The sequence below is a fragment of the Streptomyces sp. RB17 genome (assembly GCF_009604455.1).
Lineage (GTDB): Bacteria > Actinomycetota > Actinomycetes > Streptomycetales > Streptomycetaceae > Streptomyces.
Window position 1 is genome coordinate 1 of record NZ_WEGL01000014.1, and the last position, 95,298, is coordinate 95,298.

The window sequence follows — 95,298 nt, forward strand, 5'->3', positions numbered from 1 at the left end:
GCCCGCAGGGGCGAGGACGTGTGGACTGCGGGGCGTGAGTCACGCGTCCCTGCCACCCCATAACGGGGTGTCTGGACGGAGGAGCCCACCCAGCAGCCAGTTGGGCACTACCTCCAAACCCGGTCCCTTCAGGGCCGGGTCAAGTTGACAGCGGTGCGGTGGGTCTCGTAGTCGCGGGCCTGGCGGCGGTGGTGCATCAACCAGTCGAAGGGTCGCTCGACCGCGCAGCGTCGAGGGCAGGCCACCCCCATCCGTGTACCTCACATACCAGGAGATACAACCAACCACCCAGCATCATCAGGGACTTCGAGGCGGATCCCCCTAACGAGCCGAAGTCAGTAATGCCCTCGACGACCTTGTAGGCGGACTGCAGTTCCGTGAGGTGTGCTCGGGCCCGAACCAGGGCCGCCGTGAGGTCGTCGATCTGCCGCTGCAGGTTCTCCAAGTGCCTCAGTCTGGCCTCCCCAGGTTCGGTGTGAGCAGAGCGTGATGCTTGTGGATAATGATGGCTTTCACCGAGTTCCTGATGGTTCTGCGTCTCGGAGCTGCAGGGCGAGTTTGTGCGCCCCTCCCCGGGTCGCGTCGTCGTACTCAGGTGCGGGTGAAGTCCGGCTGGGTCAGATCGGCGACCCGGGTGGCCCGTCCGAGCAGGGCCACCTCGCGGAACTGCCACAGCAGGGCGCCGGTCGGGGCGTGGATCACCATGCCCCGCCGCAGCGGCATCTGCAGCAGCGGCCGGCCCCGCGGATCCGTCCGCCAGCGCGGGACATCCGGATCCGTGAGCCGGCGTAGCGGGATCGGGTGCAGCGAGTGCACCTCGTCTCTGTTGCGTTCCAGCCGCAGTGGAAGCCGCGGCAGCACCACCACGGGTGTGATGATGAACCCCGAGTCGGTGACGAAGTCGTCCAACTGTCCTGCCACTTCGGCCGGGCCGGCGCAGATGCCCGTCTCCTCGGCGAGCTCGCGCAGCGCCCCCTGTTGCGGGGTCTCCGTGCCGTCGAGACGGCCGCCAGGCAGCGCCCACTGGCCTGCGTTGCGGCCGCGGGCGACCCTTTTGATCAGCAGCACATGGGGCTCGCCGCGGTGCGGGTGGAGGGTGAGGCATACGCCCGCGCGACGGGCGTTCGGCGATGCCGCCGCCGTACGCCGCGCGAACGCGGCGAGGTTGGCGCGTACCCGCTCTTCCAGCCCGTTTATCCCGCTTCCAGCTGGTTCGTAAGGATCAGTCACCGGCATGTTCCACCTCGCTCTTGGGCTCGCTCTTGGGCGCGAGGAGCTCGCGCTCGATGAAGTCCAGCAGGACGCCCCGCATCCGCTCGGGCGTCACCCCGGGCGCCCCGGTCAGCACCTGGATGGCCAGGCCGTCGGTGAGGGCGGTGAGGCCGAGCGCGAGCTGTTCGGCGTCGGTGTCGGCCCGGAACTGCCCCTGCCGCTGGCCCCGGCGCACGATGCGGACCACGGCCTCGCGCCAGCGGGCGTAGAAGTCGTTGTGGATGGAGCGCAGTTCGGGGCGCAGGGCGGTCTCGGCCCAGAACTGCAGCCAGACCAGCCACTCGTCCCGGACCCGGCCGCCGGCCGGGAGCTGCATGTCGATCAGCCGCAGCAGCCGCTCGTGTGCGCTGTCCACGCTTCTCAGCTCGCCGCTCTGCCGCTCGAAGGCGCTCTGGACGCAGTGCAGCAGAGCGGCGTTGAGGACGTCCTGCTTCGTCGGGAAGTAGTAATGCACGGCGCCGCTGCTGGTGCCACAGGCGCGGGCGATGTCGGCGATCCGTACGGCGTGGTAGCCGTGTTCCGAGATCAGCCGCCAGGCGGCCTCGAGGAACTCGGTACGGCGCTCGTCGCCCGTCCGGTCCGGGTCGCCGGGCGTTCCCCCGAGCGGGCCGGCTCCCCGCTCGGCGGGGCCGGGGCTGACCCCGTGCACCAGCCAGTCGACGCTCACCCCTCCGGCCGCGGCGACGGCCGCCAGCTCGCCGGGTGTGAAGCGGCGGTGCCCTTTGAGGGACTTGGACAGTTTTGTCGGTTCGAGGTCGATCCGGGCCGCGAAGTCGCGGTGCGTCTCCGCGACCGCGTCGATGATGCGGCGCACGCGCTCGGCTGTCTCGTCCATGCTGCCGAACCGTAGCGCCCGCGTTGCCAAAATCGCAATGCTGCCGGTCGCGACGGAGTGGCCCAATCTCGGCTTGGATTCGAGAAAGTCCAGCTAGTGCAACCTATTGACACTCTGCAGAGGGCGGGCTCACAGTGATGCCCACTTACCGACCAACGGATCAGTCAGTTGATTGCGATCTGGGTCGCAAGCCCGCTGTGGGCCCCGCTGGGGGCACGGAAAGAGAGCGCTGTGGGATCGACACCGCTGCGCCCGGACGTGCACGACGGCAAGGTCGTGCTCGTCACGGGCGGAGGCACCGGCATCGGCCGGGCTGTGGCCATCGACTTCGCCTCCTGCGGGGCCCGCGTCGTGGTGTGCGGCCGCAGGCCCGAGCCCCTGGAGAAGGCGGCTGCCGAGATCGAGGCCGCCGGCGGCACCTGCCTGGCCGTGCCCGCCAACATCCGTGCCGAGGGCGAGGTCGAGCGCGTCGTCGACACGGCCCTTAAGGCCTTCGGCCGCATCGACGTGCTCGTCAACAACGCGGGCGGCCAGTTCACGGCCCCCGCCGAGGAGATCACCCCCAAGGGCTGGCGCGCGGTGCACGACCTGGCCGTGGACGCCGGCTGGGCGATGACGCGCGAGGTCGCCGTCCGCTCCATGATCCCGAACCGCTCCGGGGCCGTCTTCTTCATGGCGTTCTCCCCGCGCCGCGGCATCCCTGGCATGGTGCACGCCACCACCGCCCGCGCCGCGCTCGAGAACCTCGCCGCCGGACTGTCGCTGGAGTGGAGCCGCTACGGCATCCGCACCGTCTGCGTCGCCCCCGGAACCATCGCCACCGAAGGGCTGGAGGCCGCGTACGACGAGGCGGATCGCCGTCGCTGGGAGCAGGCTGTGCCGCTCGGCCGGCTCGGTCGCCCCGAAGAAGTGTCCGGCCTGCTGTGCTTCCTCGCCTCGCCCGGCGGCTCGTACATCACCGGAACCACGATCACCGTCGACGGCGGCGTCGACGCCTGGGGCACTGGACATCCGGTCCCGGCACTGGAAACCGAGGACGCCCCGGAAGGTGCGGAGGAGACCCTGTGACGATCCTGACCGATGCGACGGCCCCCGCCGTACGCGACCTGTCCGCGCTCTTCGACCCCTCCTCCGTCGCCGTCATCGGTGCCAGCAACGACCAGACCAAATACGGAAACTGGCTCAGCGTCCAGGCGCTGCGCGGCGAACACCGCCGCCCCGTCCACCTGGTCAACCGTCGCGGCGAACCCGTCCTCGGCCGCGCCGTCCACCGGCAGGCCGTCGACGCCCCCGGCGGCGTTGACCTGGCCGTCATCGCCGTACCCGCCGCCGGCTTCGCCGACGCCGTCGAGGACGCCCTCGCCGCCGGAGCCCGTGCCATCGTCGGCATCACTGCCGGCTTCGCCGAGCTCGGTGAGGAGGGCCGAGCACGCGAGGACGCCCTCGCCAGGCGCATCCGCCGGGCCGGTGCCGTGCTGCTCGGCCCCAACTGCCTCGGCGTCCTCGACACCACCACCGAACTGCGACTGGCCTCCAACGATATGCCTGTCGGAGGCATCGGCTTCGTCTCCCAGAGTGGCAACATGGCCCTGGAGCTCAGCCGCTTCCTCGAACGCGACGGACTCGGGTTCTCCCGCTTCGCCTCCCTCGGCAACCAGGCCGACCTCACGGCCGCCGACCTCGTCCGCAGCTACACCGAGCACGACGGCACCGAGCTGATCGCCCTGTACTGCGAAGACTTCGGCGACGGCCGCGCCTTCGCCCGGGCCGCCGCCGACGCCGTACGGGCCGGGAAACCCCTCGCGCTGCTCACCGTCGGCGCCGGGCAGGCCTCCATGCGCGGGGCCCGCTCCCACACCGGCGCGCTCACCAGCGACTTGGCCGTGATCGACGCCGCCTGTCGGGCTGCCGGAGTCGACCGCGTCGCCACCGTCGCCGAACTCGCCCACCTGCTGGGCGCGCTGTACCGCAACCGGCGCGGCGGCGGACGCCGGGTCGCCGTCATCGCCGACGGCGGCGGCCACGCCTCGCTCGCCAGCGATGTCGCCGAGGCCCGGGGCCTGCACGTCCCCGAGTTCGACGACGACCTCGTCGCCAGGCTGAAGGCCGAACTTCCCCCGTCCGCGGGCACCGCCAACCCGGTCGACCTCGCCGGGGCGGGGGAGCAGGACATCACCTCCTTCGGCCGCGTCCTCGACCTCGCCCTCGGCGCCGACTCGGTCGACTCCGTGCTGGTCACGGGCTACTTCGGCGGCTACGGCGGCTATGGCGAGGCCCTCGCCGAGGCCGAGGTCGCCACCGCCCGCGTGATGGCCGCGCGGATCCGCCACCACGGCAAGCCCGTCGCCGTCCACACCATGTACGCCGACGCGCCTGCCGCCGTCGAACTACGCCGACAGGGCGTCTGCGTCTTCGGGTCGGTGGAGCACGCCGCCCAGGTCCTCGGCAGGATCGCGGACCGGGCCGAGCGGACCGCCCCGCATGTACCGGCCGTGCCCGCCCCGGCGGCACCCGTCGCCGCCGACGACTACTGGACCGCACGCGAACTGCTGCGTCAGGGCGGGCTGGATTTCCCCGCCGCCCACCTGGTCCGTACGCAGGACGAGGCCGCCGCGGCCGCCGCCCGGATCGACGGGCCCGTCGTCCTCAAGGCCATGGGCTTGCTGCACAAGTCCGACGCCGGAGGCGTCGCCCTCGGCCTTGCCGACGAGGCGTCCGTCCGCGCCGCGCACGCCGACATGGCCCGCCGCCTCGACCCGCCCGGCTACTGCATCGAGGCCATGGCCGACACCCGCGACGGCGTCGAACTCATCGTCGGCGTACGGCGCGACCCGCGCTTCGGTCCCGTGGCGCTCGTCGGCCTCGGCGGCATCTTCACCGAGGTGCTGCGTGACGTCCGCCTCGGCCTGGCACCCGTCACCGCCACCGACGCCCGCGCCCTGCTGGAACGCCTCACCGCCGCCCCGCTGCTGCACGGCGTACGCGGCCGGCCCGCGGTCCACCTCGCCGCCGCGGCCCGCGCCATCGAGGCCATCACCAGCGTCGCGGCCGCCCACCCGGAGATCGCCGAGCTGGAGGTCAACCCTCTGCTCGTCACTCCGCGCGGCTGTACGGGCCTGGACGCCCGCATCGTCCTCGACGCCTGACACACCTCGTACGTACTCACGCACTCACATACACGTACTCACGCACCCAACAGGGAGAAACACAGATGGAATTCGCCTACGCCCCGCACATGGCCGAGCTCAAGGAGCGGGCCGCCGCCCTCGCCGACAAGATCGTGATCCACGAGGACGCGTGCGAGACCGACAACGGACTGTCTCCCGAAGTCCACGAGTCCATCCGCGAAGCGGTGCTGGCCAGCGGCCTGCAGGCGATCAACATGCCCACCGAGTGGGGCGGTGCCGGACTGAGCGTGCTGGAGCAGGTTGTCGTCCAGGAGGAGCTCGGCAAGCTCACAGGCGCCCTCTGGGACACGGTGTGGCGGCCCGCCAACGCGCTGGCCGCCTGCACCCCCGAGCAGCGCGAGCGCTACCTCGTCCCTGACATCCTCGGACAGCGCCGGGACGCCGTCGCCATCACCGAAGCCGACGCGGGCTCCGACCCGCAGGGCATCACCACCACCGCCACCCCCAACGCCGACGGCACCGGCTACCGGCTCGACGGCGAGAAGTGGTTCGTCACCGTCGGCGACGCCGCCGACTTCTTCCTCGTCCTCGCCCTCGTCGGCGACGAGAAGGCCCCGACCCTCTTCCTCGTCGACAAGGACCTACCCGGTGTGCGCATCAAGCGCGTCCCGCGCTACATGCACACCTTCGTCTACGAGCACCCCGAGTACATCTTCGAGGGCGTCGAGGTCGCAAGCGACGCCGTCCTTGGCGAGATTGGCGGCGGCTACGACCTCACCCGCAGCTGGTTCACCGAGGAGCGCTTGATGATCGGCGCTCGCACCGTCGGCGCCGCCGAGCGCGCCCTCGCCCTCGCCACCGAGTGGGCCCGCGAGCGCGTCCAGGGCGGACAGCCGCTGATCGAGCGCCAGCTCATCCAGGCCATGCTCGCCGACTCGGCCGTCGACATCGCCGTCAACCGCGCCTTCGTCCACCAGGTCGCCTGGGAATTCGACCAAGGCGGCGACCGCAAGACCCTGCACGCCAAGGCGGCCATGGCCAAGCTGTCCGCCTCCGAGGCGGCGGGCCGCGTCATCGACCGCGCCGTGCAGATCTTCGGCGGCCGCGGCTACATGCGCGACTACCCGGTCGAGCGGCTTTACCGCGAACTGCGCGTCGACCGCATCTGGGAGGGCACCTCCGAGATCCAGCGCCTCGTCATCGCCAACGAGATCGGCAAGCGCGGCCTCGGCTTCCTGAACTTCCCCACGGACAAGGCCTCCCAGGCATGACCGGCGCGGGCATTGTCGACATCCGGCGCAGCCAAGGCACCGCCGTGCTGACGCTGCGCCGCGAGGCCAAGCTCAACGCCCTGTCCACCCACCTCGAACGCGAACTGCTGCGCGCCCTGGACGACAAGGCGGTCACCACCGCACGAGCCGTCGTCCTCACCGGCGGCGACAAGGTCTTCTCCGCCGGAGCCGACACCGGCGAACTGCGCGAGATGACCCCGGAGGCGATCGCCGCCTACTACCGCGACTCCGGCGCCGTCTACGAGAAGGTCGCCGCGCTGCCGCAGCCCACGGTCGCCGCGATCGCCGGATACTGCCTCGGCGGCGGACTGGAACTCGCTCTCGCCGCCGACTTCCGCATCGCGGACCCAACCGCGAAGTTCGGCCTGCCGGAGGTCGGGATCGGCATCCTTCCCAGCTCTGGCGGTACGTACCGGACGACCCGGATCGTCGGCCCGGCCCGCGCCCGCGAACTGGTCCTGCGCGGCCGCCGGCTGACGGCCGGCGAAGCCCTCGGCTGGGGCCTGCTCACCGAGGTCACCGACGAGGGCGCGCACCTTGAGACCGCCCTGCGGCTCGCTGAGGAAATGGCTGTGCTGCCCCCGCTCGCGGTCGCCGTCACCAAGCGGGTCATTGACGTGGCGGCGGACTCCCCGCGCGAGGCCTCCCTGCTCCTGGAGCAGTTGGCGTACGCCTCCCTCAACCAGGCAACCCACCCACCGAACGAGGACCCGAGATGACCGTCACCTCGAACTCGACATCCGCCACGCCGACCACGCCCCCCGGCAGCCGCCCGGTCATCGAAACCCGCTCCATCGACTACGTGCCCCTGGCCGAGCGCCACGGCAAGGTGTGGCACCTGTTCCCGGTGTGGTTCGCCGGTGACGCGCACCTGGCCACCGTCGCCACCGGCGCCATCGGCGTCGCGCTCGGCGGCAACCTGATCTGGACGGCCATCGCCGTCGTCCTCGGCTCCGCCTTCGGCACCTTCTTCATGGCCTTCCATTCCACCCAGGGCCCACAGCTCGGTCTGCCGCAAATGGTGCAGTCCCGCCCGCAGTTCGGGTACGTCGGCGCCCTGCTGGTGTGGATCACCGCGCTGGTGACGTACATCGGCTACACCGCGTTCAACCAGATCCTGGTGGGCCGCACCATGGAGCACCTGGCCGGGGTGCCCAACCCGGTCAGCTACATCGGCTACGCGGTGGTGGGCATCGTGCTGGCGGTAGTCGGCTACGACTTCATCCACCGGGCGTCGCGCTGGCTGACGTACCTCATGTTCGTGGCACTGATCGTGTTCTCCGTCGGCATCCTCGCGGTGAACCCCTTCAGCCCCGAACAGCTCGACCTGGGCACCTTCTCCCTCGCGCCCTTCCTGATCCAGTTCTTCACGGCAGCGGTCTACCAGCTCTCCTGGTCGATCTACGTGTCGGACTACTCGCGCTATCTGCCGCCGACGGTGGGCGTGCGCTCCTCGTTCTGGTGGACCTATCTCGGCGCGACCATCGGCGGCGCCTGGATGATGCTCGTGGGCACCGTCGCCGCCGGGCTGTTCCCCAAGGCGGCCCTCGTGGAATCGGTCATCTCCGCCGGTGACGAGATCTTCCACGGGTTCGGCATGACCCTGCTGCTGGTGTCCGTGGTGCCGCTGATCACCATCGGCACGCTCAACTTCTACGGCGGCAGCCTGACCCTGCTGTCCAGCATGGACTCGATCCGGCAGATCCGGCCCACCGTGGCCAAGCGGGTGGTCACACTGGTCGTCATCGGCCTGCTGTCCACGGCGATCGCCTTCAGCTCGGACGAGACGTTCCTCGAGCAGTTCGAACGCTTCCTCGTCGTGCTCGGCTACCTCTTCACCCCATGGACGGCGATCAACCTGGTCGACTTCTACGTGGTGCGCCGCGGCCACTACTCGATCCGCGAGATCTTCAACCCACGGGGCATCTACGGACGGTGGAGCTGGCGCGGCCTCGTCTGCTACGTCGTCGGCTTCGCCTCGATGATGCCGTTCGCGGTCGTGGGCGACAGCATGGGCCCCCTGGCGAAGTGGCTCGGCGGCCTGGACGTCACCATGATCGTCGGCCTGGTGGTCTCGGCGGGGCTGTACCTGCTGGTCTGCCGGTCGCTGGACCTGACGGCCGAGCGGGCCGTGGTCGCCACCGCCGACGAGGGCCTGGACCCGGATGCACCGGCCGGCATGTCCCCCTCGACGCACTCCGGGTGAGTGCCGGGTGAGTACGGCCGTCTCCGTGCCCTTCGGTACGCCGGTCCCGCAGGCGGAGCCCCACCGGGTGCGCCCGCGGCACGGCGTTCGGCTGCACACCGAGGTCCACTTGCCCCCGTCGCCCACGCGCTGCCCACGGCTCCCGGCGGTGCTGATCCGCACCCCGTACGACAAGACGCACCCGGACACCCTGCTGCCGGACATCGCGGCCCGGCTGACCGGGGCCGGTCTCGCCGTGGTGACGCAGGACGTCCGCGGCAAGATCCGCGACGCGAAGAGGTCGCGGTCCTCGCAGGCGTGAGCACCGAGTGGTACCTCCCCCTGGAGCGAGGACACATCCACGGCGTGTCCGAGGACGTCCTCGACGCGGTCGCCCGCGCGCTACGGCTGGACGATGACGAGCGCACCTATCTCTTCGACCTGGATCGGGCCGCCCAGCCGCCCAGCCGCACCCCGCGCCGCCGCAAGGCCGTCGACGTCCCGCCCCGTGTGCAGTGGCTGCTCGACTCCATGACGCTGTCCGCGGCCTTCGTCACCAACGGCCGCCTGGACATCGTGGCCACCAACGCCCTCGCCCGCGCTCTGGTCGCGCCGCTGTACGACAGCGAAACCACGGACGAACGCGGACGTCCCAACTTCGCCCGGTACTATCCTCGACCCCAGCTCGCACGAATTCGTCGACGACTGGGGCAGCGCCGCCGACATCACCGCCGCTTTGCTGCGCGTCGAGGCCGGCCGCTACCCCCACGACAAGGCGCGGCGCGAGCTCATCGGGGAACTGTCCACGGTGAGCACCGAGTTCCGCACCCGATGGGCCGCCCACGACGTACGCGTCCACCACGGCGGCACCAAGCGCTTCCACCACCCGGACGCCGGCTCCCTGGAGCTCACCTACCAGCCCCTCGACCTCCCCCTTTCCGTCCGCGAGGCACACGCTGTGACCGTCTACACCGCCGAGCCGGGCAGCCCCGACGGAGACCGGCTCAAGCTCCTCGCCAGCTGAGCAGCCACCTCCGCCGACCACTCCAGCCCGCCCGCCACCCGCGGCGGACGCCGGGACAAAGGAACCAACAGCACCGGACGGCCCCAATAGCGCCTCGTCCGGCAGACCGACGGCCGGAGAGTGGGGCCGGGTGCGGAGGGGGTGGGGGGCACGGGGCCGGTAGTGCTCCTCGGCGGGGTGGCCCAGCGCGATGCCATCCAGTCGGGGGGTGGTGATGCGTTCGCTGTCGTCGAGGATGAGGCCTTTGAGTCAGTCGGCGGCGCACTCGGAGCGCTCGTCTCCCGGCGCTGTGCGGCAGTGGGAGAAGCTCAGGGGACGCCTGTGCCGCTGCGGAGCATCGGGACATCCGAGTCGGTCCGTGGGCAGGGCCCCTGGTCCACGCAAGACCGCGGGCCAGGGGCGCCGTGAGGTGCCGGTTCTTCGTGAGAGCGGTCAGCTGTTGGCGTTGAGGACGGGGTAGTAGCCGGACGCGTGGCCGGCGGCGCTGGGGTGGTAGGACTCCCAGCTCGGGGAAACCACCAGGGAGTGCAGCCAGTCGTCGCCGGAGCACAGTTCGTGCCCGTTGAAGGTGGAGCGGACGTCCCCGAAGACGAAGCCGTGCGCCGCGGCCCGGCCGGCGATGACGTTGTCGAGGATGTCCGCGGCCTCGTCGATCTTGCGGTGCTTCGTGTCGCTGAGTCCGACGCAGAAGACACCGAGGGTGTACATCCGCGGATAGCCGAGCACGACGACCTTGGCACTGGACGCCTTGGCGCGGATCGCGTTGTAGGTGGCGTCCAGGCGGGCGGGCAGCGTGTTCTGGGCGTAGCTCTCGGCTTGGTTGACCCGGTTGACGCAGTCGGTGTCCGAACCGGTCACGCAGGTGGTCATGACGTCGGAGAAGCCCGCGTCGTTGCCGCCGATGGTGACGGAGACCAGCGTGGTGGAGGAGTTCAGCGGGCCGAGCTGGGAGTTGGTCACGTCCGTGGTCACTGCCCCCGAGCAGGAGGCGTCGGCGAACGAGGACGGGGCGTGGGCGTTCTTCCACAGGTAGGGGTAGGCGCTGAAGCTGCGGTGGCAGGAACCGCTCGAACTGTCGTAGTTGCCAGCTCCGTTGCCCGCCGCGTAGGAGTCGCCGAGGGCGACGTAGGAGGCGCCGGCGGCCTGTGCGGGAGCGGTCAGTGTCAGGCTGAACACGGTCGCGAAGCACAGCGTGGCGAGGGCTGACAGAGATCTGACGGGTCTCACGAAACCTCCCGAGAGTGAAAACCGGTTGTCGTTGGGCCGGAAGACGACGAGCACAATGAGGCGTGCTCCTGGCAAGCGTTCTTCTCGCGTAGACTCCGCGTGCGCCGTAGCCGTGCTGGAAGCGCAAGCGGATGCGACGTGAACGAGCGTCGCCTGCTGGTGACTTGTGTCGGCGACGGACTGACGGGAAGTGGCGGTGCAGCGCAGTGCAGGCTCGGTCGGGGTGGTGTGCGACCGAGCGCAGACGCGGTCGGAGGGGGCGTGGGGTCGGGGGAGTGTCAGCGCACGTGGGTGCCCTGTGCGTTCAGCTCCTGGTCACCGGCTGAATGGGAGGCGTACTGCCCCTTGGATCGCCGCTGTCGCCGAGTGCGGGTGAGTCGCCCCGGCGCCGTGGGGAAGAGGACCGTGGGCGCGGGTCGTGGGCGCGGTGGGTGCCGCCGTCGTGAACAAGTCGGACGCCGAGGCGGTTGGCCCGGCGTGTCTCGTGGTGCTGCACGTTTCGAACCGCACGCGGTCCTCCTGGGAGGGGATGCCTTCAGGGGGGTACGGCACGGGCGCCCGCCGAAATGCTCAATTCGGCGTGCTCCTGACAAGTTCAAGTCTTGATTATCCGAGGCATGACTGCGGTAGGCAAGCGGTCGGACCAAAATCTGCGCGTCTGGCACCAGAACGTGTACTTGCCTCTAGTAGCCCCAAGTCCCGCCGTGGACGTACCAGTTCGTTCATCACCCTACGAACGTGCGAGCACGCAGCGGCTTGACTGCCCAATGTTCGGGCGCCACTTCCGCATCTGGGGCGTCAACCGGGCGCGGACTCGCCGGCTTGCCGGCACGGCATCAGCCTGCGCGCGGCACGGTCCGGGCGCTCCGCCCGGGGCTGGTTCCAGCGCCGGGCGCCGAGGAAGACGACGACGCCAGCCGTGACGTGGACGCCCGGGATGCTCGTCCAAGCTGCGGCCGACCACCGCAACGAAGGCCTCGTCAAGGCCCGGCGCGAGATCGACGCCGTATTCCCCGCTCTCGTCAGGGTCTCGGACAACGCGATCCTGCGTCGCCAGCGGTTTCAACACCTACAACCAACCCGAGGAATGACACCCGCCGCCGGCGAGCTGCGTGCCCAGGCCGAACAGGACGCCAAGGACGCCCGCGCCGCTGCCGACCGCACCGACACCGCCGCAACCGAAGCCGAACAAGCCGCCAAGGACGCCGACGTCGGCTGGTACCGGCACATCACCCTGTAAATGCTCGCTCACGCCTTTCTCGCCGCCATAGCCGCCCAGGCTGGAACGGAAAGGGGGGCCGCAGAAACGGATCAGCCCTCGCACCCCTCACCATGGCGGAGATCCGAAGGCTCCTGGCAACTTGCCGTCCCAGGGCAGGACGCCACCACCGCCACATTGCTCAGGCACCGAAATGGTCCGGGTGGCGCCGACGACACCAAGCCGTCGCCAGACGCTGCCACTACAAGCGACGCGCTGCCGGTCACGAACTCCCGGTTGACCGGGCAGCCCGCCGTAGGCGTCATGAGTGACCACGATGTCCGGGCGGCATTCACGTTCCCGAGCCGATTCGGTGCGGCGTGGTGCTGCCCGTCCCACAACGTGGTCAGCCGGTGCTGCGGAAGCACTCTCTTCCGGGATGGCCGAGGGACGGGTAGTAGCAGGCGCGTAGGTGAGAAGGGAGAGGGGCGGCGATCATTGTCGTCGTCGTCACTTCGTTGTCTGCTGGCTGTGCTGTTTCGACAGCGCTCTCGGGGTGTGCGTCCGGGCCGGTGATTTCGATGCGGAAGCCAGGGTGCGTGGGCCAGGCGCGGATCCACCCTGCCTGGCAACTCGGGCTGAGCCGGATTTCGAGCCGGGTGCCGTCGGCTGCCGTGTGGGAAGCCGTAGTGATGGGATCCTCACACGCCGTCGTACGCGGATTCCTGCCTTCGCATGACCGTAACTGGCATATGGGCGGGCGTATGGCCGTCTGGGCGGTGGTCGGGCGGGAGGCGTGGATGACGGCGGCGGCCGTGATCATCGCCGCACACAGGAGGAAGACCCCGGCCGCTGTGCCCACAGGGCGCTTGTCGATCAAAGTAGAAACTGCAAGCAGCGTTCTACGTGTGCGGCTGATGGGCCGCGAGGCAGAGGGGCTGTCGAGTGCAGCGGCATCGATGCCCGAAGTACGTGGCGATGGTCGGTCGGAGTCAGCAGGCATCGATTGCCCACGTCCGCTCCAGGCCGCGTCCGCCAACGCCCACTGCGTCAGGCGGGCGTCCTCGGGCTGACATGCGGCATTGCACAGGGCTTGGACGGCATGCCGAGGTGGGAACTGCTTGCCGTTGAGGTACCGCTCCCACGACGACTTGCTGATAGCTGTCGCTTGGGCCAGCTCATTGAGAGTGAGCCCGCTGGCGTCTTTCATGCTGCGTAGATCGGTGACGAGACGGGAGCAAGCGGCTGGCAGATCGTGAGGCAGCCCTCGCCGGCGAGCCGCAGAGTGCACCATTACCCCGGTCGCTCCTTCCTCATCGTCGTCTATCCCACATGCCGTAGTAACGCCCATGTCTGCTCGCCGACTATCCCATCCGCAGGGACGTGGTCCAGCCGCTGCAACCGTTTGACCTCCGCCTCCGTACGTTCGCCGAAATACCCATCTACGTCACCAGGCGACAGCTTGTGACGCAGAAGCAGGCACTGCACTTCCGCGGCGTCGGGGCCGGTGGCGTTGCGCATGACCAGGCGGGAGGTGGTGGTGCTGTCCCCGGCGAAGAGCTGGTCGCCGTGCCGGGCGTACGCGCACGTGTACTTTCCTACGCCTGTCACGCCAGCCGTAGAGGCGTGCTCGCTCCAGGGATCGGTGATCAGCACGACGGAGATGACCGCGGAAAGCAGCAGCGCACCCACAGCAACGGATAGTGCCGCTACCCGGATCTCCGGCTCCGGAGCCCGCTCCTGCCCTGCTGGACCGCTGTCCGCCGACGTCACCGCAGCGGTGATCGACTCTCTCCGGACGGCATCGTACAAGGCGAGCAACGGCGTGACGTCCGCACCAGCCAGCTTGGCCAGGGCTTCGACAGCGGCCTGAGGCGGCAGCGCTTTTCCGTTGAGATACCGCTCCCATGAAGACCTGCTGAAAGGCGTTTTGGCTTGCAGCGACTTCAGACTCAGCCCGCTGTGATCCTTCAGCTGCCGCAGTTCGACCACAAGCTGCGCAGTCTGCGGGTCAAGCGGCTCAGGCAGCGCTTTCCATCTCACCACGCCTCCCGCCAGCACCCGCATCTTCTACGAGCTTCAAAACGCTCGCACGGTTAAGGACCTGCTGTCAGTCTGGACTCGTTCGGCCACTGGAGTGGCGGATTCGCCTGCCTGCCCGTTTTCGAGCGATCGATTCCGGTCACGCCACCAGGCGGCTCGAAGAGACCCTTGACCTCACTCACACGATTTCCCGGGATACGCGTCTCAGGGCGGCAACCTTGCAGGTCACAGCTCGAGGACGTACTGAGACGTCCCGGGACGTCTCAGGCTGTTGAACGCCCGTAGCAATGCGTCCTGTTCATCCAGCACGCTCGTGCTGACGCCAGGCGCCACGTCCAGGACCGCATGCGGCGTGCGGACGGCCGCCCGGAACATCACAGGAACAACGAAGCGGAGTACAGTCACATGGGGGAAAAGTGAACTTTGGCAAGGCTATCGCCGCATCGATGGCAGCGGTCGCGCTCGCCGCGGTCCCTGCTTTCGGTGCTCCGGCGCACCCCGTCGGCGGTGGGCACGCAACACCCATCTCAGCCACAGCGGCAACGCCGGCTTCGACCATCACCCCTCATTCCAGCAAGTTCGAAGGATGGTCATGCGGCTACAACAGCGGCCGCGGCATCGACCCCAGTGACACCAAACTCACCAAGGTGGCCACCGACCACAAGCCCATCTCATACCAAGACCACACGAACGACATCATCAAGGGTGAACTGCGCAACGGCTGGTCTTCCGCCAAGGGCCGCTGGTTCGCATGGGGGCGCGTCTCCGCCACCTACAGCTTCGGCGGTGGGGCCTACGTCTGGATCGATTGGTCCGACGATGCAGGTCGCACCTACCACGCCTGCGGCTGGGGCAACCGCCCCTCCTACGTCGCCGATCAGACCGTCACCACGCACACCAAGGCAGTGGACTGGGTCCGCAACCGGTGGGTAGCCGTTTGCATCGGATCCGGCGGCAATCCCAAGACCCACAGTGGTGGCTACACACTGGGATGCACCCCCTGGTACCTGACCTGAGCTTGGCGTTCAACCTCGGCGGTTCACCTGACCTGCTGATCTTGGTTCGATCCCGGGACGGCAGGGCGGCCGTTCTTCACGCTTCGAGGTGTCGAGCAACGTCGCGTGAAGGAACGGCCGCTGGTGAAGAGTCTCGCCCCTGAACACCCCGCTGACGCCGAACTGAGCGTCCTGTCCCACTTTCGTGTCCAGGTCTACGACTGCCTCTACACCCGCGCCGATGCGCTCTTCGAGCTCACCGACGCGGTGCTGTGCTCGGACGGCCCGGTGACGTCGCTGGTCGAGTCGACGCTCACGGCCGAGCACCGGCGCGGGCACGGGGCGATGTACGACGCGGTCAACCACGGCTGGCTGGAGCCGCGCCGTCTGGGCAGGCTGCTGGCCTCGACGCCGCTGCCGCGTGCGGCCGATGGGCGGATCGTCCTTGGGGTGGATGTGAGCAACCGGCTGCGTCCCGATGCCCCCACCAGCCCGGAGCTGCTGTTTTGCCACGTCTACGGGCGGGGCCGCGGCGCGGATCAGTTCATCCCCGGCCGGCCCTGCTCCTTCGTCGCCGCCCTGGAGACAGGACGTACCTCGTGGACGGCCGTGCTGGACGTGATCCGGCTCGGGCCGGCCGACGACGCCACGGCGGTGACCGCCACCCAGATCCGTGGTGTCTTCACCCGGCTCGTGCGTGCCGGGCAGTGGCGGCCCGGCGACGCGGACATCCTCATCGTCATGGACTCCGGCTACGACGTCACCCGCCTCGCCTACGTCCCGGCTGACCTGCCCGTCGAGCTGGTCGGCCGGCTGCGCTCGGACCGGGTCATGCTCCGTGACGCCGGCCCCAGGCGCTCCACACCGCGCGGCGGGCAGCCCCGCAAGCACGGCGGTGTCCTGACCTTCTCCGAGCCGGACTCCTGGCACCCCCCCGACGATGCCATGGCCTGCGTCACCACGCGCTACGGCCGGGCCGAAGCATTCGCCTGGGACCGGATGCACCCCCGCCTGACCGCCCGCGGCCGCTGGCTCGACCACTGCGGCGAACTCCCCCTGATCCACGGCACATTGATCAAGCTGAAGGTCGAGCACCTGCCCGGCGACCGCGACCCGAAACCGGTTTGGCTGTGGTCCTCGCCCCCGGTGCTGGACGGCTTACGGATCCGACGGCGCGGACCGGGCCGGCCCCGCAGCCGTCCTGATCGCGTCCGCGGTGACAAGGTGTACTCCAGCCGCGACAACCGTGCTTATCTGCGGTGACGAGGAATCAAGGCGACCATCGCCCAGCCCGGTGACCAGAGGGCCGGCCGCCAATGCAGGGACCGCGCCGGAGGGCGTCCACCTGCCTTCGGCAAGGCCCAGTACCGCCGCCGCAGTGCCGTCGAACGGTGCGTCAGCAAGTGGAAGCAGTACCGGACAGTGGCCAGCCGTTACGACAAGCGCGACTACATCTTCAACGGCACCCTGGCCGTCGCAGCGTTCGTCATCCGGCTCCGCGACCTCGTCCAAGAGCCATCAGAAACGGCGTAGTCGGCCACTGCATCCAGCAACGTGTTGAACGCCTCCGTGACCTTCTGTGCCTTGGCGGTGTCCTTGACCGTCATGGTGGGATTGGAGGCGTACCACATGTCGGCCTCCACGATCTTCGGCGCCAACCAATGACGATGCCAGATCGCCGGCCCCGGGGTAGCTCTCGATAACGCCATCGAACATTTCATCGAACCACGGCCCGGCGTTGGCGAAGATGTCGGCCATGTATGGCTTGAAGTCACCGTCATCGGTGACCGCGCCTCTGACCTGAGTGTCATTGTTGATGAACGTGACGCGGAAGTCGTGGACCGTACCGACGAGCTTCTCGTAGTGAAGGGCGTCGTCCTGGATCTTGGCGGCGTTCTGGCGGAACCTCTCAGCTCCGCCTGGCTTGGCGTCCAAGAGAACGGTGATTTCCGCTACCTCCCCGACCCGCTTGCCGAGTCCTCGTGACCAGCTTTGTCCCGGTTTGAGGCGTCGGCGAGACGACCGCGACGGTCCCCGCACCGGATTGGTCGCTCGCAGTCGAGTGAAGCCGCATGCTCGCCGAATGGGACCAGGACCTTCGTCAGCGTTGGACTACCTTCTGTGGCGGTGAGCTCCACGCCAGAAGCAGTGGGCCGGCGCCGTCGACATCAACGGCTTGGAGGACGGATGCAGCCCATGCACTCATCCCGCGCCGGACCTGGCGGCCTGCGCGGTCGCCCGGCTGGCGGGGTGGCGGGCACGCCATACGAGGAAGACCGACGTGGCGACCAGGCACCACACGGCCAGCACCACATAGGGCTCGACGTGCTGGTTGTGCGGGAAGTAGATGGCGTTGCGCTGGGCGTTCACCGACGCGCCCGGCGGCAGGAACCGTCCCAGAAAGCCCAAGACCGGAGGGAGCAGCGGCCAGGCCACCGCACCCCCGGACGAGGGGTTGCCGAGGATGACCAGCAGCAGCCACGTCGGCAGCATTGCCCAGCGGCCCAGGAAGGTGTGGAATGCGGTGAAGATCATGCCCGCCGTGATCATGGTGAACGTGCAGATTCCCCATGACTGGGCGAACGGCAGCCGCACCACGCCGAGCACCCAGTCGGCCATGACGCAGATCCACAGGCCACCCAGTACGGAATAGCCGATGGTGGCGGCGATCCGTTCGGCGGGGCGCAGCGCCTGGGCATGCACCCCGAGCTGGATGGCACCGACGAAACCGAGGATGGTCGACCCCAGGGCGATGTAGAAGAGAGCGAGCCCCTGCGGGTCGGTGGCCGGAAGCGGTTTGACGTCCCTGACCTGCACGGGGATGCCCAGGGTCCGGCCCACCGACGGGGCGCTCTGGCCGAGAACCCGGGCGACCGACGCGCCCGCTGCGCTCGCCACATCGATCTCCACCCCGGCCGGTCGACGCTGCACGATCGCGAACTCCCGCTGCCCGTCGACCGCGGCGAGCGCCCTGCCGTAGTCAGGGTACGGATGAAGGACCAGCGACGTACGGAGCGTGGTCTCCAGCGCGTTGGTGAACCGGCCGCCCGCGACCGACTTCCCCGTCACCGCGACGGGGATGCGATGCGGTACGGGATTCGCCATGGCCCAGCAGTAGGCGCCGACGAAGAGTCCGGCCAGGGTGGCGATGATGAACGAGATCACCACCGCCGGCACGAAGCGCGACGACGTCAACCGCGACCATCCGCCGTGACGGAGCCGCCGAGGAGGCTCCGCTGCAGACCACCGCTCGCCCATGGCCGTGATCGTAGAGCAGGCGCGGGGCCACACCCGGCTGCCGCCCCGGACACGTCATCGGCGTGCCGGAACACCGGAACTGAGACGGGTGCCGTGTCGCCCCTGGTGTGGGGCGCGGTGGTGCACCGGGGCCCCTTGCCGCTCGGCTCATGTGTGCCTTTCCCGGGCGCCTGCGTGCATCGCTCGGGTCGATCTCATCCGGCGGCCGTGTCGACGGCAACGATATGACGGACTGCTCCACGGGCGAGCACGTGGACAGCTCGATCACCGTGCACATCGTCCCCCGCTTGGATCGCGGACAGCCGGCCATCCCTGTCGTGGTCGAGTGCTTCCTTGAGGAGTTGCAGATGCACGAGGTCGGTCGCGGAGACATGGAGAAGGAGCCGACCGTCACGGACGATGATCTCGTGCTGGAAACCGTCATGATGCGGGGCGGCTTGCGCAATGGCGAGTCCGGGCGGTCGACGTCACGCGCGTGCTGGTGTGACTGGTGCAGCGTCAGAAAAGTAAGCAAGTGGTCAGTGTGAGTCCTCGAACACCTGGCGACGGCTGACCGAACATGCGAAGCGATAAAGCCTCCGGAAACCGCCCTTGACCTGCAAAGGCAGGCAGAGGGTAGGCAAACCGGGAGTTTCTCCGTGCTTCGTACCATGTTCAAGTCCAAGAACTAGCGTTTGGGTGTTTCCACAGGCCAGGCCCCTGATCGCCGCCTTCGGGTCAGCAAATGGTCAGCATCGGGCCGGACGGTGTCCGGCTTGACGACCTGGACCGCGCCACGGGGTCTGCCGTCCCACCCCGCGCCCAGCTCGGAAGGCTTGACGCGTGGCTCGACAGCTCGCCCGTGGGATGGGGTCCTTCTTCAAGGAGCCGCCAACGCCTTCCGTCCGGTCGAGTACGCCGCCTCCACCGGCGGCAGTGGCCACCGAGTGGTCCCGCCGAACGTGACCGCCGCGGTCGGTGACGTCTGCATCTCCGGCGTGCACGCGGGCATGGCCGTCATCGCCGCCGTATTCCTGTGCGCAGCCCTCGCATCAGTCCTTCTGGTGCACGACCGACCGCGCGACGCCACCGCCGCGGCGCACTGACGCGCAGCCGCCAGGAGCGACGCCGAATCGGCCGCGCGATCGCCGTCGAAGGCACGGTGGTCCTGAACATCGCGATCGCCGTGCAACCGGCTCGACAAGTTGCCCCGCCCCCTTGACCAAGCTGGTTTCGTTACGCAACTCTGCTGATCACATCCCTCAATGGCGAGGAGGCTGACTTACGGTGGAGTGGACTGGCGCGCGTTACGCGGATAAACCGACGGTGGAGGTGCGGACCTGGATCGGTGCCGCGCCGGAGCGGGTGTGGAAGCTGGTCTCGGACGTGGAGCTGATGCCGGACCTCAGTGATGAGCTGCAGTCGATCGAGTGGCTGGACGGAGCCGCACGGCCCGACGTCGGGGCCAGGTTCGTGGGGCGCAGCAAGCATGACGCGCTCGGTGAATGGGCGACCACCTCCACCGTGGTCGAATGCATCCCCGAGCGGATGTTCGCGTGGGCGGTGGCGGACCCGGAGCACCCCACGGCCGTGTGGCGCTTCCGACTGGAACCCCGGGACGGCGGCACCGACCTGACGGAGTCGGTGCAGATGGGCCCGGCTCGATCCGGCCTGTCCTTCGCCATCGACCGCATGCCGGAGAAGGAGCAGAAGATCGTATTCGTACGGATGCGGGAGTTCGAGCGCAACATGACGGCCACACTGGAACGGATCAAGAAGCTGGCGGAGTCGTGATGCGGACCGCCACCACGATCGAGGCGTCCGGCTTCGACTCCTGGTCCCAGCAGGCCGACTTCGTCACCGAAGCCGAGAAGCTGGGGCTCGACATCTGTTGGGTGGCCGAGGCGTGGGGTTCCGATGCCCCCTCCGCGCTGGGCTTCTACGCGGCGCGAACCGAGCGGATGCTGCTGGGGTCCGCCGTCATGCAGGTCGGCACCCGTACGCCGGTCGCGCTCGCCCAGGCGGCCATCACTCTGTCCAACCTCTCCGGAGGGCGGTTCGCCCTCGGTCTGGGCACTTCCGGTCCGCAGGTCATGGAGGGCCTGCACGGAGTGCCCTTCGCCCGCCCGCTGGCACGCGTGCGCGAGACGGTGGAGATCGTGCGGCAGGTGATCGCGGGCGGCAAGGTCTCCTACTCCGGCAGTGAGTTCCGGATTCCCCTGCCCGGTGGTGACGCGGTGCCGATGCGCCTGTCCATGCGCGCCGAGCACCGGGTCCCGATCTACCTGGCTGCCCTGTCGCCGGCCATGCTGCGGCTGACCGGGCAGGTCGCGGACGGCTGGCTCGGCACCAGCTTCGTTCCGGAAGGGTCCGCCGAGGCCTACTTCGCCCACCTGGACCAGGGCCTGGAACGAGCCGGGCGTACCCGCGCGGACCTGGACGTCTGCCAGGGTGCCGAGGTCTCGTTCGCACCGGACGAGGAGACCTTGAGCGCCATGGTCGCCGGCCGCAAGAAGGAACTGGCCTTCAGCCTCGGCGGGATGGGTTCCGCGTCGACCAACTTCTACAATCAGGCCTACAGCCGTCAGGGCTGGGCGGAGGTGGCCGCGGAGGTGCGGGAACGCTGGCAGGCAGGCGACCGCGACGGCGCGGCCGGCCTCGTCACCAACGAGATGGTGCTGGCCACCACGCTCATCGGCACGGAGGACATGGTGCGGCAACGGCTGCGGGTGTGGTGCGAGGCGGGCGTGAACACCGTCCGTCTCTATCCGGCAGGGGACACCATGGAGGCCAGACTCGCCACGCTGGGAAGGGCGATCGAGCTGGTCCGCGAGGCGGGTGGCGGGTCATGAGCCCTGCGCGTCCCTCCTTCGCGAACTGGCCGTGCTCCATCGCGCGCACCGTGGATGTACTCGGCGACGCATGGAGCATCCTGATTCTGCGGGAGGCGTTCTACGGATTCCGTCGATTCGACGAGTTCCAGCAGGAGTTGCGCATGGCACGCAACACCCTCGCCGACCGGCTGCGCCGGTTGGTGGAGGAGGGACTTATGGAGAGACGGCTCTACGAGAGCGAGCCGCCGCGTCACGAGTACCTGCTGACGGAGAAGGGCCGGGACTTCGTCCCGGTGCTCGCCGCAATGGCACGCTGGGGCGACCGATGGCTCGCCGGGGAGGAGGGCGCCCCGATCACCTTCCACCACGACGCCTGCGACCACGATTCCCACGCGGAGGTGGTCTGCTCCGCCTGTGGTGAGCCGATGCGGTCGGAGGGCATCTCCACGCGGATGGGCCCGGGCTATCCAGAGCGGCTCAGGAAGCGGCCGGACGTCCAGCGCCGCTTTGGGCGCTTCTGACCGGCCCCGGCAGCTGACCGTTGTTCGAATGGGCATGGCGACGGCCGTGCTCACGACATGCGGCGACTGACCGCCCGCCCATGAAGGCCCGCAACGGTCTCGTACGACGACTGCTCCGACGTCTGCGCGAGCGCCAGCGGTACTGCAACCGACGCGGCAGGAGTCGGCCACCACCGTGCTCCACCCACACCACTAGGAAACCGCAGTGCCCGTCGAGAATCAGGGCTTTGTTCCGGTGCCTGCGGGTGCATGGAAGAGTCGAAGGAGTCATCTCGTGCAGATGAAGGAAGAGCTCGCCTGCGCCTATGCACGGGCCACCTGGAACATGGTGGAACCCGTCCATGGAGCCGTGTACTTCGCTCCCGAGGCTCAGGCCCGGTACGCGGAGCTCGGCGTCGAAGGCAGGGCCGGCTACTTCGGCTCGCGCGCCGCGGCTCTGGGCCCGGCGTCCGCCGAACTGGTGATCGCCACCTTCTACAACTTCAGCCCGGAGCTGGTGCGCAGTGTGGTTCCCGCGGTATGGAAGACAGCGTCGCCGGAGAGACTGCTGGCGGCCCGGCTGGCGGCCGTCGATGCCACGCTGCGCCGCATCCTGGGTCCCGCCGTCCAGTCCTCCAAGATGGAGCGCGCTGCGGAACTGGCGCAGGAAGCGGCCCGAGCGACGCTGCCCCACCCGCAGGGCCGCCCGCTCTTCGCCGCACACGCTGCCCTGCCCTGGCCACGGGAACCACACCTGGTGCTTTGGCATGCACAAACGCTGCTGCGCGAGTTTCGTGGCGACGGCCACATCACGACGCTGCTCGCCGCCGGGCTGGACGGGATCGAAGCGCTGTTGACCCATGCTGCCGCGGGCCCGGTGACTGCCGAGGGGCTTCGGACAACACGGGCCTGGTCCGAGAAACAGTGGGCACAGGCAGCACAGCGGCTCCGCGAGCGCGGCTGGCTGGCGGAGGGCCCCGACCTTGCCTTCACCCCGGAAGGGCGGGAGCGGCGCCAGATGGTGGAGCACACCACCGACGAACTGTCCGCGCTGCCGTATGTCGCGATAGGCCCTGAGAAGTGCGCCGAGTTGCGCCGCCTGGTGAGGCCCTACAGCGTGGCCTTGGCCGAGGAGCTGTTGCCCTGGCGTGTCGGCAGCCTCTGATCGCTGATACCGATGCCGATCGAGGGGATGCCAGGGCTGCGGCGAGGCCGACACAGACCGGGACTCCACTGGCCGGCATGCCAGCCCAGGCGAAGTGTGGCAAGGATGGCCCGGTGGCCGAGTCGGGCCGGGTGGTGGTTGGTTGACAGGAATGACCGGAGCTCACATGGAACTTGACGTCGTCGGACTCAGCGACGCCTCACAACTCGTGTACAGCACCCTGGTGGGGCTGCGCCCCAGTACGGCCTCGGAGGTCGCCGATGCCTGCGGGTTGAGCCTGGGCACGGTCGGCCGGTATTTGTCCGCGTTGGTGAAGGACGGCCTTGCCACCAAGGCGGCGGGCCGTCCCCCACGCTTCACCGCAGCGGCTCCCGATGTGGCGGTCACCGAGCTGATCCACGAACGTGAGCGCCAGCTCGACGCGGCTCGCTCTGTGGTGCGGCAGCTCGCCGAGAAGCACCGTGAGGCGCGTCGGATCAGCGACCCGAACATCGCTGTCGAACTGATCACCGGTCATGAGGACATCAGCGCGGCCGTCTCCCGGCTCACCGCGAGCGCTCGGCGCCAGCTGCGCGCCTTCGACCGTCCGCCCTATGTCGAGCGTCCGGGCAGCAACCTGGAGAACCAGCGTCGCCGGCAGCACGCCGGTGTCGGCCATCGTGTCATCTACGACCGGGCCGCCGTGGCCTGGCCGGGGCGCCTGCGGGACGACATCCTGCCGAGCATACGTATCGGTGAGGACGCCCGGGTTCGGGAGAAGTTGCCCCTGAAGCTTGTGATCGCCGACGACAGATGGGCGGTCATTCCCTTCAGTCTCGCCACCGGTGGCCACTCCGTGGCTTACCTCGTCCACCGCTCACCCATGCTCACCGCGCTGGAGGCTCTTTTCGAGGCCGAGTGGGAGCGCGCCACCCCGGTGCGGGACACCAAGCCGCCGGCGGGAGGAACCGGCGGCCCGGACGCCGATACCCTGGCCCTCCTCGGCCTGCTCGCCTCCGGCTGTACGGATGCGGCCATCGCCCGTACGCAAGGCTGGAGCCAGCGCACCACCCAGCGCCGTATCCACCGTCTGATGACGGAACTGGACGCAGCCACCCGCTTCCAGGCCGCGGCCCAAGCCGCCCGCCGCGGCTGGCTGCAGTGAGTCGGTCGGCAGCGTCGGCGTGATCGCCGCCCTCGGCCGTGTCCCACCGTTCCTGGCTCAGAAGTCCGGCCTGTGGGTGAGGTTGTGGACCTGTAGGAGCCGGTGCCTCTCATCAGTGGGATGGTGGTGTGTGTCAAGGGAGGGTGGCGGCGGGTTGTTGCCGTGCGGCTGTTTGTCGCCCGTGAAGATCTCTTGTGGCACGGGTTGTGTGTCCCCGACGGTGCTGGCCGCGGATCCAACCGGATCCCATCGGGCCTCGGCGAGTCACCGATGGTCTGGGAGCTCGACGAGTGGCCGGTACGTGTCTGTTGAAGGATCTCAGTGGACCCCACCCGGAAAGTACCAAGACGGCGGCGAAGGACAGTGGTGGCCTTGCGGCCGCCACATTGATGATGTTCTTCGTAGTGTCAACTAGGCGGGTCGCGAGGATAGCGGGCCTGGGGCGTGTTTTCGCAGACCAGGCACGGTTTTCTTGGCGTCGCTTGATGTGCGGGTGTGGGCATCTTCGGCAGTATGTGGGTGGACTGATGCTGACCTTTTGCCGACTTTCCTGACCGTGTGTCAGTTATGGATTGATCGTTTTGGGTGTCAGGGAGATGTCGTGCTGAAGCGGGTGTTGGTCGCGCCGGACCCGGGGCGGCTGAGGTTGCGCAGTGCTGCGCGGGGTGTCCTGGGTGTCGGTCTGGCGGTGACGGTGTCGGATCCGGCGAAGCAGTCGCTGTCGGCGGCGATCGCTGGTGGGCTTGCCGCGCTGCTCGCCTTGTTCACGGTGGCCGATGGGTCGGTGCGGGGCAGGCGGTCACGACGGTGCTCTTGCCGGTGGCAGGTTTTCCGGTGCTGGCTCTCGCGGCGGTGTCGCACGAATACGCGTGGATACGGGACGTGGCGTTTGTTGCCGTCCTTGGCGCGGGGATGTATGCGCGCCGGTGGGGGCCGCGGGGCCACGCTCTGGGGACTTTCGCGTTCATGATGTTTTTCGCGGCGCAGTTCCTGCATGCGATGCCGGGCCAGTTGCCGGAGCTTTATGCGGCGGTGGCCCTTGCCCTGCTGGCGTCCTCGGCGGTGCGCCGTGGGGCAGCTGGTGTCGCACGAGCGCTGGTATTGGGCTGTGGGTGCGGTGTGGTGGATTTTCGTGAACACCACCTCGCGGGGCGCGACCCTGGTGCGGGGCTTTCGCAGGGTTTTGGGCACGGTGATCGGTATCGCCATTGGCCTGGTGATCGCTGTGCCGCTGGATGGGGCTGGTGCTCCCACCGCGGCGCTTGTCGCGGTCTGCGTGTTCGGCATTTTCTATACGGCGGCGGTGTCGTATACGTGGATGATGCTGGCGGTGACGGTGATGGCCGGGCTGTTGTATGGCCTGTTGGGGGTGCTGAATCCGGGGCTGCTTGCTCTGCGTGTGATGGAGACGGGGGTGGGGGCGCTCGGCGCGGGGCTCGCGGTGTTGTTGGTACTGCCGGTGACCACGCACGCCACCACTGACGCGTGGATCCAGCGAGCGCTGCACTGGGTCCATGCGTGCACTTCTGAGGCTGCGGCCCGCCTGGCCGGCTCTCCGGCTGCGGATCCGGCCCGGCATGTCGCTGAACTGGAGCTGCTGTTCGGCAGGGTGAGGCTGTCGCTGGCGCCGCTGGTGCACCCGTTCACTCCGCTGCGGGCGCGCAAAGCGCGGGCCCGTCAGGTGATCGAGCTGCTGGACCGGTGTGCCCGGGAGGTGCGTGGCCTGGCATCGGTCGCGGCGGATCCGGATGCTTCCCCCGGTGCCACGCCAAGTGAGGGTCATGCGGCGGTTGCAGCACCGCATCCTTCCGGTGGTGAACTGGCCTTGGCTCATCTGCATGGCACTCGCAGGCCCGTTGCAAGGCCCCGTCGCGGCCTGACGGCCACCGCCCCGGGAGGGTTACGAGGCTCGTGCTCCGTGACGGCGCCCACTACGCGATGTAGTCGGCCAGGGGCCTGGAGCATGCGGTGTCTGCCAGGGGTGTGCGTGTACTGAATGGGCTTGATCCGCTTCGGGTCCGACTGTGTGGCGAGTGCGGAGCTGACTGGCGGTCAGAGCTGACCTCGGTACCACCTGGCACAGGTTGTAGAGACCGTCTTCGGGCGTCCACGTCAGTCCAGGGCGTGTGCGTAATAGCAGGTCAGGGCATCGCGGTCCGGGGGAGTCGGCGTAGTTGGTGACAGACGTGTGACAGCATCCGATCCATAGCTCTACAGAGACTTCGCTGCTGTACCGCCACCGGCGGCGCCTTGCTGTCAGCTGAAGTGGACGTCGCTGAGGTCGATGGACACCATGACCTGATCGAGGACGGGGTAGCCGTCGGCGTCGCGGCGGTAGGCCCGGCGCTTGGTGGGCAGCGCGATGCCGTCCGCGTCCACGCAGTCGTAGACGTACTGCGCGGCGGCGAATCCGCCTGCCACATCGACGTGGTAGTCGTGTCGGCGCAGCAGCCGGTCGGGGCCGAAGTAGAAGTCCTGGTGGGTGCTGTGGCTGGCGATCCCGGGTGGGAACGTGGCGCGCAGTCCTCGCCACAGTTCGTCCCCTTCCCGCCACGGCTCGATCTCGGTGACCGTGAATCCGGGCATGGCCAGCAGGAACGGCGTGGTGAGGTAGGTCCACAGGGCGTAACCGTTGAAGTAGGCGCGGTCCAGTGCGTCCCAGGGGGTCTCCAAAGTGTGGCCGCTGAAGGACGACCGTGGGTCCTCGCGTTCGGCCACCACTCGCCCGTCGAGCTTGTCGATACTCACACGTCCGGGCGTGAAGTCGGTCTCCTGGTCAGGGGCGCCGAAGGGTCTGACCGAGGCGTGCTGCTTGTGGAGGTGAACGGTCATCTCGCGGGGCGCGGGATCCTGCGGCAAGCCTTTCACGGCGAACAGATGACCGCCGCTGACAAGGGTGGCTCGCGCCTGGGTCAGCCGGCGCCAGCGTGTGTTCCCGCCGTGGGCTTCGATCGCCTCGGTGAGTAGTTCATTCATGTAGGTCTCCTGAGGCGCGGCATCCGTTGGCCCTTGATCACCGAAGCGGCAGACGAGAGCTTGAACTCCCGCAACCGCCCGTGACCAACGACCGCCACCTCACATCTCCTGCCGTGACCATACGGCTTCAAGAGGATGGATATTCATTGTGCCGAGACTGAGCGCGGGACGTCAGCGCGGTGCGACCGCGCCCGTGTGGACGGCGCGCAGGGAGCGCTCGACGGTCTCCTGGTTTTCACCGACCGAAGCAACGTAGCCGATGGCGTCGCGCGCGGCGTCCTCCCCGAGCATGCGGGTGATCACCCAGGTGGCGAGGTACTGGGACGCCAGACAGCCTCCTGTCGTGGCGATGTTTCCCTCGGCGTGGAACGGCGCGTCCAACACGGTCACGTCGCAGGCTTCAACAAAGGGCCGGCTCTTCATGTCCGTGCAGGCCGGCACGCCGTCCAGCAGTCCGAGCCGGGCAAGCACCAGCGCGCCGGAGCATTGCGCACCGATCAGTTGTCGCGAAGAGTCGAGCGGCAGCCGGGAGATCAGCCGGTCGTCGGCGACCACGTCTCGCGTCTTCACGCCACTGCCGATCAGCACGACCTCGGCGTCGGTCACGAACTGCATGGGGCGCTGCCCCGTCACCTCGACGCCGTTCATCGACGTGACCACCGGCGTCGGCGTGGTGATGAAGGCTTCCAGGCCGCCCTTGCGGCATCGGTTGATCAGCGCGGACGCGATGAAGCTGTCGAGTTCGTTGAACCCGTCGAAGGTGACCACGGCTACCTGCATCGCATCTCCTTCAAGCACGGCGTCGGATCTGCACTCTTCCCTGGCGTGCCGGTCCGGGGCGAGCGCCCGGTCAGCGGATGGCCCCGGTGCGGCAACCCACCATGCGGCCGTGGCTCACCAGCGTGGGGCGCTGTCGGCAAGTTGGAGTTCGCCGCGGCCGAAGGAGAAGTTCTCGTTCGGGACCGGAATCAACGCGATGAAGATGTCGTCGGGCGAGACGCCGAGTGCCTCGACCACCAGTTTGTTGATGGCCGCCGCCACAGCCCGCTTGTCCTCCAGAGGTCGGTGGGCCCCGAGCTGAAGCGTGATGATCATGGCGTCGCTGCTGCGCTGCATGCCCATGAACGTCGGGTCCAGGAAGAGTTCGTTCTCGCCGTGCTCACTGATCATGATGAACCGGTCGCCCTCGGGTATCCCGAGGGCCTGGACCAGTGACTGGTTCAGCGCATCGGCGAGAACACGCTTCTGTTCCGAGGAGAAACGGTTGGCGGGGATGTGGGCATTGAAGACGGGCATGAGTTGCTCCTCGGGGCTTGCGATGTCGGCTCGTGCAGTCGGGGGGGATTGATCGATTCCGGCCGCAGTGGGGGAGGGAAGACACGGGGGTGGAGAGGCTGCTCGCGCTCCCTGCACAGCCGAAGCGGAGCTGATCAGGCTTCTGACCACCCACCGAAGAAGATCCGTGGGCCGGCGCGGACTCTCTAAGTCTCTATCTGGAACCCAGGGGGCGTCAAGGCTGAGTTCCAAAACGGAACTCAAGAGGTACGCTGTCATCATGGAGTGGCGAGAACTTGATTTGGACAACTGCAGCGTCGCCGCGACACTGAGCCTGGTCGGCGAGCGATGGACCCTGCTCATCCTTCGCGAGGTCTTCGCGGGACTGCATCGATTCGACGAGATAGCCGAGCACCTCGGGATCTCCCGCAGGGCCCTCACCGAGCGCCTTCGGCAACTGGTCGACGCCGGCCTGCTGGAACGCCGGAGCTACCAGGAGGCCGGCCAGCGCTCGCGCCATGAGTACCACCTCACCGGCCGCGCCCACGACCTGCAATGGGTCCTGGCCGCGCTGCTCCAGTACGGCGACACCCACCTCGGCGACCCTGCGGCCGCGCCGGTGGTGCTGCGCCATTCCGGCTGCGGCGGCCACGTCCACGTCGAGCTGCGCTGCTCGTGCGGCCACGAGGTCGCCGGTTCCGAGGTGGAGCCGACCCTCGGCCCCGGCGCCGTCCGGCTGTCCACATGACGCAGTCAACCCCGATCCCGGCCTACCGCGACAGAGCGCGGCGTCACGGAGGCTGATCGTTCCAGCAGGGCTGCATCCTGTTCCACTTGAGAGGTTTCCATGATCGAGCGCAAGGATGTCGAGTTCGAAGCCGACGGCGCAGTCACGCTTCGCGGATGGCTGTTCCTGCCGGACGGCCCGGGCCCGCACCCAGCGATCACCATGGCCCACGGCTATGCGGGAGTGAAGGAACACGGCCTGGAGCCCTTCGCGCGAGCCTTCGCCGAGGACGGATTCGTCGTCCTGGTGCACGACCACCGCACCTTCGGGGCCAGCGACGGCGAGCCCCGGCAGGACGTCGACCCCTGGCAGCAGATCGCCGACTGGCGGCGGGCCATCTCCTACCTGGAGAGCCGGCCGGAGGTCGACGCCGACCGCATCGGCTTGTGGGGGAGCAGCTATGCCGGGGGCCACGCGATCGTACTGGGTGCGACCGACCGTCGGCTGCGCGCCGTGGTCTCCCAGGTACCGACCATCAGCGGGTACGAGCAGGGTCTGCGCCGCGTGGCACCGGACGCCGTGGCGGGCCTCGAGGAGTCCTTCGCAGAGGACGAGCGGGCCCGGTTCCGCGGAGAGGCCCCCTACACCGTGGCCATCGTCAGCAGCGATCCGGCGGTGCCCGCCTCCTACCGATCACAGGAGGCCATCGACTTCTACCTGCAGCCCACACCGGACGGCGTGTGGGAGAACAAGGTCACGGTCCGTTCAACCCGCGCTGCGCGCATGTACGAGCCCGGGATCTGGGTCACGCGGGTCTCGCCCACGCCCCTGCTCATGGTGGTCGCCCTGGGCGACGCGGTCACCGTGACCGACCTGGCGCTCGCCGCCTACGAACGTGCCCTCGAACCCAAGCGTCTGCAGCTGATCCCAGGCGGCCACTTCGACCCGTACACCAGCCAGTTCGATCAGGCGAGCGACGCCGCCCGCGCCTGGTTCCGTGAGCACCTCGCCTGACAGGCGAACGCACCCCTTCCCCGGCGTCCCCACACGATCGAGGAAGAACCATGCTCCATCTGTGCTGTCTCAGCGACGACAGCCTCGCCACGCTGGTGGTTCGCAGTGCGCCGCAGAACCGCATCGTCCAGCAGATGGCCATGAACTCGCCGAGGCGCCGAGCGCCCTCGGCCGCAGCAGCGCCCCAGCGGGCCTCCTGGTCAGCGAAGGCCCGAATTTCAACTCCGGCGGTGACATCGTCCCGTGGGAGCTGACCGGCTTCTGGACGAGGCCCGGCGCTCCGCGGCCCTGGAGTGGTTCCAGTAGAACCTCCGCCCCGTCACAGCTCTCTTTCTCACCCCTCACCCCCACCCCAAAGGAAAGATTATGAGCTTCGCCTACTCGTCGATTCGGACCCGAGAGGAGACCGGTGTCCTATTCGCCACCCTCGACGCCGGCCCCCTCAACCTCATCGGTGTCGACCTCGTCCGTGACCTCGTCTCACTCGTCGACAAGCTGCACACCGACCCTGGCGACCTGCGGGTCGTCGTCATCGACAGCGCCTCACCCGAATTCTTCTCGGCGCACGTGGACCTCACGGCGATCCCGCAGTACACCGCAGAAGCCGCCAAGGCCGGTGGCCCCGGAGACGCTTCGCTCGGCATGTTCCTGTACAAGCTGGCGCACGTCCCGGTGATCACCATCGCCAAGGTGCGCGGCAGGGCCCGCGGTGGCGGCAACGAACTCGCCCTGGCCTGCGACATGATCTTCGCCGCGCGCGAGAACGCCGTCTTCGGGCAGTTCGAGTCCGGCACCGGCGCCCTGCCCGGCGCCGGCGGAATCCAGCACCTGACCCGGCGGCTCGGCAGAACACGTGCCATCGAGGCCATCACCGGCGCCGACGACTTCGACGCCGACCTCGCAGAGCGCTACGGCTGGATCAACCGCGCCCTGCCCGACGCCGAACTGGACGGCTTCGTCGAGCACCTGGCCAAGCGCATCGCCGGATTCCCACCCGCGGGGGTCAAGGCCGCCAAACGCGCGATCAACGATCTCACCCTGCCACACCCGGCGAACGTCCGCTCCGACTCGGCCACGTTCCTCAGCCTGGTCGCACTGCCCGAAAGCCGCGAACGCCTGGACTACCTCGCGAACCGGGGCCTCCAGACGCCTGGTGATCTCGAACGCGACCTCGGCACGGCCGTGGCGGAGTTCCCTGGCTGACAGCGCCAGCGGCTGCCTCGTCGCAGAATTAACACCTTCTCGGCGAATGTGGTGACCACACACAGGCTAGACGCAGGATCCTGCTGGCCTCATCTTCGCCGCCGGCCCGAACCAGCCGGTCAGCGCCAAGGTTGGCGCAGGCGCTGCGAACGGTGAGGTCGGCGATCCGTCGTGTGCGTCGAACGCTGGACGTCCGCGCCCTTTCCGTCTCGTCGCTGGAGGACGCGGTGACCGATCCCGACCGTGCAGACGTCCGATACACCCTGGGTATCGCACCCGGCTCGCTCTCGGCCGTGGGGCACGCCCCGCAGCTCGTGCGGAACCCGCTCGGCTTCTTCCGTAACCTTCCCGGCCACGGTGACCTCGTCCGTCTCCGGCTCGGTTCGATACCCGCGCGTGTGCCACCACGAGCTTGTGCACCGGATGCTCCAAGATCCCCGTACCTATGACAAGGGTGGAAAGATCCAAAAGACGGCCCGCCAGCTGCTGGCTACCGGCGTGATCACCACTGCGTATGCAGGGCAACGTGAGCAGCGGCGGATGATGCAGCCGGCATTTCATCAGGCCCGGCTGCCGGGTACGTCGAGGCGATGACCAACTGCAGCCGGGAGGTCGTCACCAACTGGAAGCCTGGTCAGATCATCGACGTGAACAACGAGATGCTCACGTCCGCATGCCCCCAGGCCAGGGCCGCCCGTCTGAAGGACCGCCCACTATGGGCCCCGCGCTAACCAGCAGCGCGGGGCCCATGCTCGTCCATGAACGCCGTCGTGTGCCCGGGAAGCAAGGAGATCGACGCTGGCCCCAGCGGCCGACCGGTTATTGCGGGATCTCGGGTGCCGGGCTGCCGGCGATTGCCGGTGAAGCGGGCCACGAGGCTGTCCGCCATGCCAGTCACGAGTGGGCGAGAAGTCAACTCCATCTCAGCCAGCCCGGACCCGGTTGAGCACCGGTTCGGTCCGGGTCCAGCGAGTGGCAGCCAGGCCGGGGCCGGCAGAGGATCAGCGCGTGTGTGCGGGGCCATGCCGTTGAGGAGGCCCGGACATGCGCTGGTGGTCGTCGCTGATCACGATCGGCCGGGACGGACTGCGCATTCAACGTGCGTTCGCGGCCCCGTCGGCGATCGTGCGGGCCGTACCGGCGGTGCTGCTCGCCACCGTCCTCGGGCTGCTGCTGGACGACCCGCTGGCCGGGGCCATGGCCAGCGTCGGTGCGTTCATCTGCGGCATCGGTACGCTGCTGAGCCCGCTGCGGCACCCGGTGGTGAACGCGGTCGGGATGGCGGCGGCCTTCAGCGCCATGGCGGTGCTGGGGGCCCTGGTGCACGGCACCACCTGGTTGTTCCTGCTGCTGCTCGCGGGCGCGGCGTTCGTGGTCGGGCTGTGGCGAACGGTGGGCGTCGCGCCCGGCATCCGGGGCTGCCTCGCGGTCATCGTGCTGATGATCACGGCTGATCTCGCCCCCGACGTGCACGGCGGCCTGGTGATGGCCAGGTGGATCGCGGTCGGGACCGGTCTCGTCGTCGTGGTGCGGTTGCTCCCGCCGTACGGTCCGCGGTTCGCCTCCCAGCGCCGTGCTCTTGCCGCCCTGTACCAGTCACTCGCCGAGGCCTCGGTCGCTGCCGGGTCCGACGCCGTGAGCGAGGCCGCTCCGTTCACGGCGACCCGGCACGCCCTGGACCTGCTGCCGCAGTTCAGCCGGCCGGCCGCGGCGGCCATGTTCGGACTGCTGGGCGAGGCTGAGCGCATCCGCCGCGCGCTGCACACCGTACGGGTCACGGCATCCGCGGCGGCAGCGGCCGGGAACCAGAAGGTCCTGGTCGGCCCCGCTCAAGTGCTGGGGAACATCTCCCGCACGGTGGCCACAGGCCGCGAGCACCGCACCCCCGGGGGAGGTCTGGGCCGTCCTGGAATCGGCGGCGGACGACTTGCCCGTACGCGCCCCGCGCGACCTGACTGCACGGCTGCGGCTGGCCGAGCAACTGGCCCGGCGCTCGACGGAGGGCCGCGTCGGCGATGTGCTGGAACCTCACACCGAGGTGCCGGGCCTGTACGCGGGCACCCCCTCCGTGGCACGCACCGCCCGGCGGATCCCGGCGCAGCTGCATCTCCAGTCACCGATCTTCCGCCACGCGGTGCGGCTCGCCGTGGGCGTGGTGCTCGCCGAGGTCATCGGCCGGTCGATCGGCGGCTGGGGCGGGCTGGGCATCTCCGCGCGCGGCTTCTGGGTGGCCCTGACCACCATGCTGGTGCTCTTCCCCGGGTACGGGCACACCATGGCCCGCGGCTGGGGACGGGCGACCGGGGCCGTGCTGGGCGGCCTCTTCGCCTGGGTGCTCTCCTTGCCGCACTGGTCGCCCGCCGGCCTTGCGGTCGCGTCGGTGGTGCTGGCCGCGGCGTCGTTCGCGACGTTGCGGACCGGGCAGCTGATGCTCAACCTGTGGCTGACCACCTGGATCGTCTTCCTGATCCACCACGTCGGCGGGCTGCCCGGGCCCACGGCGTGGGCGCGGGCCGCCGACACGGTGGTCGGCGCGGTGCTGGCGATACTCATCTTCCTGGTCTGGCCGACGTGGTCCACCCGGCGGCTGCCGGGCCTGCTCGCGGAGTGGCTGCGGGTGCAGGACCGGCTGCTGCCCGAGCTGCTGACCGGCTACGCCGACGTCGGGGCGACCGACCTGGCAGCTGTCGACGCGCTGCGGGCGCGGTCACGGCAGGTCCGGGAGCACATGGAGGCCGCGGTGGAGCAGTCGCACGCCGAACCCGCCGGGCACCGCAGGCCCTGGACGAGTACGCAGCTGGAGCGGATCAGGGCTCAGGTCTCCAGGGTCGCCGGATGTGCCACCCTGCTGGGCGAACACCTGCCGCGTACCTCGCAGGAAATCGTGCCGGAGCTGACCGAACTGGCCGATCCGCTGCACGAACACCTCACCGCCCTGGCCCGCGCCGCCGCCGGAGCTGAGACCGTGGCCCCGGGGGCGTTGCGGTCGGTGTACGACTCCTTCACCGCCCGCTCCGGTCTGCCGGCCGAGAGGTCGGACGGCTCCGGAAGCGCTGCGACCGGCCGGGCCGTCGCCCTGAGCGCCGCGACCGTCGACGCCGTCGAGGCCCTGACCGCCACCATCGCCTCCCGCCACCGCCCCGGTCGTCACACGGCAGCGTGAGCCTCAGGCCCGCCGGCCGCCATGGCCATGGCTCTCCGTGCCGGCAGGTCGTCTGTGCGCCTGGACGCACGGTCGGATGTCCGGCGTTTCCGGGACGAGACGAGACCGATGCCCGCGATGCCTATGCGGTTGGACAGGTTGATGCACTCATCTGCGGATGATGTGGTCCGACGGATACGGGGTGGCCGGCGTGACCGGCGGACCTCCGGCCTGCGCCGTCATCGGTTGTGCGTAGAGATAGGGAACCGGGACCGGTGAGGTGGGAGGGAAACCTGGTACGGCGGCGTCGAGATGGGCATCCAGGCTCAGTGCGGCGGAGACGAGGGCGAGGTGGGTCAACGCCTGCGGGAAGTTGCCGAGTTGCTCGCCGGTCAGTCCGATTTCCTCGGAGTACAGACCGAGATGATTGGCGTAGGTGAGCATCTTCTCGAAGACGAATCGCCCCTCACTCAGATGGCCGGCGCGGGCGAGGGCCTCGACGTACCAGAACGTGCACGCCGAGAAAGTGCCTTCGGACCCGCGCAGCCCGTCCGGAGAGGCAGAGGGGTCGTACCGGTACACGAGGCCGTCGGACACGAGATCTTTCTTGATCGCGTCCAGGGTCGAGAGCCACCGCGGGTCCTGCGGGGGGATGAACCCTACCGCGGGCATCCGCAGCAGCGCGGAGTCCAGGACCTCGCTTCCCAGGTACTGGGTGAACGCGGCACGCTCCTCACTCCAACCCCGCTGCAGGATCTGCCAGTAGATGGCGTCGCGTTGCCTGGTCCAGCGCTGCACCTCACCGGGGCGGCCGCTCCGGGCGGCCATACGGACGGCCCGGTCCAACGCGATCCAGCTCATGAGCCGCCCATAGGTGAAGTCCTTGTCACCGCCCCGCGTTTCCCAGATGCCGGCTTCGGGACGGTCCCAGTTCTCGCACACCCAGTCCACCGTGTTGATCAGTGCCTCCCAGATGCGGCAGGTCGCCGGCAGACCGCGCAGGTCGGCGAAATGGAGGCACTCGAGCGCCGATCCGTAGATGTCGAGCTGCAACTGGTCAGCGGCACCGTTACCGACCCGCACCGGAGCTGAGGACCGGTAGCCCTCCCAGTGCCCGAGAGTCTGCTCCGCCAGGTCGGAGGAGCCGTCGACGCGGTACATGACCTTGAGAGGGTGCCCGCCCGATCCGGCGGCCTCCTGTACGCGGTCGCCCAGCCACTCGGTGAACGCCATGGCCTCGTCGGTGAATCCCAGTCCGAGCAGCGCGTGCAGGGACAGGGAGGCATCACGCACCCAGGCGTAGCGATAGTCCCAGTTGCGCTCGCCTCCGACCTGTTCAGGCAGGCTGGTGGTCGGGGCCGCGACCATGGCCCCGGACGGGGCATATGTCATCAGTTTGAGCGTCATGGCAGAGCGGTTGATCGTCTCCCGCCACCGTCCGGTGTAGCGCGAATGCGCCAGCCAGCTGTGCCAGAAGGCGATGGTGTCCTCCAGAAGGCGCTCGCATTCTTCCGGCGGAACGATGCGGGGCGGACCGTCGGCGAACGTCTCCAACACGAGGCCGCGGGTCATACCGGCTCGCAGCCTTATGGACATGACCGCTTTTCCTGCGTGGATTCTTCGGTCGTCCAGGCGCTCGTCGTCGAGTGTGTCCACCACGTGGATGGTCAAGTCCGCGTCCCGGCCGGCGAAATGCCAGCCGCCCATGGACGACGTGACCTCATGCGGTTGCCGCGCGTAGTCGAACCGCGGGGCGATCTCGATGTCGAACGAGATCTCGCCGCGCGTGCAGCGCAGCATGCGGACCAGCCGGTGCTTGTTCGTCGGACTGCGTGGCGAGGCAGGAGGCATGAAATCCACGACTGAGCCGACGCCTTGCTCGGTCATGAATCTGGTGAGCAGCACACAGGTGTCCGGGTAGTAGAGCTGCTTGGTCGCATACGTCGGCGCCTGGGGAGTGATCGTCCAGTGACCGCCGCTGTCACCGTCGAGCAGTGCTGCGAAGATGCTCGGTGAGTCGAATCGTGGGCTGCAGAACCAGTCGATCGTTCCCTCGGTGGACACCAGGGCGGCCGTGTGCAGGTCACCGATGAGTCCGTGGTCTTCGATCAGCGGATGCTCGTTCATGGGGTCTCTTCCCGACGTGCCTGGCGTCAGCGATGCCGCCGTCGCTAGCGACCATGCGACTTGAGGGCATGCCACGCGCCCCACCTCCAGACTGCCCGGCGTGCGCAGGCTTCGCATCACTCCTGGAAGCGGAGCATCTGCGGGCCCGGTACCTACGGTGACGATGTCCTGCGGGGACGGAGTGCTCGGCGGGGCTGGACACCGCAGACACGGGGGCGGTGCTCGTCCCCCAGCTGCTCACGTTCACGGTGATGCCGCGCTGCTCCCGCGTTGCGTGGCCCTCCCGCCGAGCTGATCCTGTAGAGGAGGCATGCCGACCGTTCGAGTGAACCGAACGCACAGGGCTGCGTGACCTGCGGACTTCGTGGCCCGAGTGAGGGAGCGGGGTTCAGATGAGGCTTGTCGTCGATCTCAACCGGTGTCAGGGATTCGCGAAGTGCGCCTTCCTCGCCCTGGACGTCTTCACTCTTCACGGCGAGGAGGCGCTGCTCTACACCTCCCGCTTCGACGAGGCACTGCGTGACCAGGTGGAACAAGCCGTGGCCGCCTGCCCGGTCCAGGCCATTCTCGCCGACTTCTCCGACGAACCGACGAAGGGGGTGGAGGGCCGTGTCGGCTGACACCGGTGCCGAGGCCCTCCGGCGGGAGGGACGCATCGTCGTCGTCGGTGCCTCGCTGGCCGGACTGCGCGCGGCGGAGGCTGCGCGACCGGGGCTTCACCGGGTCGCTCACCCTGATCGGTGACGAGCCGTACGAGCCGTACGAGCCGTACGACCGGCCCCCGCTGTCCAAGCAGGTGCTGCTGGGGTTGGAGGACGCCGAGGCGACCGCGCTGCCGCGTAGGCGTGACATCGACGCCGAATGGCGTCTGGGCGTGGCCGCCGCGGGCCTGGACCGAAACGCCAGGCAGGTGATCCTGACGGACGGCGACACCGTGCCCTACGACCGACTGCTGATCACCACCGGTACCAGGGCCCGGCCCTGGTTCCATCCAGAACAGGCGGCTCTGGACGGGGTTTTCGTGCTGCGTACCCGCGACGACTCCGCACGGCTGTGCCGGAAACTCGCCTCCAGCCCACGTCGGACGCTGGTGATCGGCGCCGGTTTCACGGGCTCCGAGATCGCCTCCGTCTGCCGGGAGCGCGGCCTGGAGGTGACGGTCGTCGAACGCGGCCCGGCACCCCTGGTCGGCGTCCTCGGCGGGGTGCTCGCTGCGGTGGCGGCCCGGCTGCAGCACGATCAAGGGAGAGACGACGACGTCGGGCTTCGCCCTGCAGAAGGTCTAGCCACGGCTTGTCGGGAGGGCCCGGGCAGTCTCACCGCCCGGGCCCTCCAAGTCCACTTCCTGTGTGCCGCCAGATCTGTGCCGTACTTACGGGTAGCCCACCAGGTAGGCCACGTTGCTGCTGGGCGTGACCTGGTTGCCGGTGTTGTCGATGATGTGGTTGATGGTGCCGTCGCCGCCCAGGACCGTGGTGACCATGCTGTGGAACTTCACGGCGGACGTGGTGGGCACCTCGATGGCATGGCCGAGTACGACGGAGGGGTTGTCGCGGAGGTAGGCGTAGACACCCACGCCCCATGCCTCGTGTGAGGTCACTGAGTTGGCGACCTTGTAGGAGGCGTAGCCGAGATCGCCACCGCTGGTGGTCCAGCTGGACTGGTCGGGCACGTCGTAGGGGGTTTCGCTCTGGTAGAAGTACGTGCGGCCGCCGTTGCCGTTCCACGTGGTCTGGTACTTCTGGTAATGCTCGACCGCCAGGCCGTACATGGTGACGTTGTTGCCGTTGACGATCAGTCCGTTGACGGCCGGGTTGGTCGTCCAGCCCACGCCGTTGGTGTGGTCCGCCCGCCACAGCCACAGGTCGTCGCCGACAACGTCGTTGCTGTTGACCACCAGTGTCTGGGTGGCCTTACCGGCGAGGTCGCCGCCGATCCGGAAGAACACGTCGTGCAGCACGATGGGGTCGGTGGTGTGGCCGGCGGTCGAGCCGGCCGGACCGACCTGCATCAGTATGCTGGAGTTGGTGGTGTTCGCGCTGATCAGCAGCCCCGCGATGTCGATGCCGTCGACGTCCGACGTGGTGATCGCCGTGACGCCGTTGTCCGGCACGAGGGTGGCCAGACCCAGTCCCAGGACCACCGTGTCGGGGCGGGTGATGTTCAGTGGGGCGGACAGGTGGTAGACACCCGGCGTGACGATCAGGTTCTTGCCGGCGGCGAGCGCGTTGTTGATCGTCGTGGCGGTGTCACCGGGCTTGACGATGTAGAACTCGCTGATCGGCAGTGAGGTGCCCGGAGCGGTGCCGTTGGTCCAGTCCGGCCCCTGCACATCGGTGCGTACGGACGGGACGAACACCTGCCAGTTGCCCGAGCTGTCGACGTAGAGGAACGGCTTTTCGCGCATCACGGGGCTCTGTGCGACGGTGGTGTACTGCGGGTTGGGGAAGCTGCTCGCCGGGGCGCCGGTGTCGCTGACGAAGACCATGTTCCAGTTGTGCCCGGTCCAGCCGCCGTTCATGGCGGTGTCCTGGGTGAGGAACTGCTGCTGGGTCCCGGAGTTGATCTGGCCGGAGACCCGCGAGTCGCCGATGTAGCCGCCGCTGGACCAGTTGGTGCTGGTGCCGTGGGTGTCGTCCCACAGCTTCATGCTGCCGTGCACGTCCATGCGCCGGAACGGATCGGCCTGCGAGACGGCCCACATGGTGCTGCCCGAACTGGGGCTCACCGACATGTTCTCGACGTCCCGCCAGAAGTTCTGGGTGGCGTTGCCGTCGCTGGTGTGCCCCTCGACGTGCACACCGCCGCCGGTGATCGACACCTGGTCCGGTGACAGTCCCAGTCCAGAGACCTGGGTGTAGTAGCCGACGGGTATGTCGACGTTGTACGTGCCGGGAGTGAACAGCAGGGCGTTGCGCTGGGTGCCGAACTCGTTGTTCTGCTGGGCACTGTAGACGGAGTTGATCTGCGCCTGGATGGTGGACATCGGCATCGACGGATCGAACACCGTGACGTTGGGGCCGAAGTCGGGGGTGTTGGGCGGCGGAGTGACGCCGCCGGTGAGCGTGAAGGACTGGGCGGCGGTGCCGTTGCAGGTGTACTGCTGCAGTTGGACGCCGTCGGCGGTGGACGCGGACGGCACATCGAGGCACTTGCCGCTGTTGCGGTTGACGAAGTGGTACGTCCCGGAGGCCTCGGCGACCGGCAGCCACTGCTGGTTGGCGCCGCCGCCGTAGAGCCACAACTGCGTCAGCGCGCCGTCGGCGGTGGAGACGTCGGTCTCGTCCCACACTTGGTTCGGCGCGGAGGCCACACCGATCCGGTAGTAGCCGCTGTCGGTCGCGGTGAACTGCCAGGACTGGGCGCCGGTGCCGTTGCAGGTGTACTGCTGCACAGCGGTGCCGTTACCGGTGGCAGCGGCACGCGCGTCGACACACTTGCCGCTGTTCGCGTTGACGACGGTGGTGGGGGCGGTGGGGATGGTCGCGGCACTGGCGCTCGGGGCAGAGACCAGCGCGATGCCGGCGGCGGCCGGCAGCAGGAGCGCCGCCGTGAGGGCGGTGGTGCGTCTGCGATGAGGGTGGGCTCGGACGAGCACAGCGAGAACGTTGGTCACGCGTGTCTCCTAGGCGCCTGCGGGGGCGAGATGTTGATCGGACGTTAGGCGCCACCCGACAAGCCGTCAATATAAGTTGAAAGAAAAGTCGTGAACTATGTTCCGCGCACACAACGACCACTGTCCGCGGGCGTCGTGGCGCCCGCGGACAGTGGTCGATCAGCGAATCGGATCAGTAGGAGAACTGCTGGATCTGGCTGCCGTCACCTGCGTACGTCCAGGCGGTCCGGGTTGCCGGGTCAAGCTGGATGACGCGCTCGCGATGCGTTTCGAGCCGGCCGTTCCAGGTGCCGAACAGCGGATACTCGACGCCGGTCACGGTGCCCACTGTCCTGCCCGACTTCAGGTCGACGACGAGGATGCGACCGGTCGCGTTGTTGTCGCCGAAACCGTACTGCTGAAAGCCGCCCGTCGGCTTCAGGTCGGGGAACCGGAAGGCGAACAGCCCCAGTTGGTGCACGCCGTCGACGGCGAGCGCGAGGGGCGCCTGCCCGGTTCCGAGACTCACCTGGTCCCCGCTGGGCAACTGCGCGAAGTACCCGGTGCCGGGGAAGTTGACGCTGTACGAGTGGTACCACGTCTCGTAGAGGTTGCCCTTCTGGTCGGCGGCGAGGTCGCCGGCGCACGGGCTTCCTCCCTGGCTGGTAGTGACCGTTCCGTCGTCCAGGCTGACCGCGGACATGGTGCCGGACCCGATCCCGGCCAGGCAGTTGACGGTGGTCCCGGTTTTCTGCGCGTAGAAGACACCGGTCGACTCGTCCACGTCCAGCAGGCCGTACGTGGACCGGCCGTTCGTGGTGGGTTCGAGCTGGAGCGGTGTCCCCTCAGTGCCGGTCGCTGTGTCCACGGGGAGCACGAAGCCCGCGTGGTCGCTCGAACGGTAGGCGAGCACCGCTGCGCGGTGGCGCTCGGCGTCCACCCGCCCGCCCGTCACGACGTACTGGTCGTCGACCTTGACGCGGCTGCCGACCGCGTCGCCGGTGCTCGTGTCGTAGGTCTCGAGCCACTGCTCGCCGGTGGTGGTCTGCTTGTGCAGGACCAGCGTGTGGTGGGTGGAGTCGACGCCGAACGCCTCGTAGATGGAGCCGTACGCGGGGTCGCTGGTCAACTGCCGCCCATAGGTTCCGGTGGTGGCATCGTAGTCGTACACCGACCCTTCACCGGTGGGGCTTTCAACCGCCGCGACGGACGTTCCGCCGGGGACGATCGCGAAGTCGGTCAGGTTGGTGCTGTCAGGGGCCGCTCCGTCGTCGAATCCCAGCAGTGACGTCGGCGAAGCCTGCCCGATGGTCCTGCCGTGCCGGTCGACGGCGAACACCCGCAGGTCGTAGGTGACCGACGAGGGCAGCTTGAGCGCGACGGCGTCGAGTTCCACCGTGCCCCGCGTGCCGTCCAACGAACGGTCGAGCGTGGCCGGGCTGTCCACCCCGTCGTGGTCGCGCGTGGTGCCGTTCTGGTTGCTGACCAGGTTGTACGAGTTGTACATGTTCGGCCCGGGCGCGGAGAACTCCAGCATCGTGCCGGTGGCACCCTCGACCCGCGACACGTCGTAGTGAACCGAGAACCGCGGTGCGGACCTGCCGATGCCCAGCAGGTGACCGAACTCTCTCGATGCCTTCGCGGCCAGGACCGGCGCTTCCGGGCGTTGCGAGGGATCACTGCCATTGACCCGGATCGAGGCGAACTCCCCGTACTCCGGGCCGCCCTTGGAACCACCCGTGGGGCTCTGCAGGACACCGATCCCGTAGATTCCTCCGCCAGCCGAGAAGGCGTCGGCCGGGACGGTGACCGTTCCGCGAAGTGCTGACAGCGGGGCGGTGTAGGAGGCGGACAAGATGGGTGCCAGTGCGGGGTTCCAGTGGCCGACTCCCGACACGACCAGCTGGGGCGAGCTGACGTTCCGCACTCCGGTGAGGTCGTAGCTCACCTGAACGGAGTGTCCCGTCCCGAGGACGGGCTGGACCACCGGGGCGAGCGCCTCGGCGTAGCCGCCGTCGGTGGGGCCGAAGGTCAGCTCGTGCGTCGCCGACGTCAGCACCTGCCGCCCGCGGCGAACCTCGAAGGTGAGCGAGACCTGACGGTCAGTCGTGGCAACGACCGGCAGTCCGGCAGCCGTCAGCATCTGCCTGGGCATCAGCCGGATCGCCGGCACATCGGAGGTGAACTCGTGATCCCCGATGCGCAGCGCATAGCCGGTGGCTTTCCGGTCGGCCAGGCCGATCACGTCGGCGCCGATGGTCACCGGCCCCACCAGTCCCTCACCGGTGCCGCCGGAGCCCGTGGCCGGCCCGGCCAGGTCGATGCGTCCGGGGTCGGTGGCCTCCAGGTACGAGGCACCGAGCCCGCCGATGGTCTGGCGATGCGCCACTGAGAGCCGGACGATCCGGGGTGTGCCCGCGCCGGCCTGGCTGCCGTGTGCCTTGGCCAGGACCGCCTGCACCGCGGCCGTGATGTCGAGCTGCGGGCCGACGTGCAGCGGCTGGTCGATCTGCGGCGGAGTGGGCACGGCTCGGCCGGTGCGCTCCAGCAGCGAGCGGACGTCCTCGGGCGATGGGTGCTGACCGGTCAGCCGGGAGGTCTGCAGCACGACCGCGGCGGCGGCCGCGATCTCGGGCGCGGACGCCGAAGTCCCTCCGCTGAGGACCTCCGACACCGACTGCGCGGTCTGGCCCTGGTGCTCGAAGGCGGGGATGCCGTCACTGGGCGCCGAGACGTCCACACGCGTGCCGAAACCCGAGGAGAAGATCCCGGAACCGTTGAGCCTGGTGGTCGCCCAGGTTCCGTCGGCCGACGCGGCCCCGCCGCTCTGCGGCGGAACAGACAGCGTGTCGTCGGTCGTGGTGCCGCCCGCGGCGATCGCTCCGGAGTCCAGCACCTTGCTGGGCGTGGTCGACAGTTGGTCATCGTCGATCCGGGTGGTGTCGGCGGCCTTGCGCGTCACGTCGGTGGCGGTGCTGCCGCCGTCCGGCCCGACGGCCGCGTTGGTGTACAGCCTGGTCCCGTCGTTCGACGAGACCACCACGGTGATGCCGTACTGCTGCACGATCGACGCGATCACGGCCTGCTGGACCGGATCGTCCTCCAGGTACCGCCCGGGGAACCCCGCACCGTCGGTGCCGTAACCGAGGCTGGCGGTGATCACGTCGGGTCGCGGCTGCTGGCGGGCCGCGGCCAGCAGTGCCACCGCGATCTGGCTGAACGTCGGCTGCTGCGGGACGACGAGCCGGTAGTCGGCGCCCGGGGCGATGCCCAGCAGGTCGGAGTTTCCACTGCCCTGCATGCCGGGGCGCTGCAGTTCGTGCGGAAGCGGCGCCATCACGGAGAAGTCCAGCAGCACCTCGCCCAGCACGGGATCCTCCCCGTGGGTCGTGCCGGTCGGGTCGAGTGCGCCGGTCGCGTCCGCGGTGTAGGTGGGGATCAACGGCATCGTGGGGATGTCCAGGTACCGCTGGCCGTCCTGGACCACGGTCGTCGGACCCGTCGGGCCCAGGTTCGGCGTCGACTTGTCGGTGAGGTCGCCGACCGAGACATTGGTGATGGTCTCACCGGTGCCGGGCAACTGGTCGAACTTCTGCCTGAGCAAGCCGAAGGCGCCCGTCGCGTCGACGCCGCCGGCGTTGAGGAAGCTCTGCAGCGAGTTGCCGAGAGCCGCGTTGCCGGGCACACCGTCAGATCCGGTCGCACCGCTGTCCTGCCCCTCCGCCGACGCGCCGGGCTTTCCGGCCGTTGCGCTCACCGACGAGGGCAGCGGTATGGACCCGGTGTTCATGGGGGAGACGGTCTGGTCGGGCTCGGCGTAGGAGACACCGCTTGTGGCTGCCAGCATCCGGGCAGCCGTCGCGGTGTCGCCGCCGGCGAGCTTGACGACCTGCACCTTGGACAGGTCGATCGCTCCGGAGCCCAGCTTCGCCCGGGCGGCTGAGCGCAACCGCTGCGCCTGGGCGGCCGTGAGCCCCGGCACCAGGGGCCGCATGGAGACCGCGTTTGCCCGGTGGAGCGCGGTGTTGACCGCCGTGTCCGAGGTCAGTGGGGTACGGACCTGCAGATTGTGCTGCTTGCCGAGCGACTTGCCCGTGACCTGGGTGGTCGAGCCGAGCACCACGAGGACCTGGTGAGGGCTGTTCTTCGCCGACTGCGTCGGCGTGGGCTTCATGAACGAGCGCCATGGACCGAGCGCTGAGGACCCGGGTGGGGAAGGCAGCGCGGCCCGCGCAGACATGCCTTTCGCGCCGGATTCGGCCGCTGGCGTCTGCGCTCCGGTAGCCGCCGCGTCCAGCACGGGTGTGCCGAGCAGTACGGCCGCGCTGGCTATGGTGGCGATGCCGCGAGCGATCGCTCGTCTCCGCCGTTTCATGGGCGCTCCACTTCTTGCAAGGAACTCGGGGAAGCACAGGGAAGGCGCCGGCCCCCCAACAGCGCCCACGCGGTGGGGAATCTCTCAACGTCGAAAAGCCCGCACAAGACGACGAGGGTGGCGGACTTCTGTCAACTGGCAGAAAGTCGCCACCGAAATGGCGAGACGGCGTGACATTTGGCGTGCGGATGGCGGACGCAGCAGGGCGTCTTCACGACGCGTCCGCAGTCTGCCGCGGTGAGGCAGCCCCGAGACCGGTGGCCGATTCGCGGCATGGATGTCATCCGGAGTTGAAAGATGGAAGTTGACGTCATCGTGCTCAACGACGCCTCACAACTCGCCCGGACGACCGCCCCCAGCCTTGACCGCAGGCGACGTTCCGGAGCCCGCAACGGGTGACCTGGTCGTGCTGGTGCCGACCACGATCAAAGGCGCCGGCGCGGACCAGACGATCACCGACGGCAGCAGCCTCGATGTCGTCGAGTTCGGGGTCGGTGCCGCCTTCGTGCAGGCGGACCTGGTCGAGGTCGGCGTAGCTGGGGGAGCGGAGCACACCGCCCGCGATCTGCCCGCCGTACAGCTCGCTGGTCTCGGCCTCCGTCAGCAGGGGCTCGGCGAGGCCGCGGTGGAGGGTGTGCTGGATCAGCCACACGATCTCCGCCGGGTGGGCCGGGCGGAAGGCGATGCCCCCGGCGAGCGCGGCCTGAACCCGCGAGGCTTGCTCGCGGTAGGCGTTCACCTCGCGCCGGGCCACCGGTGCCGGCTCGGCCGGTTCGATGCCCTCGATCATGCGCAGGGCGATCTCACCCGGATCGACCTGCGCGCACATGCCGTACAGGCGCGGGGCCCCGGAAAGGGAGCGCACCAAGTGGGTGATCCTTGCCAGTTGTTCGTCGCGGACTGCGGCGGGCACGTAGGTGCCCTGGACGGTCTCCTCGCGCTGGCCTTGTGCGTCCGGGCCGGGGTGAAGGCGGTAGACGGCCCACACGCTGGCTTGCGTCGACCACACCAGGTGCCCGGCGATGTGCCGGATCGGAACCCTCAGCGTGCGCCCCCTTGCTGGGCGAGCGCGAGCAGCTGCTGCACACCTGACACCGGCCCGGCTGCCACCGCGGGAGCAACTGGCTGTGTGCGGCGGGGTGCGGGCGAGCGGTGTCGGGCCGGGTTCGGGTGCGGCGCCCGGGCTGGGCGCCGCTGAACGGCGGGGGAGGGTGCGGCCTGCGCGTCGGGGCCGGGCGCGGGCGTGTCCTCGATGGTGAAGCCGCCGAGCAGGGGGTGGGGAGCGCGGTCGCGGGCGGCCCGCCCGCCGATCCGCCCTCCACGGGGCTGATCGCGGGCGGCCCGCCCGCCGATCCGCCCTCCACGGGGCTGCCGGCCAAGCAGCACCCACCCCAACGCGGCCTGCACCGGTGCACGGCCGGCGATCTTCGGCCGGCGCACCATCCAGATGACCAAGACCCACCCGAAGAGGGGGACCGGCCCCATCCACGACTACCAGCCGATGGTCTTGACCAGCAGGAAGCCGCCGCCGACGGCGACCGCGGTCTGTGCGGGGGTGTAGGGGCCGAGGGGGATCTTCCAGTCGGCGACCTTGCCCAGCACCCACGGGTGGCGGCGGGCGGTGGTGTTGAAGCGGCCCACCCGCGCCGCGGCCGCGGTCACAGCCGGCCTCCGACACCCGGCGAGTGGTCACCAGAGGCGGGGAGTTCGGACCGGACGACCCCAGGAACGGCGGGCGCACCCTTGGACGGGTTCTTCACCTCGTCCTCGAACATGTTCGCCAGGCTGGCGCGAGAGTTGTACAGACCGAGCGCGATCACCATCAGCAGCAGGGCACCGATCCCGGCCTTGAGGCTGAACCTCTGGATCGTGATCACGACGACGAGGCAGACGAGACCGGTCTGCAGCCCCTTGGTCGCCCACTCCTTGAACATAGTGATCCAGGAGTTGCCGAGGTCGTCCAGCTGCCCGGCGAGCACCACGCTGTGGATGGTGTTCATCGGGAACTCCCGTCCTGGGCAGTCCCGGACTCCAGGGCGGTGGCTTCCCACCGGCCCGAGCGGGCCTTGAGCGTGAGCTCGTAGGCCGGCGGCCACCGGCCGGCCGCGTCCCGGGCTTCCACCTCGGCGAGGACGCGCACCGTCGTGCCGTCCGCCGGCACCTGTTCGGCGGCTGCGGCCTCTTCGATGGCGGACAGCTGCTGGAGGGAGAGTGCCGTGTACGGGGCGGGGGAGACGGCGGTGAGCTTCACGCCGGGGGCGAGGTAGCGGCTCACCTCGCCGGCACCGGTCAGGTAGGCGCCGAGGAACTCCGCGACGGCGGAGGACAGATCACCCTCCGGGACGGTCACCCGGTACGGCGACTTCGGCACCCCGGCCCGGGCCGGGCCGGCCACCACGCCGGGCGCACCGGTCACCGTGAATGAGGCGCCCGCCCGGTCGGCGACCACCGGGATGGCGTAGTAGCGCAACCGTCCGTCGGCGTACTGCGCAGCCACCGTCACCGCCCACGCGCCGCCTTCGCGCTGCGCACCGCCGTCACGGACTGCGGCTTCGACTGCGTACCCGCTGCCGGATTGGGCAGCTCGACGTCCGGCGCCCCACACCTGGAAGCCACCGTCCCCGTCGGCCGCGCCATCAACCCCGTCTCCAGCACGAACTGGGAGGGCACCGGTGTGCAGCCGGACATCCCTTGCGCCGCTGCTGACTCCCTCGACCACGCACACGCGCTGGCCCTCGCCCGACTGGCAGGCTGACCCAGTCCAGCTCACCGACAGCCAGGCGGAAGCTGCTAGCCGGGTTGCTCCGTACCCAGCCCTCCGGCGCCGCCTGGTCATCGAACGTGACCCGCTTCGGGGTGATATCCACAAACGCTCTCCGACCAGGGCGGGAGGCTGCGACCTCCGCGATCAGCCGTCGCCCCAGGCGTAGTGCGCTCAGCTTGTCGGTGGGCCATGTTGATCGCTCATTCACGGATGCTCATCCTGACGGTCACGATCGAACGGCGCCATGGGTTTCACGGCGGTCCCGACCAGCGCGGCGACTGTGCACCCACGCCGGCACTGCGACACGAGCCAGGTCCAGACTCACGCCATGAGGTTGAAAAGCGCTCCATGTCCGACTGCCTGATCCCCGGCGGGTCCGACTACGACGGCATCAGCGAGGACGCCATGCGCTGGAGGCCCGAGGAGCAGCACGACCGCGCCGACGCGCTCACGGAGCTGCTCGGCGGCGAAGCCGACGTCATCCACGCCTACACTCGCGCCCAGTCCATCGCCGAGGGGGCCCCGGTGGCCGCCCTGGCCGACACGACCGACCGCGACGCGGCGAAGGAAGTCCTATTCCGGCTGCGGCTGATGCACCCCGAGATCACCATCGTCTGGGCCGACTCCGCCTACGCCGGACAGCTCATCGACTGGGCGAGGAGGAACCTGAACCTGACGCTCAAGACCGTCAGCCGGCCGAAGAACACCGCCGGGTTCGCCGTCCTGCCGCGCCGCTGGGTGGTGGAGAGGTCGCTGGCCTGGATCATGGACGCGCGCCGGCACGCCCGGGACTACGAACGGCTCATCCAGCATTCGGAATCGTTGATCACCTGGGCCGCCATCACGCTCATGACCAGGCGCATCACCCGCCGGACATCGCGCTGGAGCGGACAGCCGGCCTCCCGCGAAGCCGAGCGAGATTGATCGTTGTGAAGGTGGTGGTGGCCACCTTCGCCCACAGGCGCCGCAGTCTGCGGCCGCAATCCACTCGCCCAGCAAAGACCTGGCCTGCGACGGTCCTTGGCCTGATAGCCGTTTGATGACCGGCCCCACGCGGCTTGACATGCCGCATTAGGGATCAATGTCAGGCCGGGTTGTCCGTCGTTTCCGTCCGGTCAGGACGGAAGATTTCCTCGATGGTCAGTCCGAAGACGTCGGCGATAGTGAACGCCAGAGGCAGGCTGGGGTCGTATCGCTCGGTTTCGATGGCGTTGATGGCCTGCCGGGAGACGTGGCACCGGTCGGCCAGGTCGGCCTGGCTCCACCGGCGTGCTGCTCGCAGTTCGCGCAGTCGGTTCTTCACGATGCGCCGTCACCGGTGCAGGCGGGTACGCAGGTCCGCGATCGTCAGCCAGAGACCCACGCCGCCGAGGAGGATCGCCTCCGCGAGCTGATGCAGCTGGATGATGCCAGCGGCATCGAGCAGGGTAGCCACTTGCAGTCCTACGAGGACTGCGGCGAACGCGATGGCCATGCTCTCCAACTGAATCCTGCGCAGGTATTCGTCCGCGCGCCGGAATGCCCGCCACAGCACCCAGACGATTGCGAGGGTGAAGACGGCGGTGGTCGCGATCCACCAAGCCTTCTGGCCGGTGCTCGGATCGGGGTTACTGCCCAGCGCGAGGGCTACCACGCCCAACGTGGACACGGGTATGCCGTCGACGAGCACAGCACGGCGGGCCGCACGCGTCATCTGGTCCTGCTGCACCTGGTCTGTCATGCGATGAATGTAAGGTGTCCCTTCCATTGAGTCAAGCGAACCTTACTTAACGGAATGGACCCCTTACACAGCAACTCCGGCCCAGACCCGAGGATCCCGACTCCTCCCAGTGACCGGGTCACGGTTAAACCAGCCGTCCAACCCTCGGCGCCTAGGTTCAGGAACAGGCACTCAGCTTGATCTTTAACCCGTGCGCCGAGGTTTCGGGGTTGCTGACTTCGCTGTTTGTCGTTTTGCTGGCTGCGTTCTGCCGGGTGTGTGCACGACGTGCCGTTGGGTTGGCCGGGTGTTCTTTTGGCCTGGTGGTCGTCCGGGGCCAGGGCGAGAGGGTTTTGGTGCTTGGGCCGGACAGGCGGCTTGCGGGCGGATGTGCCGGAAGTCGCGGCGGACACGGGCGGGGGTGAGTCTGTCCGACGGGCTTGGCTTCTCCCAGAGGTGGCGCAGGTCGGCCGCGACCAGGCGGGCGAGACGCAGTTGGGTGTAGGCGGCGAGGATCAGCCAGGTCCAGCGGTCGGCCGCTTCAGGGGTCCGGATCTTCGGGGTGGTCCAGCCGAGGGTCTGTTTGAACAGGCGGAAGGTGTGCTCGATGTCGAAGCGCCGCAGGTATGCCCGCCAGAGGCGGTCGATGTCCGTGGCGCCGGCGTCGGTGCCGGACCACCACAGCCAGACCGGCTTCGGGGTCGCTCCGCTGGGCAGGTGGTCGATGTCCAGACGGATCACCGTTCCTTCCACGATGGGCAGGGTGTCGTCCGTCGAGGCCCAGGACGAGTGGTGGGTGAGCCTGGGGTGGAGTCGGTTCCAGGAGCGTGCGATGGCGGTGCCGTAGTGGCGGGTGTCGGTGACGGTTTCGACGTCCGGGGTGCCCCAGGTGTCGGGCTGTCCGAAGACGAACTCGCCTCCGTGCCGCGGTGGACGGCCCTGGGTGTGGGGCTGCCGGAACGGGGCGGCTCTGCGCAGGACACGGTCCGAGCGCATCCGGGACAGCACTTGCACCGGCATGTCATTGAGGAGGAACGCGAGTCGGGGAGCGCCGTATCCGGCATCCGCGACGATGAGGACGTCCGGGTCACCTGGGCGCCACTGTCGCGCTGTGATGAGCCGCTCGATCAGATCGCGCAGCTGGCGGGCAGTGACCGTGGCGGTGTCGTCCCCCGGCGCCAGGCGGAGTGCGTCCAGCGGTGCGGTCCATGAGCTTCGGCCGGGCTCGAGGGCGCAGACGATCGAGTACGGCCAGCCGGGGACGGGAATGTGCTGATCCTTGCCGCGGCCGCAGGTGTGACACAGGATGCGCTGTGGTGAGGTGTGTGCATTGGGCCGCAGCCAGCAGGTGACGTCGACGGCCAGGATCAGTCGGCCGTCGCAGGCACGGGGCAGTGGCACTGCGGCCAGGGCCCGCCGTAACCGGTCCTCGTCGATCCGACCGCGGGAAACAGCCTGGTAGAGACCACCATGGCCGCGGCGGTGTTCGCCCACCAGCGACAACCCGACCAACGACCTGACCGGCCCGTCACCGCAGAGAACAGCATCGACCAGCTCGAACAATGCATCCGAACGAGCGGTGAGACAGGCATAGAACTGCCCCCGGAAGGAGGACAGTTGTGCCAATACTTCTCGTCGGACGTCGCGATGCAGCAGACTCATCCTCACGGCCTTCGTTCTGAAGATGTGTGTTTCCTTGGTCGGAGCACATGTTCAGACGAAGGCCGCCTTCATGTCCGGCAGATACCGGACCGAGTGATCAAGTTCGACGCACCATTCGACACCGGACGTTAAAGATCAAGCTAAGGGCTGTCCCGTAATGCCTGGCGCCTCTGTGCTGCACAGGACACCTTCCGCGAGGGCGATTGCTCTCACCCGCGCGAAGCTGCGTTGCAGCACCATTCGGTCACCGAGTTGGTCCAGGCCGTCCTCACGCTCCCTCTGGCGGTGTCACGCTGAGACCGTAGAAGGCTCAGTTGTTCACGGCGTAGGGCTGCAGCGGCGGTTCCTGCGCCAACGTGGGAGCGCTCGCGCTGGAGGCGGCGGTTTGTCCCAGGGCCGCGAGTACGTGCGCGGGGAAGGTCGCCGGGTCGACGCCGGGCATCAGCGGTCGACCGCAGGTGGTGCGGCTGACGCGCCCCATGTCGGCGGGCCCGGCGTGGGTCAGGGCGTCGACGCCGATCAGCCAGGCGGCGTTGTCGTAAGACATGCCAAAGTGGTCGACGACCTCGGCCGGGCACAGGTCCTGCACGGTCAGGTCGGTGACGTTGGCCGCAGGTGGTAGGAAGGTCGACGCGTAGGGGACCACGACTTCGTCGGTGCGGGTGGCGATCTCGGTGTAGTCGATGCCGGGCCAGGTCTGCGGGCCCCGGTTGAGCGCGGTCAGGAAGTGGGAACCGAACGCTTGCTGCCAGTTGGCTGCCGTGCATCCGGTGACCGCGACCGCGCACTGGGCTCTGAAGACCTGGGTGCCGTGGTTGGACGAGGCCAGGCCGACGTAGTCGGCGACCATGCCACGGGTGTCGGGCCAGTACTTCAGCGCCCAGCGGCCGATCATGCCACCCTGGCTGTGACCCACCAGGGCGACGCGGCGATGCGATCGGGCGTTCATGGTGCGGACGGCGCCGACGACGTACTCGGCCGCCATCTGGATGTCCCCGTTGCCGGACTCGGGCAGGTCCAGGTCGCAGTAGGCCCAGTGGCGCTGGTCGAAGGCTCGGTTCCAGTTCCACGACCAGTCGGCGGCGGAGTTCGAGGTGGTGCCGTGCAGGAAGAGCACGGGCTCGATCGGGCTGCTGGGCAGACTGCCGGAGCAGTGCAGCGCGGCGCTGATCTGTGCCGTGCCTACCGTGAGAGGGGGCTCCTGCGTCGTGGCCGCCACCGCGCTCGGCGCGCCCGGAGCGACCATAAGGCCGACCAGCAGGGCTGCGGTCGCCGCGACGAGGCGGGCTGGCGCCGGCGTGGCTCTGCGGTGGCTTTGGCGACGGTGCATACGATCTGCCTTTCGGCTTGTGCGTATGGATCCTGGGCGGTGGGAGGGGTGGGCGGGAAGGCCCGGTCGCGCCGGGCTCGTCCGCCGTGGCGCGGGCACGCGCTGGCGGGACGGTGTGTCGGGCCAGGTAGGGCCGCGATCACGGCCGCGGGCCTTTTCCCTGCGGCTCGTCCTCGTGCGACGCTGCCTTGTCAGCCGCCCCTCCACCGTTGCCAACTTACGCAGCGGTAACTTAAATTTGCGGCTCCTTGCTGTCAATGTGTTCGTCGCAGTTCCGGGCGAGGAGGTGGGCCGGTGGCGAGCTGGCAGATGAGAGCGGTCGCGGCGTACCTGCGGCTCACCGCACGTCCCCGGATGGCGACCGCCGAGCGGGCAGCACGCCGGATCGCGGCGCCGAAGGCCGAACCGCAACGTCCGCGTCGGCTGCGCGAGCGCCATGAGGTGACGGAGGTGGTGATCAGCGGATTCCGCTGTATCTCGGTACGGCCGAGGCGCCTCACCCGGCATCCCGGCCCGACCGCGCCCGGCGCCGGCCGGGCCGTGGTCTACGTGCACGGCGGCTCTTACATCAACCCCATCACCACGCAGCACTGGTCTTTCATCACCGCACTCGCCGACGCCGGCTGCCGCGTCGAGGTGCCGCTCTATGGCCGGGCGCCGCACCACACGGTCGCCGAGGCGGTCCCCTTCGTCACGGCCGTCTACGAACGGCTGCTGCGCACCTGCCCGGCTTCGATGATCGGCATCGCGGGCGACTCGGCCGGCGGCGGCCTGGCGCTGGCGGCCACGCAGGCGATGCGCGACCGGCTCCCCCTGCCGGCCAAGCTGGTGCTCATCGCGCCCTGGCTGGATGTGACGATGTCGAACCCGGCGATCGCAGAAGCTGCGGGCAGCGACCCGTGGCTCTCCCCCGTCGGCCTCGTGGAAGCGGGAAGAGCGTGGCTCGGCGGCCGGGACGGACGGGATCCGTGGGCGAGCCCCTTGTTCGGCTCCTTCCAGGGTCTGCCGCCCATGGAGGCGGTCGTCGGCACCCGAGACCTGTTCCGACCCGACGTGCTGCTGCTGCGCGAACGCTGTGAGGCTGCGGGCGTTCCTTGCCGGGTCGACGTCGTCGAGGGCGCTGTCCACGTCTACCCCCTGACGCCGACACCGGAGGGCCACGAGGCAGCATCCGCGCTGGTCACCTCACTGACGGCTACCGCCTAGTGGCTTCGTGATCTCCTTGCAGCTTCCGGCGCGTCCGCTCGCGCTTTCGTTTGGGGCAGGTCCCATCAGGTGCGGGTCCAGCGTTGGTTGCTGCCGTTCGAGCAGGAGTAGAGCTGGATCAGGGTGCCGTTGGCGGTTCCGCCTGCGACGGCGTCGAGGCAGAGGCCGGACTGGACGCCGACGATGGATCCGTCGGAGTTGAGGCGCCATTTCTGGTTGTCGCCGCCCCAGCAGCTGTAGATCTGGACTTTGGAGCCGTTGCCGGTGCCGCCGGCGTCCAGGCACTTGTTGCCGTAGACCCTGAGCTCACCGGCGGCGGTGTGCGTCCACTGCTGGTTGGTGCCGTTGTTGCAGTCCCACAGTTGGAGTTGGGTGCCGTCGGTGGTACTGCTGCTGGGCACGTCCAGGCAGCGGCCCGACCCGACGCCCTTGATCTGTCCGGAATCCGAAGGGGGCGTAGTGGAGCCGCCGTTGAGTGCGTTGAGGACGGCAGTGTAGGCGGGCTTCTTGCTGCCGTCGCCGTTGAACAGCAGCGGCGTGTCCTGCGATCGCCAGGAGTCGCTGTCGCGCACACCCCAGACGGTGATGCCGAGACAGCGCGAGACGGCCAGGCAGTCGTTGGCCACGTTGGCGTAGGTCGAGGCCGGGGCACCCTGAATGTCGAGTTCGGTGATGGCCACGTCGACGCCGAGGGCGGCGAAGTTCTGCAGAGTGGTGCGGAAGTTACTGTTGTAGGGGCTGCCGCTGTTGAAGTGCGACTGGAAGCCGACGCAGTCGATCGGCACGCCCCGCTGCTTGAAGTCTTTGACCATGGCGTACACGGCCTGGGTCTTGGCCCAGGTCCAGTCCTCGATGTTGTAGTCGTTGTAGCAGAGCTTGGCGGCCGGGTCGGCGGCGCGCGCGGTGCGGAAGGCGACCTCGATCCAGTCGTTGCCGGTGCGCTGCAGGTTGGAGTCGCGCCGGGCTCCCGAACTGCCGTCGGCGAAGGCCTCGTTCACGACGTCCCACTGGGCGATCTTGCCCTTGTAGTGGCCCATCACGCCGTTGATGTGGTCGATCATCGCCTGGCGCAGTGTGCTGCCGCTGAGGCTCTGCATCCAGGCGGGCTGCTGGGAGTGCCAGGCCAGGGTGTGACCGCGCACCTGCTTGCCGTTCTGCACGGCCCAGTTGTAGACGCGGTCACCGGCGGTGAAGTTGAACTGGCCCCGCTGCGGTTCGGTGGCGTCGATCTTCATCTCGTTCTCGGGCGTCACCATGTTGAACTCACGGCCCGCGATCGACGTGTACGCCGAGTCGCCCAGCCTGCCGGAGGCGATGGCGGTGCCGAAGTAGCGGCCGCTCTGCGCCGCCGCGGCGCCGAGCGTGCTCTCGGCGGCGTGTGCGGTCGGCGGCGCGACCAGTGCGCCGGCCGCACCGAGGACGCCGACGACCAGCGCCAACAGCGGGCCGCGGATCTTCCGGCGGACAACGGATCTGGGTAGGGCATACGAGCCCATGACTGTGCCTCCAAGGTAGAAATCACGAAAGGACTGAAGCGCAGGGGTTTGCGTCGTCCACTCCCACGCGGCAGACGGACGGACGGGGCGGGCCGGAGCCCGGGCGGCACGGGATCACCGGACGCCGCGGACAGGGGACGGGACGATCTTCGAGACAGGCACGGGGGCACTCCATCGCGGCACACCCGGGGGGACCGCCACGCCGCGTCACGTACCTCTCCCACTGCGTGAAGAGCCAGGGATGCGCTGGTGCGAGCCTCACCGGAACGAAACGGGGTGGTGCAGGTGCGGTGCTTTGGTGCGCGGATCTGTAGGGCAGTTGTGCGTGGATCTGCCGTGCAGCACGGATTGCCCAAGGCCGGTGTGGTTCGAAATATGGAACTGTGGCCGGTCACTCAGACAGGAATAATTGAGGTATTGACGATGCATCGTCAATACCTTGGTGCATAAAAGTTTCTGATTCTTGTCCGAAACTTTCGGAACCGTGAGCGGGACGGCCTACTACCGGCGCCATCGTCATCAGATGCCGTAGGGGCAGGGGCCCAGCGCCAGGATGAGTATGCGGACGCTTTCCCCCGCTCCGGCGTCAAGTGTGGCCCGGACTCGGCCATTTGTCGGTGCGGCGTGCGACGTCTCACGCATAGGCTCCCGCAACATTTCGGCGCAGATAACGAATCATGCGAGGGGTTGACGCCGTTCACCGGTTCCCTATCATTCGGGTTGCTCGACACCTCGACCCTTATTCGATATGTCGAACGTATTGAGTCGCTCCATCGCACAGCAGGGCAACTCAGGGTCGCACCGCCCGAACGCAGAGCCGCAAGGAGTCGTGCCGCATGCGTATGTCATGGCCGTGCCAATCTTCCTCTTTTCGACCGTGCCACCCGGGTGATCGGCTGTCCACGCCTCCACCCCTGGCGCTCATGCAGCCCTAAGGCGCCGGGCGCCACCGGTCCTTCAGAAGGTCGCGAAGGACCGGGAAGTCACAAGCGGTCTGCCGTGGTGCTCACGGGCCGTTGCGCACCGCACTGCACCGACAGTCCGGACAACCTCTGACGAGGCCGACCGGAACCGTCCCACTCAAGGTTGAGGAAGTCCCCATGCACAGAGGAAGTTTCAGCCGCAGACATACGTCTGCGGTGCTCGCCGACGCGGTTGCGGTCCTGGTCGCGTTGGCGGCGATGCTCGTGGCCAACCCGGCTCAGGCCGCCACCAGCGGCGCCTTGCGCGGCGTCGGTTCCGGCCGGTGCCTCGATGTGCCGAACGCCAGCCAGACCGACGGCACGCTCCTGCAGATCTGGGACTGCTCGGGCGGGACCAACCGGCAGTGGACGTTGACGGACAGCAACCAGCTGACCGTGTACGGCAACAAGTGCCTGGATGTTCCGGGCCACGCCACCACGGCCGGTACCCGGGTGCAGATCTGGACCTGTAGCGGCGGTGCGAACCAGCAGTGGCGGGTGAACTCGGACGGCACGATCGTCGGCGTGGAGTCCGGGTTGTGCCTGGAGGTCACGGGCTCCGGTACGGCGAACGGAGCGGCGGTGGAGATCTGGACGTGCAACGGCGGCAGCAACCAGAAGTGGACCGGCCCGTCCGGGACGACCCCGCCTGGCGGCTCGTGTTCCCTTCCGTCCACGTACCGGTGGACGTCGACAGGGGCGTTGGCGCAGCCGGCAAACGGGTGGGCCGCGGTGAAGGACTTCACCAATGTCGTGTACAACGGCAAGCACCTGGTCTACGCGTCGAACGTGTCGGGATCGTCCTACGGCTCGATGATGTTCAGTCCCTTCACGAACTGGTCGGACATGGCGTCGGCCGGCCAGACCGGGATGAGCCAGTCCGCGGTGGCACCCACGCTGTTCTACTTCGCACCCAAGAACATCTGGGTGCTGGCATACCAGTGGGGCGCGTGGCCCTTCATCTACCGCACGTCGAGCGACCCCACCAACCCCAACGGCTGGTCCGCACCGCAGCCGCTGTTCACCGGTAGCATCACCGGCTCCAGCACCGGCCCGATCGACCAGACCCTGATCGCCGACGGCCAGAACATGTACCTGTTCTTCGCCGGTGACAACGGCAAGATCTACCGGGCGAGCATGCCGATCGGGAACTTCCCGGGCAGCTTCGGCTCGTCGTACACGACGGTCATGAGCGACACGACGAACAACCTGTTCGAGGCGGTGCAGGTCTACAAGGTGCAGGGCCAGAACCAGTACCTCATGATCGTCGAGGCCCAGGGGGCGAACGGGCGCTACTTCCGCTCGTTCACGGCCTCCAGCCTGAGCGGCTCGTGGACCCCGCAGGCCGGCAGCGAGAGCAACCCCTTCGCGGGCAAGGCCAACAGCGGTGCCACCTGGACCATCGACATCAGCCACGGTGACCTGGTCCGCAACAACCCCGACCAGACCATGACCATCGACCCCTGCAACCTGCAGTTCCTCTACCAGGGCAAGTCCCCCACCGCGGGCGGCCCCTACGACCAACTGCCCTGGCGGCCGGGCATCCTCACCCTGCAGCACTGACCCGCCCGATCCACGGTGACCGTGATGTCGTGCGGTCTGCCAGCGTGTGGGCGAGCGGTTCACGGCGTGGGCCATTCGACCTGCTGACCGACGCTCACCGTCTCGAGGAACCCCAGCCGTGCGGCGGCCGGGGTTCCTCTCATCTCCGGTGCAGTTGTCGCGGTCCAGCCCGTCTTCGAAGAGGTCGAGAATGAGGGTCGCTTGGGCTGAACGGTCTGAGCTACAGCTTTGAGGGCTGGTGCTGCGACGAGGCGATGCGTGCGACGTTCCGATGACACTCGAATCGGAAGTCTGAACCCTCACGGACTCCCCGACCCTCGCGTCTCCCCGGAGATTCGGGCAGAGGGCCACGTCTTCAAGAGCAAGCACACAATCCCAAAACCAGCCAGCCCAGGTGGCCGGAAGATCGTCTGCCTGGCCTTTCCCGGCCGTTGCTGACAGATAAGGGGTGGCCCGGCCATGTGGCCGGGCCACCCCTTCGGGGCATGCAGCTGTCAGGCGGGCCGCGCGGCGGGCGCCGGGGCGGTGGCCTTGTGAGCCTTACTGGTCTCCCGGAGGGTCAGCAGGCCGGTGATCGCGATCAGCGCCGAGGTCAGGCCGTGGATGCCGAACGCGGCGGCGAGGGGGCCGTGGTGGGCCAAGACGTTGATCATGTCGCCGAACGGGGCGACGGCCTCCATCAGCAGGACCCAGCCCAGGGCGCGGCGGTGGCCCGTCAGCAGGAGGATGCCGATGACCAGGCCCATCGAGAATTCGCGGGTGCCCTTCATGATGAGGAAGCCGTCGCCGTTGCCGGCGGGCCAGGTCGGCATGCCAACGCCTTGAGTGGACGCCTCCGGGGCCAGGATGAAGGACAACCCGAGGTAGAGGACGAACAGCGCGCAGACGGTGGCCAGGACGGTGTTGACGTTCTTCAGCGGCATGGTTCTTCTCCTTTGACGTTCAGCCTGGGGTGGGGCAGGGTTCAGCGGCGGGCGTAGCTGAGGCGGCCGATGACGTGCCAGATGACGCGGACCGGTGTGGGTTGGGGCGGACAAGATCGCCTTACTCGGGGCATCTCCGACCGCGCATCGCCGCCTCGCCCGCGACTACGAACGCGATCCCGCCATCACCAACGAAGCCGTGATCCGCTGGGCCGCCATCGGCCTCACGACCCGTTGCGGCCCGGGGTGAGGATTTCCATGAGATGTCCGTCGGGGTCGCGGAAGTAGGTGCCCCTGCGGCCTTGGGTGCGCTTGCCGTGATAGATCTGTCCGACTTCTTGGCACGCGGGATCGCCGTAGTGGGTGACTCCGCCGTGCTGGATGCGGGCGAGGGCGGCGTCGAACTCCTGCTCGCTGACCATGAACGCGTAGTGGTGTGGCTCGAAGTCGTCCAGCTGGTCGTAGTCCAGGCTGACTTGGTTGGCGAGCGTGACCGGGGTGAAGTGCGCCAGCGGCGGATCGACGCTCAGGCCGAGGATGTCGGCCAGGAACTGTGCCGAGACTTGCGGGTCACGGGCGGGGACGATGGTGTGGTTCAACTCCACGGGCATGGTGACTCCTTGTCAGGGACGGGGCTTCGCATGGTGGGGCGCTCGGCGGTCTTGGCGACCCGGCGTGGTGCATGCGGGCAGGGCGGGGCGCTTCTGCGGCCGGCCGCTCCCGGCTACAGCTGCCGTGTCATTCGTCGATCTGCTCGAAGATGTGCGGGTACGACACGATGCCGTCGGGGAACTCGGCCGCCATGCGCTGGAACTCCGGGCTGCCGAACGCCGTGGCGAGAGCCTCGGTCGACTCCCAGACCGCGACGTTCATCAGAAGCTGACTGTCCGCCGTTCCCTTGTGCATCTGCAGGGAGACGAACCCCGGCTGAGCCTTCATGAACTCCGCCTGCCTGCGAAAGAGGGCCAGGAACGATTCTGTCCGCTCCTTCGGGACGAAGAAGGTGTTGGCCAGGACGATGGGCCCGGTCTTGTCCTTGAACTGCGCGAACATCGGTGTGTTCGGGTCGAGGCTCTGCAGCTTGGCCATTTTCGGAACTTCCTCTCGCTATTGGTGAATGAGTGTCGCTGGGTCCCGCGTCCTGCGGATACCAGCGGAGTTCGAGGGTGTTGGTGTCCGGGTCCTGGATGTGGATGGAGGTGGCGGCACCGCACTGCGGGCGCACGGTCGAGCGGTTGCGGCTGACGACCGGGCGGGTGAGCCCGTGGGCTCAGGTGAGGGCTGCGACCAGAAGGGCGAAGGCGGCGATGATGACGGCGACTCGGACGTAGTGCCAGCGCTCCCAGCGGTTCATCTGCTCCTTCCAGTCCTTGGGCCGGTTCTCGGGGGTCCACGTCTTGTTCCGGTTGTTGATCGGAACGAGCAGCAGAAGCGACATGGCCACGCTGAGGATCAGAAGCGCGCCGACGGTGACGACGAGGCCGGTGCCGTGGTGGTGCCACCCGGCGACAGCCCAGATGCCGACGAGGACGAGCGAGCCGATGTACCAGACCGGCATCACGGCGCCGAGCATCCGGCCCCGTGGGCGTGGCCGAGTTGGCCACTGTCCTCCGGGAGGGCGTTGAGGATCGGGTTGATGACGAAGGCGACGGAGAACTCCACCCCACCCATCACGCCGAAGACCACGGTGGTGACGACCTCGAGCGCGTTGAGCATGATGACCCTCCCGGCGTCTAGCATTGCTAGCTAACGAGGCAACGCTATAGCTGCTGCCGCTCTCATGTCTAGCGATGCTAGGATCGAATCATGTCGGTACAGGAACGCAAGGCACGCGAACGGGCGGAGCGCGAGCGCCTCATCGTGGCCACGGCCCGCGAACTCGCCGAGCAGCAGGGCTGGGACGCGGTCACCACCCGCCGGCTCGCCGAACGCATTGAATACAGCCAGCCCGTCCTCTACAGCCACTTCCGCGGCAAGCGCGAGATCATCGGCGCCGTCGCCCTCGAGGGCGCCACCGAAATGGCCGCGGCGGTGCGGGCCGCGACCGCCGCCGCGGTCGGCTCGCGCGCCCGGGTCTCCGCCCTCGCCCGCGCCTACCTCGACTTCGCCACACGCAACCCGGCCGTCTACGACGCCCTCTTCGAGCTCGACGGCGGTCTCGCGTACGCACAGGAGGACACCCCGGAACCTCTCAAGGACGCCTTCGCCGCGCTGCTGGAGTGCCTCCGCGAGGTCGCCGGGGACGGCGTCGACCCGGGGCTGTTCACCGAGGTGTTCTGGGCGTCCCTGCACGGGCTGGCGACCCTGACCCGGTCGGGACGGCTGCTGCCGCAGGACGCCGAGCCGAGGGTGGAGCTGCTGGTGGACCGGCTCGCCATGGTCTGACACACCATCCCGGTGGGCACGCGGCCGGGGCCCTCGGGCCTCGCCGCTGCCTGCCTGCGGCAACCCTTCCGGTCACTCGCGCCCACACGGCGCAGCCGCAGACCGCTGGGCCCCGTGCCCCAGACGGACACCCGCCCCGGAAGCTGCGATGCTTCGGCCAGATGGGCCGCCCCAGCTCGGATTGGCGGTGGTATCCGCGCTTTGAGGTGCGCCGCGGGCCTTGGTGCGCAGGCGTTCAGATGGCCGTGAGATTGGTCAGGCCGAGCAGGGCCAGCCCGAGGCCCGCCAAGGCCAGGCTCACCCGGAGCAGGCAGGACGCGTGGGTACTCCACCAGCGCACGCGGGGCATGGCCGAGGCCGGGATCAGGTTCCAGTCCACGCGGTGCAAGGCGGCTTTGTAGATGGCCATGGCTACGGTGCCCCATGCGCCGGCCATGGCCAGGGTGCCCGCGATCGCCCGGAGTGTGGTCACGTCCATTGCTCCTTTTCGAGGCGGAGTTCGGGCTTGTGGTTGCCAGCGGCGCGGCGCTCGAGCACCACTCCCCGGTCGGTCGGCGGTCTGATCAGGTCGCGGCGGTCGCGGTGAGATAGATCAACACGATGTTGAGCGCGATGATGGTGATGGTCACGAGCGTGGCAGCCCCTGTCACCGGACGCCGGTTTGCGTGAGGCCCCATGACGCTGCGGCGGGAGGTCAGTACGACCAGCGGTACGAGGGCGAACGGGATCCCGAAGGAGAGCACGACCTGGGAGATGACCAGTGCCTGCGTTGGATCGGCCCCCAGAGCAAGCATCACGATGGCCGGGATCAGCGTGATGACCCGGCGGATCACCAGGGAGATCCGCCGGCGCAGCAAGCCTCCCATGATGACTGCACCGGCGTAGCACCCGACCGCGGTGGAGGCGAATCCGGACGCCAGGAGGGCGACGGCGAAGAGCACCGCTATCGCGCCGCCGAGATGGGTACCGACTGCGGCGTACGCGCCCTCGAGGGAACCACCGGTGTCGCTGCCCTGCAGGGCCGCCGCTGCCAGGAGCAGCATGGCCAGGTTGACGGCACCGGCGACCAGCATGGCCATGCCCACGTCGTACTTGGTCGCGGACAACAGCTTCCGTCGCTGCTCGCCCTCATGCCTTCCGTGCCGGTCCCGGGCCAGTGCCGAGTGCAGATACACGGCGTGAGGCATGACAGTGGCACCCAGTATGCCCGCCGCCAGAAGGACGCTGTCCGGGCCGGCGAACCGGGGGATCAGGCCGTTCACGGCGTCCGGTGCCGACGGGGAGGTCACGAAGAGCCCGGCGAAGAACCCCAGGGCGATCACTGCGAGCAGGCCAATAATCACCCTCTCGAAGGGCTGCTGTCCACGTCGGCTCTGCAGGGAGAGCAGCCAGGTCGACACCAAGCCCGTGACCAGCCCTCCGGCGAGCATTGGCAGATCGAACAGGAGATACAGCGCGATCGCCCCGCCGAGTACCTCGGCCAGGTCGGTGGCCACGGCCACCAACTCGGCTTGCGCCCAGTAGGCCAGCCTGCCGGCTCGGGGCATCCGGTCGCACAGGGCTTCCGGGAGCGACTGCCCGGTCACCAGACCCAGCTTGGCCGACAGGTACTGCACCAGACAGGCCGTCAGGTTCGCTGCCACGATGACCCACACGAGCAAATAGCCGTACGAGGCGCCCGCGGTGACATTGGTTGCCACGTTACCGGGGTCCACATAGGCGATCGCGGCGACGAATGCCGGTCCGATCAGGCGGAGCCGCTGCAGACGAGACGGAGCGGAGCCTTGGAGATCTGCCCGTGCAGCCATTTTCTGGCCGGTGGTGTACAAGCCCTTCTCCCTTGGTGTCCTTGTGGTCGGCGGTCGACGTCGGCGACGACGGGCCCGCACGCTGGTCCGCCGAACTGAGTCGCCCGGCGTCCCGGGAGGCGGCCGCCCCGGCGCCCGGCCGGCGGACGGGCCGTTTTTCGAGCCGGTCCCGGACGCGGCGGCTGCCTCCCTGGTGCCTGCTCCGGTCGGTCAGTAGATGTTCGATGGCCGGACCATGCCTTCGGCCAGGTCGCCGAAGCCGGGGGCCACGATCGCGCCCGGGTTCTGGACGATCTCCTCGACCACCAGCGTTTCGGTGGTGAGCAGCAGCGCCGCGACGGACGCCGCACTCTGCAGCGCTGAGCGGGTCACCTTCAGCGGGTCGATCACCCCGAGGGCGAACATGTCGCCGTACTCTCCGGTGAGCGCGTTGAACCCGTGTCCCGTGGGCAGTGCGGCGACACGGTCGAGGACCTCCTGGCCGTCGTAACCGGCGTTGATCGAGATCCAGCGCAGCGGTTCGCCGAGTGCACGGCGGACGATGTCCCGTCCGGCGGAGTGGTCCCCGGACAGTTCGAGGCGCTCCAGCACGGTCGCGCACTGGGCCAGTGCGGTTCCGCCGCCGGCGACGATCCCCTCCTCGATGGCCGCCCGGGTTGCGGACAGCGAGTCCTCCACGCGGTGCTGCTTCTCCTTGAGCTCCACGCCGGTGGCCGCGCCGACGTGGATGACGGCGACGCTGCCGGACAGGCGGGCGATGCGCAGTTGGAGGTGGTCCTGGTCGTGTTCGTTGTCAGCGCGCTCGAGCTCCCGCTTGATCTGCTCGATACGGGCCGAGACGACCTCCTGAGAACCCGCGCCGCCCACCAGTGTGGTGCTGGACTCCGTCACCGTGATCCTGCGGCAGCGACCGAGCTGGTCCAGCCGTGCCGCGTCCAGGCTCAGGCCGGCGTCGCCGGTGATGACCCGTCCCCCGGTGAAGGCGGCGAGGTCCTCGAGTTCGGCGATGCGCCGGTGGCCGAAGCCCGGCGCCCGCACCACCACCGACTTGAAGGTGCCGTGCACGTTGTTGGTCACGAGCATGCCCAGGGCCGGGCCATCCACCGTCTCGGCCAGGATCACCAGCGGGCTGCCGCTGCGGGTGACCTGTTCCAGCAGTGGCATCAAGGTCTGGACCGTCGAGATCTTCTCGTTGGTGAGCAGGATGTAGGGGTTCTCGAAGACCGTCTCCATCCGGTCCTTGTCGGTCACCATGTAGGGCGAGACATAGCCGTGGTCGAACTCCACACCGTCGGCGAAACTCACGTCGAGCCCGAAGGACGGGGACTCCTCCACCGTCACGACCCCGCTGCGGCCGACGCGGGCCATCGCGGCCGCGATCGTCTCGCCGATCTCGGCGTCGTTGTTGGCAGAGAGCGTGGCCACGTGCGCGAGGTCCGCCTGGCCGGTGATCTGCCGGGTGTTCTCCTGCAGCGCGTCGATCACCGCGGCGACCGCACGGTTGATGCCCGCCTTGAGCAGCATCGGGTTCGCACCGGCGTCGACCGCGAGCAGCCCTTCGCGCACGAGGGCCTGGGCGAGCACCGTCGCGGTGGTCGTACCGTCTCCGGCGACGCCGTTGGTCTTGTTGGCGACTTCCTTGACCAGTTGGGCGCCCATGTTGGCGAACGGGTCACGCAGCTGGATCTCCCGGGCGATGGTGACGCCATCGTTGGTGATGGTGGGCGGGCCGGTCAGCTTCTCGATGACGGCGTTGCGTCCCTTGGGGCCCAGCGTCACCTTGACCGCGTCGGCCAGGGCGTTCACTCCCGCCTCGAGGAGTCGTCGCGCCTCGACGTCGAAGCGCAGGTCCTTTGCCATGTGTCGTAACCGCCTTTCGATCCGGTGGTGTTCAAACCGGTGGTGGGTGTGGTGCAGCGGTTGCCGCGAACGAACGGCCGTGTCCTGCGCGTGGAGGGCAGGAGAGGACCGGCTCAGGGGACGAGGATGGCCCGGCCGCGGACCTTGCCCTCGACCAGGTCCTGCAGCGCCTTGGCGAAGTCGCTCAGGGGATAGACGGTGGTGTGCAGGGCGACCTTCTCCTGGGCGGCCAGGACCATCAGTTCGGCCAGGTCGGTGTAGGAACCGACCAGGTTGCCGATGAAGTTGATCTCGGTGGAGATGATGTCGATCGTGGGCACCGCCAGGACCCCGCCATACCCGACCACGTGGTAGTCGCCTGCCCGGCGCAGCATGGCCACGCCGTCCTCGAGGGCGCCGCCCTCGCCGACGAAGTCGATGACTGCTTCGGCGCCCTGTCCGCCGGTGAGCTCCCGTACGTGCTCCACCTGGGTGCCGTCGGCGACGACGGTGTGCGTGGCGCCGAGGGTCTCGGCGAGCTTGAGGGCCTCTGGCGAGCGGTCGACGACGATCAGTTCGGCGGGGCTCAGCGCGCGCAGGGCCTGAATGCCGATGTGGCCGAGTCCGCCGGCGCCGATGAGCACCGCCTTCTGCCCGGGCGCCAGACGCCTCGCCGCCTTCTTCGCCGCGTGATACGCCGTCAGACCGGCGTCGGCGAGCGCCGCGACGTCCGCCGGGTCGAGCCCGCTCTCGAGCTTGACCACGGCGCGCGCGTTGGTCTTGACCAGTTCGGCGAATCCGCCGTCGGTGTCGATGCCGGGGAAGGCGGAGTTCGCGCAGTGCACGTCGTCGCCGCGGCGGCAGGCCGGGCACAGTCCGCAGGTGGCCAGGGGGTGCAAGATCACCGGATCGCCCACGGCCAGGTCCGTCACCGCTCTGCCGGTCGCGTGCACCCAGCCGGCGTTCTCGTGGCCCTGGATGTACGGCAGCGCGACGCCGCTCTTCTCCGCCCACTGGCCCTCGACGATGTGCAGATCGGTCCGGCACAGCCCGGCTCCGCCGATGCGGACGATCACGTCCAGCGGCCCGGTGATCGTCGGCTCGGGTACCTCTTCGACCACGGGTATGCGGTCGTACGCGTGCAGTCGTACGGCTTTCATGCGGCTCCTTCTGCCGTGCTTGCCGGGGCGCGGTCCGTGAGGTCGGACTCGGGGGTGCCGTAGCGGGTGGCGAGCAGCCCTCCGCACATCTCGGTGTTCACGCCGATGCCCACGGCGGTGGTACGGCCCCGCTTGAGGTGGGTTTCCATGTCGCCGGGGAGGACCCGGCGTCCGTGCTCGTCGGTGAAGACGGGCTCGTCGCCGCTGGTCGGCAGACCCAGGGCCCTGCGCCGGCGGATCAGGGGAGCGGTCAGCTGGTCGGACAGGTCGCGCAGCCGGGCCTCGGCCATCTGCCGGGTGGTCCAGCCCAGTTCGGTCAGCCGCTTGCCCAGCCGCCCCTGCGCGGCCACATAGCCCTTGCGCCGGAAGATCAGGCGCAGCTCGGCCGGTTCCTTCTCGGCGTGCAGGGGAAACGATCGCGCGAAGCCGGCCTTCGCCGCGACCCCGGAGTTGATCTCGTCGGCGGCGAAATGGTCCTCCAGCCTGACCTCGGCCTTCTGGACTCCGGGTATCGCGCCCACCGCCTCGCGCGCGTCGGCCACCATCAGGTAGGCGAAGTTCGGCGCGCAGAAGTAGGTCGGCAGTCGCAGGCGCACCAGGACCGTGCATCCCGAGGCGGCGTCCTCGCGCACGCTCGCCTCGGTCACGAAGCCCAACTCGGTGATCGCGCGGTCCAGTTCCGGGTCGTGTACCGTGCCCAGCGCGTTCCACACCCGCGCCTCGAGCGGGGTCTGGGCGGAGGTCATGCCGTCGCCCCTGCGGACGACTGCGCGGCCGGCAGCTCGGCGGGAACCTTGAGGTCGTAGAGCCGGGCGGCGTTCAGGCCGAGGATCTTGCGCTTGACGTCCGGTGTCAGCACGCCGTACTCGCCCTGCATGTCCTCGGGGATCTGGAAGTCGACGAACCGCTCCACCAGCCACTTGGGGTGCCAGATGGCGTAGTCGCTGCCGAACAGGATCCGGTCCTCGTCCAGCCAGTACAGCAACTCGCCGATGATCTGGGCGAAGTAACGCGGCCGGCTGTGGATGAACGGCATCGCCACGGCGAGTCCGCCGTAGACGTTCGGCTCCTGCGTGCCGATCCAGCAGAAGTCCTCCAGCCGGGGCAGGCCCACGTGCTCGATGACGAAGTTCAGGTTCGGGAAGTCGGTCGCGGCGGCGTCGACGTCGGCCACGTCGAAGGCGTCCCGGTCCAGCGGATAGACCGTCGGGCCCTTGTGGATGTGGATGTTGGTGATGCCCAACTGCTCACACTTGGCCAGGTACCGGTACGACCATTCGTCGGTGAGCTTCCACCCCCGGGAGTCGCCCCGCCACTCGGCCGTGTACAGCTTGATGCCCTTGAGGTCTCCGCCCTCGGCCAGCGCCTCGAGCCGCTCCAGCCCGGCCTCGCCGTCCCGGGGGTCCCAGGCGTCGTTGAGTACGAGTTTGCCGGGGTGCCTCTCGCACAGGGCCAGCGCCCTGTCCCTGCGGTGGAAGCCGTGCGTGTAGAAGTCACTGAGGTAAGCGGGCTGGAAGATCGCGACGTCCACATGACCGATGTCGAACACGTCGTGGACGAAGTCGGCTTCGGAGTACTTGCAGAACTTGTCGAGCGGCCACAGCCACTCGGCCGGGCTGAGGTTGCGGTGGTAGTCGTAGAAGCACTCGATGAAGCCCTTGCCGTGGCGGTTGGCCTGGTTCTCCGGACTTCCGTCCCACAGGGCCACATGGGCGTCGACGATGTAGTAGGACTCGCCGTTCTTGGTGTACATGTGCCTACCTCGATTCGCGGTGATCGGGGGATGGGCTGAGGGATGCGGGGCGGGGGAGTGCGCGGGCTTGGGGAGGAAGCCCGCGCACTCCCCGAACTCTCCGTTTTCTCAGCGGGGGCTCGGCCCGCGTGACGCCCGGTGCTACCGGACCGGCTTGAGGTCGAAGTCGATGTACTCCGCCGCTTCCTCCGGGCTGGCGAACAGCATCGTCTTGTCGTCGAAGTGGACCATGCGCCCGTAGTGCGTCGACATGATCTCTTCGAAGTCGGCCTGGTCGAACTCGAAGCCGATCACCTCAGTGATCTCGTCGAAGTCGAACAGCAGCTTTCCTTCTCCGTCGACCCGGATCATGGAGGGGTACTCCTCGACGGACACGCCGGGCTTGCCGCGCATCACCTCTGCTACGACGTGACCGTTCTGGTTGTTCATCAGGGTCACGCCGCACAGGTTCGAGAAGGTCCGGTTGCTACCGAATTTCGCGTCGTTGCTGACGGTCACTGCGAGAGTCCCTTCGGATCGGAGAGGTTCAGGTCGGACAGCAGAGTGCTGAACCCGCCGGCCGCGTTGTCCCACGAGTCGGCGAAGGTGACCACCTTGTCGTGGGGCTGCGACCAGATCGGCTGCAGTTCGCGCACCGCCCTGACGCTCAGCGGTACCCAGGTCTCCAGCCAGCTCTGCAGGACGTCCCGGTTGTGCTTGCCGTGGGTGTCGTCCGTGGCGAGCATGCGGAACAGAGCCAGGGTGTAGCGCCGGTCGCGGTCATAGTCGTGCTCTCCGGTGCCCACCAGTGTCGGAGTGACGTAGTCGCCGTTGCGCGCAGCGACCTGCATCACCAGCTGGCTGCGGAACAGCACACCGACCAGGGACTCGAAGACCACGTTGGTGGCGAACAGCGACTCGGCCCAGTCACCGATGGCGGTGAGCCTCTCGACGTTCTCCCGTACGCCCTGCCACACCGGATCGGTGTGCCAGGCCTTCTTGTGGACCGCACCGTCGAATCCGATGCCGGCCTCGGACAGGTCCAGGTTGTACAGCGCGAGGTCCTGGGCGAAGCGCAGCTTGTGTGCGCTGTTCACCGCGATCGCCGTGTTGATCATGTTGGTCGGTGCGGAACGTTGTTCCGAGGTGAACACGTGCATGCCCAGGCCGTGTTCGGCGTGCATCCAGGCACCCAGGTGCCGCTCCAGGAACTTCATCCATGCCGTCGGCCAGCTGCGGTATGCGCCGGCCTTCCTGGCGTTCTCCAGGTTCAGCTGGATCTGCCGCACGACGTTGGAGTTGTTCCGGTAGATGGTCTGTTCCCACTCCTCGTTCGGGTCGAGGAAGCGGTGCCAGTCACTGGAGCGCAGTTCGGTCCAGTCCTGGGGGTAACCGCCCTTGCCGTCCGCGAACCCGTAGATCCAGCCCTGGGTGAGGTGGCGGTCCGGGTCGGGCTGGACGTCGACAGTGACGTCCTCGTACATCGTGGCCCGCATCTTCTGGGGCGTGAAGTAGTTGTACGAGCGGCTCTTCGAGCTGGGGAATTCCTTCAGGCCTGCTTCCGCTCCGGTGAACTCGATCCGGGGGAAGCTCTTCGGCGCGGTCTTTTCCGCGGGACTCATGAGCGCACACCTTTCTGTGTCTTGCATGGTGGACAGGGCTTCCGTCGGCGGCCGTCAGTCCTCGGCGGCCGCAGTGACGGTGAACTTGTCGAAGAAGATCTGGTCTTCGGGCACGCCCATGTCCTGCAGCAGCGGCAGGGCAGCGTCGATCATCGGCGGCGGGCCGCACAGGTAGACCTCGCAGGCAGCGAGGTTCTGCTCGCACCGCCTGAGGACGTCGGTGACCAGCCCGCTCTCGCCGGCCCAGTCCGGTGGCCGGCTCTCGGACAGGCAGGGCACGAACCGGAAGCCGCCCAGCTGCTCCGTGAGGTGCGCCAGTTCCTCGAGATGGAACAGATCGCCTTCGGTCCGGGCGCCGTAGTAGTAGACCGCCTCCCGTTGGTTGCCGCTTTCGGCCATCTGGCGCAGCAGTGCCAGGATGGGAGCCATCCCGGCACCGCCGCCGACGAACACCAGCCGGCGGTCGGAGCTGACCCGGAGGGTGAAGGTGCCGTACGGGCCAGTCACCTCCAGGGGAATGCCCAGCGAGAGGCCGTTCTCGAGCAGGCCGGAGAACTTCCCGCCCGGGTAGCGCTTGATGATGAACTCCAGGATCCCTTCGGCCGCGGAGATGTTGGCCATGGAGAAGGAGCGGTGCTCATCGGTGCCCGGGATGGTGATGTCCACGTACTGGCCGGGGTGGAACCGGAAGGCGTGCTCTGCGGGCAACTTGAGCCGCAGTAGAGAGATGTCGTGCGTGAGCTCCGCCACCGACGCCACCTCGGTCTGCACGGTGATCACCGGCAGGCCGGACCTGATCATGTCCTCGTCGTAGTTGACGAGCTCGATCTCCACGTTGCTGTAGGCGTGGGACCGGCACAGCAGGACGTAGCCCTCGTCCTTCTCGAAGTCCGGCAGGGCGAAGGTGGAGTACCGGCCCATCTGGAGGTCGCCGTCGAGCAGGAAGGACTTGCATGCCGAGCACTGGCCCTCCTTGCAGCCGTGGATCAGCATGACGCCCTGCCGGAACGCGGCATCGAGCACCGTTTCGTCCTCGTCGGCGTCGATCTCTATGCCTACCGGTTCGAATCGCACCTTGTGCGTGTCGGCCATGATGCCGCTCCTCGGAGATGGGGGCTCTCGCCGCGGCGCGTCGCGGCTGCGCGCCGTGGCGAGAGCCGGTCTGAGTCGGCGTCAGGCCGCTGGGGTGACGTTCGGGTTTGCCTTGTAGGCCGCGACGTGCGCCTCACGCTCGGTGTCGGACATCTCGTTGAGCAGCACGTTGGGGCTGGCGAACTGGATGCCGCGGACGTCGTCGAGAGTCCACAGCTTCTTCGGGTCGTCGAGGTCCAGGTGCGGCTGCGGGATCAGCGTCTTGCCGTCGTCGCGGACGTACCCGAGGTCGGAGATGATGTCGGCCAGATCCCGACCGTGGTGCAGCGTCTCCCACTCCCGCTTGCCGGTCAGCCGGCCCATGTTCGGGGTCGGGGTGCCCTCGTACTCGGGGCGGAAGGCCACCTTGTCGGTCCAGTGGCAAGTCTCCGAGCAGTACGTCCGCCACTGGGCGTCGACCTTGTCGACCACCATGTCCTCGCGGATGAGGCACGGCACCATGCAGGTCCAGCACCGGTGCGGGTACTCATAGCCGACGTTCTCGAACGCGATCGGCTTGTTGCGTCCGGGGTAGCGCAGCCGGTTGTACTCCTCCCACCAGCGGCCGAACTGGTTGTACCAGCCGGGGTACTTCGACTCGAACCACTCGAAGTCCTGGTCGGTCATCGGGTCGATGCGCCAGTAGTTGACCGGCCAGCCGGTGGCGAAGAACTGGGCGACGCGGTGGACGTAGTGCTTGTTGTAGATCCGGTCCCACGACTCCTCGACCAGGTCGTGCGGGATGACCAGGCCGTACTTCTCCAGCGGGATGAGGTAGCTGCGGTAGTAGTCGTCGTAGATCCACCGACGCCACATCTCCGCGTAGCTGTCCCGGTCCTTGCGGCGGTCCTTGGTGCCGTACTCGATGAAGGTGCCGATCGCGGCGTCCACCACGCAGTGGTTGTTCCACCACGCGTAGCGCAGGTCGCGCTCGAGCAGCTTGCGGTTGTCCTCGTCGGCCAGCGCCATCAGCAGGATGGAGTAGCCGTTGGAGATGTGCCGGGACTCGTCCGACTGCACCGAGTGGAACACCGTGGGCAGCAGGTAGTCGCCGTTGGCGGCGGCCTCCGACGGCATGGCCACGAACAGGGTGTTGGTGAAGGCGGTCTCGGCGACCACGGTCAGGTAGATGTTGGCGGCGGTGATCGCGTCGCCCGTGATGAAGCCCTCGCCGAACTGGCGTCCGATGGTGCCCGCGTAGTTGTTCGCGAACGCCTTCTCGGTGATGTCGAAGCCGGCCGGGTCGATGTAGTGGTTCATGTACAGGCGCTTGAGGTTCATCTGGATCGTCGAGTGCCTGACCTCGTCGATCATCTGGACCGCCAGCCCGTTGTGGACCTCGGGGTTGGGGACCGCGTCGATCGCCATCGGCATGGCGCGGGCGGCTGAGATCTCCGGGAACGGGATGATCGACAGGAACAGCTTCTGCCATTCCATCCACCGCTCCTGCACCTGCCGGAACATGTTCCCGCGGATGGCGCCGTCCATCGCGCCGTATACGCGGTTGTCCTTCTCCTCCTCCATCGGGAAGTAGGAGCGCAGGATCTGCTTGAGGGGGTCCTTCTTCGGGGCCTTGTCGAACTTGTAGTCGGTGCCGAACCGCTTCGCCGGCGTGGCGAACGTCGGCTCCCACGACAGCTCGGTGATCTTCTTGTGCGCCTTACTCAGACTTTGTCGGCTCACTCCATGCCTCCTGGGGAGGGGTGAAGCGCAGCTTCGGCGCCCGCGACCGCACCGTCGCCACATTCGTCACCCGCGTGTCACCTGAGGCCCCGGCGATCGCGAGGCCCTGGCGATGACGTCCTGGCGTGAGCCATCACACGGCATCGACCGGCCGATGGCGGTCTCAATATGAGACGGTCCCGCAGTCTTCCTCCGATGTCCCGGGCTTGGTTGCATGGTGGCAACAGCCCCGACACACCTTGGTTATGTCGCGAGCCGGACAGGAGACGTGATGCCCCCTACACACTCCGACGCTCCAGCTCCGTACCCGCCGCACGGGCGGGTGCTGGCGGCGGCGCGGGAGCGGTTCCTGACGGCCGGGGCCCTCGACTCGGACGAGGTGCGCGAGACGATCGCCGCCTCGTGGTGGCGGTCGAAGAGCTGGAAGGTCGCCGCCGACCGTGTCCAACTGCCGTACGCAAAGGACCCGAATCTCGAGACTCCCCTGGTGCACAGTGCCGCGCCGATTCTCGATCGGTTGCAGGAGCAGATGAGTGATCAGGCGGTAAGCATCATCCTCACCGATGCGGCGGGCGTCGTCCTCGACCGGCGCACCGAGGACCGCCGGCTCGAGCGCCACCTCGATCGGGTGCAGCTCGCCCCGGGCTTCAGCTACGCCGAGCAGTTCGTGGGGACCAACGGCATCGGCACGGCTCTGGAAGGCCGCCAGGCGATCGGTGTGTTCGGCCACGAGCACTATGCCGAGGGCCTCGAGGAGTTCGGCTGCGTCGGGGTGCCGGTGCGCCATCCCGTCTCCGGCCGCATGCTCGGCGTGCTGGACTTGACCTGCTGGAGCCGTGACGCCTCACCCCTGCTGTTGGCGCTGGCCAAGGCCACGGCCGAGCACATCGAGCGGGAACTGACGACGCTTACCGGACTGCGGGAGTTCGCACTTTTCCAGGAGTACTTGCGCGCCTGCCGGCACAGCCGCGGCATCGTGTTCGCGCTGAACAACGACGTCGTCATGATGAACGACCACGCCCGCCAGGTGCTCACGACCTCGGACCAGGCCGCGCTGCTGGCCACCGCGGCCGAGGCGATGATGGGCAGCAAACGCGTCATGATCGATGTGGACCTGCCCAGTGGCGCGAAGGCCAGGATGTCCTGCGCCCCGGTGCAAACCGCATCGGGCCCCGCCGGCGGCGTGGTCCGCGTCCGGCTCACCGGCAGGGGCTCGGGGCTGGAGTCCGACACCTCGGCCTTCCAGCCCTTGCTGCCAGGCCTCGCCGGCTCCTCCGCCGTGTGGCAGCGCGCCTGCGACCAGGTGCGCGCGCACTACCTGGCCGGTGAATGGATCACTGTGCATGGAGAGGTCGGCTCCGGCAAGCTCGCCCTGCTGCGCGCTGTGCACCGCCATCATGACCCCGCGGGTCGCTTCCACGTGCTGGACGCCGCCGAGGCGGGCGACTCCGCCGCCTTCCTCGCCCGCACGCAGCAAGAGTTCCGGCAGAGCAGCGGCGCACTGGTGCTGCGACACATCGACCGGCTGCCCCCAGAGAGCATCCGGGCCCTTACCGATCTCCTGCACCAGCGGCACCAGGCCGCGGACCGGACCGAAGAGCACCTGTGGGTGACGGCAACCCACCGCTCTCTCGAGCACGGTCACGGCCTCGCGGACCTGTTGCGCGCCTTCCCCGCGGCCGTAGAGCTCCCGCCGCTGCGCCACCACATCGAGGACGTCCGCGAACTCGTCCCGCACCTCCTTGCCAAGCTGACCTCGGCCACGACTCTGAGCTGCTCCCCTGCTGCGATGCGGCTGCTCATGCGTGCCACTTGGCCCGAGAACGTCGCCCAGCTGCGTCAGGTCCTGAGCACCGTGGCACAGAACCGCAGGTTCGGCGTGATCGAGCCGAGCGACCTGCCCCCCGAATGCCAGACGGTGTCCCGCCGGGTGCTCAGTCCCCTGGAGGCACTCGAACGCGATGCGATCGTGCGCGGTCTGATCGACGCCAAGGGCAACAAGAACGAAGCCGCCCGAGCGCTCGGAGTCTCCCGCGCCACCATCTACCGCAAGATCCGCGAGTACGGCATTGACCTCCCCCAGTGACGGCCGCGGGCCTTAATTGCCCTCGGTGCCGGGGCGGTGCGGCCGGGTGACATCGGCGGCGCGCCGCGTCCGATGTCGCCCTTGGCCGGCCCGGGAGCCGGTCGGCTATTGCCGCCGGCAGATCCTGTGTCCAGATCTGTGGGCTGTGTGTCCATTCGGACACTTTCCGCCGAGGGAGGCGATGGAGGAGCGTGGAGATGAGTCACAAGCGACCCACGCTTCGGCCTTCCCTTCAGGAGGCGTCATGCCCGAAACGATCGCCGGGATCACGGTCCCGGACACCGCCCTTGTCCGCGAGGCCACCGCGCTGGTACGCCAGTCGGCCGACGACACGCTCTTCCACCACTCCCGCAGAGTCTTTCTGTGGGGGATGCTCAAGACCGCCGCCCGGGGACTGGAGGTGGATCCCGAGCTCGCCTATGTCGGCGGCCTCTTCCACGATCTCGGGCTGACGGCCGACTACCGCACGAAGGACCGCCGCTTCGAGCTCGACGGCGCCGAGGCGGCGTACACCTTCCTGCGCGACCACGGCCGAAGCGAGCAGGAGGCACGCAACGTCTGGCTGGCGATCGCCCTGCACACCACACCGGAGGTCCCTCTCCACCTCGCGCCTGAAGTCTCCGTGGTGACGCTCGGCGTCGAGACCGACGTCCTGGGCCTGGAACTGGAGCAGATCACCCCGGAACAGCGTGCCGCGGTCGTCGCCGCGCATCCGCGACCGGATTTCAAGGACCGCATCCTCCAGGCCTTCTACGACGGCATGGCCGACCGGCCCGACACCACGTTCGGCACCATGAACGACGATGTCCTCGCCCACTTCGACCCCGGCTTCCAGCGCAAGAACTTCGTTGAGGTCATCCAGAGCAACGCCTGGCCCGAGTGACCTGATTCGCGATCACCTTGGCGGCGTCGCGGTCGCACCAGCGGTCGGCAACGGGTCGGCCGGGCGGGCCTTTGCTCGGGGTCGACCCCAGCGCGGCCGCTGACCGCCTGCAGAGCCGTTCCATATGGCGCGACACTTTACGCTCGAACGTCCTGACGTTGGTCAGGGAAAGGAGCCGACAATAGCATGGCAGTCCACCGCGTCGTCTTCCTCGTGTTCGACGGCATGAAGATGCTCGACGTCTCCGGCCCGGCGGAGGTGTTCGCCGAGGCGAACACTCTCGGCGCCCGTTACTCGCTGCATTACGCGTCGCCGTCCGGCGAGCCGGTACGCACGTCGATCGGTACGCGTCTGTCCGTGGATTCGGCTGCGGCGGACCTCGCCGCCGACACGTTCGTCGTCTCGGGCGGGGATCTACTCGTCACCGAACCGATCCCACCGGATCTGACCGAGGCCGTCCGGCAGCAGCGTCCTCGCACACGCCGGCTTGTTTCCATCTGCACCGGCTCGTTCGTTCTCGCTGCTGCAGCCCTTCTTTCGGGGCACCGGGCGACCACTCATTGGCGCCATGTCCAGCTGCTCGCCCGCGCCTACCCAGACATTCACGTCGAGCCCGATGCCCTCTTCGTCGAGGATCGTGGCATCTTCACCTCGGCGGGTGTCACCGCCGGTATCGACCTGGCTCTCTCCCTCGTCGAGCGGGACCACGGTGCGGCGCTGGCTCGTGACGTCGCCCGAAACCTGGTCATGTTCATGCACCGTCCCGGTGGGCAGTCCCAGTTCTCCGCACCGCTGGAGGCGAGCGTCCCGCGCGCGCCCGCACTGCGTGCGGTCATCGACCTCATCTCGGCGCAGCCCGCGCTCGAGCACAGTACGGATTCGCTGGCGGCTCTCGTCGGTGTGAGCTCCCGGCATCTCACGCGGCTGTTCAACGCCGAACTCGGCACGACGCCGGCCAAGTTCGTCGAACGCGTCCGGCTGGATCACGCGAAGGCCCTTCTCGACGCTGGTCACAGCGTGGCCGAGAGTGCCCGGGCAGCCGGGTTCGGCAGCCCCGAGACACTGCGCCGCACCTTCGTGGCCCGGCTCGGGGTCTCACCCGGCCACTACCGCGCCCGGTTTGCGCCAACGCACTCAGGCACGCGCGACTGCGTTGAAGCGCAATGTGAAACCACCGCTCCGGTGGGTGATGGTCTTGAACACTCTCGTGAAGTCGGCCCTGGATACCGGCCCGTGACCTGAGCAGGACCGGCGGTGCGCGGCCGGCTGTGGCAGCGGCGCCCGGGGGCAGGCAGGCGCGCCGAACGTGATGGGGTGGCCTTCGCAGCGGGGTCCGGCGTGGGCGCGTTCTCGATGGTGAATGCGCCGAGCAGCGGGTGGGGAGCGTGGTCGCGGGCGGCCCGATGGCCGATCCGGCCTCCCCTCGGCTGCCGGCGGAGCAGGGCCCAGCCCAGCGCGGCCTGTATCGGCGCACGGCCGGCGATCTTCGGTCGGCGCGCGGCCCAGATTGCCAGTACCCACGCGACGATGGGGATCGGCCCCATCCTGCGCACCGTCAGCCGCTTCTGCCACACAGCCGACCAGGCGATCACCCACCGCCACGTCCCGAAACTGCGCGGCCTGGAAGGCAAAGACCTCCACCGCGAACTGGCCGGCCACATCGTCCGCATCGCCCACAAAGCCTGGACGGTCCTGCAGAACCCCGACGACGGCTGCGTCCGCTTCGAACATGACCACTACCTGAAGATCTGGGCCCTCACCCAGCCCAAACTCGACGCCGACTACCTGCTCCTGAACGAAGCCCAGGACACCGACCCGTCGTCGAGGCGATCTTCCTCGCCCAACGCGACCACGCCCAACTCGTCATGGTCGGCGACTCCGCCCAGGCCATCTGCCACTGGCGCGGCGCCACAGACGTCATGAACGGCTTCAACGGCACCCAGCTGTACCGCCGAGTCATTGTGGTAGCCGGTGTACGGACCCCGGTCGTCGCATAGGCGAAACGTCCGTCTTTCATGGGACATCTTCAAGGGGCTGATCACTTGAGATTTGCTGCAGGACTGCGGCAGGCGAGCGAAATGAACTCGGAGATCCCGGCCGTGCCCCTGCGTCCGACCGCCCGCTTGCCCGAGGTGTTCAGTTAAATTACAGTCTACATCTGTAATGCAATTAGACCCGCGGCGGCATGCTCCTCGCCGCACCTGCGATCTGCGCGCAGCGCGATATCCGTCGGCTGTCTCAGGAGGGATGGCATGGACGTTCACGAGGCCCTGTACACCACGCGGATGATGCGGCGCATGCGCAAGGACCCCATCCCGCTGGAGACCCAGTGCCGCATCCTGGACGCAGCCATCCGGGCGCCGAACGGCGGCAACGCCCAGCGGTGGCACTTCCTCGCCGTCGATGACCCCGCCCGTAAGCGCCAGCTCGCGGAGCTCTACCGGAAGTGTCGCGAGCAGGAGTACGCCGACATCGCCGAAGGTGCCCTCGCGAAGACGATTCACGATCCCGCGGAACATGCCGCCACCATGCGTAGGATCAAGGCGTCGGGTGACTACTTCAGCGAGCACTTCGCCGACATCCCCCTGCTGCTCTTCGTGTTCTCCATCGACGACCACGGTGGCGCGAACATCTATCCCGCCATCTGGAGCGCCCTGCTCGCCGCGCGGGCGGAAGGAGTCGGCGGTGTCATCACGACAGTGCTGCGGTACGAGGAGGAGGTCGTGCACAGGCTGCTCGGTGTGCCCACCGAGGACGGCTGGAAGATGAACGTCATGCTCGCCTTCGGCTACCCCCTCGGTCGCTGGGGTGTGGCCGCCGATCGCCGACCGGTTCACGAGGTGGCCAGCCGCAACACCTGGGCCGGCCACATCGGGATGACGGTCTCCGAGCCTTTGTGGACCCCCGCCGCCGAGTGAACCCTTCGGCGGGGCTGTGGGCTGTCGGTCCCTGCTCGACCACGGGTTCTGTGCTCCCGGCGCACATCTGAACCGTGCTGCCTGACCGGACCTCTGAACTCGCCTGCCTGGCCGGGCGCTGAACTTCGCCCGCCTGACCGGGCGTCTGCCACCCTGCTTGCCCCCGACCTACGTCCAGGAGGCCGCTTCTCGGCGGGCGTCCCCCGGCGGTCGGACCGCACGGAGCCCGTGGGTTCGACCCTACCCGGTGTGCTCGCCGGGCAGTTCGCTCGTGTGCGCCCGAGTACCGTCACACGAGTTGCCTCCGGAGGTCCTCGGCGCTCCGCCGCAGCGTGTCCAGGACCTTCCCGGACATCTCGTCCCGGGGTAGTTGCTCGATCGCCGCGCCCACGTTCAACGACGCCACGACGCGCCCGTCCCAGCGCTCGACCGGCACGGCGATGGAGTGGAACCCCGGCTCGACGTCGTTCGCGACGTAGCAGTGTCCGGCTTGCCGGATCCCTTCCAGGGTCTTGCTGTCGCGGACGTCGCCGCGTGAGCCCGCCTCGGAGGGGTCGAGGTGCGCCAGGAGCACCTTTCCCAGCGCCGAACTGTGCGCGGGGACGCGGTAGCCGATGCCGCTCCCGACGATCGGCAGCGACGGCCGCACCGCGCGGTGAGGCAGAAGTCGATCTGGGCGGCAGAACCTTCCGCATCCGCCGGGGCTTTCTCGATGACCTCGCCGCCCAGCCTCAGCGGGAACGCATCCGCCGGCTGGGCGCCGCGCTGCTGGTCATGCATTCCCCCGCCGACGAGACGGTGGAGGTGGAGAACGCACGGCAGATCTTTGACATCGCCCGCCATTCCAAGTCCTTCGTCGCGATTCCCGGTGCGGACCATATGCTCACCGACCGGGCCGACGCCGCCTACGTCGCCGCCGTGCTGGCGGCCTGGGCCACGCGCTACCTCGCCGGCACCGGGACCGAGTAACCGTCGTGGCGCCGCGTGGCCCTTGCTGTCGGACACTGCGACGGCTCGTGCCCGAGACGGTCGGCGTGTGCCGTCCCCTGAGGACGGGGGACGGACGTGGACGACGTCCGACGGGCTCGGGAGGCCCTCAGTCGGCTTCGTCCCCGTGGAAGGTCGCGAAGGAACCGACGGGTTCGCGCGTGGTGCGCAGATGGTTCAGGGGGTGAGCGGGGTCGGCGTACCCGAGGGCGACTCCACAGACGATCAGCTGGTCGTCTGGGATCAACAGGTGCCGGCGCAGCACGGGGGAGAAGTCGATGACGGATGCCTGGGGACAGGTGTCCAGGCCGTTGCCGCGCGCAGCGAGCATCAGGGCTTGCAGGAACAGCCCTGCGTCGACGAGGGCGCTCTGCAGCGGATGCCGGCTGGTGGTCAGGACGATGCCGACGGGCGCGCCGAAGAAGTCGTAGTTGCGCCGGTGGTGGTCGAGCCGTGCGCCGGGGTCGTCGGCCCGGATGCCGAGCGTGTCGCGGTAGAGGCTCTCACCGAACCGGCGGCGTCGTGAGCGAAACGGCTCACACCAACCGTCCTGCTCCGGCTGGTAGGGGTAGTCCCGTCCCCGCCCCTCGTCGTCGCCGGCATGGGCGCGCAGCAGGGCCGCGGTGAGTGAGCGTTTCGCCGCCCCGGTCACGACGTGGACCTGCCAGGGCTGGCAGTTGGAGTTGCTGGCGGACCGGGCGGCCAGTGACAGGAGCCGCTCGACCGTGGACCGGGGGACGGGCGTCGGCAGGAACGCGCGCACACTGTGCCGGCTGCGGAGGACGTCCTCCACCGTCACCCGGAGTGCCACGGGGGTGGGGGCCGGTGCCGTGGCCGTGGTGTTGCTCCTGATCGTTTCCATGGTCAGGCCAGAGAAGGGGTCGTACGGAAGGAGTGGCGGCCGGCCGGTGAGAGGGACGGTGTGTCCGTCGCCTGGCCCCTGGGACCGGTGCGCCCTGTCACGGCCGGGCAACTCGTCGTCGCGTCCTTCACGGCCGGGTGGTCTCCGGGCAGCGGAGCCGTCCGGCTCGCGCCGTACCGTGGTCCCGGCTGCCTCGTCCGGGCCCGGGCATTCAGGGCCCTGGCGCCGCCCCGCCCCGGAACGCCGTGGTCGATAGGCTCCTGAGCAGTCGCCATCGTCAAGTCCTCGCCTTCGGTCACGTCACCATGCTTGAGGGTCCGCGTCACGCTAGGGGCATGTTCAGTTACAGTCAATATCTGTAACGAAAGTGGCGGCCCGCCCGGTGAAGGCGCTGGGAGCGAGGGGCCGGAGTTCGCGTAGTGTGCTGACGTGGCGGGAGGCGGACGGTCGGCCCGGCTCCAGGGCGGCTTGTGTGTCGGAAGGGATGAGATGGCGAAGGCGAAGGCGGCGCGTTCCGGTGAGCGGGTAGGCGAGCGTGGCAAGCGTTCGAGCGCGGAGCCGGTCGCCTCCGCCGGAGGGCGGCCCAGGGATCCGGCGATCGAGGAGGCGATCCTGCAGGCCACGCGCAAGCGACTGGCCACCGATGGCTACTCCTCGATGACGATCGGGGACATCGTCGCGGATGCCGGTGTCACCCGGCCGACCTTGTACCGGCGGTGGCCGAACAAGTACGAACTCGTGGTCGACGCCCTGGAGTACGGGCTGCGCAAGCAGCGCGAGGCCTACCCTCCCCTGGACATGGAGCGGCTGGCTCCGCGCGAGGCGCTCGTCGAAGCGGTGCGGCGTCTGGATCCTCGCTACCACAACGAGCGGGCCATGGCCCTGCACGGCAACTTCATGGCCGAGGTGGAGCGGGCGCCCGGCCTGCTGGAGCAGTTGCGGGAGCACGGCGTGCGGCCGCGCTGTGAGGAGCTGCTGATGACGCTGGTCTCGCTGCAGCGTCGCGGTGCCGTGCGCGAGGACGTGGACCTGGGCATGATCGTCACCCTGTGTTTCGGCAGCTACTTCGCCGACTACCTGCGTACCGGCCGCGAGGTCCCGGACGACTTCGCGGAAGGGGTCGTCGCCACGGTCTGGCCGGCGCTCGCCGTGCACGGCGAGGTCCGTCCCGACTGAGCAGGCCCCTCGGGACGGTGCCGTGCGGGGCACGCTCCCGGGCCGCGCCCAGCGCAGGCTTCGTACGCTGCCGGTGGACTGCACGCTTTTCGTTACAGACATTGACTGTAACGGAACCTTGAGGCATCGTCTCGTATCAGACCCAGTGGCGACACGAGAGGAGTCCACTCATGAGCGAGGACAACCGGCAGGCACTGATCGAGCGCAGCATCCCGTTCCTGGCCGAGGTGAGGAACCGTACGGCCGGTGACGACCTGGAGAGCTGGCTGAACACCACCTACGGCCCCGACAGCGAGCTCTACCAGGACCTCGCGCGCCTGATCAGGATCGGTGTCCTGGAGGAGGGTTGGGCGGCGAACATCGAGGTCGACGGGCCCCGCTACCGCCGCAGCCTCATCGCCGAACCGTCAGCGGAGACCCACTACTTCAGCATCACCGCCGTCTACATGGACAGCGTCGAGCGCTACCGGGGCCAGTACCACGCGCACCCGTACGGCGAACTGAACCTCGTCGCCCCCATCGACCCCGGAGCCCAGCTGGTGGGGCCGAACGGCTGGCAGGGAGCGGGCTGGACCGCGCCCGCCCCGGGCAGCCACCACTACCCCGAAGTACGCGGCGGCGCCCTGATCGCCCTCTTCTACCTGCCCGCCGGACGCATCTCCTACGACATCCATCCCTCCCGGTCCGCCGGTGCCGCCGGCTAGGCCGGCGTTACAGCGAGCACGTACGGTCATGACGCGTTCCGAGGCCGGTGAGTCGGTGCTCGCCCGTGCCGCACGCGCTGTGAAGGCGTTCGGCCGCCTCGCCCCGCCTGGAAGGCCTCAGCCTCGACGACCCGCGACCGCGGCAGCAGCCGAGGAAACACGGCGCCCGGCGGAATTCCGCGCCGGCGCCGTGTGTTCCCCCGCGTAGCGGTGGACCATGTACCAAGGTTGAGAGAGGACCGCTGCGGCCATGGCCTTTTCCGTCGTTCTCGCCGTTCTCGCGGCCTGCAGCAATGCCCTGGGAACGGTACTGCAAAGGCGTGCGGCGCTGATCGTCCCTGCGTCGACATCACTGCGCCTCGGGCTGCTGGCCGACCTGCTGCGGACGCCCGTGTGGATCGCGGGCATCGTCGGTGTGACGCTGTCGGCGGTCCTCCAGGCGCTAGCCCTGGCCTCCGGTTCGCTCGCCGCAGTCCAGCCGGTCTTCATCCTGGAGCTGCCGCTGGCTCTCGTGATCGGCGGGATGGTCTTCCATGTGCGTCGCTCACGCAAGTCCTGGGCGTCGGTGGCGTGCATCGCCGTCGGCCTCGCCGTCTTTCTGTTCTCGCTCGCCCCTTCCGGGGGGCGTGCCGAGGTACCGGTCCTCTGGTGGGTGCCGACGGTTGTCGTCATCGGTGCCCTGGGCACGGCTCTCGTGCTGACCGCCAGTGCCCGGCCTTTCGGCCGCGCTCGGGCGGCCTGCCTGGCCGCCGGTGCGGCTCTCGGCAACGCGCTCGCCGCGGCGCTGATGAAGTCGGCCATGGGTGTCCTGGACGATCAGGGAGCCGCGGCGTTCCTCCTTTCGTGGCAGACGTACGGCTTCGCGGTGATCGGCGCCATGTCCCTGTTCCTGCTGGGCGCCGCCATGCAGGCCGGCCCACTGATCGCCTCCCAGCCCGCCCTGACCCTCACCGACGCCGTGACCGGTGTCGTGCTGGGAGTGACGCTGTACGCCGAACAGCCCCGTACCGGACTGTGGAACCTGCCGGCCCTGCTCGGCTTCGGCCTGCTCACCTACGGCGTCTTCACGCTCTCCCGGACGCGTTGCCTGGCGGAGTGCCTGAACGCCGAGGAGGAGGCGCCGGACCAGGCGGAGAAGGCCGCGGTCTAGCGCCGGGTGGTCGCGTGCGGGTCAGCCGATGCGGAGGTCGGCGATCAGGCCGTCACGCAGGCGGAAGGTCATGGGGCCGGTGCCGTTGTACCGGTTGCTGGTGACCTTGAGCGTGACGATGCAACTGTCCGCGTCGGGACCGGCCACCACATCGATCAGCTCGAAGTGGGCCTGCACACCGATGTTGTCGGTGCGGTCCCACTCGCGAACACCGTCAAGTCCGTGGCACTCGAGTCGTAGAGGTGGGCGTCCTCGGTGAAGGCAGCGGCGAAGGCATCGCTGTCGCCACGGTTGGTGGTGTCGATGAAACTGCCGATGGCGGCGGGGACGTCGACCGCAGTCATGGTCGTCTCCTTGCAGGTCGTTGTCGGGGACTGGACGCGTCGAAGGACGGCGCTGGGGGTGAGACGCGGTCGGTGAAGACGATGACCCGGCGGCCGTGCGCGGTGCAGGCCGCCATGGCGTCGAGGGTGGCGGGCGCCTCGTCCAGCGTGATCGGTGTGACCTCGGGCAACCATGCGTGAAGACCAGCGCGTCGCTCGGCTCCCGCGTCGGCACGGACTACCTGGACGCCGCGGGGCTGACGCCCTACCGGGAGAACCTCGGCTTCCATCTGACCGGCTACGGCAGCATGACCTGTATCGGCGCCTCCGGCACTCTGGCCGAGGGGGAGCATGAAGTGCGCCGGCCCGGAGCCCGACCCTTCCGCGGGCCGTGGTCGGCTGTTCACAGCCTTCCACGGCCCGCGGCCGTGTGTCAGGCAGGTCATCCGCATCCCTGGCGCAGTTCCGACCCCCTGGGTGCCTCAGCCGTGCCTGCATCACGGTCGTCCGGGGCGGGCATGCCGAGCGTGCGAGCCAGCCCCTGAATGCTCGCGTCCAGCCGGTGCAGATGCCGCAGCACCTGCCGCGTCGCGATGACACCCGCGGCCTGCGCACTGTTGTCGCTCAGGGCGAGCCGGGTGGCGATCCGGGAGCCGGGCTCGAGCGGGGTGCCGTCCTCGCCACCGTCGGCCACGGGCCTGATGAGGCCCGCGAGGTTGCTGCCGATGCGGCGAACCTCGTCCGCGACGTCCGGATCGGCGCCGATGCCGACGTCGGACGGGACCCGTTCGGCGGCGACAGCCAGGCCGCGGGTGTGGAAGGCGGCTGTCTCCAGCAGCCCCAGCACGGCGAGCGCGGTGCTCCGCCGGGACCGCAGGGGACTGACCGGGATGATCAGCGGCTGCAGCGAAACACGCAGATCATCGAGGGCCGAATCGAGCGCGCGGGCCGCGCCGAGCAGGTCCCCGTCGGGCTCGCCGCCCAACCGGGCCAGCGCCTGGGTGAGCACCAGGCGCAGCCGCTCCAGCACGTCGCGCAGCAGGCGGTCAGTGCGTTCCCGGGTCCCCACCGGCAGTATGAGCACGGCGGCGGCCAGCCCGCAGACGATTCCCAGCGCGGTCTCCTCGATCCGCACCACCAGCACGTCCGGGGTGAGGGCATGGAGCAGCGTGTAGAGCATGCCGATCATCGTGGTGACGAACAAGGACAGCAGGGTGTAGGACACCGCGGTCATGTAGTACATCCCGAACACACTGAGGACCGCCAGGGCAAAGGCGGCCCAGGGGTGCTCGCCGACCAGGGCGGCGAGGGCGAACCCGGCGACCACACCCACGATCGTGCCGATCAGCCGTCGGTAACCCCGAACCAGGACGTCCCCGGTCGAGGCGGTTCCGATGTAGACCACCCAGCACGTGAACACCGCCCAGTACCAGCGCTGCGGCGCCAGCAGCTCACCGCCCACGATGGCCAGCGCGGATCCGGTGGCGACCTGGAGCGCGGTCCTCGTCGTGGGACGGACGCGGGTACCCATCTGCCCCGGTACGACGTCCGCCGCGCGCCCGGAGACTTCCCGGGAGGGCTTCTCGCTCGCCCGTTCCGGGGAGGTCGAGGTGCGCCCGACGACGGCCGGGTTCGCCCCGGACATCGCACGGGCGAACTCTACTGCGGAGCGCAAGGCGTCTCTCATCGCGGCGGACACGTCGGGCGGGCACTCGTCGTTTCGGGAGCCGAGCAGTCGGTTGCGTACCTCCTCGCCGTCGGTGCCGGACGGCAACAGCCGGGCAGGGCCGAGGGCCACGCGCAGCGCACGAAGCTCCGAGACCAGGCCGGGCAGTGCCACCGCGTCGCGGGCGTCGACGGCGGATCCGACGAGTCGGCCCTTCGCCCGGTGCCGGGTCAGGGTGTCGATGTCGGCATCGGGCCACAGGAACCGCAGCACGGTGATCGCCAGCCGTTCAAGGGCCGTCTCCGCGTCCGCGGCAAAGCGCTGGACGGTGGCGCCGGTGCGTGGGGCGCGCGCTCCGGTTCCCAGCCGCTTCTCGATCAGCAGCGCGGCCGCGTGCAGATGGGCCGCGCGACGGCGCAGCTCGCGGACCGCCCGCTCGGCTTGCGGCGCCTCGGGACCGCCCTCCGCCACCTCGATCAGCGCGTCGAGCACCAGCGCCAGCCGTAGCCGGAAGGCCCGCTGCAACCGTGCCGTCGTCCGCTCCGGCGGCGAGCGCAGGACGACGAACCGGACGAGCGCCGAGCTGCCGAAGGCCACGATCACCGCGAGAGAGAGCTGCGGCAGCTGCTCCACGTGGGTGTCGACGAACTGGGTCACGAAGAAGAGCTGGAAGGCGAAGACGCCCAGTGTGGTCGCGCGTGGACCCAGCCACCGGATGTAGATGGCGGCGAAGATCAGTAGCACGAACACCACGTCCGCCACGACCCGGTACGGCGTCAGCGTGCTGCCGACCACGATGATCACCAGTGTGACGGGCACTCCGGCCGCGAGGGTGAGCGCCTGGTCGCGGGGGCGGGGCTCGGTGACCGCGACCGTGCTGACCATCGCCGTGAGAGCGCCCGTCACGAGGATCGGGACCGGCGCGTGCAGCGCCGCGAGGACTCCGAGCGTCAGCAGCACCGTGCAGACCGTGCCGAGTGCCGACAGCAGCCGGATCAGTCCGGGATCGGATGCCACGAACCGATCCCGGACGCCCGCCGCTCCCGGCCATGCCCACAGCCCTGTTCCTGGCATGTCCCACGGCTCCTCTCGCCGGGCCGATGGTGAAGCGCTACGCCGCCGACTCGTCGAGCGAGGCCAGGAAGTCGTCGACGCCGACCACGCTGTGGGAGACCATGTTCAGTCCCCGCATCATGGCCTGGTACGTGACCAGGCCACCGGGAGCGGCGATGGCGTCGGTGAAGGTCGTGACGTGGTACCCGCGTTCCATCGCTGTGCGGGCCGTCGACTCGACGGCCATGATCCCGGAGACCCCGGCAATGGCCAGGTATTCGACGCCGTGCCGCCGCAGCTGGGCATCGAGGTCGGTGTGAGGGAAGACGTCGATGCCCTTGTGCGGCGCGAGGATCACGTCCCCCGGCTGGGGAGCCAGGTCCTCGTGGAACTCGGTGCTCCAGGTTCCGGCCCTGAACATCCGGTTGTCGAACATCTGCCGGTGGATCCCGGAGACGTGCTTCCACGACGAGTAGTCCTCGTCCGTGAAGGCGGTCGTCGAGTAGAAGAGCGAGATGTTCCCGCGCTGCCGCACCCCGGCGATGAGCTTCTTCAGGTGGTCGATGGTGCCCAGCCGCTCGTACTCCGGGGCGTAGATGGCGTATCCCTTGCCGTCCTCGGAGAAGTTTTCGTTGACCAGGTCGACGAGAAGCAATCCCACTCGACCGCTTTCATAGGCGCTCGCCATGATCGTCCTCCGGTGCGGAAGTAGTCGGCAGCCGGTTCGGTTCGTCTGCCGGGTTTACGTTACAAGCATTGACTGTAACGTAACTCTGTCCTCGTGTCATCCGGTGCGCAGTAGGTAGCCGGCTCATCGGCGGGAACATCCCGGGGACGGTTCGGCGGTCAGCGCCCGGCTCGCCGCTCACGACCTGGTCGCGACATCACCGCGGTTGCTTCTCCGGTGGTGCGGCATGCGTCATCCACGACCATCCGGGTGTCTTTAGTGATGGTCTCGGAATGTAGTGATCGGTACGGGATTTTGCTCTTGCTGCGTGGTCGAGCGGATTGGTTTGTGCTGGTCTTGTGTCCTGAACATGAATAGGAGTTGGTTGTAGGGCAGCTTCTGGAAATGGTGCTGCGGCGATGACGCGCCGTCGCGCGGAGGCGGAGGCGGACGGCGTCACGTCGGGTTCGGTGGCAGCGCGGTGCCCCTGGCGAGGTAGGCGCCCACCGCCCGGTCCAGGACGTCACCGTCGACGGCCCCCAGTACGCGCCCGATCGTGGCCGGCGAGGGAGTGTGCCGCCGTCTGAGCGGATGGCGGCGGATGCCGATGACCGCCAGCAGTGTGTCCGGGGCACGCTCGCCCCATTCGGCGAGCTCGTCGATGCTCTTCGCTCCCGCGACACCCGCGCAGGCACACACCAGCAGGATCGCTGTCAGCGAGTACCACCGGCCCCGCCGCGAGCGCGGGTCGGGCACCGAGTAGATAGGGGCGCGGGTCGGTTACCCGGCCGTCGTCAAGCGGACCCAGCCTCACCAGCACGGCAGGGATGGGAGAAGATACAGCGGCAGGCACGGGCCACCTCATGGTCATTGGGCTTCAGACACCACAATGATCACGAAGCCCGTGCCTGCCCTTCTCTGCACCCCAACCGGTCACTCCCCAACCAGCCGCACAACACTCGAACTTGCAGCCGCCCTGGCCCCAAGGGCCCCCGACGTGACTGCACCGATTTCGCGGCCCCCGCAGGCCCGACTTGATGCGCAGTTCAACGGTGGCTCAGAAGAACACCCCGCATCGCAGCAGCACATTCGCGTACGGCCGCGCCTCCCCGGTGCGGACCACCAGCCGGGCTCCCGCCGAGAGCTTCTTCAGGCGCTCGTGCGGGACCAGCTCCAGGTCCTTGAAATGGCCCTCCAGCAACGCCCGGTTGGGCCCGCCCAGCTCCTGCGCCGCCGTCGCGCCCTCCGCCACCAGCTCGGCCAGCAGCCCGTCCAGCACCTCCGCGAACGACGGCACCCCGGCCCGGAACGCCAGGTCCACCACGCGCGGCCCGACCGGGATCGGCATGCCGGCGTCGCACACCAGCACCCCGTCCCCGTGCCCCAGCTCCGCCAGGGCACCGGCCAGATGACGGTTGAGGATTCCCGCCTTCTTCACAGCGCGTCGACCTCCTCCGCGGTCGGGTACGACTCCTGCGCGCCCCGCTTCGTCACGGCAGCCGCGCCGACCCGGGCCGCGTACCCTGCCGCTTCGGCCGGCGAGGCACCCGCGCCCAGCTTCCAGCCCAGCGCGGCGGTGAAGGCGTCTCCCGCCCCCGTCGTGTCCACCGCGTCCACCTTCACCGACGCCACCCGCGTCACCCCGGACGAGTCGCACACCAGCGCCCCCTCCGCACCCAGCGTCACCACCACCGAGCGCGGCCCCTTGGCCAGCAGCAGCTTCGCCCAGTCCTCGGGCTCCTCGCTCACGCACGTGTCGCCCAGAATCACCCGGGCCTCGTGCTCGTTGACGATCAGCGGGTCGCAGGCCGCCAGCACCTCCCAGGGCAGCGGGCGCGGCGGCGACGGGTTCAGGACGAAGCGGCTGTCCGGGGACAGGTTGCGTACGACCTCTACGACCGTCTCCAGCGGGATCTCCAGCTGAGCCGACACCACCCGGGAGGCGTGGAAGAGGCTGCCTGCCGCGCGGATGTCCACCGGGGTGAGCCGGGCGTTGGCGCCCGGGGACACCACGATGCTGTTGTCCCCTTCAGGGTCGACGGTGATCAGCGCGACGCCCGTCGGCGCCCCGCCCACCAGCACGCCGGCCGTGTCGACGCCCGCCGAGCGCAGGGAGTCGAGCAGCAGCCGGCCGTGGCCGTCGTCGCCGACCCTCGCCAGCAGGGCCGTGGTCGCGCCGAGCCGGGCGGCGGCGACCGCCTGGTTGGCGCCCTTGCCGCCCGGGTGGACGGCCAGGTCGCCGCCGAGCACCGTCTCACCGGCGGCCGGTCGCCGCTCGACATCGATCACCAGGTCGGCGTTGGCCGACCCCACGACCAACACGTCGTAGTCGCACATCAGTTGACTCCCCTTGCTCCCCGTGATTCCCAGCGAACCGGCTCCGGGCGGTCGGCCGCCCCCACGATGTACGTCGTGGTGTACGACCGCCCGCCCGAGCCGTCCGCCGTCAGCCGCTGAATCCGGCCACGTTGTCCTTCGTGACCACCTTCACCGGCACCTTCACCGTCGACTCGACCTTCTTGCCCTGCACGGCCTGCAGCGCGTTGTCCACGGCGATCCTTCCCAGCTGCGTCGGCTGTTGGGCGACCGACGCGTACAGCGTGCCGCCCTTCACCGCGGTCAGTCCGTCCGGGGTGCCGTCGAAGCCGACGACCTGGACCGACGTGCCGGCCTTGGAGCCGAGTGCCTTGATCGCGCCGAGCGCCATCTCGTCGTTGGCGGCGATGACGCCCTGGACGTCCGGGTGGGCCTGGAGCAGGTTGGACATCACGTCGAGGCCCTTGGTGCGGTCGAAGTCGGCGGGCTGCTGGGCCACCACCTGGATACCGGGGTAGGCCTTCAGACCCTGCGCGAAGCCGGCCGCCCGCTCCCGGGCCGCCGACGTACCGGCCTGGCCCTGCAGGATGACGACCTTGCCCTTGCCGCCGAGTTTCTCGGCGATCGTCTTGGCGGCCAGCTCACCGCCGGCCACGTTGTCGGATGCCACCAGGGCATCCACATCGGCCTTGTTGACGCCCCGGTCGACGGCGATGACCGGGATCTTCGCCTTGTCGGCGGCCTTGACCGAGTTGCTCGCCGCGTCCGAGTCCACCGGGTTGACGATGATCGCGCCGAGGCTCGAACTGGTGAAGTTCTGCAGCTGGTTGGCCTGCTGCGAGGCGTCGTTCTGGGCGTCGGTGACGGTCAGGTGCACGCCCAGCTTCTTCGCCTCCGCCTGGGCGCCGGCCCGGATCTGCACGAAGAAGGGGTTGTTGAGGGTGGACAGCGACAGACCCATGCGCGGGGTCGTGGTGGACGAGGACCCGCTGTGCAGGAAGGAGGTCGCGCCGACGACCGCCACGGTCACGACGGCCGCGAGCGTGTACGTCGCCGCCTGCTTGCCCTTGCCACCCGGAGCACCGCCCGTGGTCACGGGAGTCGCCCCAGCCTTGCGGCGCACGGTGTCCAGCAGCACCGCCAGGGCGATGACGACACCGATCACGACCTGCTGCCAGAACGCCGACACGGACAGGAGGTTGAGGCCGTTGCGGAGCACCGCCAGGATCAGCGCGCCGATCAGCGTGCCGGAGGCCTTGCCGGTGCCACCCGCGAGCGAGGCACCGCCGATGACGACCGCCGCGATCGCGTCCAGCTCATAGCCGTTGGCGGCCTGCGGCTGCGCCGAGGACAGCCGGGAGGCCAGCACGATGCCGGCGATGGCCGCGAACAGACCGGACAGGGCGTAGATGGCGAGCTTCTGCTTCGATACGCGCAGACCCGACAGCCGGGCCGCCTCCTCGTTGCCGCCGATGGCGTACATCGAGCGGCCGATGTACGTCCGGTTCAGGACGAGGGTCGCGATCAGCCCCATGACCACCATGACCAGCACGGGCACCGGCAGCCAGCCGCCGAGCGTGTCACCGAGGTGCGAGACCGAGTTCGGGAAGGCGATCGGCGAGCCCTGCGAGATCACCAGCGCGAGACCACGGCCCACGGACAGCATCGCCAGCGTCGCGATGAACGGCGGCAGCTTGCCGTAGGCGATGAGGAAACCGTTCACCAGCCCGGCCACGACACCCGTGGCGAGGCTCAGGAGCACTGCGAGTACCACCGGCACCCCGTGCTGCGTCGCGCTCCAGGCCAGCACGGTCCCCGAGAGCGCGGCCACCGACCCGACCGACAGGTCGATGCCGGCCGAGACGATCACGAAGGTCACACCGAAGGCGAGGATGGCCGTAACGGCGGCTTGGACACCGATGTTGAGTAGATTGTCGGTGGTCAGGAAGTCTCCGGAGAGCGCCGACAGGGCGATGACCAGGACGATCAGCGCGGTGAGCGCGCCGTTGTCGAGGAGCAGCCGGCGCAGGCCGCCGGGGGCGCCCGTCGCGCCCGTCGTGCTCTTGAGCGTGTCAGTGGCCACGGCTGGCCTCCTTCTGGGTCTTGTCGGTCTTCTCGGTGGCGGGGGTGGAGACGGCGAGGGCCATGACGGCGTCCTGGGTGGCCTCGTCGGCGGTGAGTTCACCGGCGATCCGGCCCTGGGCCATGACCAGCACCCGGTCGCTCATGCCGAGGACCTCCGGCAGGTCGCTGGAGATCATGAGTACGGCGGCCCCGGCGGCGGTCAGTTCGTTGATCAGCTGGTAGATCTCGACCTTGGCGCCGACGTCGATGCCGCGCGTCGGCTCGTCGAGGATCAGCACCTTGGTGTCGGCCAGCAGCCACTTGCCGATGACGACCTTCTGCTGGTTGCCGCCGGACAGGGTGCGCACCTGCTGCCCGAGGCCCGCCATGCGCACGCCCAGCTGTTGGGCGATCCGCTCGGCTGCGACACGCTGTGACGTGCGGTCCACGAACCCGCCCCGGGTGGCGGCGCGCAGGGTGACCAGCCCGAGGTTCTCCTCGACGGAGGCGTCCAGCACGAGCCCCTGCCCCTTGCGGTCCTCGGGCACGAGCCCGATCCCGGCGGTCATGGCGGCGTTCACGTCATGCCGCTTGAGCCGTGTCCCGGAGACGGTGACGGCCCCGCCGTCGTAGGGATCGGCCCCGAACACGGCCCGTACGACCTCGGTCCGCCCGGCTCCGACGAGCCCGGCGATCCCGACGACCTCGCCGGCGTGCACCTCGAAGCTGACGTCGTGGAACACCCCGTCCCGGGTGAGCTCCTCGACGGACAGCAGCGCGGCGCCCCGGTCCGGCCGTTGGCGCGGGTACTGCTGCTCGATGGACCGCCCGACCATGAGCCGTACGAGCTCGTCCTCGGGCGTGGCGGCCGGAACCTGCCCGACGCTCTTGCCGTCCCGGATGACGGTGACCCGGTCCCCCAGGGCGGCGATCTCCTCGAGGTGATGGGTGATGAAGACGATCCCGACGCCGTCCTCACGCAGCGAGCGCACGATACCGAAGAGCTTCTCCACCTCCTCCGAGGTGAGCACGGCGGTCGGCTCGTCCATGATGAGCACGCGCGCGTCCAGGCTGAGCGCCTTGGCGATCTCGACCATCTGCAGCCGGGCGATACCGAGTTCACGCACACGCGCGCGTGGTGACACATGGACGCCCACGCGCGCGAGGAGGGCTTCGGCCTCGGCCTCCATCTTCTTCCGGTCGATCATCCCGAAGCGGCGAGGCTGCCGCCCGAGAAAGATGTTCTCGGCGACGGTCAGATCGGGAACGAGGTTGAACTCCTGGTAGATGGTGGCGATTCCGAGCCGTTCGGCGTCCTGCGCACCATGGATACGCACTTCGTGGCCGTCGACGCGAATCCGTCCGGCATCGGGCGTGTAGGCCCCGGAGAGCATCTTGATCAGCGTGCTCTTGCCGGCGCCGTTCTCACCGAGCAGCACATGGACCTCGCCCCGGCGCAGATCGAAGTCGACGCCGTCGAGCGCGACCACGCCGGGGAAGGTCTTGCGTATGCCCTCGATGCGCAGCAACTCGTCCGGGTTGCTCACGACGTGCTCCTTTGCACTGGGGAGGGGGACTGCGTGGGGGTTGGGGATGGCGGTGGCTCACCGCACGAGCGGCGTACGACGAGCCGGGCGGACAGGGTGACGGACCGGGGCGTGCGCCCCTCGATGCGGTCGACGAGGGCCCGTACGGCGGCCCGTCCCAGCTCACTGGTCGGCTGGGCGATCGCGGTGACGGGCGGGTCGGTGTGCACGAACCAGGGGATGTCGTCGAACGCGGCGAGCGCGATGTCGTCCGGCACGCGCAGCCCACGCGCGCGTACGGCGTCCAGGGCGCCGAGTGCCATGAGGTTGTCGGCGGCGAAGACGACGTCGGGGGGCTCGGGGAGATCCAGGAACCTCTCGGTGACCCGCCGCCCGCTCTCGGCCTGGAAGTCGCCCTGGCCTATGTAGGCGTCGGGGAGCGCGAGCCCGTACTCGGCGAGCGCGGCCCGGAAGGCCTCGACGCGCTCACTGCCGGTCGTGGTGGCGGCGGGCCCGCCAATGATGGCGAGCCGCCGGTGCCCGAGGGAGTGGAGATGGGCGACGAGATCCCGTATGGCGGCCTGCCCGTCGGCCCGTACGACGGGCACGTCCATGCCCGGGATCCACCGGTCCACGAACACCATGGGCGTCCCGGCGCGGGCTGCGTCGAGCATGAGCGGCGACCCGCCGTCGGTGGGGGAGACGAGCAGCCCGTCGATCCGCCGATCCAGCAGGTTTCGCACGTGATGATCCTGGATCTCGGGCTGCTCGTCGGCGTTCCCGATGATCACGCTGTACCCGAGCGCCCGGGCTTCTTCCTCGACGGAGCGGGCCAGCTCGGTGAAGTAAGGGTTCAGCACGTCGCTGATGACGAGCCCGAGGGTGTGGGTCTGGTCGGTCCGCAGGGAGCGGGCGACGGCGTTGGGCCGGTACCTCAGCTCCTCGACGGCGGCCAGCACACGTGTGCGTGCGTCCGCGCTGACCGACGGGTGCTCGTTCAGGACACGTGACACCGTGGCCACGGACACCCCGGCCGAGGCGGCGACATCCTTGATACTCGCCAACGCCGGCTCACCTCCTCGTGAGACTCCCTGATGGAACGGACGGCTGTGTAACCGTGGAGTCGTGTAATCGATTCCATGCCGTGCCGTAGGAAGGATTGGAAACGATTACACGAGGCGAAGGCAAGGGGGTGAAGATGGCCGAAACCTAATCGTGACCGGGGTGGGATGGGGTGGGGCCGCCGTCGTGGTGCTCCTTGGCGAGGGGGCCACGGGCTTAGCCAACGACACGACGTCGCTGCTCGGTCTCGACGGGGTGTCCTTCGTGCGGGGGCGAGGCACCGGCCCGGTGAAAGGCGTCGGGTGCACCTGATCACGGTGGACGAGGTGGCGCGGGCCCGCCCGTTCTGCGGGGGTCTCGGCCTCCCGGGTGAAGGGCCGGGCGGTTGGAGTTCTACCGGCACGAGCGCCGCTGGTGGTGCCGCGAGCCGGAGTGCCCGGTGATGGGCTCGTTCCGCACATCGGCGCGCGAGTTCGCCGACACACCGCTGCCCAAGGTGAAGGTGCTGGGCATGGAGCCGGTGACCGGGCCACCGGCGACGTCGGCCGATGCTGCGGATGCTGAGACCCGCTACGCACCCATGAACTGCACAACTGCACCTGCGCAGAACACCCAGATAACCGACGCAGCTACTCCCTCCGGGCAGCGAAACAGACATCACCTCACATCTCGCCCTCCCAGGGGCCGAGTTGGGCCGTTGCGGCGTCGATCTCTTTCATGGTGATGTTCTCGCTGCCGCTGTGGATCGCGATGACGGCGGCGGTGGAGATGACGTAGGCGAGGGCTTTGAAGTAGCCGCTGGCGCGCTGGTGCAGTGTGATGGCGTGTTTACTCAGGGCGTTCTCCTCCAGCCGGTACAGGCTCAGGTCTGCCTCGAAGCCCGCCAGGACGCGCCGGAAGGTCAGAGAGGTTGACGTCGAGGAGCCGGACTCCGCCGCGATGCCCTGCGCTCAATCGGTCAGACGTGCCAGGAGCGCGGGATGGTCAGTGAGGGCCTGCTGAAGACGCTGCCGCAGACGGGGCGCGTACTGGGCGGGGTCGGCGTCCTCCCAGTCGATCGGGTCGAACGGAGGCTCGGCCGGCGAGTTCCCCGGTCAGGTGGAGGGCCATGTCGATGCCGGCCGAGACCCCGGCGGCGGTGATGACGCTATTTCCTGCCCCAGGCGTCCACGAACTCCAAGCCGCGGCCCACAGCGGCATGGCCATCCTCGCCCGCCGTGTCCGCGCCGCTGGGTGAGCCGATTCGCACCGCTGATGACCGTGGCTGTCCGCTCTTGTGGGCACGCTGTGGGCACGGTTTCGAAGAACGATCGACGGAACATAGGCCCGAACCGCTCCGTGCTCGGCTGGGGCGGCGCGGATCCGGTTCGGGAATGCCCTCGCGAGCGTGCAGACATCCGGCGGCATGCGCCCCTGTCAGGGGATCGGCGCCTGCACCTCCTCGGGACGGCCGCCGCCCGGCCGGAGCTTGTCCCGGTTATGTGCAGGAGCCTCAGCCCTCGCAACTCGTGAGGTGCCAGCCGCCACGAGGTCGATCCGTGCCACGGATGTGCTGTCCTCGAAGGCCCCTGCGGGAGGTGCGTGGTAGCGTCCGTATACAAGCTGTATGCGAAAGCTGGGGGTTGCCGTGACGTCCGGTCGGGAGAAGGCGTACGCGTATCTCAAGGACACGGTGCTGACGGATCCCGCGATGCAGGGCACCTTCCTGTCGGAGCAGGAGCTCGCGGACCGTATCGGCGTCTCCCGCACCCCCGTCCGGGAGGCGCTGCTGCAGCTTGCGGCCGAGGACCTGGTCGAGCTGGTGCCCAAGCGGGGCGCCCGGGTGTCCCTCCTGACAGGACGGCAGATCCGCGAGCTGATGGAGCTGCGGGGCATCGTCGAGCGGTATGCCGCCCAGCAGCTTGTCTCCGGGGGAGCAGTGCCGGTGGCGGGGCTGCGATCCCTGCTGGAACGGCAGCGCGAGCTCACCGGCGCCGACCAGGCTCGGGAGTTCATCGCCGTGGACCACCGCTTCCATTCGGCCCTGGTGTCCGCCGTCGGCAACGCCCTCCTCGACCGGCACTACGACGGCCTGCGTAGCCGCCAGGTCCGTGCCGGAGTGGTCGCTCTCTTCAACCAGCAGGGACGTCAGGAAGCGGTGCTGGAGGAACACGAGGCCATCCTGGACGCTCTGGAGGCCGGTGACGCGCAGGCCGCGTGTTCCGCTATCGACCACCATCTGGAGTCGACGCTCAAGGTGCTGCTCGCGGGCTAAGAGCCATCACGTAATGCGGGCAGGAAACTGTTGCCCCGCGACGGGGTGCTTCGGTTACCGAATGTCGAGCTTGAGGTTGTGGAGTGCGGCGACACCGGCGACGGCGTGGTTGACCGCCTCGCC

Annotated in this window: 83 protein-coding genes and 8 pseudogenes; 41 read left to right on the plus strand and 50 right to left on the minus strand. The window is 68.8% G+C overall.

All coding sequences use genetic code 11. The features are described 5' to 3' along the window. Window positions 1–591: 591 nt before the first annotated feature. The gene (locus SRB17_RS40825; protein WP_323377437.1) at window positions 592–1,230 is read right to left on the minus strand and encodes a CoA pyrophosphatase; all 639 of its coding nucleotides are present in this window, start codon (window positions 1,228–1,230) and stop codon (window positions 592–594) included. Then, window positions 1,223–2,107 (minus strand): TetR/AcrR family transcriptional regulator, encoded by an 885-nt coding sequence (locus SRB17_RS40830; protein WP_153546675.1) that lies wholly within the window; start codon window positions 2,105–2,107, stop codon window positions 1,223–1,225. Before SRB17_RS40830 ends, SRB17_RS40825 begins: the two co-directional genes overlap by 8 nt. A gap of 231 nt (window positions 2,108–2,338) precedes the next feature. Here SRB17_RS40830 and SRB17_RS40835 point away from each other — a divergent pair, with 231 nt between their 5' ends. The 7 genes and pseudogenes from SRB17_RS40835 to SRB17_RS40860 all read left to right on the plus strand — a co-directional run bounded on the left by SRB17_RS40835 (window position 2,339) and on the right by SRB17_RS40860 (window position 9,736). After that, window positions 2,339–3,175, plus strand: a complete 837-nt coding sequence (locus SRB17_RS40835) for an SDR family oxidoreductase (protein WP_323377439.1) — start codon at window positions 2,339–2,341, stop codon at window positions 3,173–3,175. Next, on the plus strand, window positions 3,172–5,253 hold the full coding sequence (locus SRB17_RS40840; RefSeq protein WP_323377440.1) for an acetate--CoA ligase family protein: 2,082 nt from the start codon (window positions 3,172–3,174) through the stop codon (window positions 5,251–5,253). Before SRB17_RS40835 ends, SRB17_RS40840 begins: the two co-directional genes overlap by 4 nt. A 65-nt stretch (window positions 5,254–5,318) precedes the next feature. Next, on the plus strand, window positions 5,319–6,506 hold the full coding sequence (locus SRB17_RS40845; protein ID WP_153546677.1) for an acyl-CoA dehydrogenase family protein: 1,188 nt from the start codon (window positions 5,319–5,321) through the stop codon (window positions 6,504–6,506). Next, window positions 6,503–7,246 (plus strand): enoyl-CoA hydratase/isomerase family protein, encoded by a 744-nt coding sequence (locus tag SRB17_RS40850; RefSeq protein ID WP_153546679.1) that lies wholly within the window; start codon window positions 6,503–6,505, stop codon window positions 7,244–7,246. Before SRB17_RS40845 ends, SRB17_RS40850 begins: the two co-directional genes overlap by 4 nt. After that, on the plus strand, window positions 7,243–8,733 hold the full coding sequence (locus tag SRB17_RS40855; RefSeq protein WP_153546681.1) for a purine-cytosine permease family protein: 1,491 nt from the start codon (window positions 7,243–7,245) through the stop codon (window positions 8,731–8,733). Before SRB17_RS40850 ends, SRB17_RS40855 begins: the two co-directional genes overlap by 4 nt. 7 nt (window positions 8,734–8,740) lie before the next feature. Beyond that, complete coding sequence (locus SRB17_RS47075) at window positions 8,741–9,034, plus strand: CocE/NonD family hydrolase (protein ID WP_323377442.1); 294 nt, start codon at window positions 8,741–8,743, stop codon at window positions 9,032–9,034. 209 nt (window positions 9,035–9,243) lie between these two features. Continuing rightward, window positions 9,244–9,736 (plus strand): annotated as a pseudogene (locus tag SRB17_RS40860) (DNA-binding protein). A 432-nt stretch (window positions 9,737–10,168) separates the two neighbouring features. Here SRB17_RS40860 and SRB17_RS40865 read toward each other — a convergent pair. Continuing rightward, entirely contained in the window at window positions 10,169–10,963 is a 795-nt protein-coding gene (locus tag SRB17_RS40865) for an SGNH/GDSL hydrolase family protein (RefSeq protein ID WP_416237132.1), read from the minus strand. 919 nt (window positions 10,964–11,882) lie between these two features. On the opposite strand from SRB17_RS40865, the gene SRB17_RS45710 reads away from it, so the two are divergent. Then, window positions 11,883–12,203 carry a hypothetical protein gene (locus tag SRB17_RS45710; RefSeq protein WP_194294303.1) on the plus strand — a complete coding sequence of 107 codons (321 nt, stop codon included), beginning with the start codon at window positions 11,883–11,885 and terminating at the stop codon, window positions 12,201–12,203. 364 nt (window positions 12,204–12,567) lie between these two features. On the opposite strand, the gene SRB17_RS40875 is transcribed toward SRB17_RS45710, so the two are convergent. Both SRB17_RS40875 and SRB17_RS40880 read right to left on the minus strand, forming a co-directional pair. Next, window positions 12,568–13,512, minus strand: a complete 945-nt coding sequence (locus tag SRB17_RS40875) for a helix-turn-helix domain-containing protein (RefSeq protein WP_323377444.1) — start codon at window positions 13,510–13,512, stop codon at window positions 12,568–12,570. Beyond that, window positions 13,485–14,228 (minus strand): peptidoglycan-binding protein, encoded by a 744-nt coding sequence (locus SRB17_RS40880; RefSeq protein ID WP_153546685.1) that lies wholly within the window; start codon window positions 14,226–14,228, stop codon window positions 13,485–13,487. The genes SRB17_RS40875 and SRB17_RS40880 overlap by 28 nt, the downstream gene beginning before the upstream one ends. 392 nt (window positions 14,229–14,620) lie before the next feature. Between SRB17_RS40880 and SRB17_RS40885 the strand changes: the two genes are divergently transcribed. Together SRB17_RS40885 and SRB17_RS40890 are read left to right on the plus strand one after the other, a co-directional pair. After that, complete coding sequence (locus tag SRB17_RS40885; protein WP_153546687.1) at window positions 14,621–15,220, plus strand: hypothetical protein; 600 nt, start codon at window positions 14,621–14,623, stop codon at window positions 15,218–15,220. 162 nt (window positions 15,221–15,382) lie between these two features. Next, a pseudogene (locus SRB17_RS40890) lies at window positions 15,383–16,339 on the plus strand (transposase); the annotation flags it as partial. 378 nt (window positions 16,340–16,717) lie between these two features. On the opposite strand, the gene SRB17_RS40900 reads toward SRB17_RS40890, so the two are convergent. Both SRB17_RS40900 and SRB17_RS40905 read right to left on the minus strand, forming a co-directional pair. Next, window positions 16,718–17,134: a hypothetical protein gene (locus tag SRB17_RS40900; protein WP_153546689.1), complete on the minus strand. Its 417-nt coding sequence runs from the start codon at window positions 17,132–17,134 to the stop codon at window positions 16,718–16,720. Between the two features lie 267 nt (window positions 17,135–17,401). Beyond that, on the minus strand, window positions 17,402–18,394 hold the full coding sequence (locus tag SRB17_RS40905; RefSeq protein WP_153546691.1) for an ABC transporter permease: 993 nt from the start codon (window positions 18,392–18,394) through the stop codon (window positions 17,402–17,404). Between the two features lie 314 nt (window positions 18,395–18,708). Between SRB17_RS40905 and SRB17_RS40910 the strand changes: the two genes are divergently transcribed. From SRB17_RS40910 to SRB17_RS40945, 8 genes and pseudogenes are all read left to right on the plus strand, one after another. Next, complete coding sequence (locus SRB17_RS40910; RefSeq protein ID WP_153546693.1) at window positions 18,709–18,984, plus strand: hypothetical protein; 276 nt, start codon at window positions 18,709–18,711, stop codon at window positions 18,982–18,984. Window positions 18,985–19,398: 414 nt separating this feature from the next. Next, on the plus strand, window positions 19,399–19,542 hold the full coding sequence (locus SRB17_RS40915) for a hypothetical protein (RefSeq protein ID WP_153546695.1): 144 nt from the start codon (window positions 19,399–19,401) through the stop codon (window positions 19,540–19,542). 181 nt (window positions 19,543–19,723) lie between these two features. Then, on the plus strand, window positions 19,724–20,230 hold the full coding sequence (locus SRB17_RS40920) for an SRPBCC family protein (protein WP_323377446.1): 507 nt from the start codon (window positions 19,724–19,726) through the stop codon (window positions 20,228–20,230). Next, window positions 20,230–21,288 (plus strand): LLM class flavin-dependent oxidoreductase, encoded by a 1,059-nt coding sequence (locus tag SRB17_RS40925; RefSeq protein WP_153546697.1) that lies wholly within the window; start codon window positions 20,230–20,232, stop codon window positions 21,286–21,288. The genes SRB17_RS40920 and SRB17_RS40925 overlap by 1 nt, the downstream gene beginning before the upstream one ends. Continuing rightward, window positions 21,285–21,791: a winged helix-turn-helix transcriptional regulator gene (locus SRB17_RS40930; protein ID WP_153546698.1), complete on the plus strand. Its 507-nt coding sequence runs from the start codon at window positions 21,285–21,287 to the stop codon at window positions 21,789–21,791. The genes SRB17_RS40925 and SRB17_RS40930 overlap by 4 nt, the downstream gene beginning before the upstream one ends. A 280-nt stretch (window positions 21,792–22,071) precedes the next feature. After that, entirely contained in the window at window positions 22,072–22,935 is an 864-nt protein-coding gene (locus tag SRB17_RS40935) for an SCO6745 family protein (RefSeq protein WP_153546796.1), read from the plus strand. A 166-nt stretch (window positions 22,936–23,101) separates the two neighbouring features. Further along, window positions 23,102–24,079 carry a TrmB family transcriptional regulator gene (locus SRB17_RS40940; protein WP_153546700.1) on the plus strand — a complete coding sequence of 326 codons (978 nt, stop codon included), beginning with the start codon at window positions 23,102–23,104 and terminating at the stop codon, window positions 24,077–24,079. A gap of 601 nt (window positions 24,080–24,680) precedes the next feature. Further along, window positions 24,681–26,075, plus strand: a pseudogene (locus tag SRB17_RS40945) (FUSC family protein). Window positions 26,076–26,335: 260 nt separating this feature from the next. On the opposite strand, the gene SRB17_RS40950 reads toward SRB17_RS40945, so the two are convergent. The 3 genes from SRB17_RS40950 to SRB17_RS40960 form a co-directional block, all read right to left on the minus strand. After that, a complete protein-coding gene (locus SRB17_RS40950; RefSeq protein WP_153546702.1) occupies window positions 26,336–27,055 on the minus strand; it encodes a hypothetical protein in 720 nt (239 codons plus the stop codon). Between the two features lie 171 nt (window positions 27,056–27,226). Then, window positions 27,227–27,835 (minus strand): AraC family transcriptional regulator, encoded by a 609-nt coding sequence (locus SRB17_RS40955; RefSeq protein WP_153546704.1) that lies wholly within the window; start codon window positions 27,833–27,835, stop codon window positions 27,227–27,229. A 114-nt stretch (window positions 27,836–27,949) separates the two neighbouring features. Next, a complete protein-coding gene (locus tag SRB17_RS40960) occupies window positions 27,950–28,351 on the minus strand; it encodes a tautomerase family protein (protein ID WP_153546706.1) in 402 nt (133 codons plus the stop codon). Between the two features lie 259 nt (window positions 28,352–28,610). Here SRB17_RS40960 and SRB17_RS40965 point away from each other — a divergent pair, with 259 nt between their 5' ends. The 4 genes from SRB17_RS40965 (at window position 28,611) to SRB17_RS40980 (ending at window position 32,005) form a co-directional block, all read left to right on the plus strand. Beyond that, the gene (locus SRB17_RS40965; RefSeq protein WP_153546707.1) at window positions 28,611–29,078 is read left to right on the plus strand and encodes a winged helix-turn-helix transcriptional regulator; all 468 of its coding nucleotides are present in this window, start codon (window positions 28,611–28,613) and stop codon (window positions 29,076–29,078) included. Window positions 29,079–29,177: 99 nt separating this feature from the next. Beyond that, window positions 29,178–30,071 carry an alpha/beta hydrolase gene (locus SRB17_RS40970; protein ID WP_153546709.1) on the plus strand — a complete coding sequence of 298 codons (894 nt, stop codon included), beginning with the start codon at window positions 29,178–29,180 and terminating at the stop codon, window positions 30,069–30,071. Between the two features lie 366 nt (window positions 30,072–30,437). Beyond that, window positions 30,438–31,274 carry an enoyl-CoA hydratase/isomerase family protein gene (locus SRB17_RS40975; protein ID WP_153546711.1) on the plus strand — a complete coding sequence of 279 codons (837 nt, stop codon included), beginning with the start codon at window positions 30,438–30,440 and terminating at the stop codon, window positions 31,272–31,274. A 590-nt stretch (window positions 31,275–31,864) separates the two neighbouring features. Beyond that, a complete protein-coding gene (locus SRB17_RS40980) occupies window positions 31,865–32,005 on the plus strand; it encodes a hypothetical protein (RefSeq protein ID WP_153546713.1) in 141 nt (46 codons plus the stop codon). A 363-nt stretch (window positions 32,006–32,368) separates the two neighbouring features. Here SRB17_RS40980 and SRB17_RS40985 read toward each other — a convergent pair whose 3' ends face one another. Then, window positions 32,369–32,707 (minus strand): hypothetical protein, encoded by a 339-nt coding sequence (locus SRB17_RS40985; protein ID WP_153546714.1) that lies wholly within the window; start codon window positions 32,705–32,707, stop codon window positions 32,369–32,371. Between the two features lie 494 nt (window positions 32,708–33,201). Between SRB17_RS40985 and SRB17_RS40990 the strand changes: the two genes are divergently transcribed. Beyond that, entirely contained in the window at window positions 33,202–34,437 is a 1,236-nt protein-coding gene (locus SRB17_RS40990) for an FUSC family protein (protein ID WP_153546716.1), read from the plus strand. 147 nt (window positions 34,438–34,584) lie between these two features. On the opposite strand, the gene SRB17_RS40995 is transcribed toward SRB17_RS40990, so the two are convergent. Continuing rightward, on the minus strand, window positions 34,585–36,543 hold the full coding sequence (locus tag SRB17_RS40995) for a glycoside hydrolase family 15 protein (RefSeq protein WP_153546717.1): 1,959 nt from the start codon (window positions 36,541–36,543) through the stop codon (window positions 34,585–34,587). Between the two features lie 392 nt (window positions 36,544–36,935). On the opposite strand from SRB17_RS40995, the gene SRB17_RS41000 reads away from it, so the two are divergent. Both SRB17_RS41000 and SRB17_RS41005 read left to right on the plus strand, forming a co-directional pair. Then, the gene (locus SRB17_RS41000) at window positions 36,936–37,163 is read left to right on the plus strand and encodes a ferredoxin (protein WP_153546719.1); all 228 of its coding nucleotides are present in this window, start codon (window positions 36,936–36,938) and stop codon (window positions 37,161–37,163) included. After that, a pseudogene (locus SRB17_RS41005) lies at window positions 37,153–37,795 on the plus strand (FAD-dependent oxidoreductase); the annotation flags it as partial. The gene SRB17_RS41000 and the pseudogene SRB17_RS41005, both read left to right, overlap by 11 nt. Window positions 37,796–37,915: 120 nt before the next feature. On the opposite strand, the gene SRB17_RS41010 reads toward SRB17_RS41005, so the two are convergent. The 7 genes and pseudogenes from SRB17_RS41010 to SRB17_RS41035 form a co-directional block, all read right to left on the minus strand. Beyond that, window positions 37,916–40,159 (minus strand): RICIN domain-containing protein, encoded by a 2,244-nt coding sequence (locus tag SRB17_RS41010; protein WP_416237133.1) that lies wholly within the window; start codon window positions 40,157–40,159, stop codon window positions 37,916–37,918. Window positions 40,160–40,331: 172 nt separating this feature from the next. Beyond that, window positions 40,332–44,312 carry a S8 family serine peptidase gene (locus SRB17_RS41015; protein WP_153546721.1) on the minus strand — a complete coding sequence of 1,327 codons (3,981 nt, stop codon included), beginning with the start codon at window positions 44,310–44,312 and terminating at the stop codon, window positions 40,332–40,334. Window positions 44,313–44,946: 634 nt separating this feature from the next. Beyond that, window positions 44,947–45,522 (minus strand): annotated as a pseudogene (locus SRB17_RS41020) (ATP/GTP-binding protein); the annotation flags it as partial. A 32-nt stretch (window positions 45,523–45,554) separates the two neighbouring features. Then, window positions 45,555–45,968 (minus strand): hypothetical protein, encoded by a 414-nt coding sequence (locus SRB17_RS41025; protein WP_323377469.1) that lies wholly within the window; start codon window positions 45,966–45,968, stop codon window positions 45,555–45,557. 36 nt (window positions 45,969–46,004) lie between these two features. Continuing rightward, the gene (locus SRB17_RS48310) at window positions 46,005–46,175 is read right to left on the minus strand and encodes a hypothetical protein (protein ID WP_323377447.1); all 171 of its coding nucleotides are present in this window, start codon (window positions 46,173–46,175) and stop codon (window positions 46,005–46,007) included. Beyond that, complete coding sequence (locus tag SRB17_RS41030; RefSeq protein ID WP_153546724.1) at window positions 46,172–46,513, minus strand: hypothetical protein; 342 nt, start codon at window positions 46,511–46,513, stop codon at window positions 46,172–46,174. The genes SRB17_RS48310 and SRB17_RS41030 overlap by 4 nt, the downstream gene beginning before the upstream one ends. Further along, on the minus strand, window positions 46,510–47,016 hold the full coding sequence (locus SRB17_RS41035) for a conjugal transfer protein (protein WP_323377448.1): 507 nt from the start codon (window positions 47,014–47,016) through the stop codon (window positions 46,510–46,512). The genes SRB17_RS41030 and SRB17_RS41035 overlap by 4 nt, the downstream gene beginning before the upstream one ends. Window positions 47,017–47,088: 72 nt before the next feature. On the opposite strand from SRB17_RS41035, the gene SRB17_RS47080 reads away from it, so the two are divergent. After that, the gene (locus SRB17_RS47080; RefSeq protein ID WP_228396593.1) at window positions 47,089–47,268 is read left to right on the plus strand and encodes a hypothetical protein; all 180 of its coding nucleotides are present in this window, start codon (window positions 47,089–47,091) and stop codon (window positions 47,266–47,268) included. A 522-nt stretch (window positions 47,269–47,790) separates the two neighbouring features. After that, window positions 47,791–48,174: pseudogene (locus SRB17_RS41045) on the plus strand (transposase); the annotation flags it as partial. A 187-nt stretch (window positions 48,175–48,361) separates the two neighbouring features. On the opposite strand, the gene SRB17_RS41050 reads toward SRB17_RS41045, so the two are convergent. From SRB17_RS41050 to SRB17_RS41065, 4 genes are all read right to left on the minus strand, one after another. Further along, the gene (locus tag SRB17_RS41050) at window positions 48,362–48,580 is read right to left on the minus strand and encodes a helix-turn-helix transcriptional regulator (protein WP_323377449.1); all 219 of its coding nucleotides are present in this window, start codon (window positions 48,578–48,580) and stop codon (window positions 48,362–48,364) included. Window positions 48,581–48,589: 9 nt separating this feature from the next. Continuing rightward, window positions 48,590–48,997 (minus strand): hypothetical protein, encoded by a 408-nt coding sequence (locus SRB17_RS41055; protein ID WP_153546726.1) that lies wholly within the window; start codon window positions 48,995–48,997, stop codon window positions 48,590–48,592. 183 nt (window positions 48,998–49,180) lie between these two features. Then, window positions 49,181–50,638 (minus strand): NF041680 family putative transposase, encoded by a 1,458-nt coding sequence (locus SRB17_RS41060; RefSeq protein WP_153546728.1) that lies wholly within the window; start codon window positions 50,636–50,638, stop codon window positions 49,181–49,183. Between the two features lie 310 nt (window positions 50,639–50,948). Continuing rightward, window positions 50,949–51,968 (minus strand): esterase/lipase family protein, encoded by a 1,020-nt coding sequence (locus SRB17_RS41065; RefSeq protein ID WP_153546730.1) that lies wholly within the window; start codon window positions 51,966–51,968, stop codon window positions 50,949–50,951. A 294-nt stretch (window positions 51,969–52,262) separates the two neighbouring features. On the opposite strand from SRB17_RS41065, the gene SRB17_RS41070 reads away from it, so the two are divergent. Continuing rightward, window positions 52,263–53,174: an alpha/beta hydrolase fold domain-containing protein gene (locus tag SRB17_RS41070; protein WP_323377452.1), complete on the plus strand. Its 912-nt coding sequence runs from the start codon at window positions 52,263–52,265 to the stop codon at window positions 53,172–53,174. Between the two features lie 65 nt (window positions 53,175–53,239). Here the strand turns inward: SRB17_RS41070 and SRB17_RS41075 are convergent, their stop codons facing one another. Continuing rightward, on the minus strand, window positions 53,240–54,670 hold the full coding sequence (locus SRB17_RS41075) for an endo-1,4-beta-xylanase (protein WP_153546732.1): 1,431 nt from the start codon (window positions 54,668–54,670) through the stop codon (window positions 53,240–53,242). Window positions 54,671–55,770: 1,100 nt separating this feature from the next. On the opposite strand from SRB17_RS41075, the gene SRB17_RS41080 reads away from it, so the two are divergent. Next, window positions 55,771–57,195: a non-reducing end alpha-L-arabinofuranosidase family hydrolase gene (locus tag SRB17_RS41080; protein WP_153546735.1), complete on the plus strand. Its 1,425-nt coding sequence runs from the start codon at window positions 55,771–55,773 to the stop codon at window positions 57,193–57,195. A 494-nt stretch (window positions 57,196–57,689) separates the two neighbouring features. On the opposite strand, the gene SRB17_RS41085 is transcribed toward SRB17_RS41080, so the two are convergent. From SRB17_RS41085 to SRB17_RS41100, 4 genes and pseudogenes are all read right to left on the minus strand, one after another. After that, window positions 57,690–58,118 (minus strand): DUF4267 domain-containing protein, encoded by a 429-nt coding sequence (locus tag SRB17_RS41085; RefSeq protein ID WP_153546737.1) that lies wholly within the window; start codon window positions 58,116–58,118, stop codon window positions 57,690–57,692. Window positions 58,119–58,342: 224 nt separating this feature from the next. Next, window positions 58,343–58,729, minus strand: coding sequence for a VOC family protein (locus SRB17_RS41090; protein ID WP_153546739.1), 387 nt, complete (start codon window positions 58,727–58,729; stop codon window positions 58,343–58,345). 127 nt (window positions 58,730–58,856) lie between these two features. Next, a complete protein-coding gene (locus tag SRB17_RS41095; protein ID WP_153546741.1) occupies window positions 58,857–59,207 on the minus strand; it encodes an antibiotic biosynthesis monooxygenase family protein in 351 nt (116 codons plus the stop codon). A 181-nt stretch (window positions 59,208–59,388) separates the two neighbouring features. Continuing rightward, window positions 59,389–59,834, minus strand: a pseudogene (locus SRB17_RS41100) (anthrone oxygenase family protein). Between the two features lie 90 nt (window positions 59,835–59,924). On the opposite strand from SRB17_RS41100, the gene SRB17_RS41105 reads away from it, so the two are divergent. After that, the gene (locus SRB17_RS41105; RefSeq protein ID WP_153546743.1) at window positions 59,925–60,503 is read left to right on the plus strand and encodes a TetR/AcrR family transcriptional regulator; all 579 of its coding nucleotides are present in this window, start codon (window positions 59,925–59,927) and stop codon (window positions 60,501–60,503) included. A 235-nt stretch (window positions 60,504–60,738) separates the two neighbouring features. On the opposite strand, the gene SRB17_RS41110 is transcribed toward SRB17_RS41105, so the two are convergent. The 10 genes from SRB17_RS41110 to SRB17_RS41155 all read right to left on the minus strand — a co-directional run bounded on the left by SRB17_RS41110 (window position 60,739) and on the right by SRB17_RS41155 (window position 71,478). After that, window positions 60,739–60,975 carry a hypothetical protein gene (locus tag SRB17_RS41110; protein WP_153546745.1) on the minus strand — a complete coding sequence of 79 codons (237 nt, stop codon included), beginning with the start codon at window positions 60,973–60,975 and terminating at the stop codon, window positions 60,739–60,741. 91 nt (window positions 60,976–61,066) lie between these two features. Next, window positions 61,067–62,311 carry an Nramp family divalent metal transporter gene (locus SRB17_RS41115; protein ID WP_153546747.1) on the minus strand — a complete coding sequence of 415 codons (1,245 nt, stop codon included), beginning with the start codon at window positions 62,309–62,311 and terminating at the stop codon, window positions 61,067–61,069. Window positions 62,312–62,521: 210 nt separating this feature from the next. Continuing rightward, window positions 62,522–64,171, minus strand: a complete 1,650-nt coding sequence (gene groL / locus SRB17_RS41120; protein WP_153546749.1) for a chaperonin GroEL — start codon at window positions 64,169–64,171, stop codon at window positions 62,522–62,524. 113 nt (window positions 64,172–64,284) lie between these two features. Further along, on the minus strand, window positions 64,285–65,310 hold the full coding sequence (locus SRB17_RS41125; RefSeq protein ID WP_153546751.1) for an NAD(P)-dependent alcohol dehydrogenase: 1,026 nt from the start codon (window positions 65,308–65,310) through the stop codon (window positions 64,285–64,287). Further along, on the minus strand, window positions 65,307–66,056 hold the full coding sequence (locus SRB17_RS41130; protein WP_153546753.1) for a metal-sulfur cluster assembly factor: 750 nt from the start codon (window positions 66,054–66,056) through the stop codon (window positions 65,307–65,309). Before SRB17_RS41130 ends, SRB17_RS41125 begins: the two co-directional genes overlap by 4 nt. Further along, a complete protein-coding gene (locus SRB17_RS41135) occupies window positions 66,053–67,063 on the minus strand; it encodes an amidohydrolase family protein (RefSeq protein ID WP_153546755.1) in 1,011 nt (336 codons plus the stop codon). Before SRB17_RS41135 ends, SRB17_RS41130 begins: the two co-directional genes overlap by 4 nt. Window positions 67,064–67,204: 141 nt before the next feature. Next, the gene (mimD, locus tag SRB17_RS41140) at window positions 67,205–67,561 is read right to left on the minus strand and encodes a propane 2-monooxygenase effector subunit MimD (RefSeq protein ID WP_323377454.1); all 357 of its coding nucleotides are present in this window, start codon (window positions 67,559–67,561) and stop codon (window positions 67,205–67,207) included. Then, window positions 67,558–68,664 (minus strand): aromatic/alkene monooxygenase hydroxylase subunit beta, encoded by a 1,107-nt coding sequence (locus tag SRB17_RS41145; RefSeq protein WP_153546757.1) that lies wholly within the window; start codon window positions 68,662–68,664, stop codon window positions 67,558–67,560. Before SRB17_RS41145 ends, mimD begins: the two co-directional genes overlap by 4 nt. A gap of 54 nt (window positions 68,665–68,718) precedes the next feature. Next, window positions 68,719–69,756 (minus strand): FAD-binding oxidoreductase, encoded by a 1,038-nt coding sequence (locus tag SRB17_RS41150; RefSeq protein WP_153546759.1) that lies wholly within the window; start codon window positions 69,754–69,756, stop codon window positions 68,719–68,721. 81 nt (window positions 69,757–69,837) lie between these two features. Beyond that, the gene (locus SRB17_RS41155) at window positions 69,838–71,478 is read right to left on the minus strand and encodes a methane monooxygenase (protein WP_323377456.1); all 1,641 of its coding nucleotides are present in this window, start codon (window positions 71,476–71,478) and stop codon (window positions 69,838–69,840) included. Between the two features lie 271 nt (window positions 71,479–71,749). Here SRB17_RS41155 and SRB17_RS41160 point away from each other — a divergent pair, with 271 nt between their 5' ends. The 5 genes and pseudogenes from SRB17_RS41160 (at window position 71,750) to SRB17_RS41180 (ending at window position 77,365) form a co-directional block, all read left to right on the plus strand. Continuing rightward, window positions 71,750–73,564 carry a sigma-54-dependent Fis family transcriptional regulator gene (locus SRB17_RS41160; RefSeq protein WP_153546761.1) on the plus strand — a complete coding sequence of 605 codons (1,815 nt, stop codon included), beginning with the start codon at window positions 71,750–71,752 and terminating at the stop codon, window positions 73,562–73,564. 244 nt (window positions 73,565–73,808) lie between these two features. Then, window positions 73,809–74,447 (plus strand): HD domain-containing protein, encoded by a 639-nt coding sequence (locus SRB17_RS41165; protein WP_153546763.1) that lies wholly within the window; start codon window positions 73,809–73,811, stop codon window positions 74,445–74,447. 186 nt (window positions 74,448–74,633) lie between these two features. Further along, entirely contained in the window at window positions 74,634–75,689 is a 1,056-nt protein-coding gene (locus SRB17_RS41170) for a GlxA family transcriptional regulator (protein WP_153546765.1), read from the plus strand. Between the two features lie 303 nt (window positions 75,690–75,992). Next, window positions 75,993–76,393, plus strand: a pseudogene (locus SRB17_RS41175) (UvrD-helicase domain-containing protein); the annotation flags it as partial. A gap of 306 nt (window positions 76,394–76,699) precedes the next feature. Beyond that, entirely contained in the window at window positions 76,700–77,365 is a 666-nt protein-coding gene (locus SRB17_RS41180) for a nitroreductase family protein (protein WP_153546767.1), read from the plus strand. 289 nt (window positions 77,366–77,654) lie between these two features. On the opposite strand, the gene SRB17_RS41185 is transcribed toward SRB17_RS41180, so the two are convergent. After that, window positions 77,655–78,014, minus strand: coding sequence for an IclR family transcriptional regulator domain-containing protein (locus SRB17_RS41185; protein ID WP_194294304.1), 360 nt, complete (start codon window positions 78,012–78,014; stop codon window positions 77,655–77,657). A gap of 125 nt (window positions 78,015–78,139) precedes the next feature. On the opposite strand from SRB17_RS41185, the gene SRB17_RS47085 reads away from it, so the two are divergent. Continuing rightward, window positions 78,140–78,334 (plus strand): hypothetical protein, encoded by a 195-nt coding sequence (locus SRB17_RS47085; protein ID WP_228396581.1) that lies wholly within the window; start codon window positions 78,140–78,142, stop codon window positions 78,332–78,334. A gap of 127 nt (window positions 78,335–78,461) precedes the next feature. On the opposite strand, the gene SRB17_RS41195 is transcribed toward SRB17_RS47085, so the two are convergent. Next, complete coding sequence (locus SRB17_RS41195) at window positions 78,462–79,214, minus strand: nitroreductase (protein WP_153546771.1); 753 nt, start codon at window positions 79,212–79,214, stop codon at window positions 78,462–78,464. A 489-nt stretch (window positions 79,215–79,703) separates the two neighbouring features. On the opposite strand from SRB17_RS41195, the gene SRB17_RS41200 reads away from it, so the two are divergent. From SRB17_RS41200 to SRB17_RS41210, 3 genes are all read left to right on the plus strand, one after another. Then, window positions 79,704–80,390, plus strand: coding sequence for a TetR/AcrR family transcriptional regulator (locus tag SRB17_RS41200; protein WP_153546773.1), 687 nt, complete (start codon window positions 79,704–79,706; stop codon window positions 80,388–80,390). A 170-nt stretch (window positions 80,391–80,560) separates the two neighbouring features. Then, the gene (locus SRB17_RS41205) at window positions 80,561–81,094 is read left to right on the plus strand and encodes a DUF4863 family protein (RefSeq protein WP_153546775.1); all 534 of its coding nucleotides are present in this window, start codon (window positions 80,561–80,563) and stop codon (window positions 81,092–81,094) included. Window positions 81,095–81,344: 250 nt separating this feature from the next. Then, window positions 81,345–82,244 carry a DMT family transporter gene (locus SRB17_RS41210; RefSeq protein ID WP_153546777.1) on the plus strand — a complete coding sequence of 300 codons (900 nt, stop codon included), beginning with the start codon at window positions 81,345–81,347 and terminating at the stop codon, window positions 82,242–82,244. Window positions 82,245–82,265: 21 nt separating this feature from the next. Here SRB17_RS41210 and SRB17_RS47090 read toward each other — a convergent pair whose 3' ends face one another. Next, entirely contained in the window at window positions 82,266–82,421 is a 156-nt protein-coding gene (locus SRB17_RS47090; RefSeq protein WP_228396582.1) for a hypothetical protein, read from the minus strand. Then, a complete protein-coding gene (locus SRB17_RS47095; protein WP_228396583.1) occupies window positions 82,400–82,588 on the minus strand; it encodes a hypothetical protein in 189 nt (62 codons plus the stop codon). Before SRB17_RS47095 ends, SRB17_RS47090 begins: the two co-directional genes overlap by 22 nt. A gap of 176 nt (window positions 82,589–82,764) precedes the next feature. Here SRB17_RS47095 and SRB17_RS41220 point away from each other — a divergent pair, with 176 nt between their 5' ends. After that, the gene (locus SRB17_RS41220) at window positions 82,765–83,112 is read left to right on the plus strand and encodes an aconitase family protein (RefSeq protein ID WP_323377458.1); all 348 of its coding nucleotides are present in this window, start codon (window positions 82,765–82,767) and stop codon (window positions 83,110–83,112) included. Here the strand turns inward: SRB17_RS41220 and SRB17_RS48315 are convergent. The 8 genes from SRB17_RS48315 to SRB17_RS41260 all read right to left on the minus strand — a co-directional run bounded on the left by SRB17_RS48315 (window position 83,010) and on the right by SRB17_RS41260 (window position 92,923). After that, entirely contained in the window at window positions 83,010–85,250 is a 2,241-nt protein-coding gene (locus SRB17_RS48315; RefSeq protein ID WP_194294305.1) for an FUSC family protein, read from the minus strand. The genes SRB17_RS41220 and SRB17_RS48315 overlap by 103 nt on opposite strands. Window positions 85,251–85,344: 94 nt before the next feature. After that, window positions 85,345–85,947 (minus strand): isochorismatase family cysteine hydrolase, encoded by a 603-nt coding sequence (locus tag SRB17_RS41230; RefSeq protein ID WP_323377459.1) that lies wholly within the window; start codon window positions 85,945–85,947, stop codon window positions 85,345–85,347. 462 nt (window positions 85,948–86,409) lie between these two features. Next, complete coding sequence (locus tag SRB17_RS47105) at window positions 86,410–86,709, minus strand: transposase family protein (protein ID WP_323377460.1); 300 nt, start codon at window positions 86,707–86,709, stop codon at window positions 86,410–86,412. Between the two features lie 301 nt (window positions 86,710–87,010). Continuing rightward, a complete protein-coding gene (gene rbsD, locus SRB17_RS41240; protein ID WP_323377461.1) occupies window positions 87,011–87,391 on the minus strand; it encodes a D-ribose pyranase in 381 nt (126 codons plus the stop codon). Further along, window positions 87,388–88,290, minus strand: coding sequence for a ribokinase (locus tag SRB17_RS41245; protein ID WP_153546784.1), 903 nt, complete (start codon window positions 88,288–88,290; stop codon window positions 87,388–87,390). The genes rbsD and SRB17_RS41245 overlap by 4 nt, the downstream gene beginning before the upstream one ends. Window positions 88,291–88,399: 109 nt before the next feature. Further along, window positions 88,400–90,352 carry a substrate-binding domain-containing protein gene (locus tag SRB17_RS41250; protein WP_323377463.1) on the minus strand — a complete coding sequence of 651 codons (1,953 nt, stop codon included), beginning with the start codon at window positions 90,350–90,352 and terminating at the stop codon, window positions 88,400–88,402. Beyond that, window positions 90,342–91,880, minus strand: a complete 1,539-nt coding sequence (locus tag SRB17_RS41255) for a sugar ABC transporter ATP-binding protein (RefSeq protein WP_323377465.1) — start codon at window positions 91,878–91,880, stop codon at window positions 90,342–90,344. Before SRB17_RS41255 ends, SRB17_RS41250 begins: the two co-directional genes overlap by 11 nt. Continuing rightward, window positions 91,877–92,923, minus strand: a complete 1,047-nt coding sequence (locus SRB17_RS41260) for a LacI family DNA-binding transcriptional regulator (protein ID WP_153546786.1) — start codon at window positions 92,921–92,923, stop codon at window positions 91,877–91,879. The genes SRB17_RS41255 and SRB17_RS41260 overlap by 4 nt, the downstream gene beginning before the upstream one ends. Window positions 92,924–94,527: 1,604 nt before the next feature. On the opposite strand from SRB17_RS41260, the gene SRB17_RS41275 reads away from it, so the two are divergent. Continuing rightward, on the plus strand, window positions 94,528–95,175 hold the full coding sequence (locus SRB17_RS41275; RefSeq protein WP_153546788.1) for a GntR family transcriptional regulator: 648 nt from the start codon (window positions 94,528–94,530) through the stop codon (window positions 95,173–95,175). Window positions 95,176–95,298 lie beyond the last annotated feature (123 nt).

Excerpts from the sequence above, each read along its gene's own strand:
- SRB17_RS40830 (WP_153546675.1), bottom strand. The coding sequence starts at position 2,107 with ATGGACGAGACAGCCGAGCGCGTGCGCCGCATCATCGACGCGGTCGCG.
- SRB17_RS40845 (WP_153546677.1), top strand. The coding sequence starts at position 5,319 with ATGGAATTCGCCTACGCCCCGCACATGGCCGAGCTCAAGGAGCGGGCC.
- SRB17_RS40850 (WP_153546679.1), top strand. The coding sequence starts at position 6,503 with ATGACCGGCGCGGGCATTGTCGACATCCGGCGCAGCCAAGGCACCGCC.
- SRB17_RS40855 (WP_153546681.1), top strand. The coding sequence starts at position 7,243 with ATGACCGTCACCTCGAACTCGACATCCGCCACGCCGACCACGCCCCCC.
- SRB17_RS40875 (WP_323377444.1), bottom strand. The coding sequence starts at position 13,512 with ATGGGCGTTACTACGGCATGTGGGATAGACGACGATGAGGAAGGAGCG.
- SRB17_RS40880 (WP_153546685.1), bottom strand. The coding sequence starts at position 14,228 with ATGCGGGTGCTGGCGGGAGGCGTGGTGAGATGGAAAGCGCTGCCTGAG.
- SRB17_RS40925 (WP_153546697.1), top strand. The coding sequence starts at position 20,230 with ATGCGGACCGCCACCACGATCGAGGCGTCCGGCTTCGACTCCTGGTCC.
- SRB17_RS40930 (WP_153546698.1), top strand. The coding sequence starts at position 21,285 with ATGAGCCCTGCGCGTCCCTCCTTCGCGAACTGGCCGTGCTCCATCGCG.
- SRB17_RS40935 (WP_153546796.1), top strand. The coding sequence starts at position 22,072 with ATGAAGGAAGAGCTCGCCTGCGCCTATGCACGGGCCACCTGGAACATG.
- SRB17_RS40940 (WP_153546700.1), top strand. The coding sequence starts at position 23,102 with ATGGAACTTGACGTCGTCGGACTCAGCGACGCCTCACAACTCGTGTAC.
- SRB17_RS40950 (WP_153546702.1), bottom strand. The coding sequence starts at position 27,055 with ATGAATGAACTACTCACCGAGGCGATCGAAGCCCACGGCGGGAACACA.
- SRB17_RS40955 (WP_153546704.1), bottom strand. The coding sequence starts at position 27,835 with ATGCAGGTAGCCGTGGTCACCTTCGACGGGTTCAACGAACTCGACAGC.
- SRB17_RS40960 (WP_153546706.1), bottom strand. The coding sequence starts at position 28,351 with ATGCCCGTCTTCAATGCCCACATCCCCGCCAACCGTTTCTCCTCGGAA.
- SRB17_RS40965 (WP_153546707.1), top strand. The coding sequence starts at position 28,611 with ATGGAGTGGCGAGAACTTGATTTGGACAACTGCAGCGTCGCCGCGACA.
- SRB17_RS40970 (WP_153546709.1), top strand. The coding sequence starts at position 29,178 with ATGATCGAGCGCAAGGATGTCGAGTTCGAAGCCGACGGCGCAGTCACG.
- SRB17_RS40975 (WP_153546711.1), top strand. The coding sequence starts at position 30,438 with ATGAGCTTCGCCTACTCGTCGATTCGGACCCGAGAGGAGACCGGTGTC.
- SRB17_RS40980 (WP_153546713.1), top strand. The coding sequence starts at position 31,865 with ATGACCAACTGCAGCCGGGAGGTCGTCACCAACTGGAAGCCTGGTCAG.
- SRB17_RS40985 (WP_153546714.1), bottom strand. The coding sequence starts at position 32,707 with ATGACCGCGAGGCAGCCCCGGATGCCGGGCGCGACGCCCACCGTTCGC.
- SRB17_RS40995 (WP_153546717.1), bottom strand. The coding sequence starts at position 36,543 with ATGAACGAGCATCCGCTGATCGAAGACCACGGACTCATCGGTGACCTG.
- SRB17_RS41000 (WP_153546719.1), top strand. The coding sequence starts at position 36,936 with ATGAGGCTTGTCGTCGATCTCAACCGGTGTCAGGGATTCGCGAAGTGC.
- SRB17_RS41015 (WP_153546721.1), bottom strand. The coding sequence starts at position 44,312 with ATGAAGCCCACGCCGACGCAGTCGGCGAAGAACAGCCCTCACCAGGTC.
- SRB17_RS41030 (WP_153546724.1), bottom strand. The coding sequence starts at position 46,513 with ATGAACACCATCCACAGCGTGGTGCTCGCCGGGCAGCTGGACGACCTC.
- SRB17_RS41055 (WP_153546726.1), bottom strand. The coding sequence starts at position 48,997 with ATGACAGACCAGGTGCAGCAGGACCAGATGACGCGTGCGGCCCGCCGT.
- SRB17_RS41060 (WP_153546728.1), bottom strand. The coding sequence starts at position 50,638 with ATGAGTCTGCTGCATCGCGACGTCCGACGAGAAGTATTGGCACAACTG.
- SRB17_RS41065 (WP_153546730.1), bottom strand. The coding sequence starts at position 51,968 with ATGCACCGTCGCCAAAGCCACCGCAGAGCCACGCCGGCGCCAGCCCGC.
- SRB17_RS41075 (WP_153546732.1), bottom strand. The coding sequence starts at position 54,670 with ATGGGCTCGTATGCCCTACCCAGATCCGTTGTCCGCCGGAAGATCCGC.
- SRB17_RS41080 (WP_153546735.1), top strand. The coding sequence starts at position 55,771 with ATGCACAGAGGAAGTTTCAGCCGCAGACATACGTCTGCGGTGCTCGCC.
- SRB17_RS41085 (WP_153546737.1), bottom strand. The coding sequence starts at position 58,118 with ATGCCGCTGAAGAACGTCAACACCGTCCTGGCCACCGTCTGCGCGCTG.
- SRB17_RS41090 (WP_153546739.1), bottom strand. The coding sequence starts at position 58,729 with ATGCCCGTGGAGTTGAACCACACCATCGTCCCCGCCCGTGACCCGCAA.
- SRB17_RS41095 (WP_153546741.1), bottom strand. The coding sequence starts at position 59,207 with ATGGCCAAGCTGCAGAGCCTCGACCCGAACACACCGATGTTCGCGCAG.
- SRB17_RS41105 (WP_153546743.1), top strand. The coding sequence starts at position 59,925 with ATGTCGGTACAGGAACGCAAGGCACGCGAACGGGCGGAGCGCGAGCGC.
- SRB17_RS41115 (WP_153546747.1), bottom strand. The coding sequence starts at position 62,311 with ATGGCTGCACGGGCAGATCTCCAAGGCTCCGCTCCGTCTCGTCTGCAG.
- groL (WP_153546749.1), bottom strand. The coding sequence starts at position 64,171 with ATGGCAAAGGACCTGCGCTTCGACGTCGAGGCGCGACGACTCCTCGAG.
- SRB17_RS41125 (WP_153546751.1), bottom strand. The coding sequence starts at position 65,310 with ATGAAAGCCGTACGACTGCACGCGTACGACCGCATACCCGTGGTCGAA.
- SRB17_RS41130 (WP_153546753.1), bottom strand. The coding sequence starts at position 66,056 with ATGACCTCCGCCCAGACCCCGCTCGAGGCGCGGGTGTGGAACGCGCTG.
- SRB17_RS41135 (WP_153546755.1), bottom strand. The coding sequence starts at position 67,063 with ATGTACACCAAGAACGGCGAGTCCTACTACATCGTCGACGCCCATGTG.
- SRB17_RS41145 (WP_153546757.1), bottom strand. The coding sequence starts at position 68,664 with ATGAGTCCCGCGGAAAAGACCGCGCCGAAGAGCTTCCCCCGGATCGAG.
- SRB17_RS41150 (WP_153546759.1), bottom strand. The coding sequence starts at position 69,756 with ATGGCCGACACGCACAAGGTGCGATTCGAACCGGTAGGCATAGAGATC.
- SRB17_RS41160 (WP_153546761.1), top strand. The coding sequence starts at position 71,750 with ATGCCCCCTACACACTCCGACGCTCCAGCTCCGTACCCGCCGCACGGG.
- SRB17_RS41165 (WP_153546763.1), top strand. The coding sequence starts at position 73,809 with ATGCCCGAAACGATCGCCGGGATCACGGTCCCGGACACCGCCCTTGTC.
- SRB17_RS41170 (WP_153546765.1), top strand. The coding sequence starts at position 74,634 with ATGGCAGTCCACCGCGTCGTCTTCCTCGTGTTCGACGGCATGAAGATG.
- SRB17_RS41180 (WP_153546767.1), top strand. The coding sequence starts at position 76,700 with ATGGACGTTCACGAGGCCCTGTACACCACGCGGATGATGCGGCGCATG.
- SRB17_RS47085 (WP_228396581.1), top strand. The coding sequence starts at position 78,140 with ATGCATTCCCCCGCCGACGAGACGGTGGAGGTGGAGAACGCACGGCAG.
- SRB17_RS41195 (WP_153546771.1), bottom strand. The coding sequence starts at position 79,214 with ATGGAAACGATCAGGAGCAACACCACGGCCACGGCACCGGCCCCCACC.
- SRB17_RS41200 (WP_153546773.1), top strand. The coding sequence starts at position 79,704 with ATGGCGAAGGCGAAGGCGGCGCGTTCCGGTGAGCGGGTAGGCGAGCGT.
- SRB17_RS41205 (WP_153546775.1), top strand. The coding sequence starts at position 80,561 with ATGAGCGAGGACAACCGGCAGGCACTGATCGAGCGCAGCATCCCGTTC.
- SRB17_RS41210 (WP_153546777.1), top strand. The coding sequence starts at position 81,345 with ATGGCCTTTTCCGTCGTTCTCGCCGTTCTCGCGGCCTGCAGCAATGCC.
- SRB17_RS47095 (WP_228396583.1), bottom strand. The coding sequence starts at position 82,588 with ATGACTGCGGTCGACGTCCCCGCCGCCATCGGCAGTTTCATCGACACC.
- SRB17_RS41245 (WP_153546784.1), bottom strand. The coding sequence starts at position 88,290 with ATGTGCGACTACGACGTGTTGGTCGTGGGGTCGGCCAACGCCGACCTG.
- SRB17_RS41275 (WP_153546788.1), top strand. The coding sequence starts at position 94,528 with ATGCGAAAGCTGGGGGTTGCCGTGACGTCCGGTCGGGAGAAGGCGTAC.